The following is a 114965-nucleotide window of genomic DNA, read 5'->3' as shown; positions in this document are numbered from 1 at the left end:
ACGCGGATGGGAGTGCCCGATGACCGCCGAGGACGCGCGACAGATCGACGGCCACGACGAGTCGAAGCTGCCGAAGTGGGCGCAGGCTCGCCTTCGCAACCTTCGCCGCAAGATCGAGCGACTGACCGTTGAGACGGTGCGTAGCGATGATGTACCCGCCGACGTGCGGGTGATGATCGCCCGAAGTACGCAGAATGAGCGATACACGACGGAGTGGACGGCGATCCCACTCGCCGACAATGACCGCGTGATCTTCATGGTCACGGGCGGGCGCATGGAGGTCGAGCTTCGGAAGTTCGGCTCTCGCTACCGTCTCGGGATCGTCGGTCACGGCGACTATGACCGACTACTCGACGCGCGGCCCGACATCGCGATTCTTCCAGCGATGGGCAACGTGGTCGAGGCTGCATTCGTCATGCAGGCACCCGACGCGATCGTCATGGAAGAACTACTCGCGATCGAGCCCGCACAACGCGCGGTCACCCATCCGGCCGAACCGCCGTCAGCGTTCGAGCGAAGCTTCGCGGCGTTGCAGGAGTTCGGGTATCCGGACGGGAGCCGATGATGTGCACCGAACCGAATGGCCGGGAGTCATGACGCATACCGCGGTGGCCTGCATTTCGTGCGGGGAACTCGTCACCCGGCCGTCGTTCGACTCGAGGTACTTCTATCTCGCACACGGGGGTCGCTGGTCGCACAGATGGGTCCAGTGGCCGACCTGGGTGTGTCGCCTGATCTCGATCGCAACTGGCACGAAGTACATCTCCACCCAGCCGAGCGATCCGGGGCCATCTCGATGACCGACAAGCCCAAGGAATGGATCACCGTCGCCGAGGCAGCCACCCTCGCCCGCCGCCACAAGGCTCAGATCTACCGCTGGATAGCAGCCGGCCGCCTCGCAACCTACGTCTCCACCAACGGCGTCACCCACGTTCTATCCAAGGCTGTCCTCCGCGTCGGGGGCGAGGTGAAGCGCGGCCGCCCACGGACATGACACGCCGACCGCCGCCATTCGAACAAATCCGCGAAAAGTGCGAATACCGCTACATTCGGAACTAGATGGTGGAGAGCTACACCCACCCGGCAAACCTCCCAGAGAGCCCCGATCCTTCCCCCCAGGATCGGGGCTCTCCCCTTCCCCACGGAAGGCCCCGATGCGAACCACCCTCGTCGCGCTCGCATCCCTCACCCTCGGCGTGACCGGAACCCTGTTTCTCCGCCGCTACCTGTACGCACTCGCCTGGTGGCTCTTCGGCAACGGGAAGGCATGACGATGAGCACAGCCGCCCGCAAGGCCCGCAAACGCGCCGGCATCCCCCACGTGAAGCCCCCGAAGAAACGAACCCGCGTCGACCACCAGGCGAAGGGCCTCGGCCTCACCACCATGCCCGAGATCATCTTCGGCCTCGTCATCCGAGGCAACCAATGACCTGCACCATCTGCGGCGACCCGATGCCACCCGGTGTCGTCTGCTGCGACCTCCTCATCGCAGACCTCGACGACAACGACACCATCGAACGCTCCACCAACTGACCGCGGACAGGCGCCGCATCATCGAGGTGAACCATGGCCCAAGGTCGCCCGGTCGAAGCCGACGTACGCACGCGCGCGATTGAGCTCATCCAGCAGGGCATACCTCGGAACGCGATCGCACGTGAGCTTCTCATCGCTCCGTCGTCGGTGTCGGGCATCGCGAAGGACGAAGGCCTCACGTTCGATCGGGCGAATCAGACCGCGTCCGCGACCGCTGCCCGACAGCATGACCTGAAGGTGCGGCGCCTCGAGCTCATCGACGAACTCATGTCGAAGGCTGCCGATCATCTGGTGGCGATCGACCAGCCGGTGACGGTGTTCAACTTCGGCGGCAAGGACAACACGTTCGAGGAGCGCACGCTCGAACGGGCGCCGACCGGTGACCTGCTGAACCTGCACCGTGCGACGTCTCTGGCGTTGAAGGATGCCCGAGAGCTCATCCATGACGATGATGACGAGGGTGTGGCTGAGGCCGAGTCGATGCTGATGAACCTGATCCTCGAACTTGGGCTGCACGAAGATGAGTGACGTCGACGAGGTCGAGAAGTCCGACGTTCTCGGCCCGCAGCAGATGCGTTCTCTTCGCGAGTCGAAGGTGCGCGTCAACATCTTCGAGGGCGCGATCCGCTCCGGCAAGACGATCGTGTCTCTCCTCCGCTTCCTGATGGCCGTGCTGTTCGCCAAGGGCGGCGTGATCGTCGTGATCGCCCGCACTCGTGACTCGGCCTACCGGAACGTGTTCGAGCCGCTGATGACTCCTGGGCTATTCGGCCCGCTCGCGCGGCTCGTGCATTACACGGCCGGCGCCCCCACAGGCCGCATCCTCGGGCGTACCGTGCATGTCCTCGGTGCGTCGGATGCGAAGTCCGAGAAGGTGCTCCGCGGTCTGACCGTCGCGCTCGCGTACGTCGACGAAGTGACCGTCATCCCCGAAGAGTTCTTCACGCAGCTGCTCGGCCGCATGTCACCTCCGGGCGCGAAGCTGTTCGGCACCACGAACCCCGACTCCCCTGCGCACTGGCTCAAGGTCAAGTTCCTCGACCGCATCACCACGGGCGGGCTCGTCGGCTGGCGGTCCTGGCACTTCCAGCTCGACGACAACCCTGCGTTGACCGAGGAGTACAAGAACCAGATCAAGTCCGAGTTCACCGGGCTCTGGTTCAAACGCTTCGTGCAAGGACTGTGGGTCGCGGCCGAGGGCGCCGTGTTCGACATGTGGGACCCCGAGAAGCACACCATCCCGTGGGACGACCTTCCACAGATGCGTGAACTGATCTCCGTCTCCCTCGACTACGGCACGACGAACCCGACCGCGGCTCTGCTGCTGGGAGTGTCTGCCGAGGTCGACATGTACGGCCGTGCGGCGCCTCGGCTGTTCTTCGTAGACGAGTACCGCCACGACTCGAAGCTCGCACAGCAGAAGCTCACCGACAGTGAGCTCGCCCGCGATCTGATCCTGTGGCTGAACGGCATCCACCTTCCCGCGTCGACGTCGATCACCCTCCTCCCCAGGTTCACGATCATCGACCCGTCGGCGGCCTCGTTCAAGGTCGAGCTTCGAAAGACCCACGGCATCACCTCCACCGACGCGGACAACGATGTGCTGTACGGCATCCGCACCCTTGCGTCTCTGGTCGCATCGGGAAAGCTGCTCGTCGCCGCCCCGACGAACGCGAACCCTGACCGCGGATGCCCCGGCTTCATCTCCGAGGCTCCCGGGTATGTCTGGGACCCGAAGCACACCCTCAAGGGTGAAGACAAGCCGCTGAAGATCGCGGACCACTCACTCGACGCTGCCCGTTACGGGATCACCACGACCGAGAACATCTGGCGGCGCTTCATCAAGCTCGCCGCCTGACAGCCGAGGGAGGCACCGTGGCATCCGATGTCTTCCCCCCTGAACCGTTCGACATCGCGTTCGCAAGGTTCCGTGAACTCGACGCCTGGTACACAGGCGACACGGAGACGCTGCAGGAGATCTACTCCGGTAGCGCGACTGTCACGCACCAGGTCGGTGGGCGGTCGTTCCGTGGCGGTGTGATCGGGACCCTGTCGAAGTGGTGGTGGGGGCAGCCGACCGCGTCGGACGAGAAGCGCATGAAGATGCACCTCCCCCTCGCTGCTGACCTGTGCACCCTGTCCGCTGACCTGCTGTTCGGTGAAGCCCCGCAGGTGGTCTTCCGCAAGCCTGCCGCGCCCGCCACCGCTGAGACAGCGAAGGCCGACAAGGCCGATGCGTGGGCACATGAGGCTCAGGAACGCCTCGACGAGATCGTGGCATCCGATGAGGCGCACGCCGAGTTCCTGCTGTGGGGAGAGTACGCGGCCGCACTCGGCGGTTCGTACCTCGCCGTCGCATGGGACCCGGCCGTGTCGAAGCACGTCTTCCCGAAGGCGTACGCCGCGGACTGCGCGATCCCCACCTTCCGTCACGGTCGTCTCGCTTCGGTGCGGCTGTGGTCGGAGTTCCGCAACGGCAACGAGGTGTTCCGACTCGTCGAGGACCACCACCCGGGGCAGGTCTCCTACGCCCTGTACCGCGGCGGGCCGAAGAACCTCGGCGAACTCGTCCCGATCGGTTCACGCCCCGAGACTCAGCATTACGAGCTCCTCCGCAACGAATCCGACCTCGAGGTCGCGATCGCCAACCAGGGTGCGCTGCCCCTCGATGTGCGCATCGGGACCGGTAGTGACCGTCTCGCCGTGGTGTACATGCCGAACGCCCGCCCTGTACGGGACTGGCGGAAGCTCGGCCCTCTCGCTCATCTGGGGCGCTCCGACCTCGACGGCATCCAGGACATCCTCGACAAGGTCGACCAGACATGGTCGTCGCTCATGCGTGACGTCGACAACGGTCAGGGCCGGCTCATCGTCGGTGAAGACATGCTCGACACTGCAGCACCGGGTGAGGGTGCGAAGTTCGACTCGTACCGGCAGGTGTTCACCACCGTCGGGCCGACGCTCGGGAAAGCCGCTGACGGTGGCGCGCCGATCGAGCAGGTCCAGTTCGACATCCGTGTCGAGGAGCACCTGCAGATCATCGAGGCGTTGAAGAAGGAGATCGCGTCCGCTCTGGGCTACTCGGAAGCGCACCTCGGCATCGATCAGGCTCGTCCCGGTGACAAGACAGCGACCGAGGTGACCGCGGACCTGTCCGACAGTGAGCGCACCCGCGACAAGAAGGCCATGTACGCGAAGGCTGCCTTGTCGCAGTGGGCTCTCGCTGCCCTGGAGATCGACCATGCGGTGTTCGGTGGTGACGCGCTCGGCGACTTGGGTGCTGCCCCGGATGTCGTGTTCGCCCCGCTGTCGCAGGCCGACCCGGAGAAGCTCGCACGCACCGCGTCGCTGATGGAGGGTACGTCTTCGATGAAGGAGCGCGTCCGGATCCAGCACTCCGACTGGGACGAGGACGAGATCGCCGCTGAGGTCAAGGAGATCTTCAACGAGGAGTCGAAGCGCGCTGCACGCGAGCCTGCGCTGTCCCCGTTCGATGACGAGGAGCTTGACGATGGCGGACAGGACAGCTGAGCAGCTGACCGCGGCTCTGGTCGCAGCGTACGTCCTCGCGGAACAGCGACTCCTCGCCGGGTCGACCAGCATCCTCAAGCGCACTCCGTTGACCAACGAGGGCGCGTTCACCGCGCTCGGCCAGATGCGGCGCCTCGTCCGTCGCATCCTGGCCAGCCTGGCCGGTGGTGATCAGGTCGCGGCAGCGATGATCACCACATCCTCGTCGGAGGGTCGCCGTGCGGCAGAAGCCGCTGTGACGACCGCAAAGAGCCTCGCACGGATCAACACCCCAGCTGACGCCCGTGGGGGGCCGCGTGGCCCGGGTGGTGGCCGTCCGCCCGGCCGTGGGCTCGACTCTCCCGGCCCGGAACCGTTCGACCTGTCCATGCCGCACGGTGAACGGGCCGCGCAAGCGATCCGCGACGACGTCGTGTCGTCCCTCGCTGATGTGCGGCACCGCATCACGCGTCTCCCTGACGACATCTACAAGATGATCGCGCCGCACGGTGCGATCTATCAGGTCATCGACAACAACATCACCCCGCAGCAGGCGCAGGCCATGGCGTGGCGGGTGTTCGTGTCGCAGGGTGTGACCGGGTTCACCGATGTGAGCGGCCGCGAATGGTCCTTGTCGGCGTACGTCGAGATGGCTGTTCGCACCGCTTCCACCCGGGCGTTCAACGACTCCCACCTGTCACGGATGCGGGCGCTCGGGATCGAGTACTTCTCCGTCCCGGATTCGGGGCATCCGTGCCCGAAGTGCTTCCCATGGCAGGGGAAGGTGCTCACCGCGGTGCGGATCGAGAACCCCACCATCCCGGTGGACGGAACGATCGCTGAGGCGGTCGCCGCTGGCCTGTTCCACCCGAACTGCCGGCACACCCTCACCGCTGTGTTCCCCGGCATCACTGTCCTTCCCGAGGCGCGGGTGTGGACGGCTGAGGAGCAACGCCTGTACGACCTGTCGCAGACGCAGCGGCGCCTCGAACTCGAGGTGCGGAAAGCGAAGCGGCAGCTGGAGTACGCGATCACCCCGGAGGCGCGTGCTGCCGCTCAGGCGAAGGTGCGTCGCGGGCAGGCGAAGATCCGCGAGTTCGTCCGTGTGACCGGGTTCGCTCGGCAGTCGCGTCGTGAGCAGGTCGACCTGACCGATGCCCACATCAAGCTCCCGACTCCCATCCGGTAGTCGGGTCACTGCCCGGGAGGGGCGTCAACGCGGTTTCTCATGCCGCGAAGGCCTCCCACAATCGCGTGCTCCGATTCCTCTCGCGAGGAGATCCCTGCGCCCCTCCCAACATCCCCGCTCCATCCCCAACCAGATCCCGGCAGGCCCGGGGGAAACGAGTACCCGCATGTCCACTCAGAGCACGCCCGCGTTCGCACGCCGCAACTGCGACGGCCTCGCCCAGATCGGCCTGTCGCGCTTCGACGTCGCCGGCATCCGATTCCTCGCCCCGACGGCCGACACCGGCACGGGCGGCGACGGTGGTACCGGTGGTGACGCTGCCGCACAGGCCGCCGCCGCCGCGCAGGCTTCCGCTGACGCCGCGGCCGCCGCGAAGCCGCCGTGGGGCGATGACCCGACCAAGTTCGACCCGGACAAGATGTGGAAGCTCGCCGAGAACCTCCGCGGGGACATCACTGCGGAGAAGGCGAAGCGCGAATCAGCGATCGCCGAAGCCGTCGCGAAGGCCACCGAGGACGCGTCGAAGAAGGCACTGGCCGACTTCGCGAAGCTCCTCTCCGGTGAGCAGGCGCCCGAGACCGACCCGGCGAAGCTCAACGCGGCCCTCCAGTCGCTGCAGACGCAGTCCACGGAGACCGCCTCGAAGCTCACCGCAGCCGAACAGCAGGTGAAGGCCGGTCAGGTCGCACTGCAGGTCGCACTCCACGCGCCCACACTCGGTGCGAACACCGCACTCCTGCTCGCCAACGAGCAGTTCAAGACCTCCATCGGTTCGGTAGAGCCGACCGATGAGGCGGCCATCAAGGCCGCGATCACGAAGGCGCTGCAGGACAACGCCGCCCTCAAGCAGCCCCCGCAGCGTTCAGGTGACGTCGCACCCACGGGCCCGACCGTGCAGACCCTCGAATCCCTCCTCGCAACCGCGGAGAAGGCAGGGGACGCCGCAGAATCCATCGTCCTGAAGCGCCGCATCGCGGAGCTTCGCAACAAGTCCTGAGGAGGACACCATGCCCGGTATCACCGGTCAGGGCACGACCTACAACCTGCCCAACTTCGTCGGCGAGCTCTTCCAGATCACTCCGGAAGCCACGCCTCTCCTCTCCGCCATCGGCGGCCTGACCGGCGGCGAGTCGGTCAAGACCGTCGAGAAGGAGTGGCAGATCACCGATCTCCGCGACAACGACCAGAACACCGCGCTCGAGGGCGCGAACGCACCCGCCGGCCAGGCGCGTGTCCGGTCGAACGTGACCAACATCGCCGAGATCCACCACTCGGCCGTGGAGACCAGCTACACCAAGCAGGCCACCCCGGACAAGACGACCACGGCGGGCGTCTCGGGCACCAACCCGGTCCGCAACGAGCACGACAAGCAGGTGATCCTGGAGCTCGCGGCAGTCGCGAAGGACGTGAACCACGGCTTCTGGAACGGTGAGCACCAGAAGCCCGCCGACAACACGACCGCCCGCAAGACCCGTGGTCTGCTGCAGGCGATCTCCACGAACCGTGTCATCTACGGTGCGGCGGAGATCACCGCGACGTCGGCGACTGACACGATCACCGGTACCCACGCGCTCAGCGTGGGTGACAAGGTCGTGTTCACCGCCCGCGGTGCGGCTACGGCCGTGGTCATCGGCCGCGTGTACTTCGTCCAGTCGGTCTCGACGACCGTCTCGTTCAAGGTCGCTGCGACCTCGGGCGGCGCGGCTATCGCCATCGGCACCGCCACGGGCATCAAGGTGGTTCCCGTCTCCGCAGCTGCACCCACGCTGGACACCTACAACGGGCTGTTCCAGAAGGCGTACGACAACGGCGGCCTCGGCGACGTCATCAACGCAACCATCGCGGTGAACTCGTCCCAGAAGCGGAACCTGACCGCGACGTACGCCGCGGCGTACGCGAAGGCCGACCCGATCGGCGAGTCCCGCAGCGTCGGCGGTGTGAACCTCCAGACGATCGAGACCGACTTCGGCCGGCTCAACATCATGCTGGACCGTCAGCTGCCGCAGGACGCTCTCGCGATCGTCTCGCTCGAGCAGCTGTCGCCGTTCTTCCTCGAGGTGGAAGGCAAGGGCCACTTCTTCGAGGAGCCCCTCGCGACCGTCGGCTCGGCCAAGCGGTCGCAGCTGTACGGCGAGATCGGCCTGGAGTACGGCAACGAGAAGGCTCACGCCCAGCTGCGTGGCCTCCCGGTCTTCGTCTAGACCGTCACCGACCCCGGCGCCACCCTCACCCGGTGGCGCCGGGATCCCACCCACACGGCAGGAGGATCCCCGTGAGCTTCATCGTCCCCACCACGCTCGCCTCCGTCGACGACTTCACGGAGTGGACAATGAGCACGTCTGCGCCCGACAACATCGAGCTCACTCTCCGCGCCTGCACCACCCGCGTGCTCGACGCGACGAAGACCGCCCGCTACGCCACCGACCCGTCCACGGGCCTCGCGACCGACCCGGTCGTGAAGAACGCCCTGCGCGACGCGACCTGCATCCAGGCTTCCGCGTGGGTCGCCCTCAACATCGACCCCGCGACCGGCGGTGTGATCCAGACCACCAAGACGGTGAAGTCGAAGAAGATCGGCACCGCACAGATCGAGTACTCCGACGCTGAGGCGCAGGCTGTGAATCGTGCCCGTGCCGCCGCGTACGCCAGCCTCGTCCCGGAAGCGCGGAGCTTCCTCCGCACCCGGGGCCTCATCACTTCCGCGGTGAGCTCAGCATGAGCGAGCTCGACGACTTCTTCGTCCACACTGCGACCGTCGAAACCCTCGAAGGCACCGACGGGTACGGCCGCGAACACTTCTCCGGCACCATCACACTCTCCCCCACCGCCGAATACGGCTGCTTCATCGAACAGAAGCGCCGCCTCGTGCGTGGCCGTGACAGTCAGCGTGGCGGTGACGACACCGCCGAGGTCATCTCAGAGTCCACCCTGTACGCGTCGCCCGCTGTCGCAGCGCTGTTCACTCCCGGCTCCCGCGTCACGATCCGCGGCGCCGAGTCGCGGGTGATCGTCGCTTCCCTGCTCGACTCGGGCGATCTTGACCTGCCCGACCACGTCGCCGTCGCACTCACGTAAGGACTCGGCCATGGACCTGATCACCCCCGATGCGCGCGCTGAGGCGATGAAGGCCCTTGGGCTCGCCACGAAAGACGTCGTCGAGGTCAAGATGGGCGTCTCAGAGATCGTCGTTACTCGCATCGTCCGTGATGACAACGGGCGACCGGTATTCGGCATCGACGGCGACGCAGCGACGAGTCGTCAGCGATTCTCGGTGGCCTGATGGCTGACGGTGGCGACTTCTTCGAGAAGCTCGAAGCACTCGACGAACAGATCCAGGAACTCACTCCGGTCGCGGTCGGTCGGGCGATGGAGCATATCCGCGGTGTCTCGGCAGAACTCACCCCGGTCCGGGACGGGTTCCTCGTCGGATCTGCGGGCGTCACCGTCCACGGCAACGAAGCCCGCCTCACGTACGAAGGCCCCTACGCCCGCCGGCAGCACTTCGAACTCGACTGGCACCACACCAAAGGGCAGGCGCTCTACCTCGAGCAGCCGATGCGGACCGAAGCGGACAAGGCGATGGAGATCATCGCTGACACTCTCGGAGAGGCGTTCTGATGGCCGCGACGAGGGATCTACTCACCGGCATCGCAGAACTGCTCGCCGCGTCCGGTCTGGGGCTCTCCTGGAACCCGGCAGGCGTGTACCCGGCAGGGCAGACGGGCATCTTCATGCTGTTCACCCCGACCGCCCCTGACCGGTGCGTGGTCCTCAACCTGGTGGACCGGGCCGATGACCCGTCAATGCCGCTGGGCGAGAAGATGCTGCAGGTCCGCGGCCGCGGGAACCGGAACGACCCGCTCGACGTCGCCGACCTCCTCGACCCGATCTTCGACACCCTGCACGGCCGCACGAACCTCGTCATCGGTGGGCAGACGATCATCCAGATCCTCCGCCGAACCTCCGCACCCATGGGCACCGACGACAGTGTGCGTTTCGAACGTGCCGACCAGTACTACCTGGACGTCGACGCCGCACCCACCGCGATCCGCCCCGCCGGCGGGTCCTGGTAGCCCACCGACCACCGACGGCCCGTCGGTGCCCAACCCCGAGCCGACACGGTGAGGGGCTTCAACACAATGCCCCGACGCCTATAGGAGGCCAATCGTGACTACCGCTCTCGCACGCCGCTTCAAGGTCGACCTGTCGACCATCGCCGCACCCACCACCTGGGTGAACCTCAAGGGGATCAACGACCTGAACCCCGCCATCAGCCCCAGCCTGGTCGCCGCGGACGACTACGACTCGAACGGGTTCTCCTCGTTCGAGAAGACCATGCAGGGGTGGGTGACGACCGCGAAGTGCCGTCGCGCGACCAACGCGGGCGTGTTCGATCCCGGTCAGGAGCTCGCCCGTTCCGCGCAGCTGCAGTTCGGCGACCTCGCCCGCCTCAACGCCCGCTGGTACGACCGCAACGGCGCTCCGGAGGCGTACCAGGGTGTCGCGATCGTCGGATACTCGGCGTCGAAGACGGGTGTCGCCGACCTCGACGAGGTCACCATCACGCTGACCGGTGACGGCATCCTCGCACCGATCGCGAACCCGTTCGCTGCGGCCGCGGTGCCCGTCATCCTCGGCGCCACCCCGACCGCAATCGCGCAGGGCGGGATCGTCAACATCACCGGCACCGGCTTCGGCGGCGTGACCGGTGCTGCATCGGTCAAGTTCGGTGCGACGAACGCGACGAGCTACCTCGTCGTGTCCGACAACACCATCGTCGCCGTGATGCCCGCCGGTTCCGCCGGGGCGGCGAACATTACCGTCATCAACGGCGCCGGCACGTCGACCGCGTTCAGCTACACGCGCGGCGCGTAACAGACTCCCGGGCGTGCGTGTGGGGATGCGCACGCCCGGGACCATCCCCACAGAAGGGTCCCCACAGCATGGAAATGCGTGAATACACCGAGTTCGCCGACGGCGCGCTCGTCTTCCCGTACAAGGGAAAGAAGTACGCCGCACCCGAGATCGGTATCAAGCTTGGCCTCCGCCTCAACGGCATCACGAACAACGGTGAGGAACAGGATCTCGACTCCGTCGAACTGTTCAAGCTGGTCCTCGGCCCCGTGTGGGACGAGATGATCGCTGACGGTGTCCCGCTGACGTTCGCGACCCGTGCCGGCGCGACGATGCTCGCCGACTTCCAGTTCGGCCGCGCGTACGCCGAAGCCATGTGGGAGACCGGTGGCGACCCAAAAGCGATGACCGAGTACATGAAGGCTCGGGGAAATCGGGCTACGCGGCGATCGAAGAGTACGGGTGGGGCGACAAAGACCCCGTCACCGGCATCTACGAAGGCTACGACCTCCCGAAGCAGCTGACGAAGCCGCAAGGGCGTGGTGTCAGCTGGCCTGAACTGATCAGCCAGTGGGGGCTCTTGGAGTTCTCGTTCCATGCCGTGCTCGGCATAGACCTCGAAGACGTGTGGGCGCGGAAGTCGTGGCGTTGGTTCAACGTCCGCGTGCGGAATCTCCTGTCCACCGACACCCCGCTCGCACGCTACTTCGCACCCGACGACGAACCGAAGCCGGAGGCCACCGATGAATGAGGGTCCCACGACTGTCGGTTCCATCGTCGGCAAGCTCCGCATGGATCGCGACCAGTGGATCGCGGACGTCGCGGCGACGAAGCAGGACGTCCGCGAGCTTGAGCGTGCGAACCCGGACATCCACATCGGTGACAACGCGGCTGCGGTGATCGGGCGCCTCACGGCTGTGAAGGCTGCCGCCGAGGGTGTTGCGGGCAGCAACGACAAGGTCGCCGCGACACAGACGAAGCTCACCCTCGCGCAGGGCCGCCTGACGGCGGCGATGAGCGCAGCCGACACGGCGTATGCGCGGGCGAGCCTCGCGCAGATGCGGCTGACCGAACTCCGCGAGAAGGGTGTGACTTCCGGGGCGCGGTACGTCGCGTCGGAACTCGCTGTCACCGAAGCGTTGAAGCGCCTCGACACGGCGAACGAGAAGGTCACCGCGTCAGAAGCTGCTCTCGCGGCCGCCCGTCGTGCGAACACCGCCGCCACCGAGGACGAGACTCGTGCGACGGTCAAGGCGAACGAGGCGAACCGCACCAGCGTGACCCGTGTGGGCGCCATCACTACGGCCATCGCACTGCTGCTGCCGCTCCTCGCGCCTGTGGGTGCCGCAGCGATCGGTATCGGCTCCGCGTTCCTCGGAATGGGTGCCGCGGGTGTCCTCGCGATCATCGGCATCAAGCGGGAGATGGACGCCGGCACCACTGTCGGTGCGTCGTACCGTTCCGGGCTGGACTCCCTCAAGGGGTCGATGAACACGCTCGCGCAGACCTCCGCGGTCGCGATGCTGTCGTCCTTCCAGCGGGTCGTGCGGGAGACACGGGACGCGCTGCCGGGGCTGAACGTCCAGGTGGGCCAGTTCTCCGGTCTGCTGGGCCGTTCCGGGGCGAACCTGTTCACCGGGACCATCAACTCGCTGCGGATCCTGAACCCTCTGTTCCTCACCGCCGGGATCTACCTCGAGTCCCTCACTGCGGGGTTCCAGCGGTGGACCGAAGGGTCGGGGATCGAGGACTTCGGCGGGTACGCGCTCGCGATGCTCCCCACGGTCACCGACCTGCTCGGGAAGCTGGCATCCACGGTGATGCACATCCTGCAGGCACTCGCACCGCTGGGCACCATCGGCATGGCTGTGCTGGTCGGCATCTCGGATGTGATCAGCGCGATCCCCGTCGAGGTGCTGTCGCAGCTGATCGTGACGCTCACCTGGGGTGCGATCGCGTTCAAGGCGTGGGGCTTCGTCGCCCCGATGCTGGCGAACATCGCGACCAGCATGGGCGCGGTCGGTGCGGCGACAACGATAGCGACCGGCCCGATCGGGTGGGTCGTTGCGGGTCTTGCCGCCCTTGCGGGCATCTTCGCTGTGGTGATCGCGAACAACTCCAGCGCGACACAGGCGATGCAGACCTACACCGCTGCGGTGGAGGCAGACACGGGCGCAGTCGCGGAGAACGTCCGTGCGAAGGCCGTGCAGGAACTCCAGGACCGTGGGGCGCTCGACGCTGCGAAGCAACTCGGTGTCAGCCTCGAAGACGTCACGAACGCCACTCTCGGGCAGAAGGACGCACTCAAGGAGCTTTCGCTGTACACGCGTGCCGCGGACGGCGACACAGGCGCCATGCAGCAGGTGATGAAGGACAACAACCTGAGCCTGCTCGAGGCCACCGGACTGGTGAACACCCTCGTGGGAAGCCTGCGGAACGAGAGCAGCGCGATCGATGCGTCGGTGGCGGGGCACAAGCTGCGGACCGAAGCTCTCACAGAGACGTCGGCTGCTGCACTCGCTCAGCAGCGCGCCGATGAGGCTGCAGCCGCCGCCCTGGGGATCTCGGTCGGGGCACTGCAGTCGGCGCGTGGCAGCCAGGACGAGATGAAGACGGCGACCGAGAAGGCCACCGCGGAGATGTACCTGCAGGGCGACGCCGCTGGCCTGTTGAAGCAAGCACTCGATGAGCTCAACGGGAAGGCCCTCTCGGCTGCGGAGGCTCAGAACCAGTTCGAGTCGCAGCTGGTTCGGATGCCGGACTACATCGACGACGCGACCGGCGCACTCGACTCGGCTGGTGCGTCACTCGATGGCATGTCGGAGTCTGCGATCACGAACCGAGGGTCGCTGCTCGATCTGATCCAGTCCGCACAGAACTCGGCGCAAGCGTTCCGTGACCAGGGAGGTAGCGCTGAAGAATCAGTCGCGAAGCTCCAGGCATCGAAGCAGGCGATCGAGGATCAGGCTGTCGCGAACGGTATGAACCGTGACGCAGTGCACGCCTACCTCGACGAACTGTTCAAGATCCCCGCGACCCTTCCGGTGACGAAGATCGAGGTCGACATCGCGAAGGCTGAGGCCGACCTGGCGTGGCTGGTGCGGCGACGCACCGCGGCGATCGCGATCTCCGTCACCGAGTCACACCTACGAGACGGTGCCGCATCTGGTGGCCGTGCGCTGGGCGGCACCACCCCGGGTCTTGCCGGTGGCGGAACTAGTGGCGGGACCATCAACGGCCGCGGCACGGCGGGCAGCGACTCGGCGGGCCTGTACCGCCTCGCGAACGGCGAGGAAGTCGTCTCGAACGTCTTCGGACAGGCAGACCGCAACCGGTCCCTGCTGAAGGCGATCAACGCCGGCTACACGCCCTCGCAGGCACCTGCCGCAACGCCCAGCGTGACGAACAACAACGTCACTCTCATCAACCCCGTGGTCCGCGACCTGCAGCAGGACGCGTGGGATGCCGCACAGATCGTCGGGAGTCTCTGATGTACAGCGTCGCCGGTGTCCCTCTCCGCAACCCGACATTCGGCTGGCGCTTCCGCTCCCCGTCGAAACCGATCAGCGAGCTCGTCCGCGAACGCGCGAACGTCTCGGCACCAGGCACAGACGGCACTGTGGCGGGACTCCCCGCCACAGTGAGCGCGGTAGTCCTGCCGCTGGTGGTGCGCACCCCGAAGGCTCACCTGCAGACCCTCACCGCACTGTTCTCGGGTGAAGGCGCCCTGACGGTCACGGCCGATGCGTCCCGATCGGTGCAGTTCGAGCTCCTGTCGTGGACACACGTCGGGTACGGGTCTGCGGACTCGATCCTCGATGTGACGTTCATCATCCGCCTCCCGCAGGTGTACTGGCGGGATGCGGCGGAATCCACGTCGACCGCTGCTTCCCTGTCGACGGCTTCGGTCGCGGTCACCGGACTGTTTCCCGGCATGTCGGCACCAGTGCAGGACGCCATCGTGCGGGTAAAGGGTGCCACAACCGGTCTGCAGGTGACCGACACCGCCGGATCCTGGTTCACGTACGCCCCAGCGTTGACCGGATCTCAATACCTCCGGTTCGAGTCCACGACCGGACGGGCGTTCGTCACAACGTCGGACACGTGGGTAGGCGGCACCGAGGTCTCGGGCGCCGTTGACTTCGGTGGCCCGCGAGGCGTCTTCGAAATCACACCACGGCTTGCGCCTGCTGATCCGGCCACTCGCGACGGCCGGCTGACCGTCGCAACAGCTACCCGGTCGGGCGCTCAGATTCAAGTCAGAGGCACCGCTGCGTTCCTCGTCTGACCGCAACCCCTGAGGAGTGTCATGACGTTCGATGTTCGCCTGCGCCTGTACAACGATGACGGCACCAAGTCGCGTGTGCTCAAGACGATTCGGATGGATGTGACACAGGCGGACTCGTCAGCCTGCCGGGTGACGTTCGCCACGTCGTCTCGTGTCGCGGGCTCGTTGGATGCCCCGTTCCTTGTCGGCGTGGAGTACACGACCGGTGGGGTTTGGGCGTCGCCCCGCAACGACCTGTTCATCGCCACGGAGGACAACTCCGACAACGCCGAGCAGTCGGGCGTCGTCTCGTTCACCGCTCAGGACGTGCTGTCCTGGCTGACCCAGCGACTGCCCCTGTGGTGGAAATCGGGCGACAACGCACAGGATCGCACGTACACGAACGTGACCCCGGGTGCGCTGCTGAACGAGATCATCACCTACGGCAAGACCGGAGGTCTCGGTGATGGGGCGGGGTGGGGACCGAACGTCACCACGGACTTCACCGGCACCACAGATTCGGTGGGTGCGGCGTGGGCTCAGCAGGTAGACCAGACATACCCGCTCTTCACCACGTCCCTGTCGCGGATCATCGACGGGCTCTCTGACCAGGGATACATCGAGTGGTGGTCGGAGGGGTTCAAGCTGCGCGTTGTGAACGCAGGCACCGCCACGGACCGGTCGAACGTGGTCTTCGGTGGCCGTGGGTTCACCCGGTCCCCGGCAAAGTCGGTCTACGAACCGGCGACGGCGATCGTGATCCAGTACGACGGTGGCTGGACTCATGCGGTGAACCCGGGCGCGTCGAACCGGTTTGGTTCGGTGTTCCAGGTCATGTCGCAGTCCGGCGCTCCTGACATCCCGGCCGCGCAGCAGAACGCGCAACCGGCGCTCACGAAGGCGCGCGCGGTGTCAAGGGAACTGTCCTACGAGTGGGCACCTGTCGGCGGCATGACCGCACCGTGGGCCGGGTTCAACATCGGAGACCTGGTGACGGCGCGGACGCGCGGAGGAAAGATCCTTCAGCGTGTTGTGGGGATCGTGGTCACGAAGGACGTTGCCGGCGTTGTCACCGCCCGCACGGTCGTCGGAGACAAGATGCTCACGCAGGCGGCGAAGCTCGCGCGGCGCACATCGGCGGCGCAGGTCGGGCAGATCATCGGCGGGTCCGGGTCGTCCGTACCGCCGACGACCGCACCGGCATCGCCAGACCCGAACGCCCCGGACGCCCTGCACGTTGTGTCGAACACCGCCTCGTGGGGGGAGGACGGTGCCGCCGTCGCAGCAGTGGGCGTTGCATGGGATCAGGTCACAGACGCCGTCGATTCGACGGCGATCGATGTGAACCTGTACGAGCTGTGGGCGCGGGAAGCGTCCGAAACCGCGCACATGGTCACCGCGACCGATCAACTGTCCACCACGGTCCCCGGATTGAAATCTGGCGTTCCGGTGTGGGTCAAGGTCCGTGCGCGTTCCGTGCGCGGACGGTGGTCGGAGTTCTCGCCCGAGATCACCGTCACCCCTGCAAGTCCGTTGTCGATTGTGCCGAAGGTTCCGACCGGGCTCGAGGTGACGTCGAACACCGCGGAGTTTCAGGCTGACGGATCGTCTGTCGCGACACTGCGTGTGCAGTGGGATGCGGTCACATTGTCTACAGATGACGTGGCCGTCGTCATTGACCGGTACGAACTGTGGCTGCTCGATGGGGCCGTGTGGGGGCCGGTTTCGGCGTCGCCCTCGCGGGACGTGCTCGTGTCGGTCCAGTCGGGGCAGGCACGGTCGTTCAAGGTCCGTGCCTACACGACTCTTGGTGTCTGGTCGGACTTCACCTCCCACGTGGACGTGATCGCGGCGCTTCCTGACGCATTCGACATCGCTCCCACCGATCCGACCCTCACCACAAGCCTGGGCATGGTTCAAGCGCAGTGGGACGGAGTCCTCACCGGGGGCGTCCTGCCGGCTGGTGTGCAGCACGTACTCGTGGAGCATGCTGCGTTGACAGGCGGACCGTGGACCCGTGTCGCCGTTCCGCTGCCGAATGGGGGCGGGTCGTCGCCGATCCGCGGTGTGGTCGGTGAATCGATGTTCGTCCGGTTCATCCCGGTAGACACTCTCGGTCGAGAGTTCACCCCGTCGGCTGTGGTCTCCATCGTGGTCACCGGGATCACCGGCCCCGACCTGGAGGCGAATTCGGTCACCGCGAACACCATCGCCGTCGGTGCGATCGAAGTGCAGCACCTCTCGAGCGGGCTCGGGTCCCACATCGATCTGGGTGAGAACAGCGTCATCATCTCGATCACCGCCGAGCAGGAGTCCCTTGCCGGTCAGGTCGATGAGACGGCTGGGGCTGTCGGTCAGCTCACGTCATGGTTCCGGGTGGACGAGAACGGTGCGCACGTTGGGTCGACGGGTTCACCGTTCCAGACGCATGTGAAGCCGGACCGGTTCGAGATCACTGACAACGGGGTGGTCACGTCGTACTGGGAGGGCGGGCGCATGGTCGTCCCGAAGTTGGAAGCAACGGAGATCGTTCTCGCTCAGCACAAGTTCGAGCCCTATGCAGACGGAACGGTGGTGAGGGCTCTTGGTATCTAGCGCATTCCCCGGCCGTCCGTTCAATCTGCGGGAGAACGTCTGGCTCATCGAGCAGGACATCGCGGGGAACCAGTCGAAGCTCGGGTGGCAGTTGTGGATCGACAAGACGGCGTACTCCCCGACGTTCTCGGGAGGTGCCGCCAACCGGTCCTTCTACCTTGACGGGGTGCTGCGCGGCTCGATAAGCGCAACCGGGTTCGACTTCCGTGGGAGCGGCCCATGGCTCATCCTCAGCGGTGAGACCTGGCTTGCGCACGAGGCAAACGGTACGAAGTCGTTCGATATCTACGCTCCGGCAACGTATGACCTACTCGGGTCGACGTCGGTCACAGTGAATGATGTCGGGCTGCCCACGATCCCGCGCGCATCGACCGGGCGGTTCGACCCGAGCTCCACGATCACAGCCGGGACCGCGGTAACGATCCACACGGACTGGGCATCGTCGTCGTTCACACACGACATCACCTACACGTTCGGATCCGCGTCCGGCACGGTCGCGACAGGTGTCGGCGGGTCGACGTCCTGGACACCGCCCCTCAGCCTGCTGACACAGATCCCGAACACCACGTCCGGGTCCGGGACGATCACCGTCGTCACCAAGAGCGGTGCGACGACCATCGGGACGAAGACAACCCCGTTCACGTTGCAGGCCGGCGCCGGCGTTGTTCCGACGATCTCGTCGCTGACGGTGTCTGACGACAACCCGACCGTGGTGTCGCAGGTGGGCCTGTTCGTTCAGGACCTCTCGATCCTGAAAGCCACGGTCAACGCGTCCGGGGTGCAGGGCTCGACGATCACCGGCCGCTCCTGGGGGATGCCGGGCGCGCAGTCGATCGCGTCAGGATCCGGGGCGAAAGTCACCGCGTCTGGCACTGTCCCGCTGAGCGCTTGGGCGGGTGACTCTCGAGGGCGGTCCGCGGCATGGTCGGGGAACGTCACTGTCCTCCCGTACCTGTCGCCGTTGTTCACCAACGTGCTCGTGCGGAGGTGCGACGCGGGTGGTGCTGTCAACGACAACGGCATCAGCCTCCGGGTGGATCTGAACTGTGCTGTGCAGTCGCTGATGAACAGCACTCAGCGGAACAGCCTCACGATCAAGGTGTTCACTCGCCCGTACGGCGGGTCGACGTGGACTGCCCGGAACGTCATCAACGTCACTGCGGGGACCGTGACGTACAATTCGAACTTCGTCGTCTCGGGCGGTGCGAACTATCCGATCGATGACAGTTTCGATGTGCGCGTCGAGGTGGCCGATAAGTTCAACACGGCTGCAGCGCAGACGGTGGTCGCTACCGCCGCGGTGTTCATGCATTGGTCGAAGACGGGCGTGGGGTTCGGGAAGTTCCATGAGAACGGGACAGTCGACGTCGCGGGCGATGTGTACGCGACTGGCGAGGTCCGCACCCGCGGGAACGGCATCGTTGCACCGGTCGGCGTCGTCTGCGAGTTCGCTGGATCAACAGCCCCCACAGGGTGGCTGCTGTGCCAGGGTCAAGCCGTGTCCCGCACCACCTACGCGGACCTCTTCGCCACCATCGGCACCACCTACGGCGCAGGGAACGGGTCATCGACGTTCAACGTGCCCGACAAGAAGGGGCGCGTCGGCGTAGGCCTCGACTCGGCGCAAACCGAGTTCGACACGCTGGGCGAGACCGGCGGGTCGAAGACGCACACGTTGACGGCGCAGGAACTCCCGGACCATTCGCATGTCTGGCCCGGTGGTACTGCGGCAGCGGCGGGGACAGGGGACATCTTCTCCCGTGCAGGTACGGGCGGGCAGGACGGCAGCTTCCGCACAGGCTCAGGTATCGCCGCGTCTGGCGCGTACGGCGCGGCGCAGATCACCGGCTCTCGCGGTCACAACAACCTGCAGCCGTTCCTTGTCATGAATTTCATCATCAAGGTCTGAAGGGAGACCACGTGGCAACCACGACACAGCACATCAACGCCCGCAACGACCCTGATCTTCTCGACCGGTTCATCGCGTCCGCGGAACAGGCAGACATCGACAACGCCTCCCAATGGGTGCAGGCGAACATGGGCAAGCTCGTCGGCGTGGACGTGGACGGCGGGCAGACCGTCGCCGATGTCCACGCATACGCCAAGGAGACCCGCGACGTGTATATCGACGCGACACCCGACCGTCCCGGCGTGGATCTCGTCGCGGTCACTGACTCGCACCTCACGGCCGCGATCACCGCAGTCCGCACGATCTGACTCGCACGACAACCCGAGCCCCCGGCGATTGCTGGGGGCTTTGCCATTCCCACGAAGGAGAACCAATGCCGTTCAAGAATGGGGAGGTCCCGTACTCGGTCGTGTCCGTGGTGTTGGCGTCCGGGACCGACAGCAACGGGTACTGGGAGTTTCGGTGCACCCCGGCGTTTGCTGCACGGTGGGCGTCCGCGAAACGGGAAGCTGAGCGGCGCTTCGGCCGCACGATTCACATCCGTGCCGGGTGGAACATCTACCGCCCGCTGTTCTCGCAGAGGACCGCGCGGACGAACGCGTGCAAGCAGGGGAACTGCAACGGTGCCGCCGTGGAGGGCACGTCGTCGCACGGCGGCGAGTGGCGCGGGCGACCATGCCTTGCTGTCGACGTCGACCCGAACGGACTCACCTGGGATCAGGTCGACCAGGCGATGGAAGCGGCAGGTTTCTCGGCCCGCCTCATCACCGAAGCCATGTCCGGCATCAAGGGTGGCGAACGGTGGCACTACATCGACTTCAACGCGTTCGCGCCCCTCCCTGCAGGTTCCACATCATCTGACACGCCAAGCCCCGCCGTTGCGGAGGAAGAAGAAGACATGTTCACCATCTATCGGCGTGGCGGCTCGATCCGAGTCGTCGGCAACGGTCGTGACTTCCGCATCGGTGGGGCGCTCACCGTCCAGACCGGTGTCGACGGCACCGAGACGCTCGACGTACTCGCGAAGGGTGCGAAGGTCGTCGATCTCGATGACCGTCAGTGGGATGTGATGATGGTCGTCCTCGACGCCACCGCCGGCAAGCCGGTGACGTCGCTCGACGACACCGTCATCACGAAGCTCGTCGATGGGATCGTCGCGAAGCTGCCCGCCGCCGGCGGCGCCGCGACACCGGGGGATGTCCGGGCGGCCGTCGCGGACGCGTTCGGTGGGCTGGTGCTGAAAGCCGAACGGCCCTGATGCCGTACCCGTTGAATCCGCCGTGGGCGCGGCGGGTGCTCTACGGTCTCCGCGCCGCGCTGTACCTGATGTGCCTGCTCATGGGCGTCGGCGCGGTCTGGCTGACGCCCACGACCGTCTCTGACAGGCTCCCCGGGTTCGTCACCGATCTGTGGGGGGTGATCGCCGTGCTCGGCGCACTCGCCTGCCTCGGCGGCGCACTCTCCAGGCTGTACCGGTGGGAGCTCATCGGACTCCCACTCGTCATCGGCGCCGTGGTGATCTACGCGATCACCGTGTGGGAGATCGCCGCGGACGCACCCACTCGGACCGCTCAAGCATCGGCGGTCACCGCGCTCCTGTTTGCCCTCGGCATCCGGTGGATCGATCTGCTCGTGGTGCGGGGGCGGCTCGTACGCGAGAACCAGGGCGGCGGGTGAACCTGCAGGAGTGGGCGCTCGTCGGAACCACCATCGTCGCGATCGCGACAGCGGTGTGGACCGGCGTGAAGACAATCTCCGACCGCAAGGCCGGGGTTCGCTCCACCGAACACACCGAACGGCGCGACACCGTCGCTGACCGTGACGCGCTCATCGACCAAATGCAAGAGGAACTCCGCGACGCACGCGCTGCGCGGGTGGCGACGGAGATCGAGAAGCAGCGTCTCGCTGACGAGTTGTCGCTCGAGCGGGAGTACACGCAGATTCTCCGCGATCACATCTACCGGCAGAAGGCACCGCCTCCGCCAACACGACCCTGACCAGGAGGTCATCATGAAGACTCTCGCCGCATGGTTCACTGACGGCCGCCGGCAGGCGCTGCAGGCCGCGCTCGCGACTCTGCTGCCCGTCGTCGCGTACTTCGGGTGGGTGACGACGTCGCAGGCCGACGCGCTCCTCTCGGTGTCGCAGGTCGCGCTGCAGCTCGTGCAGGGCGTGATCGGCCTCGCGCTCCTGCGCCCGTCCGCCGCTGCCCGCTGGCTGACCACGGTCGGCCGCGGCATCCTGTACGCCCTCGCCGGTGTCGTCGGCCCGCTCGGTGTCGCGTTCCGGTGGTGGGGTGACGACACCGCTGCGGCGGTGCTCACCATTACGGGCCTTGCGTTGACCGCGTTCGCTGCGTTCGTGCAGGTCGTCAACGTCCAGACCATCGACCCGCAGTTCACCCCCGGGGTGTCTCTGCGCAGCGATCTCGCAGGGGAGTAGTTCATGACGGTCGTGACGCTCAACGGGCTGGAGACGATGCTCGGCGCCCCGGGCCCGATGAAGCGCGGGAAGGTGCAGGTCGACTACTGGGCTGGTGCCCGTGCGGTGACGCGGGTGGATGGTGCGGATGTGACGTTTCCGTCGCAGATCACCGTCGCCATCGCTGACGGCTCGCTGGTGGAGGTGTTGGATCTGCCTGCGACGGGCGGGGTGTGCTGTGTGCGCATCGTGGTGTCGTCGGGTGGGAAGCAGCTGATCCGGTTCGTCGAGATCCCCGCGTCGGGGCCGGTCGACTTCGGCAACCTGGTCGACGTCGACCCGGGAACCTTCGCCCCGCTCGATCCGACACCGCCCAACGCGCAGCAGGTGCTCGAGGAGGCCGCGTCGGCGCTCGGCTCGGCGGCGGCTGCAGCGGCTGCGCGCGCGGCCGCGGAGACTGCACAGTCGGCCGCGGAGGCTGCTGCCGCTTCGGTGATCCCGTCGACGGATGCCGCGATGGCGGCGGCCGCCGGGGCGCCGGGGTCGGTGTTCGCCGCCCAGCAAGCCGCCACCTTTGTTCGGTTCGTGGACCACCTCACGGGCGAGTCCATCGACCCCGCAGGGACCGTCGTCATCAAGGTGAACGTGACTACTGGCGACATCGACGACATCGTGTTCGAGGAGGCCTGACCGTGGCATACATGCGTGATTCCGCTGGGGTGCGGCTCGACACGATCGAGGTTGTCAGCGCTCCTGAGGCGGCGCTGAAAGCTCTCGCCACCCGCATCGCATCGACGGTGCGCGAGTGGCCTGGCGCGCTCTCCACCGATGCGCCCACTGTCAGCGACGCCACCGCCGCGACCATCGGCGGCCGCACCACCGCCTTCCAGGGAGCCGTCACCGAAGTCGTGTCACGCGGCGCCTGGGATGCGCCATTCAACCGTTGGAAGGTGCAGGGCGGCGGGCCGTTCACGGGCGCGGATTTCATCCTCGACGGCGACTCGATCGAGTTCGAGTATGTGCCTGTCGGGGCCACGATCTACTACCAGATTGTGGTCGACGGTCGCGCGGTCACTGAGGACTTCGTCTCGCTGTCCACCACGGTGGCGTACCACTACCTCAAGCTCGCGTTCGCATCCGCTCGACGTCGCCGCGTCCAGATATACATCTCTGGCATCAACGGCTTCCGTGGCGTGATCGTCCCCATGCAGCAGTCCCTCTCGCCCGCGCCTCGCGGGGTGGTCATCGGATGGGTTGGCGACTCGTTCCTGGCGGGTTCGAATGGTTCACCCGGATACCAGAGCTACGCATGGAGCGTCACGCAGTCTCTCGGGTGCGAGTACACGGGATCGGTGGCGGGCGGTACCGGCTTTGTCAGCACGGGATCATTTGCGAAGTATGACGACCCGGCCCGAGTCGCCACGGTCGCTGCGACGGACTCGGACCTGATCGTCATGTGCGCGTCGGTGAACGATGACGGGCTAGCGGGGCTGGCCGCCGCGGTCACCACCACGCTCAACGCTTACGCGGCCGCGTGCCCCGGTGTGCCGATCGTCGTGCTCGGCCCGCAGCCGACCAACTCGACGGACACCATCGGTGCAGTCCGGGCAGCGAACGCGGCAGCCGTGCGCGCATCTGCGCTCGCGCATCCGGCCGTGCTCGCGTTCTTCGACATGCTCGGCACCGTCGATGGCGTGCCCGCGGTCTGGGCCGCTGGCGCCTACACGGGACAGTCGCTCGTCACGTATCTCGGGTCTGTCTGGAAGGCCGACTTCCCGGAGTCCGACAGCGTCAGCGGTACGCCCGGCGTGACCGCGGCGTGGAGCCGGGTGACGTGGGGATTCGACGGCACCGGCCGCGTCGGCGCCACCACCGGCAACGGCAACCGCGACACCTACCTGCACTCGGACAGCGTCCACCCGACGCCGTCAGGGCAGAAGGCACTCGCGGCGATGGCTCTCCGCAGCATCCTCAGCCTGGTGGGAGAACTCGCCCGATGAGGAACCGCATCATCTCGACGCTCACCGCGTGTGCACTCGCGGCCACGCTCGCCGCGATCACCTACCGGATCGGCAAGGAGGACGGCGAGGACCGCGTCTTGGACGTGGTCTGCTCAGCCGTCGACCAGCAGTGGGACCGGCAGTCGGCCGTATGCCGCTGATTCCACCAAAGATCCAGCATTTGATTGACGGGTGCTTGATTGGCGGGCCGCTCGCCGACGGGAGTCCCGCGTGATTCCGCGGATCTGGTGCCCGAATTTGCTTGATCGGGTGCATCCGCTCGCCATGCCGGACGCTCCGAAGGTGACATAGCCCACCCAGGCATGTTCTTCATCACCCTGTTCACCATCATGATGATGCGCCCCGCTCTCGGCCTCACGGTCGGGGGCGGGGCGTTTCGTCGTTCCCGGGGTGTCGGCGGGGCGTCGTAGGCTGACGGTCTCTCACAGACGAGAGCGCCCCGACAGGTGCTGTAACACCGGCCGGGGCTGACGAATCCAACTCTGCATTGGAGTCCGCCATGGACGAGAATACTGTCCCCCTGCCCGCCTCACGAGACGCGGAGCTCGCGCGCCGCGTGTTCCTCTCCCACTACGCCGGCGGCACGCTCCGGCTGTACACGAGCGACCTGCAGCTGTTCTTCGGCTGGTGCGCCGGGTTCGGCGTGGACCCGCTCGCCGTGCGCCGGTCGACGCTCGAGGCGTTCGTGCGGCACCTGGAGCTCGAGCGGCACAACGCGGCCCGGTCGATCGCGCGCCGGTTCCAGACGATCCGATCCTTCTACCGGCTCGCTGTCGCCGACGAGCTGCTCGACCGTGACCCGACCTACATGGTGCGGCTGCCGCGGTGGAGTGTGGACCGGTCGAAGATCGCATGGCTCGACGACCGGCAGATGGGGAGACTGCTGCGCCAGGCTGAGGAGACGTCGCCGCACTATCACGCGCTCGTCGCGTTGATGGCGATGCTCGGCCTCCGCGTCTCCGAAGCGTGCTCGATCAGCATCGAGGACTTCACCGAAGACGCGATCGGCTACATCCTGGTCACCGTCACGAGGAAGGGCGGGAAGGTGCGCACCATGCCCATTCCCGTCCCGCTGCTCCGCATCCTCGAACGCGCGCGCGACGGCCGCACGGCGGGCCCGCTGATCCTCACCCGACGCGGGAACCGGCAGACCCGCAACGGCGCCTACTTCTGGATCAAGGAACTCTGCCGCAAAGCGGGACTGCCCGACAATGTCCACCCGCACTCGCTGCGCCACTCGTACGCGACCGCGCTCGTCCGCGCCGGCATGTCGATCGTCGACACGCAAGAGTCGATGGATCACGCCGACATCCGCACCACGATGCACTACTACCACCAGCCCATGAACCACGACCGGCACGGTGCGCACGTCGCCGCACGCGTCTTCGCATCGGCCGCGTAAGCATCAGGCCCTTGTCGGTGGCGGGGTGCCGTGCGTCGGGATCTCCCGCCGTCGGCGCCCCTCGGCCACCCACGGCTCGGCGCCGTCGATCTGTGAGAGCGCGGCCGCGAGGGGGCGGGTGTACTCGCTGTCGTAGTAGCCAGCCCAGCTCCCGGCTTCCTGCGCGAGGATGTCGACCCGGTCCCCGGCGATGCGGCGGAGCTCGTCGATCACCGGGCCCGGGTCGCCGGTGTACTGGTTGCGTGAGCAGGTCGTGGCCAGCTGGATGCCGAGCAGCACGTCACGGGTGAGTCGGCCCATGGGAGTCCCCTTTCCCCGGCCGAGGACCCCAGGCTACGCCGACACCACCGACATGCAAACAGACTTGGCACGTCCCCGAGACGTTCCAAATCTGGGGCCGATTCTTTGCACATCCCGTGTCACGACGGGATAGTCCCGATCACCACAACCCGGCACGACTGGCACCAGTAGCCCGATACCGCGTCACGCAACACCGCGGAACATTCAGGGCACCGCGGCGTCTGTACGTCGTCGAGGATGTCGTCCACGCGTCGAGGGTAGCCCGATGTCGGAACACCCCGGCAGAGTTGTCCACCGTGGGGACTGGGGAACTACTCGACTTCGAGCGTGCATGGCCGCGCCACTCTGGCGCGAAAGAGGTCGCGATCCGCGCGCACGGGCTGACGCCGGCGCGCTACTACGTGCTGCTCCGACGCGCAGCGGTCTCACACGAAGGACAGGCGCACGACGCGGTCACAGCGCATCGCATCATTCGGCTTCGTCGATCATGATCACCATGTCGCTGCCACGGTCCGGGTGATACGACCACTCGATCGTCAGCCCGTCCCACGACTCGGACTGGCGCCCATCCATTGACGTCGTCTGATTGATATGGGACTCGACGCTGGCCGGCATATCGAGGAATTCCAGGATGCATGCCTGGTCCGCGTATGAAGCGCCGGTCGCGTCCTCGTTGCCCTGCACGTCGATCACGAGCGTCTGGTTCTTGTCACCAAGCTCGGTACCATCAGAAGCCTTGCACCGGTCTACGGCATCCTCAAGCCGAGTGTCGACCTCTGCCTGCGCCGTCGCTGAGCTCACCGATGACACGATGCCGCTCACGGCGAGAGTCCCCATGATGCCGACGATCAGCCCACCGACCGCGGCCAGACCGATCCAGAGCGGCGTCTTGCTCGCAGGTGCCGGTGCGACAGGCTCTGGTGCGACGGCCGGATCCTCGGTGATGTTCCCCATGACGGTGAGCATAGAGGTTCAGCCAGCGCGGTGACCCATCACGCCACACGACCCGAGATCTCCCGAGGCGGTTCGTCCGCGAGCAACGCTGAGAACTGCTCCATCGCGGCGATGAGTCGCTGCTGGTTCTGCGGCGACTTGTACCCGCGGGTCGTCGCCCGCGTGGAATGGCCGACGATCTCCTGGATGAGGTCCTCGGGAACACCCGCGAGGTACAGCAGGTCCACGGCCGTGTGTCGGGCATCGTGGAGGCGGACGTCCTTCTCGATGCCTGCGGCGACGAGAACCTTCCGCCAGTCCTTCCCGGCAAGGTCTGGGCCGATCGGTCGCCCCTTCCGGGTGAACACGAGTCCCCACTGGTTCTCGGGAGACTTCTCGAGGTGGCTCAGAAGGATGGATCGGAGCGGTTCAATGAGGGGGATGATGCGCCACGACTTCGGCGACTTCGGGCGGGTCCAGTACAGGCCGCCCTCGAGGCTACGGTACTCGTAGTCGGCGGGGGTGTCGTCGGTCTTTCGTTGCGGGCAGTCCCGATCCCGGATGCGATCGCACGTGCCTCCGCATCCGTGCCGCCACCGGATGCGCTGCAGCTGCCACGACAGATCGAGGGAGTCACCGACCCGGTCGCGTTCGAGTCCGATCACTTCGCCTCGGCGGGCGCCGGTGAGCAGGGATGTAGCCCATAGAGCACCTTCGGGCATGGTGGCCACGTGGCGGAGGACCTGCAATGCCTCGGTGAGGTCAAGCGCGTGGAGCTCCGTGACGGACTTGCGTGGGGCACGAACGAGCGTGGCGGGGTTCCGCCCGATCCGGTTCTCCCGGAGCGCATCCTTCAACGACACCGACATCACTCGGTGCGCGAGGAGCGCGGTCGTGGAGGCCAGCCCCTTCGCGAGGATGGCGTCATGCACACGGCGAATGTGTGCCGGTCCGAGCTTGTCGAGCTTCACGCGACCGATCGCCGGGTTGATGTGGTTGTGGATCGTCCGGCGGTATCCGTCGATCGTGTTCGGACGGACCTCTTTCGCAGCAACCTGCTCCACCCAGTACAAGAACCACTTCTCGCACGTCATGGATGATGTCGGTAGGTCACCGCGATTGCGGAGGTCATCTTGCAGCTTCGCGAGCTTCTCGACGACCTCGCTCTTGTTCTTCGAACGGACCACCTTTCGGCGGCGGTCCTTCGGATCCCCGGTCGGGTTCGGGAGCTCAACGACGGCGGTCCAGTACTTGAGCGGCTGCTTCCGGTCCTTCGGGACCCGATACACCGCACCCTCGCCCTTGCCCCTCATGCGGTGCCGTTCCTCTCCTGCTTTGGCCCGGCTTCCACGGGCCGGCTCATCTTCTACCGTGCGCCGACCAGAGCTCCTGGTTGATCACTCCGACGTGCTGTGCTCTTCTGCGGATGGTGCGTTGCGCGTCCATCGAGTGTTCCCTTCCGGCCAAGGTGGGCGGGTGTAGCCGTTGGTGTAGCCATTCCCGTTGGTTTGCATGGTCCCGAGTGGGCCTGTATTGAGAGGCTACATGCCAGATATGGATTAATGCAAGCCAGATGCGATCTTTCCGCACGACTGAAAATCGTGAGGTCACGGGATCGACGCCCGTCGGAGCCACAAGGTGACCGTTACAGTCATCCTAGAAACCCCCACCTAGCTTCTAACATGGTGGGGGTTTTGTTTTTCCCTGGTGAGAGGCGGTTTCCACGTCGCCCTCTGGGCTACTCCGGCGGATCGCTGAGCGAGCGAAGCTCCCGTCCATTGAGCGAGCGCGGCGAGACGAGACGCCGTCAGCATGAAGCTTGGGCCGGTCTGGGGCCGGTCGAGGGCGAGTTCGGTTGGAGACCTCTCGACGTGGCGGCCACCTATGTGGTGGAGCGCGGCCGCACAGTGAGGGCCTGTAGGAGTGCGCCGATCGGACCGTGCTCGTCGTGCAGGAGGCTGTGGGTGAGACCGTGTCCACCTGGTCCGAAGCTGACAGTGGTGTCGAATCCAATCCAAACGCTCTCTGGCGCGCGAAACAGATGAACGTCGAGGTCGACGTTGGGGAAGTAGGCCTCCGCAGGCGCAACGCGGGGAGTGATTCCGTTGGCGATATCGACGAGTCCCAGCATTCGCGCGGTTGGACTAATCGTCTCGCCCTCGAGCAGAGGGAAGCGTGGCCGCATCCAGAACTGGGCTCGGCCGGGTTCGACCTCGTTACGACGCACATCGACCGTGGTCACGAATCTGCCGGGCCAGATGTGCGACGGCGACCAGGCCTGCATGGTGTCGGCGGCCAGAAGGCCGGGGAGGTTGGTGCCGGCGATCGCTGCGGTGTCATGGTTCTGGGCGAACCAGGCGCGGGCAATAGAGGCCGGGCGGCCAGCGTGATGCAGGGTAGCCTCGGCGAGCTCGATGGTGCGCCCGGCGCGAATGACCCGCGTGGTGACGTCGATCGTGTCGATCGGCAGGGTGCCGAGGATATCGAACGAGATCCGTGACATCGTGAGCGGAGAGCTCTGCCGCTCGTGGCGGTCGCGTTCGAGGGCATGGGTAAGAAGTCCGAGCGCGGGAGCGATGTGCTGTTCGTCGGTGTTCCACGCACCCTGCACCGCATCGGTCGCCGCGAATCGGGTTGCGTCGAGGCGGCGGAAGTAGGCGGGCATGGTCGGATCGTACGAGGTCACGTTAGGTGAAGCATCCGCTCGACGAACAGGAACAAGCCGATGCCGATCATCGCGATCCCGGAGATCCGGCTGACCACCCTGGCGGCGACGGGCCGTGACCGCAAGACGGCATGAGCGCCGTAGCCGACCGCGAGGTAGACGATCGCGCAGCTGGCGACGTGCACCAAGCCGAGCACGCTGATCTGAGCCGCCAACGGCCACGAGGCGCCCGGGTCGGTGAACGGGGGGAGCACGGCGAGGAAGAGGAGGAACACCTTGGGGTTGAGGCCGCTGACCCCGAACCCTTTCAACCACCACCGCGAGGCCGGCCCCGCTGCCGCGTCGGTGCTGGCGTGCACGACAGACGGATGTCTGAGTGTGCCGATGCCGAGCCAGACGAGGTAGAGCGAACCGGCGACGGTGAGGACGGTGAGCGCTCCGGCGATGCTCATCACCACCGCACCGGCACCCGCAGCGACGATCAGGGTCGCGACCAGGTGGCCAGTCAGCATTCCCGCCACCGCCGAGGGCACGCGGCGGTGCAGGCCCGCGGTGATCGCATACGCCCAGTCCGCGCCCGGAGTGATCACAAACAGCACAGAGACGCCCCAGAACGCGAGGATGGCCCCGCTGTTCACGCGATGGCCTCGTTGATTCTGCTCACGCGGCAAGACTAGGTAAATCTGATGCGAAGGTGCTTCTAACTATCACCTCGAATGATGGACAGCGTGGAAGAATTACTCGTATGGACGCAATCGATCGGAAGATTCTTGCAGAGCTGCAACGCGATGGCCGACAGACGCTCACCGAACTCGCCGAGCGCGTCCAACTCACCTTGTCGCCGTGCCATCGCCGAGTGCGCGAGCTTGAGAGGGAAGGTGTGATCACTGGATACCGGGCGAGCATCGACACGAACGCAGTGGGGCTTGGTTTTCAGACGCTCGTCTTCGTCACCATGCGTGAAGCGACCCGAGACTCAATCCGTGCGTTTGAGGACGGCGTGTCAGCAATTCCCAACGTCGTCGATGCGCAACGACTATTCGGAGAACCCGACTATCTTCTGCGGGTGGTCGCGGCCGATCTCGATGACTTCCAAGGGATCTATGATGACCAACTCAGCGCGCTACCCGGAATGCAACGCCTCAACACCACCCTCGTTATGCGCACCGTCGTCGACGACCGCGACCTGCCACTCTAATCCTGAGCTGCAGCCCAACGCTCGTCGTTGTCGCGGTCGGGTGAACACACCGGGGCAGTCGGCGAGGCAGCAGCCGCAGAAAGGGTGCTCCAGCGTCCCAGCGCCCGCTTCGTCTCGCACACGCAATCCGCGCAGGAGTAGCGATTTCCGCGTGCCGGGAAATCCAACTCGATGCGCCGATCGTCGCTGAGTTCGGACGCGAAGACAACGTCGTATTCGACCCGCCGAGCACCACCACCCGATTCGACTTCCCGTTTTTCAAAACTCGCCAGGAGAGCTTCCTGCGGTGCTCACAGACAATGGACAGTTGTCGCTAGCGCTCAAGCTCATTCGGACCGAGAGTCTCTTTCATCAACCCGGCGAGCTATGTGCCTGTAGGTCTCCTCGTCGATCAGCCCGATCGTGTAGGCATGGACAACTGCGTCGCAACTGTTCGGGCGCGCTTCCCAGACGTCAGCCAAGCCCCGCGTCCGGTAGCTCGGTTCAAAGTCCCCCGCAGAAGAGCGTCAACGAGTTCGTCCCGTGACCATTCGCCCCGCTGTGCACACGCGACAACGCCCATCGCCGTATCGGCGCGCAGTCCTGAGCTGTGAGAACTTTCTTTACTCGTTCAAGGCCGGCCTAGCGGCCGGCTGCGCCGCCTGCGGTGCGTCCGGTCCTCGCTCCGCTGCGGTCCGGGCGCTCCTCGACGGCACCGACGAGTCCGGTCCAAGTCGTATCCTCAACCTATGGCCGAAGCTCAAGAGTTCAGCGACGAGGACGTTCAAGAGACCGTAGACGATGGCCCCAGCCTTCCTCCGCTCTGGGACATCCCGCGCATCGTCGGAATTGAGCTCACGAACTTTCTTTCCTACAAGAAGGCGCACCTTGAGTTGTCAGATTTCACGGCAATCGTAGGACCGAACGCAAGCGGAAAATCAAACGCCGTCAAGGCCTTCCGCTTGCTCCGAGACATCCCGACCTACGGACTGCCCGTGGCATTGGCACGACACGGCGGGTTCGACCAACTTCGACACCGAAGCAACGGAAAGCCAAACGACCCTGCCATCCGCCTGAACTTTGTGTTCGAGGGCGCACCCCCTTCGTTCTACGAAATTTCGCTTGGCTCAGTGAGCGGGAAGCGTTATCGCGTGAAGCGTGAACGCGCGATGGTCAATTACGGCGAACGCGGCGAGTCAGTTTCTTTCGACAGCGACGGTTCACGTTTGAGTGCTTCAGAACGGCTGGCCGGCCCTGCTGACGATCTTCGCTCAGCCATCGCCCCGGGGCAAAGCGCTCTATCGACCGGCAGCTTTGCAAGCTACGTCGTTCAGAACACGCTTCGGTCCATCCAGACAATCGAGATCAACCCAGCCCTCGTGGGCGCTCTGCAGGATCCATCATCAACAGATGAGTTCGACCCAGCAGGTGGTAACACAACGAGTGTGTTCGAAGCGCTCACTCACGAGGAGAGAACCAGAGTCACTGAGCACCTGTCAGCAGTCGTCCCCGGCATCGTTCGTATCGAACCACAGAACTTCGCCGACAAGCAGACGCTTGCCTTTTATCAGCACAGCCCATCTGGGAACCGCAAGTTCCTGGCTAAGCAAATGTCCGATGGTACGTTGCGCGCCTTCGCAATCATGCTCGCGATGACGCAGAAAACCCGGCCGCAGCTCATCGTGATCGAAGAACCAGAAGTGGCCATACATCTCGGGGCGCTGCAGAGCCTGGTCGAGATTTTGAAGTCCGCTTCGTCAGCAACACAAGTCCTGATCACGACCCACAGCGCGGACATCATCGACGAAGTCCCCGTTGATTCGCTCCGAGTTGTGTGGAGCGACCAAGATCAGTCTCAGCTCGCTGTAGTAAGCGAACACACACGCTCGGTCCTGCGTACCGGGATGATCACCCCGGGGGCCCTACTTCGAGCCGATGCGCTAGACCCGGATCGAGTTGCATGAGCGCCCCGCCTGGAGCCGCCCACCTTGGAATTGTTGTAGAGGGCCCGGGAGACAAAGAAGCTTTCCCGATACTGCTTCGAAAGTACCTGCACTCCGTAGGACGTTACGAGGATCTGTTAGGCAAACCTGTCCCCCTGAAAGGGAAGGGGTCAGCAACTCGAGCGAATAGCGGCCTCGAGGGATATGTCCTAGCAGCCGCGCGCCCGGGGTGCTGTGCAGTATTGGTACTCGTCGACGCAGACAAGGACGCAAGCTGCGTGCTCGGACCCGATCTTCTAGCGCGGGCCCAAGCCGTGACTGCAGTTCCGGTAGTCGTGATCGTTGCTGAGCGCGACTTCGAGGACTGGATCTACACCGCTGTAGAGCACCTGGACCTGGGCAAGGCAGCCTGGAACTCAAGTGAACGCGGGAAGAACGCAATTGAGTCGTTGCTCACTCCTGAAAAGTATGTGAAGTCGACGATGCAAGCACGACTCACGCAACGCATGGACCTAGACGTCGCGCGAACAAGAAGTACGAGCCTCAACCGCCTGTTCAACAAGATCGACGAGATCCTAGCCCGCATCTAGCGGCTCGGCGTTTGTGCCGGTTCTGTGCCGGTAGCTCCGCTGAAACCACCCTCAACCAGCCGTCACCAACCATGACGACTTCACGGAATCACGCGGTAAACGGCGACTAACGAGCGCCCCCTGCCCCGGCGCATCCAACTGAAAATCGTGAGGTCACGGGATCGACGCCCGTCGGAGTCACTGGGACCCTCGTGCGGCTTCTACGCACGGGGGCTTCTTCAATTTTGCTGGTCAGGGGCTGTTTCCGCTCCCCTCTGCGGATGCGCGAGGCTAGTCGAAACTCGCCGATCGGATACCGCAGACGCTCCGCTGATCGACCGTCGGTCGAATGTGCAGAAACCCTAGGATCCAGGTGTGGAACTCGTGGAACTCATGACCGCACGCTTAACCCTTCGTTGCCCCTCAGAAGCCGACATCCCACGCGTTGCCGAGATCTGCAAAGACTCCGTGATCGCGGAGTTCACCATGGTGCCGCACCCCTATGAGATTGAGCATGCACGCGGCTTCGTCGCCGACATGGTTCCAGCTGGCTGGGCAGACGGGTCCACTCTCACCTGGGGAATCTACGAGCGACACGACCCCCGTCTTCTCGGAATCGTGTCGCTCTCGGGTGTTAGCGATGGCATAGCTGAGTTGGGCTACTGGATCGAGTCCGAGACACGCGGTCGAGGCGTTATGACTGAGGCCGCGGAACGAGTTGTCGAGTACGCCTTCGCACTTGTACCGCTCGGCCTGGGGCTACATCGCCTCGGGTGGGAGGCACTCACGACGAATGTTGCGTCCGCGCGTGTTGCGCAGAAGCTCGGCTTCGCTTGGGAAGGACAGAGACGGCAGGCTGCGTTCCGCCTCGGACGGACGTACGACCTGACCTTCGCAGGTCTACTCCATACGGATGAGCGTCCCGCAACATCCTGGCCAAGCAACGAATAGGGCGGGGCTCGCGAGCCTCCGCTTGCCTGGCGCGTTGGCGGAGATCTACCCGGAGCGGCTGCACTCCGCGCCGGACATCTCCCGGTGACGACTGCGTGGCTTCAACGGGTGTTCGAGGCACCAATCATTTGCCAGTTGCAGCCCTCAAGATCGATGACCTCGGCTCCTCGCTATTCGCCATCGCGCCGTTGCCGAATTTGTCCAGCAACCTGAGGGACGATGGCACACGGCGAGTGACGCGACGGCGACGACTTGTCCAGCTTCCGTCATGCCGAGCGATGCGATGAGAGCATCGGGCGCTTCGCCATCGAGATCGGCCGTGAGTGACGAGCGCCCACCCGCGCGAGAGATACGTCGACGCCTGTGGCGGTCGTCGTGGCGGTGATCGCCTGGCTAGCTGTGTGACCCTGACTCGATCAAGGCGATGGGTGAGAACTTTCCTTAGTCGTTCAGGGCCGGCCTCCGGCCGGCTCGTCGTGGTGGGGCGGCTCCACGGCGGTGCGTCAGGTACTCGCTCCGCTGCGGTCCGGGCGCTCCTCGCGGCACCGCCCCACCCGTCGCCGATTGCGTCCTGTCTCCTGAGCCCTGCGAAGCCGCACCGAGGCGATGCAGTGCCAGCGACAAGGGCTCCGGACATACGCCCAGAGCCCTTGTGATGGATGCGGCGGCTACCTTTTCGCGCCGGCGCGCTTCTTGATGCTTACGTACCAGGCGCCAAGTAGGCCCGCGCTGAGGACTTGAGCGAGGAAGGCACCGACGTACTGTCCGGTGAGGTTCGCCACGAGCATCCCGACAATGATGCTCAGAACTGCGACCACGACGACGGTCACGTAGTACGTGCGAAAGGGGCTTCCGCGAAGCATGGGGTTCTCCTCTCGTCAGTTGCAGTCTGCACCGTTGTGCAGGAAGGGGTTTCCCCTGCATAGGGCGCAACACCCCAGAACGACAGTCCCACACACTGCCCGTTGTCGTCAGCGTAGACCGCGGTGGCCCCGAGCGCGGCGGCCGCAAGCGAACACGCTGCAATGGCGACCGGCCCACCCACACCGCACGCGGCGGTGAAGCCGCCAAGGCCAACGAGGCCAGCGCTCGCAATGGTTGCCGTCTCGTGCCGCCTGACCATGTGATTGGTGATGATCGGCGGGCGACCCGGCGTTCTCAGTCGGGAACAGCGATGAGCTTCCCGTTCCTGGGGAAGTGGCTGACTTCGAGCTCTGTCAGCGCCGTGATCGCTTCCGACAAAGAGACGATGCGGCCGATCGGCACCTGGAGCGCCCCCTGACCCGCTGCTTCTGCGACGGCTTCGAGATCGGCGGTGACAGCCTGGGCGACCATCACCCGATACTCGCCGGGGACCGCGGCGCGGGCGAACTTCGCGGGGGTGGGGTTGATATCGAGGATGCGACCTCCGCGCTTCACGATGGTTCCCGCTGTTTTCGCTGAGAGCGTGCCCGCGGTGTCGAGGACAAGGTCGAATCCTCCGGTCAGGCTGTCGGGGTCGAAGTCGAACCGCACGATCGGGTCGATTCCTAGTGCTCGAGCTTCCTCGGTGTCGACGGGACGGCAGCTCCCGGCAACCGACGCTCCTCGGGACCGCGCGAACTGAACCGCAGCCCGGCCGACGCCACCGAGACAGCCGTGGATGAACACCGCCTGTCCTGCGTTCACCATGCCTTCTCGGATGATCGCTTGGAAGGCGGTGACACCGACCGTGGGGATCGCCGCGGCCTGTTCGAAGGAGAGAGTTGAGGGCTTCTTCACCACTCGTGCCTGCTCAGCCACGACCGCCGCAGCGAAGGCCCCTGGGCCTTGGAGAGTCGTACCGCCCAGCACTTCGTCGCCGACTCCCAGACGGGTGACGTTCGTTCCGACCGCTTCGATCACGCCTGCGAAGTCCGTGCCGAACCCGCGAGGAAACGTCCGGCCAGTCACCGCCGGCATCATCCCGTCGCGGATCTTCCAGTCCATCGGGTTGGCAGACGCGGCATGGACGCGGACGAGCACCTCGCCAGGCCCCGGCCCACGCGGCTCGACGTCTTCCAGCCGCAACACCTCCGGTCCGCCGTACCTGTGGTACTGGATGCGCTGCACCGTCAGGCTCCGGAGTCGTCGTTCACTCGTCCCGGCGTGGTCGACCGGATGGCGAGCGGGAAGCGGGTCTGGGTGAGTCGTTCGGAGACGTCCCAGAGTCGTGCTGCGGTATCGGGGTCCGTCGCGCGAGCGGCTGGCTTGCCCACCGCGGCCGGGCCGCGGACGCCGCCGAAACGGCTTGGGCCGGCGAAGCTGCCTGCGGGGACATCGCCGACGCCGGCCAGCAGGGTGGGGAGCGCGCCGCCGTCGGGACCGTGGGCGAGCAGAGGTGTGCCGACCGCAGCCACGGCGTCGAGTAGCCGGTTGCCGCTCGTGATCCGGAACCCCGTGGACGCCCAGCCGGGGTGTGCGGAGGTGGCGATCACCGACGAGCCCGCGGCGATCAGGCGGCGCTGCAGTTCGGCGGTGAACAGCAGGTTCGCCAGCTTGGACTGCCCGTATGCGCCGAACGGTTTGTAGACCCGATGCTCCCATTGCAGATCGTCAAAGTCGATGTGCGCGGAGCGATATGCCGTTGATGAGACGGTCACGACGCGGCCCGTGACCCGGTCCAGCAGGAGATTGGTGAGCGTGAAGTGTCCGAGATGGTTGGTTCCGAACTGGAGCTCGAAGCCGTCCGTGGTGTGTTGCAGCGAGTCGGTCATCGTGCCCGCGTTGTTGATGAGCACATCAACCGATCCGCTCAGGGCGGCGGCGAACTCTCGGATCGAGGCCAGCGAGGAGAGGTCCAACGGCCGGACCTCGACGGGTCCGTCCATAGCGTCTGCCACCGCACGGCCCTTCTGCTGATCTCTGACGGCGAGGATGACCCGCGCTCCCTTGGCAGCGAGGGCGGCAGCCGCGGCACGGCCGATGCCGCTGCTGGCGCCGGTGATGACGATGGTCCGGCCGGTCTGATCCGGCACCTGCGAAGGAGAGGCGAGTGTGAGCATGCTCCCCAATGTATCCACTGGAAACAATCTAGTCAACGGATACATTATTGATAGGATGCGGTCATGTCATCCGTTCGCCCCTACCATCACGGCAACCTACGTCAGGCCGTGCTGGATGCTGCGGCGGCGGTCGTTCGCGACCGAGGCGTCTCCGACCTGTCGCTGCGCGAGGTGGCCGCCGACATCGGGGTCACTCATGCGGCACCGCGCCGGTACTTCCCGGGCCGGCAGGATCTTCTCGACGCCGTGGCCGTCGAAGGCTTCGCCCGGCTCGGCGCCCGGCTGCGGGAGGCCATCGAGGCCTCACCGGGCTATGAGAAACAGGTTCGCTCGGTCGCTCGCGCCTACCTCGACTTCGCGACCTCCGAGGCGAACCTGGTCGAGCTGATGTTCGCCCACAAGCACGGAGCAGGCGGGCCAGACGTGGGCGAGAGCGCTTCAGCAGCGTTCGAGCCGATGTTGCAGATGTTCCGTCGCGGTCAGACCGAGGGAGTCCTCCCGAACCGCGACCCCGAGCGGACCGGGCTGATCTTCCTCGCGACGCTCCAAGGCATCGCCGGCCTCGTCAACTGCGGCGTCGTCCCGGCCGGGCAGCTCGATGATTTCATCAGTGATACCGTCGCGCAGTTCCCGAGCGGGCCGTCATCCCTGACGACGCAAAGGCGTCGCGGGAGCCGGTAGCTGACCTGTCCACGACACAGCTCTACGCCCCCACGGATGCACTTAGCCCGTCCTCGACGCCACTGGCGCATCCGCCCCGCACCTCGCGCCCGACTCTCGCCGAAGGGAGGGCCCCGAACATCGAGACCCTCCCTTAGCTTCGGGTCAGTGGGCGATCACGGGTTCAGCGGCGATTTCGGCCGCCGGCTCGTGTGCGTGGCTGAGGGAGTGGCCCTGTCCGCGGCGGCGGAACAGCAGCGCCGACATCACCGCACCGGCGGCGAAGAACGCCGCTCCCCACCAGTACGCGGTCGCGTAGCCGGCGAGCGCCGCGTCGACGCCGACCTCCGGCGTGACGGGGCCGTTCGCGACGAGGAAGTCGGCTGCGGCGGTGGCCGCCAGCGTGTTCAGCAGCGCGGTGCCGATCGAGCCGCCGACCTGCTGGCTGGTGTTGACCGTCGCCGACGCGACGCCGGCGAAGCTGCGGTCGACGCCGAGCGTGGCCGTCTGCATCGACGCGGGCATGATCGTGCCCATCGCGAAGCCGATCAGCATGAGCGGAGGCATGATGTTCGCGGCGTACGCGCTCGACGTGTCGAGGAACGTGAGCCAGATCATCCCGATCGCCCCGAGGGTCATGCCCGCCGGCACGAGCACCTTCGGACCGAACCTCGGAACGAAGATGTTGGTGCCCAGCTGCGCGGCGAGCACCAGCATCCCGATCATGGGCAAGAAGGACAGCCCCGTCTGAATCGGCGAGTAGCCCAGCGTGAGCTGCAGGTAGTAGGTGACGAAGAGGAAGATGCCGAACATGCCCGCACCGGCGACCGCCACCGAGAGGAACGCGGCACCTCGGTTGCGATCGAGGACGATCGACAGGGGCAGCAGCGGATGCGCGGCGCGGCGCTGCCACAGGACGAACACGACGAGCAGGATCACCGCTCCCCCGAGCATCCCCCACGTCAGCGGCGAGTCCCAGCCTTCGGTCTCGGCGTTCGAGAAGCCGTACACGAGGCCGAAGAGACCGCCCGAGACGAGCAGGGTGCCGGGCACGTCGAGCTTCGGGCGCGGTCCGCTGCGGGCGATGAACGGGATGTACAGGAGCGCGCCCACCAGGGCCACGGCCGCGATGAAGACGTTGATGTAGAGGTTCCATCGCCAGTTGAGCGCCTCGGTCAGGATTCCGCCCAGGAGGAGTCCGACCGCTCCCCCGGCTCCGGCGATCGCGCCGAAGACGCCGAACGCGCGAGCGCGCTCCTTCGGGATGACGAAGGTGGTCGTGAGGACGGCAAGGGCCGTCGGGGCCAGCAGCGCACCGAACGCGCCCTGCAGCGCCCGCGCGCCGACGAGCAATTCGAACGTGCCGGCGGCGCCGCCGAGTGCGGAGGCGGCGGCGAAGCCGATGAGACCGATGATGAACGTGCGCTTTCGGCCCATGAGGTCGGACAGGCGGCCGCCGAGCAGGAGCAGGCTGCCGAAGGCGAGGGAGTACGCGGTGATGATCCACTGGCGCTGGCCGTCGGTGAATCCGAGGTCGGCCTGCGCGGAGGGGAGGGCGATGTTCACGACGGTCGCGTCGAGCACGACCATGAGCTGGGCGAGCCCGACGACGATGAGTGTGATCCAGCGCCGACTGTCGACGGCGGGAGCGGTGGGAGAAGACATGAACGCCACTATATACGGTACTATTTAGTTCCGGATCTATCCGGTGCAGGAATTAACGGACCGGTAATATAGGCCATCGGACCGGAAGGGAGGCGACTGCAGTGACGCAGCTCGACCTCGACGAGTCGAAACCCCGTCTCGGACGCAAGCGGGACCACACCCGCGACCCCGAGATCCTCGAAGCCGCGCTCGACGTCCTCGCCGAGACCGGATACGACGGCATGACGATCGACATGGTCGCCGCCCGCGCCAAGGCCGGGAAGGCGACGCTGTATCGCCGCTGGTCGTCCAAGCCCGAACTCGTGCTGGATGCCGTGGCGTGCATGAAATCGAAGGACCTTGACCTCACCGGGCCGCCCGACACCGGAACGCTCCGCGGCGACCTCGTCGCCATGGTGAAGTCGCCGACGATCCGCGAGAGCGAGCGCAAGCTCAAGGTCATGGCCGGGATCGTCTCGATGATCGCCCGCGATCCCGAGCTCGCCGCGGCCGCGCAGGAGGCCCTCGTCGAACCGCGCGCGGCGGCCAACCGCATCATCTTCCGCCGCGCGATCGCCCGGGGCGAGATCTCCGCGGACTGCGATATCGAGACGCTCTGCATGATCGGGCCGGCCATGGTCGCCTATCGCGTGCTGATGCTGCGCACGCCGGTCGACCGCGACTTCATGATCGGCACGATCGACCGCATCATCCTGCCCGCTGCCGGATTGCGTCCCGCCGAACCGTCCGCGTAACCCCTCGGCGAGCGCTCAGCCGAGCGTCACGTCGACCTGGATCTCGGCCGCGAGGCGCTCCAGTTCGTCGGTGAGCGCAGCGAGATCGACGGATGCCGGAACCCGGGCGATGACCGTCGCCTCGAACAGCTTGCCGCCGTACATCGCGGCCTCGCGGGTCTCGGTGATCATGCGGTCGATGGTGACATCGTGGGCGCGCAGCGCCGAGGTGATCTCGCGGACGATTCCAGGGTGGTCGTTGCCGATCACCTGGAGCGTGAGGGCGCGCGTGGCCGCGGCATCCGGAGCACTCACTCCCGCGTGGACCGTGACGTCGAGCAGCCCGTCGAGCACGGCCAGCGATTCGCGCAGGTCGTCGGCGCGCTCGGGGGCGACCGAGACCTCGACGACGCCGGCGAAGGTGCCGCTGAGCTCAGCCAGCTGACTGTTCTCCCAGTTGCCGCCGTGCCGGTCGACGATGTCGGCGACCGCCGCGACGAGCCCCGCCCGATCGTGTCCGACCATGGTGAGCACGATCGTCGTCATGTCTCACAGCGTACCCACGGGCGGGTACGCGCGGGGGGTCAGCGGTGGAACGCTGCGAGCTCGTCGGTGACGGGGAACGACAGCCGGAAGCGTTCGAGCACGGCGCCGACCGCGGATGCCGCGCCGAACTCGTCGGCGACCACCGTGACACCGCGCGGACTCGCTTCGGCGATGCGCACCGGGCGTTCGGTGCCATCGGGCAGGCGCAGCGTCCAGCGATCGGCGAGATAGCCGATGCCGAGCTCTTCCAGAAGCTCCTCGCCGTCGAGCCACTCCACGGGCGTGGCGACCCCGGCGGGATCGAGCGGCGTGCGGTCGCGGCCGAGGAGGTCGTGCACGCGGAACCCGTCGCCTTCGGCGACCAGCCAGCCCACGACCTCGCCGTCGGCGCGGCGGTGTTCGATCCAGTCCGAGGGAAGCATGAGCCCCGACATTAGCCGCCGGACGCGGGTCGCGCGAGACGCGGCCACGGCGGGTTATCCCCCGGGCGGCCGTGCCGTGCGCGTGCGGTGTCGGCACCCCGATATCATCCCCACAGCGACCGATGCAGGGGGTGCACCGGTCCTGAGATGTGGGGAAAGCATGGCAGCTTCACGCAAGGGCACACGCGCGCGTCCTTCGGCGCGCGTCCGACGACGACGCACCGTGGTCGGCACGATCGCGCTCGTCGTGGTGCTCGGGGTCGCGGGAACGGTGACCGCATTCGCTCTCGCGCCTCGCGCGACCGATGCCGCCCCCGCGGCGACAGCAGCGCCCTCGTCCACTCCGACGCCCACGCCCACGCCTCTCACGCCCGAGGAACAGCTGCTCGCGTCGGCCGCCGACCCGGCCGCGTGCGCGGTGAGCTTCGCCGGCGACGCCATCGCCGACGCGCCGATGCTGCAGACGCAGGGTGCGCTCTACACCGGCCTGCCCATCCCCGCGCGTGACGGGCTCGTGTTCGCCGGGTGGTACGTGACGCCCGACGATGCCGATGCGTTCGCGGTGCCGGCCCGCGTGAACGGCTCGGATCTCGTCGCGTGCACAGACCAGCGCATCACGTTGCACGGCTCGTGGATGAGCCCCGATCAGAACGCGGCGGAAGATGCCCGCATCCCGATCCTCATGTACCACCAGTTCACCGCGAACCCGGCGGGCGAGAGCGGATGGCTGCGCGGCAACTACGCGTACATCGGCGACTTCGACGCGCACCTGAACCACATCGCGACGACCGGCTTCTATCTGCCCACGTGGGACGAGCTGTCGGCCTTCATCGATGGACGACTGTTCCTGCCGACCCACTCGGTCATCGTCACCGACGACGACGCCGACCAGACCTGGTTCGACCTCGCCGCCCCGCTCGTCGACAAGCACAAGGTGCTGACGACGTCGTTCATGATCACCGCGTATCGCCAGGACCCGGCGCCGAACGCCTACGTGCTGCGCCGCTCGCACACCCATGACATGCATCAGGCCGGCGACAACGGGCAGGGGCGCATCGTCAACTGGACGGTGCCCGAGATCGTCGCCGACATGGAGGCGTCGTACGGAGTGCTCGGAGTGAAGGAGATCATGGCGTATCCCTTCGGGCATCACAACGAAACGGCCAAGGAAGGCCTCCGTCAGGCGGGCTGGGATATGGCACGCACGATCGAGCCCGGATACGTCGCCATCGGCACCGACAAGCTGGCACTGCCCACCGTCCGCATCAACTACGGCATGGGCCTCGACGCCCTCATCAACCTGATCGGCTGACCGCCCGGCTCGCTCGCCGGCGAACCATAGCGACCCGCATCGGGACGCGTCAAGCGTGGGGGGAAAACCCGTCTTCCATTCGCGTCCACCCGGGAGTACAGTGGCCTCGCGCACAGGGGCTTGGGGCCCATGACTCGACCAACCCGAAACTGATCGAGCCGGCGCACTGGGGACGATCTCAACGACGATGTCGTCGTTCGACCGTGCCTATTGGGGACAATATGGCTACTGAGGACGCACTGTCGTGCGCGCGGTGGTACGCGGCCTGAACCCGACCGTGACCGGCGCGGCGCCGTCTGTGGGCGTCGAAGGAGAGACCCGAAATCTCCTTCGTCGCCCCGCAGCGGTGCCGCGTCCACGGCCGGAAGTTCTGCCCGCGGCTGTCGCGCCGCGCGTGCAGCCTTCGCTCGAGCGAAGGCATATGTGGGAGCGCCGCTATCGGCGGCGACTCGCTCTCACCGATGCCGTCATCGTGGCGGGGGCTGCCACCATCACCGCGCTCATCGAGCTGCGCGGTTCGATCCTCACGGCGACCGCCGGAGAGAGCGCCCGAATCGCGCTGCTCGTCGTCGGCTCCTGGCTGATCCTCCTCTGGCTCATCCGCTCGCGGGAACCGAGCGTGCTCGGCTCGGGTGCGGCGGAGTACTCGCGGGTCGCGCACGCGACGGGACTGGCCTTCGGCCTCATCGCCATCGTCGTCCTCGTCTTCCAGCTGCGCGGACTCCGGCTGCAGCTGATCATCGCCCTGCCGGCCGGGCTGGTCGTGCTGATCGGCAGCCGCTGGCTGTGGCGCAAGTGGCTGACCCACGAACGCGACCTCGGCTTCTGCCTGTCGCGGGCGATCGTCGCGGGTACTCGTGAAGACATCGACTACGTCATCGCCAACCTCGTCCACGACCCGCACCACAGCTATCGCGTCATCGGCGCCACCACCGTGAACGACGGCGAGGAGCCGATCCAGATCGACGGTCACTCCTATCCGATCATGGGCCCGATCCGGTCGACCGCCGCCCTCGCCCGCCGATCCGGCGCGGACACGATCATCGTGGCGAGCGTTCCCGACAACGACCGCGATTTCGTACGCCGGCTCGCGTGGGAACTCGAGGGCACAGCCGCCGAGCTCGTGCTCTGCAACCGGCTCACGGACGTGGCCGGCCCTCGCATCTCGTTCCAGCCGCTCGACGGCCTCCCGCTCATCCGGGTGAAGATCCCCGAGTTCGAAGGCGGTGTCCACGCCTTCAAGCGTGCGTTCGACGTCGTGATCTCGGCGCTGGCGCTCTTGCCGATCCTGCTGATCACGCCGATCATCGCGCTGGCCATGAAGCTCGACTCGCACGGACCGGTGTTCTTCCGCCAGACCCGCATCGGACGCGACGGCCGTCCGTTCGCGATGCTCAAGTTCCGCACCATGACGGTCGACGCCGAGGCGCGGCTCGCGTCGCTGCAGTCGCTCAACGAGGGCGCCGGCCCGCTCTTCAAACTCAAGCGCGACCCTCGGGTGACCCGTGTCGGCGGCATCCTGCGCAAGTACTCGCTCGACGAGCTCCCTCAGTTCCTGAACGTGATCCGGGGCGAGATGAGCATCGTCGGGCCTCGTCCGCCGCTGCCGGGCGAGGTGATCGGCTACGACGGAACGGTCTTCCGGCGCCTCTACATCAAGCCGGGGATCACGGGGCTGTGGCAGGTCAGCGGGCGCAGCGATCTGTCGTGGGACGAGAGCGTGCGCCTGGATCTGCGCTACGTCGAGAACTGGTCGCTGACGACCGATCTCATGATCATGTGGCGCACCGCGAAGGTCATGTTCGCAGCGAAGGGGGCCTACTGAGCCTTCGCGCGCACGGACCCGGACCGCCCCCTGCATCGCCGCAGAGGGGCGCTGACACACAGGAGGAGGACCACCGATGAGCAAGGAAGCGATCGTCGTCCACATCGAGGACGGCAAGGTCGACGGCACGACACCGGCCACGGTCACGCGGGGGGCCATCCCCCTCACGAAACCGCCGTTCCCGGCGCCGGCGCGCACGGCGCGCGACCTGACCGCCGAGATGCCCACCCTCGAGATCGACGGCGTCACGGTGCATCTGATCGAGGCGGGGCCGGCGGTCGCCACCATCGCCGAGGCCGCCGCCCGTCACGGCGCGCGTCCTCTCGCCGTCGCATCCATCAATCTCGACCACATCCATCATTTCGGAACGTCTCAGGGAGCAGCTGTCGCGCCTGCGATGGGCGCGCGTCCGGCCGGGGAGGGCGTCGAGTGGCTGAATCTGATCGACGGCTCACCCATCGCGCACCAGGCACTGCGCGCGACGGGGATCGCCTACCCGAAGCTGTCGGGCAGCGACCTCATCGGCCCGATCCTCGATCACACCGCGATCCTGCACCAGCGCATCGGCGTGCTCGGCGGATCGGCGGACGTCAGCGATCTCGTGCGCACACGGATCGCCTCCGACTGGCCGGGGCTGCGGTTCGCGGGGCATTGGACGCCGCCGCGCGAGACTCTTCTCTCACCCGACCGTTCGCGGGGACTCGCCGAGCGCATCCGCCGGGCGCGCCCCGACATCCTGCTCGTGTGCCTGGGCAAGCCCCGTCAGGAGGAATGGATCGATCTCTACGGCGATCAGACCGGTGCCGGCGCGCTCCTGGCGTTCGGAGCCGTGGTCGACTTCCTCGCCGGGCGCGTCTCACGCGCACCGGCGTGGGTCTCGCACGCCGGATTCGAGTGGGCGTGGCGCCTGCTGCGCGAACCGCGCCGGCTCTCGCGGCGCTACCTGATCGAGGGGCCGCCGGCGTACCTCGCCGTGCGGCGCCGGACGCACGTGTGAGGTGATCCGGGTGGCGCGAATGCTGAGCACAGGGAGCAGGATGCCGTCGCCCGCGCCCGCAGACGAGGCCGGTGCACGCCGGGTCTACGCGTCCACGTCCGCCGGCCGTCGATTCGTCGACGACCTGGCGTCGCGCCGGAGGAACAGCCACGCCACGCCCACGCCCACGGCCGTGCCGATGATGTTGGCGAGCAGATCGCGCAGGCTCGGCTCCCGCGCCGGGAGCACCAGTTGGACCAGCTCGGCGGCGCCCGAGAGCGCGACACCCATCGCGATCCCCCACCACGGACCGAACAGGAGCGCCCCGAAGAGGCCGACGGGGGCGAAGAGCACGATGTTGAGTCCGAGCTCGATCCACCCCGGGCGCACGAAGTCGAGTCCGAGCCCGTCGTGCACCACCCCGTGCACCGCATTCACGATGGCATCGGGCGACAGCGGCGACACGAGCACGACGAGAGCCGCGACGCCGTACGCCCCCAGCGCCCAGGGAACCCACCTGCGACGTCGGGGCCTCGGCATAGGGCAACCGTGGCACACCCCGGCCTTCGATGCACGGCCGGGGACGTTTCTCACCCCGGGCACGGGGGTGACCCGATGACGGGCGATGGTGCGCACATCCTTCCCGGAGCCCGATGGGAGAGCGGTTCGTTCAGCGTGATCGTGCCGGCCCACAACGAGGCCGCGGTCATCGCCCGCACGCTCCAGCCGCTGGCGGCCGCGGCGGAGCGCGGCGACGTCGAGATCGTGGTCGTCTGCAACGCGTGCGAGGACGACACCGCCGCCGTGGCCGAGCACGCGGCCCCGGTGACCCTGGTGCAGACCGACACGGCGTCCAAGCCGCATGCGCTGAACCTCGGCGACGCACAGGCCCACCATTGGCCGCGGATCTATCTGGATGCCGACATCGAGGTCTGCGAACGGACGTTGCTCGCCACGGTGAGTGCGCTCCGCCAGCCCGGAGTCCTCGCCGCCAGGCCCGCCGCCCGTTACGACGTCTCGGGGGCGACCGGCGCGGTGCGCTCCTACTACCGGGCGCGGTCACGGCTGCCGTCGTTCCGGCGGGCACTGTGGGGCGCGGGCGTCTACGGACTCTCGGAGTACGGCCACCAGCGTCTCGGACGATTCCCCGAGCTCACCGGCGACGATCTCTGGGTGGACCGGCTGTTCGCAGCCGACGAGAAGGCGGTCGTCGACATCGACCCGGTCGTCGTACGCGTGCCGCTCACGCTGCCGGCACTGCTCGCGATCACCCGGCGCAACACCTCGGGCGCCCGTGAGCAGTCACCCGGAGGAGGGCGTGACAGCACCACCGAGCGCACGGTGCACGAGCTCTTCGCGAGCGTCCGGGCGCCGCTCGACGTCACCGACTTCCTGGTCTTCGCGGCGGTCGCGACGGCTGCACGCCTCGGCGCCCGCAGTGGTCGCAGGTGGGAGCGGGATGACACTTCTCGGCGCTGACGCGACCGGCGCGAGGATCGCGGCGATCATCGTCACCTACAACAGTGCGCGCACCCTGCCGCGGCTTCTGGAGTCCCTTCGACGGTCCACGGCCGGCGTCCGCGCGATCGTCGTCGACAACGGCTCGACCGACGCGAGCGTGGCGGTGGCGCGCGGATACCGCGAGGCGACCGTGATCGCCACCGGGCGCAATGCCGGGTACTCCGCGGGGATCAACGTCGGGCGCGTGGCGGTCCGCCCGGGCGAAGCGGTGGCGATCCTCAACCCCGATGTGGAACTGGCCCCAGACGCGCTCGAGCGCCTGCTGGTCGTCCTCGACGATCCGTCGGTGGGGATCGTCGCACCGCAGCTTCGCACGCTCGACGGCCGGACGAGATTCGACAGTCTGCGCCGCGAGCCCAGCGTGCTGGGGGCGCTCGGCGACTCGGTGTTCGGCAGCCGCTGGCGCACGCGGCCCGCCGTTCTGGCCGAGACGCTGCGGCGCGAGCCCGACTATGCGGCCGCCCGCGATGTGGCCTGGGCAGGGGGAGCTGCCCTGCTCATCTCGGCGGAGTGCGACCTCGCGGTCGGCGAATGGGATGCCGCGACGTACTTCCTCTATTCGGAGGAGACCGACTACGCGCGCCGCGCGCGGGAACTCGGATACCGCGTGAGGTACGAGCCCTCCGCGATCGCATGGCACCTCGGCTCGGGTTCCGGGCAGCCGGCCGCACTCGTCGCGCTCGTGTCGGTCAACCGCATCCGGTACTACGAGCGCGTCCACGGGCCGGCAGCGACGGCGCTGTTCCACGGCGCGGTGGTGGTGCAGCACGCGCTGCGCCCGTTCGATGCCCGACACCGCTTCGCCCTCGGCGTGGTGCCGCGCCGGTCGCGGTGGACGGCGCTGCCCGCGGGAGAGGGCCGACCATGAACGCCGTCTCCGGCCGGGGCCGCATCATGACGCTGTGCTTCCACGGCATCGGCCGGCCGCAGCGCGAGCTCGAGGCCGGCGAGGAGCGCTTCTGGATCGAGCGGCACCGTTTCGCCCAGATCCTCGCCGCGGTGAACGAGCACGAGCGCGAGGTGGAACTGACCTTCGACGACGCGAACGTCTCGGACTACGACGAGGGGCTGCCCGCACTCGTGCGTCATGGATTGCGCGCCCGGTTCTTCATCATCACCGATCGCATCGACCGGCCCGGTTCGCTGTCGGGCGAGCAGATCGCCCGCATGCGCACGGCGGGAATGACCTTCGGCATCCATGGCGCCACTCATCTCCCCTGGCCGATGCTCGCCGCGCGCGGGCAGCTGGACGCCGAGCTGGATGCTGCGGCCGGCCGGCTGGAGCCCCTCGTCGGGGACGCCGTCGATCATGCGGCGTTCCCGCAGGGACAGTACGACCGTGCGGTGATCCGAACGCTCAAGGATCGGCGGTTCGTCCGCGCGTACTCGGTCGACGAGGGATGGTCGTCGCGCCGCGCCTGGCTTCGCACCCGATACTCGGTGATCCGCAGCGATACCCCCGAGTCCGTCGTCGCACTCCTGGAGAATCCCCACGCGACGACGGACCCGTGGCCGATCCGTCCGATGAAGCAGGCGGCCAAGCGATGGCGGTGACCGATCGCGGTGAGCCGGTGGTGCTCATGGGCTTCGCGCAGGCGTTCGCCGCCGTGGAGGCGACGTGGTCGCTCGTGCGCGCCGGGATGCACGTGGTCGCCTTCGGCCGGCGAGGTGCGGGCACGCCGCTGAGTCGCATGCACGGCGTCGAGGTGCACGAGATCACCGCCCCCGAGACGAGCGCCGCCCAGGCGATCGCCGATATCGAGGCGCTGGTGCGACGGGCGGGCGCGGACGTGCTGCTTCCTCTCGACGACGCCTCTCTCTGGCTGCTGGATCGCGCGCGCGTCGGCGCCGTCCCCTCTGCCGGCCCCGACCGGGCGGGGGCCGCTCTCGCGCTCGACAAGCGCGAGCAGCTCGAGGCGGCGCGGGCGGCGGGGCTGAGCATCCCGCCGACGCAGGAGGGAACCGCCGCCTCATTGCACGGCCTCTCGTGGCCGGTCGTGATCAAGCCGGCCCATCCCGTCCGAGTCGTCGACGACCGCTTGATCAGACCTCGGAACGTGAACTGCGCCGACCATGCCGACCTCGTCGACGCGCTGCCCGGACTGGGAAACGGCCCGGTGCTGTGCCAGCCGCTCATCGGCGGCATCGGAGAAGGCGTCTTCGGCTACGTCGACGCGAGCGGGCCGGTCCTTCTCACCGCGCACCGGCGGGTGCGGATGGTCAACCCGCAGGGCTCGGCATCTTCGGCGTGCGAGTCGATCGAGGTCGATCCGGCCCTCGCCGCACCCGTCACCCGGATGCTCGCCGCGGTGCACTGGCGCGGCCTGTTCATGGTCGAGTTCCTGCGCGACGGCGACGGCGTGCCCTGGTTCATGGAGCTCAACGGCCGCGCGTGGGGAAGCCTCGCCCTCGCCAGGCGGCGGGGATTCGAGTACCCGGCGTGGGCCGTGCAACACGCTCTCGGCCTCCCGCAGTTCCCCGACCCGCCCGCGCAGCCGCCGCACGTCGTCGCGCGCCACCTCGGCCGCGAGATCGCACACCTGCTCTTCGTGTTGCGCGGGCCGCGCAGCCGCGCCGTCGCGTGGTGGCCGTCCCGGCGTCGGACGATCGCCGCGCTCCTGCGCGTCGGACGCGACGATCGCCTCTACAACTGGAACTCTCACGAGCCTCTCGTGCTCGCCACCGACACCGTCGGCACGCTCCGGGAGCTCATCGCCGGTCGAAGCCGCGGACGATGAGAGAGCTGGTACTGGCGCCGCACATCCACACGTCGGCGTCGGATGACTCCGACTGGGACCTGGAACGGCTCTGCCGGTGGCTTGGCCGGTCGGGCTTCGACGGTGCGCTGGTCTGCGACCACGATCGCACGATGAACCCGGCCCGCTGGCAGGCGCTGCAGGCGCTGTGCGATGCCGTCGGCGACCGGCGCTCGTTCCTCGTCGTCCCGGGGGTCGAATACCAGGCTCCGGATCACGTCGTCCACATCCCGGTGTACGGCTACGGCCGCTTCCACGGCCGCTCGCCCGACATCGACGAGCTGCTGCTCGCCGCGGCCGGCACGGGAGCCGCGGTGTTCGCGCACCCCGCGCGAAGAGACGCGTGGCGGCAGTTCAATCCGGCGTGGGCACCGCAGCTCGTGGGCATCGAGGTGTGGAACCGCAAGTACGACGGCGTCTCACCGAACAGCTGGGCACTGGGTGCGACCCGCGAGCACGAGATCCCGCCGCTCGCGGCGCTCGACTGGCACGGCCCGCGTCAGCTGTTCCCTCTCGCACTGCGGGTCGCAGACCCCGGACCGGGTCGGAACCGCGCGCGGGCCGGTGCCGTGGTGGCGGCGCTGCGGGCGCGCGAAGTCAGGGCGACCGCGTTCGGCGGGCGGATCGAATCGTACGAGACCGGGGCGCTCGCGACGATCTCGCAGCGCCTGGAGCGAATCCGCCGGTGGGGTGCGCCGCGGCTCCGGCAGCTCGAGGATGCCCTCCGGAGGCTGCCATGACCGGGCTCGGTCCGCAGGACGGCGTTGACCACGTCGTGCTCACACGGTTCAACCTTCCCTCACGCGGACCCGAGAGCATCGTGCGCGCGCGCGAGGGCTGGCTGCGCGACCGTGTGGCGCTGTTCGAACGACACACGGTCCCGGCCATGCGCGGACAGACGGTGGCCGCATTCCGGTGGATCGTGTACCTGGATCCCGAAAGCCCGGCCTGGCTGATCGAGCGACTCTCCCCGCTCGCCGACGAGGGCCTGATCGTGCCGCTGCGGCGTACCGTCGTCGACTGGCACGATGCGGCGGCGGATGCCCGGCGCGTGACGGGCGCGAGCCACGGCATCCTGCTCACGACCAACCTCGACAACGACGACGCGGTCGCCGTCGATTTCGTCGAGCGGCTCCAGGCGTCCGCGCGTCGACATCCACGGGCGGCGCTGTTCCTGCGCACGGGGCTGATCCTGCGCGACGACAGGCTCTACCTGCGCTCCGACCCCGAGAACGCGTTCTGCTCCATGAGCGAGCCCTGGGACGACCCGATCACCGCGTGGCGCGACTGGCACACGCTGCTTCGCACGCATGCGCCGGTCGTCGCCGAGCCGGGAGCGCCGGGATGGCTGCAGATCGTGCACGGCCGCAACGTCAGCAATCGCGTGCAGGGCAGGCTCGTCGACCCCGCGCCGTACCGTCGCCTGTTTCCCGGCCAGCTCGACGGCGTGAGGCGCCCGGCCGGGGCACAGGTGTGGCGGGACGCGCTGATCGACCGGCCGGCGCGCGACGCCTGGCACGGCACCCGGTCGGCCGGGAAGGATGCGTTCCTGCGCGTCTTCGGCAAGGAGCGCCTGGACGCGGTCAAGGAGCGACTCGAGCGCGTTCGCTCCCGCTCGCGACCCCGCGCTCATTGAGCGACGGCATCCGCTTCCCGCAGGGGGCACTCACGCGACGCGGCGAAGCGCGTCGTCGAGCCTTCGGTCGGTGACCCCGACGAGGCGCGCCGCCCCGCACAGCCCCAGGATCAGGAAGGCGAGGCCCGATGAGATCGGGAACGCCAGCCCGTCGAAGAGCGCGTACAGCACCGCGGCGACGACCATCGATGCGGCGAGCGCGCGACCCAGCACGCGGATGTCTTCGAACGGGCTGAGCGCGCCGGCGGTGCCGGCACTCCAGACGGCCGTCGCGAAGAGCACCGCGAACGCCAGCACTCCGGCGATGCCCATCTCGACCGTGAGCTGCGCCCACTGGTTGTCGAAGATGTAGTACCGCGGCAGGAACGTGCCGATGCCCGACCCGAAGAGCGGAGACTCCGACACGAGCCTCGTCGCGAACTCGAGCCCGGCGATGCGCGACTGGGAGCTGGGATCGGTGCCGAACCACAGGAACATCCCCACGATCGTGCCGTACAGCCCCGGCACCGCGAGCGCCGTGCCCGCCGCGAGCACGAGGCCCGCCAGCACGACGGCCAGGCGCCAGCGACGCGGGACGGCCGGAATGGTCGCGATGACGGCGACCACGAAACCGATGACGGCCGAGCGCGACACCGCGATGAACGACGCCACCGCGATGAGCGCGACCACGAGCCACATGGCGCGGTCGCGGGCGCTGCGCCCGGGCCGCGTCGCCGCATTCACCGCCGTCGCGATCGCGAGCGGGAAGCCGATGCTGAGTGCGGTCGCGTACTCGAGCGGATGCGTCGCCGTACCCGACGCGCGGGTGAACCCGCCGCGCTCGTCGATGCCGGCGACCCCGCCGGTGAATCCCGGGAGCGAGGTGAAGGCGTCCACGATGGTCGTGCCGGTGAGGAACTGCAGGATGCCGAGAGCGGCGAGCGCGCCCGCGGCGAGCGCGATCCGCCGCGCCATCCTCGACAGATCGTTGACGGTGCGGATGCCGTCCATCGCGACCAGCGCGACACCCGTCCACGATGCCAGGCGCAGCAGTGCCGAGATCGACGGGCTGATCTGATCGAACGGCTGCCCACGCAGAAGCGCCTGCGCGAAGCCGAGCAGGGCGACCACGATCAGAATTCCGAGCGCGACCTTCAGCGGCTGGCGGATCGGGCGCACGGCGACGCTCGGAGTCTGCAGCCGTACGACGACCCACCACGCGAACAGCACCAGCCCCCAGAGGAACTGCGGCCGGCCGTAGGCGCCCAGGGCCGTGATCGCGAGGTTCGACGGAAGGGCGATGAGCAGGATCAGGTACACGGTCAGCATCCAGACGGCGTCGATCGCGCCGACCCCGCGCAGCCCCTGATGGGACTCCGCGGGCATCGGCTCGGGCCGCGTGCGGATCCGCGTCATCTCTCACCCCCGCCGGCTCGGCACTGCCCGGGACGGCCGGCGCGGGCGCGATGCGCGGCCCCGCGCGGCGGCAGCCGGCTCGTCGACGAGGGACTCGGCATCCGGGAGCGACGTGGCCGTCGCCCGGGCAGGCACGGGTTCGTCGTCGAGGATGTCGGGGGGCGGATGCTCGTCGGTGGGCGACCCGGCGTCGGCGGGCGCACCGGAGTGCCGCGCGTCGGCGTCCGGAGCGTCGGCGTCACGAGGATCCGCGTCCGCCGCAGCGACCGCAGGCTCATCGACCAGGGGGTCGCCGGTCCAGGAATCGTCGCGGCCATCCTCGGCCGGGAGATCGTCGTCGCGGCGCTCCTCGCCGTCGCCGTCCTCGGCGTCAGCCGGATCTGCGTCGGCGTCGGCGTCGGCGTCGGCGTTCGCGCCCGTGCGTCCGGGTCGCCGAGAGCGCGACATCAGGATGCCGTCGGTCAGGGCTGCTCCGAGCAGTCCGGCGATGAGCACTGCGGCCGTCGCGACCCCGACCGCCGTGAACCGATCCTTCACCTCGATGCGGCTCATGTCGTCGACCGTCAGGGTGCGGATCGTGATCCTGCCGTCGGGCGCCACGCCCGCGTCGGCCTGGATGTCGTTCAGCAGCCGCGCGGTGTTGTCGATGTAGGCGTCCAGCACCGCCGCGGCGTCCGCGTCGTTGCGCGCCGCGACCGTCGTCACGATGACGGGTGCGCCGGTGGACGAGTCCCGCGCCATGGAGACCTCGACGCCGTCCAGCCCCTCGGTGAAACGGCGCACGACATCCTCGGCCATCGCCGCCCGGATCACGACGTCGGCCGCGGGCGCGAGTCCCCCGACGTACAGGAACGGGTTGGCGTCCTCGGGAATGTCGGTCTCTGCCGGGAGCATCACCTGCGTGGCCGACAGCGCGTGGGTGGGCGGCACGAGCGCCGCCGCCGCGAAGCCCGCCGCGACCGCGGCGAGCAGCACCGGGATCACGATGTACCACCTGCGGACGAACCCTCTCAGTGTGTCGATGACGTTCATCGCTGCCCCTTCCCTTGAACGATGACATCCGGCCCGTGAACGACGACATTCCGCCCCGGGCTGACGGCATCCGGCCGCCGCGCCACGGCATGGCGCCGCCGCTTCGCCGCCGCGGCATCCCCGCGCAGCGCCGCCCATCCCGACACCAGCACCGCGACGACCGCGAGGGCGCCCCACGCGAGCATGCGGGTGGTGCGGGTCGGCGTGATGTGGTCGATCCGCAGCGCCAGCGGGTCGATCGCCGTCGTCACGAAGCCGTCGCCGGTGCCGACGGCGTCCTGCTGAGTCTCGGTGATCGCCTGCACCTGCGCCAGCAGCGCGGCCTGACGTTCGGCCACCCACTCGCGGTCGGGTGAGACGATCTGCAGCTCGATCGCTGCGCGCCGGTAGTCCACCGCCCACTGTCCGCCCGTCGAGGGAATCCCCACGATCACGCCCTGGCGGATCCCGGCCCCATAGAAGGGAGCATCGGCCGACGCGTAGCGCAGCGGCTCGACCCCATCGTTCAGCTCGGTCGCGATGCTCGCCGCGAACGCGATGATGCCCGCCTCGGACGATCCGCCCTCCTCGAACGGCGAGTCCTCACCCGGCGTCGAGAAGGTGACGACGGTGCGGGTGAAGTACAGGCCGTCATCTCGGGCGAAGAAGAGGCCGAGCGCGGCGACGGCGAGGACGACCGCGACCACGACGTACCACCGCCGCAGCATCGCCTCGAGCACATCGCGAACGGTCACGACGCACCCCCTCGGCGCGGGCGCAGCCGCGATGCGGCCACGGTCGTATGCTGACGCTCGTGAGGACCGCGCTCGTGGTGTGCGGGGCGACCCGGCCCGCCGATCCCTCCGGGCCCGGCGGACCACTGCCCTACGGTCTGGGCGCTCTGGAGAAATCGTTCCGGCTCGAATGGTCGGGCGGGACCCCTCGGGGCAGGATCGCGTCGCTGTGCGCGCGCGTCGCGGACGCGATCGCCCGCCGGTACGCGCCGGGCCTGCGGGGGACGGGCGCGCTGTGGGCCGCGCGCGGCCACGACGAGGCGGATGCCGCCCTCGCGGTCTTCGAGGACGTCGGACTGCGACTGGCCCGCCATCGGCGCCCCTACCCGCTCGTGCTGGTCGTGTGCTGGCTCGCCGAGGACCTGCGGACCGCCTCCACCCGTGAACGCGCCTCCGTGGCGCGCGCTCTGAGAACCGTCGAGCGGCTGTGCGTCTACTCGTCCAACCAGGTGCCGATGCTCACGGCATCCACCGGGCTGCCCGCCGATCGCATCCGCGTCATCCCCTTCGGTGTGGACGCCGGCTGGTACTCGCCGCTGCCCACCCCGGCCGGAGGGGGCGGCATCGTCTCGGTGGGCAGCGATTCGCGCCGTGACTACGCCACGCTCTTCGAAGCCGCCGCACTGACGGGCCTTCCGCTGACCCTCGCGTGCGAACCGCGCAACCTCGCCGGCCTCACCCGCCCGCCCGGCGTCCGCATCGTGCGGGCCTACGGCGCCGATTACCGCCGGCTCCTGCACGAGGCCGACGTCGTCGTCACTCCGACGTCCGCGCCCGCATATCCGAGCGGCCAGACCGTGGTGCTCGAAGCCATGGCGATGGGCCGCGCGACCCTCACGACCGACTCGCCGGCGATGCGCGAGTACGTCACCCCCGACGTCGACGGCGTGCTCGTGCGGCCGCGGGATCCCCGGGCGCTCGCCGATGAGCTGGTCGCCCTGCTGGGCGACCCGGCGAAACGCGAGCGGCTCGGGGAACGGGCACACGCGACGGTGCGCGAACGGTTCACCTCCGAGCACATGTGGGATGCCGCGGCCGACGTGCTGCGAGAAGTGCTCCCGCCCGGGCGTGAGCGATGACGCCGCCGTCCACCTCCTAGGCACGGCGCACCTCCTCCACGCGCTCGGCCGGCATCCCCGCGACCTCGCGGATGCGGGCGACGAAATCGTCGGCGCGATGGTGCGCGAGGACATCGGCCCTCGCGCGGCGGCCCATCGCCTCGGCCGCGGCGGGGTCGTCGAAGAGCCGGCGGATCGCATCGCGGAGAGCGGCGGGATCGCCCGGTGGCACGTAGAGCCCGGTCACGCCGTCCACGACCACGTCGTGCTGACCCGCCGTCCTGGTCACGATCACCGGCCGACCCATCGACATCGCCTCCAGGAGCACGCTGATGCCGGCGTTGTTGTCGGCGGCGACGAGCGGGACGACGACGATCGCGGCATCGGCGTACGCCCGGCGCAGCTCTTGCGCATCCATCGCACGCACCTCGACGTTCGCCGGCAGCTCCCCCATGCTCGAGGCATCCACCAGCCGCGTGCGGAACCCGGTGAAGACGCCGACCAGCGACGCCGCGATCACCGTGGGCACCTCGAGCCCGTGGACGGCATACATGAGGGTCGCGAAGTCGCGCTGCGTCTCCCCCGCCGAGAAGATGGTGCGCCGGGCGCCGTCCGCCGGGGCGAAGAACACGTCGTCGACCGGATGCGGGATGCGCACGATCTGCTCGGCGCGGAACCCGAGCCGCTCGGTCGCGACGCGGGCCTGCGTGCTGCTCCAGGTGAGGATCTCGTCGACGCCGCCGCGCACCAGCCGCAACGGGATCCGCACCACGGGCTTGGACATCCAGTCCATGATCGCGAGATGGCGCGGGCGATGCCGATGCCAGAGCAGCACCCCGGCGACGGCGACCGAGTACTTCTCCGCCCACGTCACCACGACGTCGTAGTCGCCGCGGCGTCGTGCGACCTCGAACGCCAGCGCGACGGCGGCAGGCAGGCGACGCAGGATCCGCCCGCGCCACCCCGGAAGCGCGGCGAGGTCGGACGCCCCCAGCAGGTCGAACCCGAACGACTCCTCGATGAGGATGCGGCGCTGCGTGGCACCGGAGAGCTCCCGCCGGCGGCGCTCCTCGCGCGGCACCGTGGAGCGGCCCTCCGTTCGCACATAGAGCACGCGAGGTCGCAGCGGCAGGGCGCTCACGTCGTCACCCCCGCGACGACCGCGCCCTCGCGGGCGGCCACCCCGTACTGCCGCATCCAGGCATCCACCGGGCTCCCCGCCAGCGCCTGCCGGCCGCCGCGGACCTCGTTCCACAGGTGCACGGCGTACGTCGCCGAGGCGAGTTCGAGTCCGCCCGGGCGCCAGAGCACGGCGCTGTCCTCCCATGCCACCGGGTAGAAGACCTCGGTGGCCATCGCGTGGTGGTGCAGCCGCAGCGCCCGGACGACGGCGGTGACCGATGCCGGACCCGTGGCCCCCCACGCGACGTTCTCGATCCGGCGGCGGCCCAGCGCGGCATCCCGCGTCTTCTTCGCCAGCCGTCGCGCGCTGTCGTGCCGCTGCCACCGACTCGGATGCCGGCAGAGCTCGACCAGCAGCGCTGCGGCCCGGTGGCCCGCCGGGATCCGGAGCACGGCCCCGTTGATCACGCGCGGATCCTGCCAGCCGTAGACGAGCTCCGACCGGAAGTCGAAGGGCCGCAGGCACACGACGTCGCAGTCCACCCACCAGCCGCCGCGCTGGAGCAGGAGCATCGCCCGGAAGTAGTCCGAGAAGACGCCGGGCTTCACCCCGCGCGCGCGCAGCACGTCGAACTCGCGCTGCGGGATCACCGCGGCACCGTCGAGCACCTCGGCGCCGCGGGGCACATCGCCCGGGTCGCCGTATGCGAACAGGTGGACGGGATGCCCCTGGCGGAGGAACGACATGATGCTGAGCCGCTCGACGTCGCCGAGGGGGCGTCCGAACCACAGCATCTGGACAGGAGGAAGCTCCGTCGCGGCGGTCGCGGCGGCGGCGGCGGTACGAGCGGAGAGCGGCGGATCGATCATCGTCGTGCCTCCCGAATGCCGCTACGCTCTGTGGCAACCCGTGGTTCTCGAGAGAGGCGATCGCGATGACGCCTCGCAGGCGACGACGAGGACTGATCGAGCGAGTGCGGCACCGCACTCCGCGCTACCTCGCACAGTTCGCGGCGCTGCGCCTCGTGCACCTTCTCGGTGCACGCGAACTCGAGTTCCCGCTGCTGCCCGATGACCTCGCGGACTCGCAGAGCCTCCCGCCGTTCTCGCCGCCCGCAGCGCCGGGGCGCCCGCTCCGCATCGGCTGGCTGACGATTCCCCCGGGCCCGGGGTCGGGCGGGCACACCACCCAGTTCCGCATGATGCAGGCCGCCGAGCGCGCGGGCATGCGCAACACCCTGCTGCTCTACGACCGTCACGCCGGCGACCTCGCAGACCGCATCGACACGATCCGCACGTCGTGGCCGTGGCTGTCGGCCGACATCCGGCCGGTCCCGCCCGAGATACGCGGGTTCGACGCGCTGGTGGCGACCTCGTGGCCGACGGCCCACGTGCTCGCGCGGCGCGGCCGCGAGGGGCAGCGCGCCTATTTCATCCAGGACTACGAGCCGTACTTCTCTCCGCGCGGCGCCGAGTACGCGCTGGCCGAGGACACGTACCGGTTCGGGTTCCGCAACATCGCCCTCGGCCAGATGGTGCGCGACTGCCTGCGCGACGAGGCGGGAGTCGGCAGCGACCTGGTCCCGTTCGGCTGCGACACCGAGGTCTACGCTCTGCAGGAGCACGGCCAGCGACGCCGCGGCGTGGTGCTCTACGCACGGCAGGGAACGGACCGACGCGGATTCACGCTCGCGATGCGCGCCCTCGAGGTGTTCCACGGACGGCTTCCGTCCGAGCCGATCCACGTCTACGGCGATGCGCTCTCGGATGCGCCGTTCCCCGTCGTCTCGCATGGCAACCTCACCCCGTCCGAGCTGAACGATCTGTACAGCACCGTCACCGCGGGACTCGCGCTCTCGTTCACGAACATCTCGCTCGTCGCCGAGGAGATGCTGGCGGCGGGAGTCGTTCCGGTGGTCAACGACTCCGCTCTCGCGCGCGCCGACATGCCGAACCCGCACGTCGCCTGGGCCCTGCCGACACCCCACGCGCTCGCCGATGCGCTCGTCGCCGCCGTGGCGCGCCCCGACCTCGACGCTCACGCGGCCGAGGTCGCGCAGTCGGTGATCGGGCGCTCGTGGCACGAGACCGAGCAGCAGGTCGTCCGGATTCTCGCGGATACGATCACCCCCTCCCCGCACTCGACCGGCTGATGCCGGCATCCCGCTCCGCCGCCACCCGCATCGCGTCGACGAGGCGCTCAGCGACGTGCTCCCACGTCGATTCGCGAGCGGCGGTGCGGGCCGACCCGCCGCGACGCCGTGCTTCGACGGGGTCGCAGAGCGTCTGCATCGCGCGCTCGATCTGCCCGCGGTCGCCGGGGTCGACGGCGATGGCGCCGCCGCCGAGCACCGCGGCAGCACCGCCCTCCCGAGTCGCGACGATCGGCAGTCCCGCCGACGCGGCCTCGAGATACACGATCCCGAACGGCTCGAACCGACTCGGCAGGACGAAGGCCGTGCTCGATGCATAGAGCTCATCGAGCAGGCGCTGCTGCCCGGGATCGTCGCGCCGCAGCATCCCGTGCCCGACGACGCCGGCCTCGGCGAACTGCGGGTGATCGCCGACGACGTGCAGGGTCGCCGTGGGATGCGCCGCGCGCACCGCACGGAACGCGCCCACGACCGCGGCGCCGTTCTTGCGCTCCCAGTCGACCCCGACGAACAGGAACGCCGGGTCCGCTGCCGCAGTCGGCGATTCGCGCAGGATCCGCGGACGATGTCCGATCCCGACGACGTGCACGCGTTCTCGGGGTACCCCGTAGTCGTGCACGAACGAGTCGGCCGCCCACTCGCTGCACACCGCAACCCCGGATGCTGCGAGCGACGAACGCCGCTGCGTCGCGATCCACTCCTCGACGCGGCGCGAAGGGAAGCGCATGAGGCGGGGATCGGAGGACGGATGCCGCCACATCTGGGCGAGCGTCGAGTCGTCGTAGGTCATCACCGGGGCAGGCTGCGCCGTCACCAGTGCCCCGACATCCAGGGCGTCGGACCCCATCACGACCACACCGTCGAGGCGTCCCGCCCCCACGAGCGATCGTGCGAACCCCCGGGTGCGAGCGTGCCGGGCGATGGCGCCACGGTCGGCCACGATGCCGCGGAACCTGCCGGCGCTTCCCGTGGCCGCCGCCGTGCCGTGCGCCGCGATCCTGGTGACACGGCCCGCGCGAGGGGCACGGAGGGCGACCACCGCGCATCCGTACGCCTCGAGCCCGTCGATGAGGCCCCGCGGCGTACCCGACCACAGCTCGCTCGAGCGAGGGTCGCCCCCCGCATGCAGGACGGCGATCCGCACCCCTGCGTCGCGTCCGACTCCGCCTTCGAAAGCCATGGCCGATGTCCTCAATACCCCAGGTACCGCCAGCGCCGCCAGCGCAGACGTCCCGACAGTTCCCGCAGCGCCGCGCCCGCGCGCGCGCCCGCACGGTCGACGCGCGTCATCGCCGGGCCGCGGGAGCGGGCATCCAGTTCCCGCCACGCGGCCAGCCCCCGGAACCCCGGGTAGATCGACTCGCCGAAGGCCACGACATCCGCTGCATCCGCACCCACGACGTCGGCGAGCCCGGGCTGGAGCTCCTCGGTCATCGCGCACGCCCAGCCGAACGCCTCGGCCGCGAGACGCCTGTTCATCAGCCGCCGCAGGCGCGCGGTGCGCCTGGGCGACAACGCGGCGCCGTCGAGGAAGGACTCGTACGCCCGCCGTCGTTCGACGAGGTCGCGCAGCGCCCCCGAGAAACGGGTGCGCATCATGCTCTCGTCGTGCACGCGGCGGTAGGCCTGGTCGGGTCCGTTCACCCGCGCGACATCGGCGACCGCGGCGATCCGCAGCCAGAGCTCCAGATCCCCCGAGTGCGGCAGCTCGGGCCGGTACCAGCCGGCCTGGCGATGAACGCTCGTGCGGACGACCGCTTCGGGGCTGTGGATGATGCTGAGTCCGCGGTCGAACTGGTGGTCGATCCACCGGCTCCCGCGCCACGCCGTCCGCGACGCGAAGCGCACGGTGCGCGTGACGGGCGCCGTCGAGAACTCCTGCGGGTGACCGTAGACGAGCCCGATGCGTCGATCGGCGGCCATGATGCGGGTGGCCCGGTCGAGCGCGCCGGGCGCGAGCAGATCGTCGGCAGACAGCAGCACGACGTAGTCCGAGGTGGCCGTCGGCAGCGCCTCGTTATAGGTCTGGATGTGCCCGCGGTTGACAGGGTGGCTGACCACGCGCACCCGCGGGTCGGCCGCCGCGATCTCGGCGGCGATCGCCGCGCTGTCGTCGGTCGACGCGTCATCCATGATCAGCATCTCGACCGCCACACCCTCTTGCGACAGGATGCTGTCGGCACACGCCCGCAGATACCGGCCGTAGTTGTAGCAGGGCACCACGACGAGCACGGTGGCGGGGACGGCCGGCCGGGGCGGGAGCGTGCCGATGCGCATCATCCCTCCCCTCCTCGGGTGCCGCTCGCGGTCGGCGACGACCGACGCCCGCGACGGGCGCGGTCCACGACGAACCCCCACAGCTCGCGAGACGTGGGCGGCATGAGCAGACGCAAGCCGGCCGCGTGCGCGCCCGTCACCGCGAGCGCGACCAGGGCGAGCGCGACGAGCGGCGGGAGCTGGACCGTCGACAGCAGCACGGCGAAGCCGACTCCGCTCATGAGCGCGAACGCGAGGATCTGCGGAAGCCACAACGTGGCGATGCGCCACCATCCCGTGCGCAGAACCCGCCCCGTCAGGAACCAGCGGCCGCACAGCGCGGCGGCGGCCACCGCGGCGAAGCCCCACGCGATCGCCGCGATCCCGCGGGGGACGAGCAGCAGGGTCGCCGCCAGGGTGGCGACCTCGACGACGGCGGCGTAGCCCAGCCATGCGCCCGGCCGGCCCATGCCGTAGAGCAGCCCGTGGTCGAGCGAGGCGCCGAGGGCGAAGAGCCCTGCCAGCGCCAGCGCGCGCACCGGCTCGATGCTCGCCTGCCACTGCGGGCCGAGCAGCAGCGGAACGACGAGCGGCGCACCCACGAACAGCACGGCCAGGCCCGGTGCGACGACGCCGTACGCCAGACCGACCGCCCGGCGGTAGCCGCCGAGCAGCCGTTCGGGCTCATCGCGCACCTTCGCGAACGCGACGGTCGTGACCGGTGTGATCGCCGAGCCGGTGAGGTCGCGAGCGGTCTGCACGAGCCGCTGCGCGACCCCGTACGCTCCCAGCGCGGCGACTCCCAGCATCCGGGTGATGACGGCGTTCTCGATCCAGAGCCTGCCGATCGCGAGCAGATCGACCGTCACGACCTTCGAGCCGAACCCGAACATCCGGCGGATGTCCGCCGCCGAGATCGCGAACGACGGACGCCAGTGCGCCGACGCCCACGCGAGGACGAGACATACCAGCTGCATTGCGAGCAGCTGCGCGACGAGCGCCCATACGCCCGCCCCGCCGAAAGCGAGGACGAGGGCGAGGATCTGGCCGATGATCGCCGCGACGGCCGTCTGCATCGACAGGGCCCGGAACCTCATCCCTCGGCGCAGCAGCGCCACGGGAGTCGCCGACAGCGACACGATCAGCACGGCCGGTGCGGTCCACGCGATCACCGGCGCCGCCGCTGCGGTGCCGAACAGCGCGGCGATCGCCGGGGCGAGCAGCACCAGCGCCGCCGAGAGCACGAGCCCTGCCGCCGCCGAGAACCAGAATGCCGTTGCGGTGGTGCGGGCATCGAGCCGATCGGCTTGGACGAGATAGGTCGTCAGGCCCATGTCGGCGAGCAGGTAGACGAGCGGAAGCACGGTCGACGCGATGGCGACCAGACCGAAGTCCGCCGGCGTGAGAAGCCGCGCGAGGATGGCGACGGTCACGAAGCCGCCGAGGCGCGAGAGCCAGGTCTGCAGCGTCATCCACGCGACGCTCGTCGCGGTGCGGCGAGCCAGCGGACCCTCGTTCCCGGCGGTGTCACTCTCGGGCGCATCCCGCCCCGCGCGCCCCGGCGGGGGCGGGCTGTCGTGCGGGGCGCGCCGCGTGGTCATCTCATGCCGCCGCTTCGGTGCGCCGGCGCGCGCGTACGCAGGACCGGAGGACTTCCACGACCCGGAGCTGCTGCGCTTCGGTCAGATGGGGGAACATCGGGAGCGAGAGCATCTGCGACGCCGCCCGTTCCGCCACCGGGAACTGACCGGTGCGCACGCCCAGCGGTGCGTAGGCCGCGGTGAACGGGACGGGCGTCGGATAGTGGATGCCGGTGCCGATCCCGGCCTCGGCCAGCTCTGCCATCACCCGGTCGCGATCATCGACCCGCACCACATAGAGGTGCCACACGTCCTCGTTGCCGACGCGGACGCGAGGGATGCGCACCCCGTCGACATCCGCGAGCAGCGCGTCGTATCGCGCGGCAGCCATCCGGCGTGCGGCGTTCCAGACGTCGAGCCTGCGCAGCTTCGCCCTCAGGACGACCGCCTGCACGGCATCCATCCTCGCGTTCATGCCGATGCGGTCATGGACGTACTTCGCGGCACTGCCGTGGCACGAGAGGCGGCGCGCGAGGTCGGCGATGTCGTCGTCGCCGGTGAGCAGCGCCCCCGCATCCCCGGCGGCGCCGAGATTCTTGCCCGGGTAGAAGCTCGTCGCCGCCACCGTCGCCAGAGACCCGGCGCGCCCGGCGGGCGAGCGGGCGCCCTGGGCCTGCGCGGCATCCTCGATCACGGCGAGTCCGTGGCGTGCGGCGATCGGCGCGAGGTGCTCCACGGGGGCGGTCTGGCCGAACAGATGCACCGGCACGACGGCGCGGGTACGGTCGGTGATGGCCGCGTCGGCCGCCACGGGATCGATGAGCAGGTGCTCGTCGTCGACATCGACGAACACCGGGACGGCTCCGATCCGCGACGCGGCTTCGGCGGTCGCGATGAAGGTGTTGGCGGGCATCACGACCTCGTCGCCCGGCCGGACGCCGGCCGCCCGGTACGCCAGTTCGAGCGCATCGGTGCCGTTCGAGAGGGCGACGACGTGCGCCACGCCGATGTACGCGGCGTACTCGCGCTCGAAGGCGTCGATCTCCGGCCCGCCGACGAACCCCGCCGTGGCGAACTGCCTCTGCCACACGGGGAGCACCTCGTCGGCGACCTCGGCGTTCTGCGCCGCGAGATCGAGGAACGGCACCCGCACGCTCATGCTCGCGCCTCCAGCCGGCGGGCGGGGACGCCCGCCCACGTCTCGCCAGCGGGCACGTCCGAGAGGACGACGGCGCCCATCCCGACGGTCGCACGGGCGCCCACCACGATCCCCTGCCTCACCGAGGCATTCATGCCGATGTATGCCGTCTTGCGTATGTGCACTCCGCCGCCCAGCGACACCCCGGCGGCCAACGTCGCGAAGTCCTCCACGACACCGTCGTGTGTCACCGTGCAGTGCGGCATGACGACGACATGCCGACCGAGGCGCGCGTCGGCGGTGACGACCACCCCGTCGAGGAGGATGCTCCCCGCGCCGACGTCACTCGTGCTGCCGATCCGCGCCGAACGGGCGGCGAACGTCTCGTATCGGTCGTCGTGGACGCCGAGGGCACGAAGCCGTGACACTACGCGCCGCCTGCTCGCGCCGTCGCCGATGCACACCAGCAGCGCCTCCGGCCGGTGGGCGGCATCCGCGATCGTGCCGACCACCGCAACGCCGCCGACCTCGGTCCCCTGCCGCGTCTCGTCGTCGTCGAGGATGCCGGTGACCGAGGTGATGCCGGCGGCGAGGACTTCGCGGGCCAGTCCGCCGGCCCCGACGAGCAGCAATGCTCCACTCATGCTCCCTCACCGCCCGGATACCGCAGCACCGCGATGACGCGATCCTGGTCCCGCTCGTCGAGGGTGTGGAACAGCGGCAGGATCAGGGTGCGATCGGTCAGCCGCTCGGTCACCGGCAGGCTGCCCTCGGGCGCCAGAGCACGATACGGCGGCTGGCGGTGCGCCGCCATGATCCCCCGTCGCGCCGAGATGCCGCTCTCGGCGAGCGCGACGAGATAGCCGTCACGGTCGAGCGGGGACTCCTCCAGAATCTCGATCCAGAAGGACTGGTAGTTGCCGGCGCCGTACTCGGGATCCGCCACGGCCCGCAGCCACGGCATCCGCGCGATCGCCTCCTGATAGCGGGCGGCGAGCGCGCGGCGCCGCGCGATCAGCGCGCCCAGCCGCGTCAGCTGCACGAGCCCGACGGCCGCCTGCAGGTCGGTCATCCGGTAGTTGAAGCCGACCTCGCCGTACTCCTCGGGCGGTGCGAGCACCGTGCGGTGCCGATCGGCGGCCGAGACGCTCATGCCGTGCTCGCGCAGGCGCCGCGCCCGCGCCGCCCAGGCCTCGTGCCGGGTCGTCAGCATGCCGCCCTCGCCCGTGGTGAGGAGCTTGCGCGGATGGAACGACCACGCCGCGACCTCGGCCCGCGCTCCGACCGGGCGACCCCGGTAGGTGGATCCCGCGGCACAGGCCGCGTCCTCGATCACCACGATCCCGCGCGGATCCGTGACCGCTCGGATCGCGTCGAGATCGACCGGGACGCCGCCCTGATCGACCGCGATCACCGCTCGGGTCGCCGCAGTCAGCACCGACGCGACGGTGGCGGCCGAGACGTTGCCGCTCTCGGCGTCGACATCGGCGAAGACCGGCCGGGCGCCCACGTAGCGGATCGCACTCGTCGTCGCGATGAACGACAGTGACGGCACGACGACGTCGTCGCCGGGGCCGATGCCCGCAACGACCAGGGCGAGGTGCAGGGCCGTCGTGCAGCTCGACGTCGCGACGGCATCCGTCGCGGCCACGGCGGCGGCGAACTCCCGCTCGAAACGGGCGACCCGCGGGCCTTGCGCGATCCAGCCCGAGGCGATCGTCTCCGCCACCGCCTCGGCCTCCTCCACACCGAGCCAAGGGACCATGACGTCGATCCGCTTCACCGCGGCCTCGGCCTCGGGCGCGCTCACGGCCTCGGCTTCGGGCGCGCTCACGGCCTCGGCCTCGGGCGCGCTCACGGCCTCGGCTTCCGCCACGTTCACGGGCACGTTCACGCCGCGACCCGCTTACGCCCGGCCGCGATCTCGGCGCGCAGCGGTCGCCACCATTCGACGAGCCGTCGAAGGCCCTCGTCGAGGTCGATGCTCGCCTCGAAGCCGAGGTCGCGGCGTGCCGCCGAGGTATCGGCGAGCCGGCGGGCCACGCCATTGACCGCGCGCTCCGGACCGTGCTGGACTCCGAGGTTCGAGCCCGTGACGCGCAGCAGGGCCTCCGCGAGCTCGAGCAGGCTCGTCTCGGTGCCGCTCGCGACGTTGTACGTTCCCTCGACGACATCGCTCGCCGCGGCGAGCACGTTCGCGCGCGCCACGTCGGGTACGCAGATGAAGTCCATGGTCTGCTGTCCGTCGCCGAAGATCAGTGGAGGCATCCCGTCGGCGATGCGCTCCATCCACCGCACGAGGACCTCGGTATAGAGGCCGTGCACGTCCATACGCGGTCCGTACACGTTGAAGTAGCGCAGCAGCACGTAGTCGAGTCCCTGCATCGCGCGGAAGCTGCGCACGAGTCCTTCGCCGAACGTCTTGGCCGCGCCGTAGATCGTGTCGTCGTTCTCGTGATGGTGGCGCTCCCCGGTCGGGAACTCCTCCGCCATCCCGTAGACCGAGGCGCTGGATGCCGCGACCAGCTTCTTCACGCGGTGGCGCGATGCCGATTCGACGACGTTGAACGTGCCGTCCACGAGCACCTCGAGGGCGAGTCGCGGCTCCTCGGCGCACTGCGTGATCCGGATCGCCGCCTGATGGAAGACGACGTCCTTGCCGGCCGTCAGCTCGTCGACCAGACGGGCGTCTCGGATATCGCCTTCGACGAGGGCGATCCGCCCCGAGGCGAACGCCCCCGCCAGGTTCGCGCGGCGTCCGCGCACCAGATCGTCGAGCACGTCGATGTGGGCGACGCCCGCGTCGAGCAGCTGGTCGACCAACGTCGAGCCGATCGTTCCGGCGCCTCCGGTCACGAGCACCTGAGCACCTTCGAGTCTGGTCATGAGAGCTGGAACTCCTCGGTGGGATCGGGTTCGGTGGGTTGGGGTTCAGGTTCGGATCCGGGCGCTTCGGATCGGATCGCGCAGGGCGCTCCGTGAGCGGCCACGCTGCGGGTCGCCGCCTCCAGCACCGAGAGCACGCGCAGGCCCGCGGCGCCGTCGGTGCGCGGTGCCCGCCGCTCGGCGATGGCCGCCGCGAACTCGGTCGCGACACCCGCGAGCGCCTCGCGCTCGGGCAGGGCCGGCGACCAGGTGTCGCCGAGCCGGTACGAGACGCGCGCCGCCCGCGGGTCGGCGCCATTGCCGCCCGCGGGCGCGTCCAGATCGATCCCGCGGTCATAGACGCTCAGGCGCTGCTGCGGGTTCAGGTCGTCCCAGACGAGAGTGCGGCGTGTACCGCCGATCACCATCTGCCGGATCTTGGTCGGGCTCAGCCAGTTGACGTGCACATGCGCCATCACTCCTGCTCTCAGCTCGAGAACGAGGTGTCCCAGGCACGATCGCCCGGCGAGGAGGGGGTCGGAGCCGTGCGCCGAGACGCTGGAGACGTCGAGTCCGCCGGGCAGGACGAAGTCCATGATCGACAGGTCGTGCGGGGCGAGGTCCCAGAACACGTCGATGTCGGGCTGCACGAGCCCGAGGTTGATGCGCACGCTGTCGACGAAGAGGATGCGCCCGAGGAAGCCCTCCTCGATCAGCTCGCGGATCTTCAGGACCGCGGGGGTGTAGCAGTAGGTGTGGTCGGCCATCAGCACGAGGCCGCGTTCGGCGGCGGCCCGCACCATCGCCGCGCCCTTCGCGCGGTCGTCGGCCAGCGGCTTCTCGACGATGACGTGCTTGCCCGCGGCGAGCGCGGCGGACACGATCGCGTGGTGCGTGCGGGCCGGGGTCGCGATGGCGACGGCGTCGATGGCGGGATCCGTCAGCAGGTCGTCCATGCGGGTGGTCACCGCCACGCCGCCGATGCCGTCCGCGACGCGCTGCGCGCGCTGCTCGTCGAGGTCGCAGATCGCGGCCAGCGTCCACTGCGGGCTCGCCCGGAAGTTCCTCGCGAGGTTGGGGCCCCAGTACCCCGCTCCGATCACGCCGATGCTCAGCCGGTCGCTCATCGCCGCTTCCGTTCAGCCCCGGCGGATCGATGAGAGCCGGGCGGATGCCGCGGCAGTGATCGGGCGCCCGCTCCGGGCGCGTTGGAGCAGAAGCCTCGACGCGTGGCGTCGGGGGCTGCCTGAGCAAACGGCGTCGTTCCCCATGAGAATCCCCAAGTCCCCACGGCAGGTCGCCGAGGGGCATGCTGCTGCCGACACCGGACCCCACGTCCGCCGCCGATGAGGGCCTCGCTGCGCGATTCGGGTGGCGCATCGAAACCCATCCCCGCGGGCATTATATCCTTTGCTCGACGCGTCAACACCCCTCCTTTCAATCCGGGGGGATGGTCCGCGCGGCTCCCGAAGGAGGGACATGGCCGAGTCCGCCCGCATCGAGCCCAGCGCCGACGTCTCGGCCACCGCGGCGATCGGCGCCCGAACGCGGATCTGGCACCTCGCTCAGGTGCGGGAAGACGCCAGAATCGGGGCGGACTGCATCGTCGGACGTGGCGCGTACATCGGTCCGGGGGTGATCGTGGGCGACGCGTGCAAGATTCAGAATCACGCGCTCGTGTACGAGCCCGCGCATCTCGAGTCCGGGGTCTTCATCGGTCCGGCCGTGGTTCTGACGAACGACACCTTCCCTCGAGCCGTGAATCCCGATGGAACCCCGAAGTCCGCCGACGACTGGGTCGCCGTGGGCGTTCATATCGCGCATGGAGCCTCGATCGGGGCTCGCGCGGTGTGCGTCGCACCGCTCACGATCGGCGCCTGGGCGCTCGTCGCCGCCGGCGCCGTCGTCATCGCCGACGTCCCGCCCCATGCCCTGGTCGCGGGGGTGCCCGCCCGGCGCATCGGATGGGTCGGAGTCGCGGGCGTGCCGCTCCGCCGCGACGGCGACGACTGGGTCTGCCCGCAGACCGGCGCGCGATACCGCGAGGACGGAGAGGTGCTCACCGCGCAGCAGTGAGGCGGCGGCAGCTCTCCGTGCGTTCGATCTACAGTTCGCCGGGCGTGGTCGCCTGCGCGTCCAGCTCTTCGACGAACCGGCGTGCCGGGCTCGGCTGCACCCCCGCCTTGCGTGGCGCGTAGACCACGAGCGAGTGGAAGAGGAAGCGGACGAAGAACGCGAAGACCAGGGTGATGGCCGTCGCCAGGACAGCGGAGAAGTGCCATGACTCGACCATCACCGCGATGATCGGGATGCGGATGAGGGCCTCGACGTTGTTGAAGGTGAACGACTTCGCGAACCGCATCCAGCCGCTCGATGCGTGCTGGCGCATGTCGTGGAAGACGAAGTGCTCCAGCAGCAGGAAGTTGCCGATGATGGTCACCTCGGCGGCGATGATCGCGGCCACGATGTAGTCGACGCCGAGCTGTGTCAGCGCCCACACGATCGCGACGTTCGCGACCGCGCCGAGCCCGCCGATGACGGCGAACAGCGACATCTTGCCGAAGCGCAGCGCGGTGAGCTGGGTGAGGAAGTGGATGCCCTGACGCATCGACGCCTTCGATTCTCCGGCGTGGCGGTCGGCGAAGTCGAACGGGACCTCCGCGATCCGCAGCGGTCGTCGCGCGAGGATCTCCAGCAGGATCTTGAACCCGCGGGGTTTGAGGACCGCCTCGTCGACGCTGCGCCGATCGATCAGGAAGAACCCGGTCATCGGGTCGGTGACGTCCTTCAGCCGCACCGGGAACATCGCCCGGGTCACCGCGGTGGACGTCTTCGACACCACCACGCGCGTGCGATCGGCCAGCCCGTGCGCCGTGCCGCCGCCCGCGTAGCGCGACGCGATCACGACATCGACGTCGCCGCGTGAGAAGCGGCTCCACAGCTCGGGGATCTTCTCGGGCGGGTGCTGCAGGTCGCCGTCGATCACGAGGCACGCGTCGGCCTCGGCGGCGGCGAATCCTTCGAGCACGGCTCCGCCCAGTCCGCCGACGGGGGCGTCGCGGTGGATCACGCGCACAGGCAGAGGTGCGGATGCCGCGGCCTCGCGGATCACGTCGGGGGTGTCGTCGGAGCTGTCGTCGACGAAGACGATCTCGGCATCGATCCCGGCCGTCGCCGCGACGACACGACGAACGAGCTCCACGACGTTCGGAGCCTCGTTGTACGTGGGGACGATGATCGACAGTTGCACTGCCGATCATCCTGCCACGAGCACGGATGCAATCGTTCGAGTGCGACAGGGCCTCGTCCGGCCCTCGCCCAGGATGCCTCGGCGAGAATGGAGGAATGACCTCCCCCTCGAGCCTCACCGTCTTCGGCGCGGACTGGTGCCGCGACTGCGTCCGCACCAAGCGCCAGCTCGACGACCTCGGCGTCTCGTACACCTACGTCGATCTCGTCGCCGACCCGGCGGCCGCCGATGTCGCCCGCGACATCTCGGGCCGCACGAACATCCCGGTCGTGCTCTACCCCGACGCCACGCACCACGTCGAACCGTCGAATGCCGCCGTCGAGTCCAAGCTGCGGGAGCTCTCGCTCATCTGACACCGCACGGCACAGGCGCGCCGGGCGCCCTCGCTGATTAGGCTGAGCCCGTGAGCGAAGGCGTCGAGCGGAACACCCGGACGATCGAAGGCACGGTCGTCACGGACTTCGCCGATCGCATGAGCTACGGCGGCTATCTCGATCTCGGCACGCTGCTGTCGGCCCAGCGGCCGCTGAGCGATCCCGAGCACCACGACGAACTGCTGTTCATCGTGCAGCACCAGACCACGGAGCTGTGGCTGAAGCTCGTCCTGCACGAGCTGGGCGCGGCGTGCCGGCTGCTGCGCGAAGACGAGCTCGCTCGCGCGCTCAAGTGCATCGCGCGGGTCAAGCACATCCAGAAGACCCTGACCGAGCAGTGGTCGGTGCTGGCGACGCTGACTCCCGCCGAGTACGCGCAGTTCCGCGGCGTGCTCGGCAACGCGAGCGGTTTCCAGTCGGCGCAGTACCGCGCGGTGGAGTTCACTCTCGGCAACAAGAACGCGGCGATGCTGCGCGTATTCGAGGCCGATCCCGCCTCGCAGGAGCTGGTGCGCCAGGCACTCGAGGCGCCCAGCCTGTACGACGAGTTCCTGCGGATGCTGGCGCGCTCGGGCTACCCGATACCCGCCGATGTGCTCGAGCGCGACGTGACCCTGGCGTGGACGTTCACCCCCGAGCTCCTGCCCGTCTTCGTCGAGATCTACACGGACCCGCAGAAGCACTGGGCGGCGTACGAGGCATGCGAAGAGCTCGTCGATCTGGAGGACAACTTCCAGCTGTGGCGATTCCGCCACCTGAAGACCGTCGAGCGCATCATCGGACTCAAGAGCGGCACCGGCGGATCCAGCGGCGCGTCGTTCCTGCGTCGAGCGCTCGAGCTCACCTTCTTTCCCGAGCTGTACGCCGTACGAACGGAGCTGTGATGAACGGCCACGACCCCTTCGCGCTGCGCGCCCTGCTCGGCCCCGACGCCGCGCTCTGCCGACGCGCCATCACCGGCGAGCAGGGGGTGTCGCTGCCTCCCTTCATCGACCACCACGTGCATCTGCACCTGATCGACGAGGGTCCTCTCGCCGCCGGGGGCATCGCCGGAGTCGTCGACCTGGGCGGCGACCCCGTCGCCCTGGCGCAGCGCGATCATCACGGCATTCCGCGAGTGGCATATGCCGGCGCCTTCCTCACTGCGGTGGGCGGATACCCCGTCGGCCGGTCGTGGGCGCCCGCCGAGATCGCACGCGAGATCAGCAACGCCTCGACGCACCCCGGTGTGCCCGGCGGCGCGGCGACCGCCGTCGACGAGCAGGCCTCGTTCGGGGCATCCGTCATCAAGGTGTCGCTGAACCGCGTCGACGGACCCGTCTTCGACCCCGACACGCTCGCCGCGGTGGTCTCGAGCGCGCGCGAGCGAGGGCTGCCCGTCGTCGCGCACGTCGAAGGCGAGGGGATGGCGCAGCTGGCCCTCGACGCCGGAATCGACGCACTCGCCCACACGCCCTTCACCGAGGCCGTCGGCCGCAAACTCACCGCGCACGCGGTGACGGCGGGGCAGGTGTGGGTCTCGACGCTCGCCATCCACGGCGCCGGCGACGAGGCATCCGAGAACGCGCGTATCAACCTCGCCGGCTTCGCCGCCGCCGGGGGACGCGTGCTCTACGGCACCGATCTCGGCAACGGCGATCAGCCGGTCGGCGTCCACCCGGCCGAGGTGGCCGCCCTTCACCGTGCGGGCGTGCGCGGGCCCGCGCTGATCGTGGCCATGACGGATCCGTGGCCCTCGAGCGTTGCGCCGACGGGTGTCTGCACGTTCGTCGCCGGGCCCGCGCCGACGACCCTCGACGAAGTGGCCGCATGGCTGGCGGGCGCGTGCGTCGTGCCCGCCGAGGAGCTCATCCATGACGACCACTGACCCGGCCCGTGCGGACACGGCGGACGTCGCCTCCGGAGCGGACGTGCTCGACGGCGACGCGCTCGCTCTCGACGCCGCCGACGCCCTCCGCGCATACCGCGACCTCTTCGTGGGCGCCGAGACATCGCTCGTGTACTTCGACGGCAACTCGCTCGGGCGCCTGCCGCGCGCGAGCGTCGACCGGCTTGCGAGATTCGCGACCGACGAATGGGGCGGGCGCCTCATCCGCGGGTGGGACGAATCGTGGATGCGGCTGCCGTTCGCGATCGGCGACACGATCGGCAGGGTCGCGATCGGCGCAGCCGCGGGGCAGACCGTCGTCGGCGACTCGACGACGGTGCTGCTCTACAAGATGGTCCGGGCCGCGTTCGACGCGGTCGTCGCGGCGGATCCCGCCCGCGTGGAGATCGTGGTCGACCGCGACAACTTCCCGACCGACCGCTACCTCGTCGAGGGCATCGCCCGCGAGCGCGGTGGGCGTCTGCGATGGCTGGATGTCGACGTGACGACCGGCGTGACCGCCGAGGCGCTGCAGGCGGCTGTCGGACCCGAGACCGCCGTCGTGCTGCTGTCGCACGTCGCGTACCGATCGGGATATCTCGCGGATGCCGCCTCCCTCACGCGCATCGCGCACGACGCCGGTGCGCTCATCGTGTGGGATCTCTGCCACTCGGCAGGTTCCGTGCCGGTCGAAGCGGATGCGTGGGCCTTCGATGTCGCCGTCGGATGCACGTACAAGTACCTCAACGGCGGACCCGGCTCGCCCGCCTTCGCGTACGTCGCCGCCGGGCTGCAGGACCGACTCGCCCAGCCGATCCAGGGATGGATGGGCACCGCCGACGTGTTCGCGATGGGCCCGTCCTACGTTCCCGCGACCGGGATGCGCCGCTTCCTGTCGGGAACACCGCCGGTGGTCGGCATGCTCGCGATGCAGGACACCCTCGCACTCATCGAAGAGGCGGGAATCGCCGCCGTCCGCGCGAAGTCCGTGGCGCTCACCGAGTTCGCGGTGCGGGTCTCGGATGCCCTGCTCGCGCCGCACGGGGTGACGATCGCCTCGCCGCGCGACCCCTCCCGGCGAGGAGGGCACGTCACGCTGTCGCACCCGGCGATGCGGGCGGTCACGGCGCGGCTGTGGTCCGCCGACGTGATCCCCGACTACCGCGACCCCGGCGGCCTGCGCATCGGGCTCTCCCCGCTGTCGACGTCTTTCGCCGAGACCCTCACGGGCCTGCGTGCCGTCGCCGACGCCGTCCGCGCCGAAGGCTGACCCCTCGCTCGTGTCCGTCTCCTCCCTCCGCCTCACGCGCGGCACCATCGCCCGCTACGCGACCGGGTCGCTCGGCACCGGCGGGTTCGCGACGCTCCCCGGCCTGGTCCTCACCTACTACCTGACGGACTCGCTCGGCGTGGCCGCGCTCGCGGCCGGACTCGTCATCACGGTCGCAAAGGTGTGGGACGTCGTCATCGATCCCGTGATCGGCGCGCTCACCGACCGCGACCTCGCCCGCCACGGCTCGCGCCGGCGGCTCATGCTGATCGGCGCGCTCGCCCTGCCGCTGCTGTTCGCGCTGACCTTCGCGGTGCCGCCCGCGCTCGGCCCCGTCGTCGGGGCGATCTGGGTGCTGATCGCCTTCACGCTCACCGCGACCGCCTTCAGCCTCTTCCAGGTGCCGTACATCGCGCTCCCGGCCGAGCTCACCCCCGACTACGACGAGCGCACCCGCCTGCTGACATGGCGCGTGGTCGTGCTGACGTTCGCGATCCTGCTGTTCGGCGCCGGAGGGCCGGCGCTGCGCCGCTCGGCAGAGGACCCGGTGCTCGGCTACCTCATCATGGGCGTGGTCTCGGGCGTCGTGATCGGCATCGGGATGCTGGTGGCAACGACCGTCGCCCGGCACCCGGCCCGCGAGACGAGGGGACGACCCGCGGTCGGCGAGAGCTCCTCCGCCGGTCGCGTCTCCCCTCCGCCCGGTGCCGAGAGCGGGAACGGGGGCGGGACGGCTGCCGCGGAGCGCGTGAGCATGCGCACGCACTATGCGTCCGGCATCCGGGCCCTTCGGCGGAGCCTGCCGTTCCGCGCGCTGCTGGCGACCTTCGTGCTGCAGGCTCTCGCGACCGGGCTCATGCTCGCCGGCGCGCAGTACGTCGCGACGTGGGTGCTGCACGATCAGGCCGCCGTCGAGCTGCTGTTCATCGCGCTGATCGCACCGGCGCTGCTGGCCGCCCCCGCCTGGGGCGTCGTCGCCCGCCGGATCGGCAAGGAGCGCACGTTCGCGATCGCCAGCGTCGTGTTCGCGGCGGCGGCGCTGTCGATCCTCGGGGTGCTGTGGGCGCCGGGCGCGTGGATCTACGTGCCCGTCGGCATCGCCGGAATCGCGTATGCCGGCCTGCAGTCGCTGCCGATGGCCATGCTCCCCGACGTCATCTCGCACGACGAGCAGCAGAACGGCCCCGGCCGCGCCGGCGCGTTCAGCGGTGTGTGGACCGCGGGCGAGACCGTCGGCTTCGCGCTCGGCGCGATGGTGCTGTCGATCATCCTCGCGGTGACGGGGTACGTCTCGTCGACCGCGGGGCAGCTGGTCGAGCAGCCGGATGCCGCGATCACCGGCATCGTCGTCAGCTTCAGCGTGGTGCCGGCAGCGCTCATCGCGCTCAGCCTCGTCACGCTCGCGCGGTACCCGCTGCGACGGGTCGACATCGAGGCTCACCGCGCGGCCGACATCCAGTCGCAGCCCGGCTGAGACCGCGTGCCGACACCGATCTAGACTGAGATCCCCGCCCGAAGGAGAGCGCCCCGTGCCCAAGGCCGCCCCGGAGACATCCGTGAAGTCCCGCGCCACCACGGCGCCCTCCCTCTCCGACGACGAGCGTGCCGCACTCGACCGCGCGATCGGCGACCTGCAGCGGGGTGCCCGCACCTGGGCGCAGCTCACCCTCGACCAGCGTGCGCGGCTGCTCGACAGCCTGCACGCGACCGTATCCGCCGTCGCCGAGGAGTGGGCGGACGTCGCCGCGACGTCCAAGCAGCTGGAGCCGGGGCATCCCCTTCGCGGCGAGGAATGGCTCTCGGGGCCCTACGGCACGCTCACCGCCTTCGACGCGTACCGCTCGACGCTGCGGACTCTCGCCCGGGGCACCAGTCCCCTCGCGGGAGTGAAGACGGATGCCGCACCCGGAGGCCGCGTGCGCGCTCACGTGTTCCCGCTCAGCGCCGTCGACGGGCTGCTGCTGTCGGGATACACCGGTGAGATCTGGTTCGAGCCGGGAGTGACCGCCGATGAGGCCCGCCGCACCGCCGGACTCGCACAGCTCACCCCGACGCACTCCGGCGGCGTCGGCCTGGTGCTCGGTGCCGGCAACGTCACCTCGATCCCGGTCCTCGACGTCATGTACGAGCTGCTCGCCCACAACCGTGTCGCGATCCTGAAGGTGAATCCCACGCAGGACGCTCTCGTGCCGGTGTTCGAGCGGGCGCTGGCTCCGCTGATCGAGCCCGGGTTCCTGCGCATCGTGCGCGGCGGCGGCGATGTCGGCGCGTACCTGACCGGGCACCCCGGCATCGCGCACGTGCACATCACCGGGGCGAGCGCGACGTTCGATGCGATCGTCTGGGGACCTCAGTCCGGGCCCGGCGCTGGCGCCAGCACCCGGCGCCGGCGTGAGAACCGCCCGCAGCTGAAGAAGCCGATCACGGCCGAACTCGGCGGCGTGTCCCCCATCATCGTGGTGCCGGGCCGGTGGTCCGACGCCGACCTGAGGTTCCAGGCCGAGCACATCGCCACCATGCGCCTGCAGAACTCGGGCCACAACTGCATCGCGGGCCAGGTCGTCCTGATCGGCGCCGAGTGGCCCCAGCGCGAGGCGTTCCTCGCCGCGCTGCGCGCCGCCTACGAGGCCGCACCCCGGCGCCCGGTCTGGTACCCGCACAGCGACGCACGACTCGAGGCCGCGGCATCCGGGTATCCCGATGCGGCGTGGTGCGCCGACGGCACACGCGCGATCGTCGACATCGCACCGGGAGACGACCCGACGGCGCTCGAGACGACGGAGTACTTCGCCCCCGTGCTCGGGGTCCTCTCGCTGCCGGGCAACGGGCAGGAGTTCCTCGACGCCGCCGTCGCGCATGCGAACGACAAGCTCGCCGGCACGCTCGGGGCGAACCTGCTGATCGACCCCGAGACGCAGGCGGCGCTCGGCGACGGGTTCGAGCGGGCGATCGCGGAGCTGCGCTACGGCACCGTGTCGATCAACTCGTGGACGGCGTTCGGGTTCCTCACCGCGACGCTCACGTGGGGCGGGTTCCCGGGCGCGACGCTGCAGAACGTCGAGAGCGGGATCGGGGTCGTCCACAACGCCCTCCTGCTGGACCGCGTGGAGCGCTCGGTCACGCGCGGACCGTTCCGGCCCTTCCCCCGCTCGCTCGACCCCCGCGCGCTGGCCGCGTCGAAGGGACGCTCGTTCTCGGTGCTGCCGAAGCCCCCCTGGTTCGTCAGCTCACGGACCGGAACAGCGGTCAGCGAAGGATTCACGCGGTTCCGGATGAACGGCGACTACGCGAAGCTCGTCGGCACTCTCGTGCAGGCGTTCCGCGCGTGAAGGCCGCGCGGCGTCGGCGCGGCACTCGGCAGGCCATCGATCTCACCGCCGACTACATCGTCGTCGGCGCGGGTTCCGCGGGGGCGGCGCTCGCGGCGCGGTTGAGCGAGGATCCCTCGGTGACCGTGCTGCTCCTCGAGGCCGGGGCCCCCGACAGCGCCCTCGAGCTGCACGTCCCCGCGGCGTTCTCGAAGCTGTTCCGCGGCGCCTACGACTGGGGCTACGACACCGTCCCGCAGGAGCGTCTCGAAGGCCGCACGATCTTCTGGCCTCGCGGCAAGACGCTGGGCGGATCGTCGTCGCTCAACGCGATGATGTGGGTGCGCGGTTTCGCCGCCGACTACGACGAATGGGCGGATGCCGCGGGCCCGGCCTGGTCGTGGGAGTCGCTGGTCCCCTACTTCCGTCGCGTCGAGCGCACCCAGGATCCGTCGGATGCCATGCAGGGCACCGACGGCCCGCAATCGGTCGAGCGTCAGCGCGATCCCCGGCCCCACACCGCAGCGTTCCTCGCCGCGGCTGCCGAGGCGGGGCATCCGATCACTCCCGCCAATCTGCCGGCGGGCCAGGGATTCTCCGAGACGATGGTGTCGCAGACCCGCGGGGCTCGAGCCTCGACCGCCGACGCCTATCTGCGACCCGCGAAGGGCCGGCGCAACCTGCGCGTCGTCACCGGCGCTCTGGTGCGGCGCGTGACGTTCGCGCCCGGGGCGCGGGACGCCACGACTCGTGGCGGCGAACCGGCGGCGTCCGCCGCGCCCACGGTCGCCGAGCCCGCCGAAACGCCGCGCGCGACCGGCGTGTACGTCGAGATCGACGCAATCACGCGGCACGCGCTCGCCCGGCGCGAGGTGATCCTGAGCGGCGGAGCGATCAACACGCCGCAGCTGCTCATGCTGAGCGGCATCGGGCCGTCCGCGCACCTGGCCGAGCACGGCATCCCGATCATCGTCGACGCGCGCGATGTCGGCGCGAACCTGCAGGACCACCTCGTCTCGGGAATCGCGCCCGAGGCGCGCGGCGGCACGCTGTTCGGCGCCGAACGCCCCGGTGAGCTCGTGCGCTATCTGACCGCCCGCCGCGGGATGCTGACCTCGAACGTCGGCGAGGCCTGCGGGTTCCTCCGCACCGCCGTCGCAGACGAATCGGGCATGCCTGCGGGTCTGCCCGACATCGAGATCATCTTCGCGCCGGTCCCCTACGTCGGCGAAGGCCTCGTGCCGACCCCCGGCGAAGGCATCACCCTCGGCGCGATCCTGCTGCGTCCGCACAGCCGCGGCACCATCCGGCTCGCGTCGGGCGACCCGCACGACAAGGCCGTCATCGATCCCGGCTACCTCACCGATCCCGAGGGCATCGACGAGCGCGCCGTGCTCGCCGGGCTCGCCGCGTGCGAGCGCCTGGTCGACACCGAGGCGCTGCGCGCCATCACGACCGGCGGCTGGATCCAGCCCGAAGGGGGCGAGCACATGACGCCGCCCGAGCGCGCCGAGCTCTCGATGCGCCGCTACTCGCACACGCTGTACCACCCCGTCGGCACGGCCCGGATGGGGACGGATGCCGCGTCGGTCGTGGACCCCGAGCTGCGCGTCCGCGGGGTGACGGGGCTGCGCGTGGCCGATGCATCCGTCATGCCCACGGTGATCCGCGGCCACACGAACGCGCCCGCCATCGTGATCGGCGAGGTCGCGGCGGACCTGATCCACGGTCGGGTCTGACGGCCGGGGCGGAGTCGCACCCGTGGCAGACCCGCCCCGCCGGGGCGGAGTCACACCCGTGACAGACCCGCCCCGGGGCGGACCCGCCACGCCGGGAGCGAGGTCACTCCCCTGGCGATCTCGCCCCGGGGCGGGATCGCCACCCTGGGACGGGAAAGCCCCGCCCCGGGGTGAATAACGCGTCCCGGGGCCTGTCTGGCTGACGCGGGCGGGCTGGCGACCAGTGGCCGGCGATGCTGTCCGAGGGATCCGAGATCCGCGCGCGAGCGCGGGGTCACGACGCGTGACAGATCCCCCGCGTAACAGGCACCCCTGATGAACCCGCCCCGGGGCGGGTTCATCACCGCCCCGGGGCGGGTCCGCCACCCTGGGACGGGAAAACCCCGCCCCAGGGTGAATGAATCGCCCCGGGGCGGGGTCTGCGTGATGTCTGGGTCGGTGACCCGGCCAGGAAGGCTCAGCGACCGCCGGCGCGGCGGTTGCCGCCGTTCTGGCGGACGACGGATCCGACCATGAGCTTGCCGCCGGTACTGCCGGCACCACCGCCGGACGCGCGGCGACCCGGGGTGCGCGGGTTGCCCTGCGCGGGCTGAGCGGAGCGGGTGTGGCCGGCGCTCTGGTCGGCGCGCTGGTGGCCGCCCTGCGCACGGTCGGAGGACTGACCGCGGCCTGCGGCCGGCGCCTGGCCCCGGCCCGAACCCTGGCCCTGCGAGCGACCCGAGCCTGCGGCATCCGATCCCCGGCGCTGGCCGTTGCCGCGTCCGCCGCCTGCGCCCTGGTCGCGAGCCGCACGCTTGCGCTGCGCGTTGGCGCCCTGGCTGGTGCCGCCGCCGCGCTGCTGCAGCTGCACCGGCTCGGGCTTGACGTACGCGGCGACCTGGCCGACGAGCTCGGCGACCTCGGCCGACTTCGCCGTCACGCGCACCGGCGTGACAGAGATGGCGGCCTTGCGCAGGAGCTGCGCGACGTCCTTCTCCTGGCCCGGGAGCACGAGCGTGACCACGGCGCCCTCCGCGCCCGCGCGGGCGGTACGGCCCGAACGGTGCAGGTACGCCTTGTGCTCGGTGGGCGGATCGACGTGGATGACGAGCTCGACGTCGTCGACGTGCACACCGCGAGCCGCGACATCGGTCGCCACCAGCACCTTGGCGGTGCCGGCCGAGAACGCGGCCAGGTTGCGGTCGCGCTGCGGCTGCGACAGGTTGCCGTGCAGGTCGACGGCGGGGATGCCATCGGCGGTGAGCTGCCGCGCGAGCTTCTTCGCGTGGTGCTTGGTGCGCATGAACAGGATGCGGCGGCCGGTGCCCGAGGCGAGCGCCGTGACGACGTCCTTCTTCGAGTCGGTGTCGGTCATCGTGAAGACGTGGTGGGTCATCGCGGCGACGGGCGAGTTGGCCTCGTCGACGGAGTGGAGCACCTCGTTCTGCAGGAAGCGGCTCACGAGCTTGTCCACACCGTTGTCGAGCGTGGCGCTGAACAGCAGGCGCTGGCCGCCCGAGGGCGTCGCGCTGAGGATGCGGGTCACGACCGGCAGGAAGCCGAGGTCGGCCATGTGGTCGGCCTCGTCGATGACCGTGATCTCGACCGCGTCGAGGTGGGCGTAGCCCTGCTTCATGAGGTCTTCGAGGCGACCCGGGCAGGCCACGACGATGTCGACGCCGGCGTTGAGCGCCTGCACCTGACGGCTCTGGCTCACGCCGCCGAAGATCGTGGTGGTGGTGAGGCCGTAGGCCTTGGCGAGCGGCGCCAGGACGGCGTCGATCTGGGTCGCGAGCTCGCGGGTCGGTGCGAGCACGAGAGCGAGCGGGCGGCCCTTGCGACGATTGCCGCCGGCGAGCTTGGTGCCCAGGCGCGCGACCATCGGGATCGAGAAGGCGAGCGTCTTGCCCGAGCCGGTCTTGCCGCGGCCCAGCACGTCGCGGCCTGCGAGAGTGTCGGGGAGCGTGTCGACCTGGATCGGGAACGCGGTGGTCTTGCCCTGGGTCGCGAGGACGGCGACGAGGGGCTGGGGCACGCCGAGCGCGCCGAAAGTGGTTTCGGTCATGAGTTCTCCGGGCACGACGGTGCCCTGATCGGTAACCGGGGCGTATTTCGCCCGCGGGTCGCCGTTCGAAAGTCGTCACCGGCATCGCGCGGCACGGGGGCCTGGCGGCGGCGGGAGGGGAAGCGTTCTACGACGCAAGAAGCGCGTCTGAGCGCTGCAAGTCTTTCCAGCGTACCAGGGGCACCTGGGCGTTCGCCTCGGCGGGTGCGTTTCGTGCTCAGTCCCGCGTGTCGACCAGGTCGCTCTCCGGCGCGGACTCTCCCGCGGACTCATCCGCAGTCTCATCCGCAGTCTCGTCCGCGGACTCGTCCGCAGTCTCGTCCGCAGTCTCGTCCGCAGTCTCGTCCGCAGTCTCGTCGACCGCCTCGCCCTCGGCACGGGCGAACCGGTCGGCGGCGGCGCGCAGCGCCGCGGCGATCCCCGGCTCCGACGCGGCGTGCGCGGCATCCGGCACCATCACGAAGTCCGCCTCCGGCCAGGCGCGGTGCAGATCCCACGCGGTCATCGGCGGCGTGCATCCGTCGTAGCGGCCCTGGACGATCACGGCGGGGATGCCGCGGATCGCGTCGACGTTCGCGATCAGCTGGCCCTCGTCGAACCAGCCGCGGTTCAGGAAGTAGTGGTTCTCGATTCGCGCGAACGCGACTGCGGCGCGCGGCTCGCTCATGGCCTCGATCAGCTGCGGATCGGGCAGAAGTGTCAGCACGGACGCCTCCCAGCGCGACCACGCGACAGCCGCCGGCACGTGCACGGCGGGATCGGGGTCGGCGAGCCGCCGGTGATACGCCTCGATCAGGCGCGAGCGCTCGAGGATCGGGATGGGCGCGATGAAGTCCTCCCACAGGTCGGGGAACATCGCCGACGCGCCGCCCTCGTAGAACCACTCCAGCTCGTGACGGCGCAGCGTGAAGATGCCGCGCAGCACGAGCTCGGTCACCGCCTCGGGGTTCGCCTCGGCGTACGCGAGGGCGAGCGCGCTCCCCCACGACCCGCCGAACACCTGCCAGCGGTCGATGCCGAGGTTCTTGCGCAGCAGCTCGATGTCGGCCACGAGGTGCCACGTCGTGTTGTGACGGATGTCGGCGCCCGCCTCCGCCGCATGGGGGGTCGACCGACCGCACCCGCGCTGGTCGAAGAGGATGATCCGGTACCGCTCCGGGTCGAAGAATCGGCGATGCCAGGGCGCGGTTCCGGCGCCAGGGCCGCCGTGGAGGAACACCACGGGCTTGCCGTCGGGATTGCCGCTCTGCTCGAAGTACAGGCGGTTGCCCTCGCCCGCGATCAGCTCGCCGGTCTCGTAGGGCTCTATGGGCGGATAGAGGATGTGGTCGAGGTGTTCGTTCATAGGCTTCCCCCCGGAACGCCGAAAGTGTCACAGGCCGAGACGCCGTTCTGATACCCCTGCTGGAACCACTGCTGGCGCTGCGCGCTCGAACCGTGGGTCCAGCTCTCGGGGTTCACGAACCCGCCCGACTCGCGCTGGATGTGATCGTCGCCCACCGTCTGCGCCGCGTTGATCGCGTCGGCGATCTGCTGCTGCGTGGGCGGGTCGAGGTAGCGCACGCCGTTCGCGTCGACCTGCTCGGTCATCGAGCCTACCCACGCCCCCGCGAAGCAGTCGGCCTGCAGCTCTCTGCGCACGCCGTTGCTGTCGGGGCCGGATCCGTTGTCCGGGTACCGGTCCATGCTCCCCGCGATGTACTGGACGTGGTGCCCGTACTCGTGCGCGAGGACGTAGAGCTGAGCGAGCGGCCCGGCCGTCGCGTCGAACTGCTGGCGCAGCAGCGCGAAGAAGGTCGGGTCGACGTAGACGGTCTCCTCCGGCGGGCAGTAGAACGGACCCGTCTGATTGGATGCCGTTCCGCACTGCGTCGGGGTCGATCCGTCGACGATGATCAGCTGCGGCGCCCGGTAGCCCTGCGCCTGGGTCTGCCAGAACTGGTCGAGCGCGAGCGAGCCAGCGGCCAGACGGCAATCGTCGCGGGCGTTCGCATCGGCCCCGGTCTGACACTGCTCGATCTCGGATTCGCCGGCGCCTCCGGCCTGCGGGCCGGTGGGGATGATGCCCGAGATGTCGGTGCCGGTGAACAGCTGGAACAGCAGGACGGCGATGGCTCCGATACCCGCGATACCCCCGCCGGCGACAGCCACACCCGCCCCTCGACGCCGCGCCGTGTTCCCCCCGACGTTGGCGTTCTCGTTGAACGTCATGGCTTCACGGTACCGTGGGCGCCCCTCGCGGGCACGTTCCGACAGGCGAGGGCGTCTCGGCAATAGGCTCGACGCATGGTCAGCGAACCCACGACGATCACGATCACGGGCGCCGGCGGACAGATCGGCTACGCGCTCCTGTTCCGCATCGCCGCGGGCGACATGCTCGGCGCGGACCGGCCGGTGCGGCTGCGGCTGCTCGAGATCCCGCAGGGGATGCGGGCGGCCGAGGGCGCAGCGCTCGAGCTGCAGGACGGCGCATTCCCGCTCCTGCGCGGCGTCGAGCTGACCGACGACCCTCGGATCGCTTTCGACGGCACGAGCATCGCCCTGCTCGTCGGCGCCCGTCCCCGCGGTCCCGGAATGGAGCGCGGCGACCTGCTCGCCGCCAACGCCGGGATCTTCGGCCCCCAGGGCGCCGCGATCGGCGCCGTGGCCGCGGACGATGTGCGCGCGGTCGTGGTCGGAAACCCCGCCAACACGAACGCGCTCATCGCCGCGGCATCCGCTGCCCCCGACGTTCCCGCCGAGCGGTTCACCGCGCTCACGCGCCTGGACCACAACCGCGCCGTGGGCCAGCTCGCCGCGTTCCTCGACGTGGCACCCGACGAGATCGCCGACGTCATCATCTGGGGCAACCACTCGGCGACGCAGTTCCCCGATGTGGCGCACGCGGTCCTTTCCGACGGGATGCCGGTGGCCGAGGCGATCGCGGAACGACTCGGTGGCCGCGACGCGGCGACGACATGGCTCGACGAGGTCTTCCTCCCGCGGGTCGCGAAGCGCGGCGCCGAGATCATCGAGGTGCGCGGCTCGTCGTCGGTCGCGTCGGCGGCCAACGCGGCCATCGACCACGTGCGCGACGAGCAGCTCGGCACGCATCGCGGCTGGACGTCGGCCGCCGTCGTTTCGCACGGCGAGTATGGGGTGCCCGAAGGCCTGGTGTGCTCGCTGCCCGTCGTCTCGCGCGGGGACGGCGCCGGCTATCGCGTCATCGAGGGACTGGAGTTCGACGCACGCGGGCGGCGCCTGTTCGACGCCTCGGTGGCCGAGCTCGCCGCCGAGCGCGACGCCGTCCGCGAGCTCGGAGCGGTCTAGCCGCGTGGAGATCCTCGTCGTCGTCATCGCCGCGATCCTCGTGATCGCCGTCGCGACCGCCCTCGCACCCAGGCTCGGCATCGCGGGGCCGCTCATCCTCGTGCTCATCGGCGGCGCGGTGAGCCTCCTCCCGTTCGTGCAGGTGCCCGAGATCGACCCGGAGTGGATCCTCGTCGGCGTCCTTCCGCCGCTGCTCTACTCCGCCGCCGTGGCGCTGCCCGCGATCGAGTTCCGGCGCGACTTCGGGCCCATCGCGGGGCTGTCCTTCCTGCTCGTGCTGCTGAGCGCCGTGGTGCTGGGCGTCTTCTTCATGATCGTGATCCCCGGTATCCATCCCGCCATCGCGGTCGCGCTGGGCGCGATCCTCAGTCCGACGGATGCCGTGGCCACCTCGATCGTGAAGCGCCTGGGCGTCTCGCGGCGGGTCGTCACGATGCTCGAGGGCGAGAGCCTGCTCAACGACGCGACGGCGCTCGTGCTGCTGCGCACGATGATCGCGGCCGGCGCCGTCGCGACCACGGGGGTGACCGGTGACACCGAGGTGGGGCTCGGGTTCCTTCCGGCCTTCGCGTGGGGGGTCCTCGTGGCCGTCGTGATCGGCGGCATCGTCGGCTATCTCAACCTGCGGCTGCGCGCCCTCATCGGCCACTCGGCGGCCAACACCGCGGTGGGCTTCGTCGTGCCGTTCGTGGCCTACCTGCCCACCGAGGAACTGGGCGGTTCCGGTCTCGTCGCCGCGGTGGTCGCCGGCATCGTGACCGGCCAGGGCGCCGCACGCTGGTTCACGCCCGAGCAGCGCCGATCGGATGAGCACAACTGGCGCACGATCGAACTCGTGCTCGAGGGCGCCGTCTTCCTCGTGATGGGGCTCGAGCTCAACGCGATCGTGGCCGAGAACTTCGAGAACCACAACGGTCTCGGCACCGGCGTCGCCATCGCCGCCGGCGCGCTGGCGATCGTGCTCGCGGTGCGCGCCGCATATGTCTCGCTGCTGGTGTGGGCGCAGAGCAGGCGTGCACGCGGCAGGCGGCGTGAACGCCTCGAGTCGATGAGCACGCGACTCGATGAGCTCGCGGCAGGCCGGGCGTGGGCTCCCCCGACCGACGGCAGGCGGCGCCAGAACCGCCGCCGGCAGGAGCCGCTCCCGGTCGACGATCCGCACGTCCAGCGACGCCTCGCGTCGATGCGCGCGCGCGTGAGCCGCGCGATGAGCGATCTGAACTACTACCAGGCCTCGCCGCTGGGCTGGAAGCACGGCGCGATCATCGTGTGGGCGGGCATGCGCGGTGTCGTCACGCTCGCGGCCGCCCAGACGCTCTCGCGCGACGACACGACCGACCGGGCGCTGCTGGTCTTCATCGCCTTCACCGTCGCGGTCGGCAGCCTCATGCTCCAGGGCTTCACGCTGCCCTGGCTCGTGCGACTGCTCAAGATCGAACGACCCGGCGACGAGCTGCTCGACCGAGCGGAGCAGTCCGAACTCGACGAGGAGCTGCGCGATGCCGCCCTCGCCGCCCTCGAACAGCCGGCGCTGCACCGCCGCGACGGCTCGACGTTCCCCGAGGAACTCATGCAGCTCGTCGGCAGCCGGATGGCCGAGCCGCCCGACGACGAGACCACCGCGTCCGCCCGCGACATGCTCGAGCTGCGCCTCGTGATGATCGAGGCGATGCGCGACCGACTCAACGAGGTCACCTCCGGCGGCGGCTACAGCACGCCCGCTCTGCGGCACGCGCTGGCCGAACTCGACGCCGATCAGCTGAGCCTCGAGCTGCGCCTCGGCGACGACGACTGATCCGCGCACCGCACACGCCCGACGTGAGAGACAATGGTGCAGAGCAAGGGCGGCGACATGAGCGAGTTCACGAAGACGGATGCCGCGGCATCCGGTCACAGCCACACCCACGCCGCTGACGGCGTCTCCGCCGACACCGCACCGCTGCACCTGCCGCACCCGGCAGCCGACTGCCCGAAGTGCTTCACCGAGCTGCAGCAGAATCGCGACTGGTGGCTCGCTCGCCCCGCGGGATCGCGCCTCGTCGGGCTCGTCATCGCCCGCGACGACATGCCCTCGGTGGTCGAGCAGCGCAACGACCTGACGCGCTTCGGCGTGCCGATCGAGGGATTCCGCCACCCCGCGCCCGAGACGCTGGAGTCGTGGGAGGCGCGTCTCGTGCGGCTGCTCGGCACGCTGCGACACGGCGACGTGGTGGTCGTGGCGAACGTGCACGCCCTCGGCCGCGACATCGACGAAGAGACCCGCACCGTCGCCGAACTGCACCGGCGCGGCGTCGTCGTCAAGGTCGCCGGCCACGGCGGCCGTCACCTCTACGACGCCGGGCGCTGAGCTCTCGGTCCTGAGTTCTCGGTCCCGAGCGGTCAGTCCTCGGGGCCGGTACCGGCGTGCAGCTCCTCGTCGAGCAGGGGCAGGTCCTGCCGAGTCACCAGGCGCGCCGCGATGGCATGCTCGACCAGCCGGACCCGGCGGTTCGTCGCGTAGGAGCGCACGCCGCCGCGCATGCCCGGAACACCGATGCGATCGAGCTTGTCGCACACGTTGTCGAGTTTGCGGTTGAAGCGGGTGAGCGTCCAGCCGATGCGCTCGGCGGCCTGCGCCGACGTCGGCAGCTCGCTCATGCCGGTTCCCTCCCGGCGCAGCAGCGGCTCGGCCAGGGCGAGGATCATCACGCGCTGACTGTGCGTGAGGGGGACGTCGCCGATGGTGCTGAGGCCGTCGTCGTCGGCTTCGGGCTGCGTCTCGCGGAACGTGGGCTCGGCGGCGTGGATGGTGAGCTCGTACGTGGTCGGTCCGGCACTGAAGATGACGGATGTCGAGGCGAAGACGAGCGGAAGACGGGCGCCGGGTGCGAGCCACGCCTGCACACGACCGCCGGAATCGGTGACGGTCGCCGACAGCCGGCTTCCCACGTTCGACAGCAGCCAGAGGCCATCGACGTTGCGGATCGTCAGGAAGTGGCGGTGCAGGAACAGGTTGTCGTCGATGGTGAGGTCGCCCTCGCGCCCGACGGTGAAGACGGCATCGGGCGCGACGGCGTACTCTTCACCGGCGAACTCGACGGTGAGGTCCTCGACCGCGCCGGGCGTCACGGCGTGCACCCCCGGGCAGGCTGGGGCGAACCGGTGCCGTTCTCGCGCACGAGCGTCACGTCGATGCACGTCTGACCGGACGGATCGGCGGGCACGACGATCTCGGGGACGGTGACGGACTTCGCGTCGGGATTCGCATCGGCCAGGGTCACCGCCTCGACGATGTAGAAGTCCCCGTCCTGGGGGTCGGGGTTGGTCCACGTGAAGCGCACGCCGCCGTCGACCGCTGCGCCGACGACGTCTTCGGGCGGCGGGACGATCAGCGCGACCGGATCCTGCGGATTCGCCGACTCCGCCGGCGCCGGTGTCTCGCCGGGAGTGCCCGCGAGGATGCCCGGCAGCGACACCCCGACGATCACCGCGATCACGACGACGACTGCGGCCCCCAGCCCGATCCACAGGCCGGTGCGCGAGCGCCGGCGGGGTGCGGCATCCGCCGGCGGGTCTGCCGGCTCGACGAAGGCGGGGGGCAGTCGCACGACCGTCTCGTCCAGCGACACCGGCAGTTCGGCGCGCTCGCGCCGGACGGTGTCGGGCAGGGCCGGAGCGGCGGGAGCGGGCGTCGCCCGGAGCACCGTCTCGCCCGCGTCGGCAGCCGTGTCGAAGCGGGGGGCGGCACCGGCGGTCGGGGCGAACCCTGCGGCCTGCCCGAGACCGGCGCTCGGCGCCGTCTGCGCGGACGGACGCGTGAGCCCCGCGGCGGGAGTGGTCTCGGGATTGATGCTGACGACACCGCGCACGCGGGTGAGGCCGTCGTCCTCGTCCTGCTCGACATCATCCGGCACGTGGTCGTCCAGGATGTCGATCGCCGTGACCGAGTGCGACAGCTCGATCTGCACCGTCTGCAGTGCGCGGGCGAACGCGATCGCGCTCTCGTACCGGTCACCCGACGACTTCGCCATCGCGCGTTCGAGGGCCCGCTGCAGCGAGGCCGGCACGTCGGGCCGGTCGAGAACGGGCAGCGGCATCGTCTCGATGCGGTGGATGAGCTCGGCGGCGCTGTTGCGCTGGTCGCGCAGTTCGAACGGGGAGCGTCCGGCGAGAAGGGTGTAGACCGTCGCGCCGAGCGCGTAGACGTCGGAGCGGGGGTCGCTGCGCGGCGAGTCGGCGAAGGACTCGGGCGGTGACCACGGGATCGACAAGCCCGCGGACTCGGCCGCCGCGCTCGTGGTCGACGCGATGCCGAAGTCGGTGAGCGCGGGCCGGTTGTACTCGGTGACCAGGATGTTCGCCGGCTTGATGTCACGGTGCAGCACGCCCGCGCGGTGCGCCGTCTCGACGGCCGCGGCGACCTGCACCCCGACCCGCAGCGACTCCGCGATCGGGAACGGCTCACGCCGATACCGCACCTGCAGGTTGGGACGAGGGCAGTACTCCATGACGAGGTACGGCCTGCCGTCGCGCGCGACACCGGCCTGATAGATCGTGACGATCGCGGGGTGGGTCGAGAGCATCGCCATGACGTTGGCCTCGGCGGTGAACTCCTCGACCGAGCCGCTCGACATCCGGTCGGTGAGCAGCACCTTCACCGCGACGCGGCGCTTGGGCAGCTGCTGTTCGTAGAGGAACACGTCGGCGAACCCGCCCGACCCCAGCACGTCGACGTACGTGAAGCCCGGCAGATCGGGCGGGGCCATGGGCGCCCGCTTGGCACTCACGAAAGCGCCTCGATCACGACGGTGATGCCGTCGCCGAGGTCGAGCAGATCACCGGGAACGACGACCGTGCCCTCGCCCGGGTGCAGGCGCACCGGGTCGACGCCGGATCGGTGCAGGGTGGTGCCGTTCGTGGTGCGCAGGTCGGTGGCGACGATGCTCTCGCCCTCGACGCGCAGCTCGACGTGGCTGCGCGAGATGTCCTGCTGCGGGCTGTCGACGGCCACGAGGTGCGGCAGATCGGTGCCCGAGACCCGGGTCGAGCGCGGTCGGCGGCCGATCACGACCGTCCGGTCCAGCTGCAGCACCTGCCCGGTCGACATGCGGATGCGCCCTGGCGCCGGCGGACGCGGCGGTGCGAGCGGGGGCGTGGTGGAGCCCGCCGCATCCCCGGGTGCCGCAGGCGCGGCGAACGCCCGGTCGCCCGCGCGCATCGCGCGAGCCTGCGCGAGAGAGATCGTGGCACCGTCATGGTCGCCGGCCGCGTCGGGCGACCAGTCTGCGCCGGATGCCGCTGCCGCCGTCTCCGCGGGACGAAGCAGCGTCGCCTCCCAGGGCGAGTCGTCGACCGACGGCGTCGGGATCGCGGTGCCGCCGGACGGCGTCGGGATCGCGGCGTCGCCGGACTCCGCCGCGGGCTCTTGCTCGAACCGCGTCGAGATCGTCGAGTCGGCCGGCAGGAGCGTCTCGGCGAGCGACAGGACGGCCGACGAGTCGATGAGCGGCGGCGAGGATGGTGCCGGTGATGCGGGTACGGAAGCAGCGGACGCAGGTGCCGCGTCCCCCGCGCCTGGTGCATCGGATTCAGCGGCATGCGCAGCAGGGGACGCGGATTCGGCGGCCTGCGCGGCAGGGGACGCGGATTCGGCCTGCGCAGCAGGGGACGCGGCTGCCTGCTCCTGCGCGCCGTCGTCCTGCTGCGCCGCCGGGGCGGCTGCTCGGGCGGCGGACGCATCCGAGAAGGGTGAGTCCGAGACGGCACCCGCCGGGCGGGAAGCGCCCAGTGCCGAGGCGGCAACGGCATCCCACACCAGCGAGGCCGCCAGCACGACCGCGTCGATCACGGGGAACTCGGCGGGTGCGGCATCCGGCCCGCTCGTCAGCGCCACGCGCACGACCCCGGGGATCACGCGCTCGCTCCACGTCGTGACGCCCTCGCCCGACACGCGCTCGGGCTGCGCCGCATCGACGTCGAGCACGAACGCGCCCCGCACCGCGATGCGCACGGCATCGCCTTCGGCCAAGGCGACGGCGAAGGACGGAATGGCGGTGATGGATGCGCCGTATGCCCCCGTGAGCGCCTCGATCACGCCGCCGAACCCCCGGCCGTCCGACACGAGCGAGCGGATCCGCGCGGCGAGCGCGGGCGAGGTGTCGGATCCGAGCACGACGAATCCTCGCGGAGTGACCGCGATGGGCGTCGTTCCTGGGGCGTACAGCGTCGGCATCAGAATCCTCCTGTGGCGACCGCCCGTGGAAGCGTGTCACCATCGATCTCGTCGAGCTGCGGTCGCGCCGGGATCGTATCGGTCTCGGCCGCTCGTCCGGCACGGGTTCGCACCGCGGTGGCGTCGACGACCAGCGCCGTGATGTTATCGCGTCCGCCGCGCACCATCGCTTCGTGGACCAGTCGGGTGGCAGCCGCCTGCGGGTCGCTCTCGGCGATGAGGATTCCGTGGATGGCGTCGTTCTCGAGCTCTCCCGAGAGACCGTCCGAGCAGACCAGGATGCGGTCCCCCTCTTCGGCCGGGAGCAGCCAGTAGTCGGGCTCGGCGTCGCTGCCGGCGCCGATCGCGCGGGTGATGACGTTGCGGCGCGAGTCGTTGTGAGCGTCGTCGGCGCGGAGCTCGCCGCTGTCGATGAGCTCCTGCACGACCGAGTGGTCGACGCTCACCTGCTCGAAGCGGCCTCGGCTCAGGCGGTAGGTGCGCGAGTCGCCGAGGTTGATCGCCAGCCAGTAGCCCTCGCCGTCGCTGTCGGCGATCACGACGCCGGTGAGGGTCGTCCCGGCGCCGGCGCCCTGTCCGCGGGGAAGGTCTGCGACCCGCCTGCGGGCAGCGGCCACCGCGGCGTGCACATCGTCGATCCCGAGGCTCGCCCGGCCCGCGAACCGCGCGAACTCGTCGATGACCGTGGCGCTGGCGATCTCGCCCGCCTGGTGCCCGCCCATGCCGTCGGCGACCAGGAACAGCGGCGCCTGGGCGATGTACGAGTCCTCGTTGATGCGCCGCCGCAATCCCGCGTCGGTCGCGGCGCCGAATCGGACCGTGATCGGCGGCGCCTCCGACGTCGTCATGCTGCGCCCACCGCGGCGCTGCGATCGCCGAACTCGAGCCGGTCGCCGGGGCGGAGGACGGTCTGCAGGCCGGACTGGAGGGGGATGCGTCCGCCGTCGCGCACCAGCACGGTGCCGTTGGTGGAGTGCCGGTCGACGACCCATGCCGCGGCCGCATCGCCGCCGATCTCGAAATGCGTCTTCGACAGCGACAGCGTCTCGTCGCGTACCGCGATCGCCACGGCGCCGTCCTCGCCCGCGGGGTTGCGGCCGTAGAGCGTCCGGCCGTAGACGGCCATCCGGGTTCCGTCGTCCCACGTGAGCACGGCGATCACCGGGGCATCCGGATAGAGGGCGGCGCGCTGGGCGGGGGGCGGAACCGCGGCCGCCAGGCGCGTGGAGTCGATGTCGTCGTCCGCAGATGCGGCGAAGCCGGCGGCGAGCGCGGGCGAGGCGGCGAGGACCGGCGGGGCGGGGACGTTCACGGTGACGGGGGCGATCCGTTCGACCGGGACGAGCGGCTCGGTCGTCGACGCGGGCGGAAAGGGCGTGGTCGTCGTCGTGGTCGCGGGGAAGTGCACCGCGGCCGCGTGCAGCATGGGCGCGGCATCTGGGGCCGCCCGAGCGGAATGCGCACCCGGCACCTGCGAGATGACGCCGCCCGGCAGGCCGGCAGCTGCGCGCGGCGCGACCGCCGCCGCGGTGAACGCCGTAGCGGGCGCGACGGGTGCGGGTGGCGCCGCGGGCGCGGGATATGCCGCGGTCGCCGGCGGGAATGCCACAGGGGGGTGGGGCGTGGCGACACGCGGGGGGGCGGGCGGCGGCGCGGCGGAAGCCGCGTGCCCGACCGGCAGGTACGGATTCGTCGTGTACGCGGCGGCGAGGTGGGCGGGAGCGGATGCCGCGGCTGCCCGACCGTCGACGACGATCGCCTTCGCCGCCATGTCGTGCCAGCCCTGCCGTCGCCCGCTGGAATCGAACAGCGGCGTGAAGTAGCCGACGACGATCGTGCCCGCCAGAGCCCACACGATGTTGCGGAGCACCGCGCGCCAGAAGCCGATCGGCCCCGCAGCCGCGGCGTCCTGCAGGCGCAGCCCGAGGGCGCGCTGGCCGATCGACCCGCGACCACCCTGCATCGCCGAATAGACGAGCCACCAGGCGAACATCACGAGACCGACGATCAGATAGCCGAGCAGGATGACGAGCACGACGCTCTCGCGCGACCCGCCGGAACCTGCCCCCATGGCGAGACCCACCACGATGCCGATCAGCACCGCGCCGATGGCGTACAGGATTGCGAGGTCGATCGCGTACGCGCCCACTCGGCGTCCGATGGATGCCGGCGGTGCGGCAGGGGGCGGGCTCGTGGTCATTCGGACTCCTGGGATTCGGATGCGGAGCGTTCGGGTTCGCTCCGAGTCGTGCGGGAGCGTCGCGTCTTCGCGCGCTCCGGTGCCGGGACGCTCGAGCGCGCGGGCAGCGCGAAGCGCGTCCCGACCAGCAGCGAGCGGATGCTGAGGCGCGCACGGATGCGCTGCCACCACGAGCGGCCGCGACCCATTCCGCCGACGATCTCGTCCACTTCGCCCCAGAACGCCTCGACGTCGGTCGCGCTCGGCTCGGTCGGCCCGAAGACCTCGAGGTCGGCGCGCGACGCGAGGGTCGCCACACGGGGTTCGGCGAACGTCGTGCTCAGGATGCCGGCCTCTTCGCGACGCGTTCCCCCGGGCGGCACCGGCGCACCGTGATCGGCTGCGCGGTCGACGAGCTCCTCCCATCCGCCGCTGATGCGGTCGGAGGCGCGGTCGGCCGAGCGCCGCTTGCGGCGACGTGTCGCCTTCAGTGCGCCGATCACGACGAACGGGGCGAGCAGCACGAACAGGATGCCCAGGCTGCCGAGCCCGATCGCGACGATCGTCCAGATCAGGGTCGCGTCGAGCGCGTCCTCGTCCTCGGAGCCGCGATCGTCGGTCACGGTCGGGGGCAGGTCGACCGGCTCCTGCGGAGGCGGCGGCGGCTGCAGCACCTGCGGCTTGGGGTCGGCCTTCGGCTTGGTCGTCTGGTCGTTGGGGACCTGGTCCTCGGGCGGCGTGGGATCGAACGTCACCCAGCCGGCGTCCTCGAACGCGACCTCCACCCAGGCGTGCAGCGTGTTGCCGTTGGCGGTGAACACGCCCTGCGCGGCCTGATCCTCGTCGGGGTAGAAGCCCATCACGACACGGGCCGGGATGCCGACCTCACGGGCGAGCAGCGCCATCGCGGTGGCGTACTGCTCGTCATCGCCGACCATCTGCTCCGATCCGAGCAGGGTCGAGATGCGCTCGGCGCCGTGGCCCGCCCGCGACAGCGGCTCTCCTTCGAGCCCGTGGCTGAAGAAGCCGCCTTCGGCGAGCATGGTCTGCAGGGCCCGCACCTGCTCGATCGGCGTCGCTGCGTCAGCAACTGTCGTCGATGCGAGTTCGGCGAACTCCTGCGGCACGCCCTCCTGATCCGGCAGCGACACCGGGGCGAACGCCTCTTCGGCCAGCGCGTCGTCGCTGGGAGTCTCGGGCAGCACGCTCTGCAGCGTGTACGCGTCGCCCTCGGTCAGGCGCGCGGTGACGATGCCCGTCGAGGTCGCATCGTTGTAGTGAGCGGTGCGGCGGAGGTCGTCGGCGCGGTCACCCTCGAAGGTCACGCTGCGCACGGCACCGGCATCCGGCATCCACACTCCGTCGAGCGCGGCGATCTCGACGTGCACCGTGGCGTCGGTGCCTTCGGCATCGGCCGACATGTTCGCGCGTGCCGGCGAGAAGGCGCTGGAGGATCCGGCCCCCTCGTCCGAGACGTTGTAGACGGTGCCGTTGAAGGCGTCCATCGTCGCGAGGCGGATGCGTGCCCCCTCGGGCAGGCCGCTGGCGGTGAAGAGCGTCTCGTCGGGGTAGTCGCGCACGTACGAGCGGAACGACTGCAGCGGGCTCGGGAACTCGCGGATGTCGAAGGGCGGGATCACGACGTCGCGCAGCACGTAGCGGGGCGAGGTGGGCGCGGCGAAGCCGCTCGTCGCGACACCCGCGATGGCGGCGAGCGCGACGACGGCGCCGCCCATCAGCATCCGACGTGTCTTCGCGCCGCCGGCGGCGTGCGCGCCTTCGCCGAGCGACACCGCGGCGGCTTCGGGCTGCCACGCCTGGCGGACGGCGAGCCACACCACGGCGATCAGCCCGAACGCGACGCCCTGGACGACGGGCACGACCGGCTGCGAGGTGCCGAGCGCGATCTCGACCGCGAGGAAGACGGCGGCGGGGATCAGCGCCCAGGCGGCGGCGCGGGCACGAAGGGCGAGCGTGGTCGTCAACACGGCGGCGACGAGGCTGAGCAGGAACGGCACGATCAGGTGGCCGTCGTCCGCGGCGACGGGGGCCACCGTCGTGAGCAGTTCCTTCCACGAGGTCACCGCGCCGAGCGCGAGCTGACGCAGCGTGTCGAGCGTCGGAACGACGCCGGCGACGGTGGTGTGCGGGAGGGCGAGCGCACCGCCGAACAGGAAGTAGGCGAGCACGGTGGCGGCCGACACCAGCAGGACGCCCCAGCGCCAGAGAGCGCCGAGTGCGCCCAGCACCATGCCCAGCGCGATGCCGCCGACCGCCGCGACGAGATAGCTCGCGCCGTCGAAGGTCGGCCAGAAGCCGATGACCGGGATCGCGAGCAGAAGGAGCACGACGCCCAGGTCGAGGATCCAGCGGCGCACCGGCAGCGGTGCAGGACGAGCGGATGCCGGGCGTGCGGTGGATGCCGGGCGTCCGGATGCGCCCCGCGCGGCGCGCCGGCTGTGCGGGGCCGCCTCGGGTGTCGCGGCGGGCGCGGTCATGCCAGCACCTTCCGGAGGGCGCCGGCGAGCTGGTCGAGCGCGCCCACGGTGACCACGTCGGCGTCGCCGATGCGGCGAAGCGACGGCGAGGCACCGGTCTCGGTCACCACGGCGAGCACGCGCGCGCCGTACGGCAGGCGGCCGCACGCAGCCCGAAGGTCGTTCGCGTCGACCTTGCTGCCGCACAAGAGCACCACGACGCTCGCGAGCGGCATGGTCGCGGCCACGACACCGGCGAGCTCGACGATGCCGCCGGCGCGCGCCTTGGAGTGCCCGAGTCCCGACAGCGAATCGAGGAACTGCTTGCCGGTCGCGGCCGGCAGCGCGCGCTCCTGCACGCGCACCTCGACGCGCTGCGAATCGCGCAGCGCCCGGAGCCCGAGAGAGCCGGCCGCCGAGATCGCCAGCTCGAACTCCTCCTCGCCGCGGTAGTCGGCGGGACTCGTCGACAGCCCGATCACGAAGTGGGAGCGCCGGGTCTCTTCGTACTGGCGCACCATGACGTCGCCGGTGCGGGCGGTGGACTTCCAGTGGACGTGGCGGAGGTCGTCGCCCGGCTGATACTCGCGCAGCGCGTGGAACGAGACGTCGTCGCGCGAGAGATCGGTGGCGGGCATGCCGTCGAGGTCGCGGACGAACCCGAGCGACTGGCCGTCGAACAGCACGGTGCGCGGGTGGACGAACAGGTCGACCGGCTCGTCGCGGCGGTGCACGCGCTCGAAGAGCCCGAGCGGGTCGCCGCGGACAACGCTCACCGGGCCGACCTTCACGACGGCGCGGCGCGAGGTCGGAATGGCGAACAGCTCTTCGGCCGATGCCCCGGCGGCGAGGCGATGGACGTCGAAGACGCCGCGGCCGGCGCCGACCGGCAGCACCACGCGCGACGGAAGGATGGCGCGGCTGCCGGTGTTGGCCAGCGTCAGCGCTCCGACGGCGCGCTCACCCACCACGACCCGGGTGCGGTTGAGATCGAGCGTCACGTCGTAGGCCGTGCGTCCGATCAGGAACAGCAGGCACAGCGCGAGCACGACCGTGACCACGACCGCCGCGACGGTGAGCTCCCACCAGCCCAGCGACCGACCGAGCACCCACAGCACGACGGCTGCGGCCAAGAGCACCCAGGCGGTCGGCCGCACGACGCCCAGCGCGCCGCGGAGCATCCGCAGCGCGATCAGCGCGTACTCGCCGAGCGCGCCGCCGAGACCCTCACGGCGGTCGTGCGCGACGGTCGCCTGCCCGAGTGCTTCCGATGCCATCAGGCCGCGGACCTCGCCTGCGGTGCCGCCACGGCGTCGAGCACACGCGCGATCACGGTCTCGGCCGACGTGCCGGCGAACTCGGCCTCGGGGTCGAGGACGATGCGGTGCGTCCACACGGGAGCGGCCAGCGTCTTCACGTCGTCGGGCAGCACGAAGTGGCGGCCCTGGGCGGCGGCGAACACCTTGGCCATGCGGATCATCGAGATCGAGCCGCGCACCGAGACGCCGAGCCGGGTGGCGGGATCGTGGCGCGTCGCCTCGGCCAGCTGCGCGGTGTAGCGGAGCACCGCGGGGTCGGTGTGCACGGTGCTGGCGAGGTCTGCCATGTCGGCGACCGCACCGGTCGTGATGATCGCCGGCAGGTGCGCCGACGGGTTGCGGTCGGCGGAGCCGGCGAGGATCCGCTCGGCGACGGCGAGGTCGGGGTAGCCGATCGACGTCTTGATGAGGAACCGGTCCAGCTGCGCCTCGGGGAGCTTGTAGGTACCGGCCTGCTCGATCGGGTTCTGCGTCGCGATCACGAGGAACGGACGCCCGACCTCGTGCGCCACGCCGTCGACGGTCACCCGCGACTCCTCCATGACCTCCAGGAGCGAGGACTGCGTCTTGGGCGAGGCGCGGTTGATCTCGTCCGCCAGCACGATCGAGGCGAACACCGGGCCACGGTGGAACTCGAAGCGGTGCGCGGCCTGGTCGTAGATCGTGACGCCCGTGACGTCGGACGGCAGCAGGTCGGGGGTGAACTGGATGCGATTGCTCGAGCCCTGCACGGTGGCCGCGATCGCCTTCGCGAGACTCGTCTTGCCCGTGCCGGGGGCATCTTCGAGGAGCACGTGGCCCTCGGCGAGCATCGCCGACAGCACCAGTGCCACGACCTCGCGCTTGCCCATCAGCGCCTGATCGACGTTGTCGACCAGTCGCGTGAAGGTGCCCTGGAACCAGGCTGCCTGTTCGGGGGTCATCGTCATTGCTGTTCTCGTTCTCTCGTTCGCGATTTCGTGTCTGAGGGGCGGCCGTCTGCTACCAGACGATCGATTCCGCGTTGCCGGAACCGCCCGGCCCGCTGTAGCTGACCCAGCTCGTGTAGCCCGTGTAGCCCGTGTAGCAGCTGAGCTGCACGCTGCCGTTCGCCGGCACGTTGTAGGTGCGGCTGGTCGCCCACGCGCCGCTGGTGTCGTTGCAGCGGAGGGTGTAGGTGCCCGCCGTCCAGTTCTCGACGTTGAACACCATGTAGGCGCACGCGGCGCTGCTGCAGCCGTCCTGCCCCTGTGCGCTCGATCCCCGGCTGGTCCACGCCCGCGGCTGCGGCGGATCGACGGTGCGCGCGGATGCGCTCACGATCGCGGAGACCTGGCCCGCAGCGTCATAGGCCCGCACGCGGATCGAGTGCGTCTCGCTGTAGCCGTAGCCGATCGACTGGCTGCCGTTCGCCGCGCCACGGTTCACCCAGCCACCGCCGTCGATGCTCGTCTCGATGCGATCGATCGCGCGGCCGTTGGTGGCGGGCATGCTCCACGAGAACGTGATCGTCCGGTCGCTGCGGCTCGCCCCCGCGCCGGGGTCACGGACCGGTCCGTAGGGCGTGGCCGTGTTGGATGCCGCCGACGGGTCGCCGTCGTAGCGGACACCGTCCAGCGCGGTGTAGGCGCGCAGTCGCACGGTGTAGTTCGTGCCGTTGCTGAGGTTGCCGAGCGTGTTGCTGGAGAGCGTCTGCCATCCGCCGCCGTTGAGCGAGTACTCGTACTTCACCTCGCCGGCGTTCGCGCCGTTGCCCGCGGCCGCCGTGTAGGCGACCACGACCGAGCTGTTGCCGCTCGGCGTCGACAGCGACACACCGGTGGGCACCCCGGGCTTCACGAACGCACGACGCGGAGAAGATGCCGCGCCCATCGTGCTCCAGCCGGCCTTGTTCTTGGCCCGCACGGTGAAGCTGTAGTCCGTCGTCGACGTGTCGACCACCACCGCCTGGCGCGTCTGGCCGGCGGGGACCGCGATGGTGCGCACGACCGACGATCCGCGCAGCACGGTGAGCTCGTACGCATCGATCGGCGCACCGTTGTCGGCGGGCGCCGCCCACACGGCTTCGAGCTGAGCCTGCGTGCCGACGGGATCGAGACGGTTCACCGACGGAGCCGCCGGAGGCTCGGGGGCGCGCGCGGGAATCTCGCTCACCGACCATCCGCTGAAGGTCGACGGCTCAGGCGCGCGGTTGTGCGCCTGAACGCGCACCTGGTAAGCGACGCCGTTCTGGAGGCCATCCCACACGGCCGTGTTGCCGGTGACATCGGTCTTCTGCGCGATGCCCGACGGCGGGGCCGGCGAGATCTCGAGCGTGTACTTCTCCACGGGCGAACCCGGTGTCGTGGGCGTGACCCACGACACGTTGAGGCTGCGATCGCCGAACACGAGCGTCGGCGGGGCCGGCGTGTCGGGCCGCGCATCCGGACGCGCCGTCTCGGACGGGGCCGACGGGTCGGACGGGCCGACGCGGTTCTCGGCGACGACCGTGAAGTTGTACTCGACGTTGTTCGTGAGGCCGTCGAGGGTGCACGTGGTCGCCAGGCACTCCTTCTCGTAGTTGCCGGCGGTCGACGAGACGAGGTAGCTCTCGATCTCGGCGCCGTTGTTGGCGGGAGGCGTCCACGACAGCACGACCGTGCGGTCCTGCACGCTCGACACCGTCGGCGTACCGGGCGCATCGGGCTTGCCCTGCACCGTCAGGCGGATGCGCCCCTCGACCTCGCGGTCGGGGTCGGCCGTGGCATCCTGCACCCTGTAGCGCACCACCATCGTCCCGAAGAACTTCGCATCCGGAGTCACCTTCACCTGGTCGCCCGCGACCTCGATCTCGCCCTGGCCGGTCTCGATCAGCGAGGTGGTGACCTTCAGCGGCGTCTCGGGGAACGGGTTGACGTCGTTGGCCAGCACCGGCACCGTGACGGTCTTGCCCTGGTGCGCCTCTTCGACGATGTCGTCGTTGGCCGTCGGAAGCTCTCGCGTCGAGGCGATGACCCGCACGTTCACGACACCCTCGACCGGATCGGTCGTGCCGTCGCTGATGCGCAGGCGGATCGTCGCCGCGGTGCCCTTGCTCGTGTCGGCGGCGGCGCTCGTCAGGAGCTCCTGGCCCTCGATCCGCGCCGAGATGCCGTCGGGTGCGCCGCCGACGATCTCGTACGTCATGCCGTCGAGGTCCTCGGCATCGGGGTCGGTCGTGAGGCCGAGCAGATCGAGGGCGACCGGGTCTTCGCCGGGTGCGACATCCGTCTGGCCGTTCACGAACGACGGCTGCTGGTTCTCGGGCGGAAGCACCGTGACGGGCAGCGTCAGCGTGGCCTTGCGGCCCTCCGGGTCATCGGGCCCGGTGCCGTCGGTGACCTCGAAGGTGATCGCGTCGGCGCCGAAGTAGCCGGCCGACGATGTGTACACCAGCGTCGTCTGGTCCTTGACGAGCGCGGAGCCGTCGCTGTGCGCCGCGGTCACCTTGGCGGCTTCGGTGACGACGACCTTGCCGCCGCCCACCGCACGCACGTGGTCTGCGAGGGCGATCTCGACGGTCTCGCCGCTCTTGACCTCGATCGGGTCGGTCGTCACCAGCGTGGGAGGAAGCGACGCGAGCGAGGGAACGTGGAGGAAGGCGGATGCCGCGTTCCCGTCGCGATCGGTGATCGTGTAGGTGACGAGCCGGCCCTCGTCGCCGAGCGTGACACGGATCTTCCCATCGGCGAGCACGCGCGACGTGGGGTCGGCGACCTCGACATCGAGATCGTCGATCGTGCCGTCGGGGTCCTCGTCGTTGGCCAGGACCTCGATGTCGACGGAGTCCTCTTCGACGTCCTGCGCGCGGACGTAGTCGTCGCGGGCGATCGGCCGCAGCAGCGGCACGTCTTCCGAGACCGTGATCTGGAGCACGGCCTTGGCCTGCGCGCCGCGCGCGTCGCGGATCGTGTACTGCAGGGATGTCTCGATCGGCTCATCGGGCGACGTCACGACGACGCGATTGCCTTCGACCTTGGCCGACAGACCGGCCACATCGGGCACGATCAGACCGTCGGCGAGCACCCAGTACTCGTCGCCGTCCGGATCGGAGTCGTTCTCGAGCACCGGCACGGCCACGCGACGGTCCGGACGCATCACGACGGCATCCTTGACGGCGTACGGCGCCTGGTTGACGCCTTCGGGCGGCGCGATGCCGATGCGGATCGACGCGGTCGCCTCGGCACCGAGGCTGTCGCGCACGCGGTAGGTGAACGTGTCGACCCCGGCCGTGTCTGCGAAGGCCTCGTAGATCAGGTAGTCCGCCCCGGTCTCGGTGATGCGCCCCTTCGAGGGCGACGAGGCGATGCCGACCAGGGTCACCGAGTCGCCGTCGGCGTCGATGCCGTCCAGCGGCACCGCGACGCGGACGCGGCTTCCGCCGAGCACACGCGACGTCAGGTCGCGCGGACGCGGCGCGGCATTGGTCTCGGGATTGACCGGGAGCACCTGGATGGTGATGTAGCCGGCATCCTTCTGCCCCGTGCTGTCGACCGCTTCGTACGTCGCGTACACCGTGCCGGGCTCGTCCGAGGCGCGGAAGCGCACGGTGTCCTGCGAGACGAAGATCTCGCCGTCCTCGGGCTCGATGAGCGGCGGCACGAGGTCGGGCGCGACGTGGATGGTGTCGTTGTTGGGGTGGTAGTCGTTGTCGAGCACCGGGATGGTGACGACGTCACCGGCGCGCACGACCACCTGGTCGTCGTTGGCGACCGGCGGGCGCAGCTGCGCGGGCGCGGGGATCGGGATGACGATGACGTCGCCCTCGGCCGACTGCGAGCCGTTCGAGATGCGGTACGAGATGCGCACCTGCTCCGAGAGTGCGGCCTGGTCGCTGATGCGCAGCGTCTCGTGGTTGAGGACGGCCACGGCGATGCCGGAGTTCGGCTCGACGGTCACCGACTGCACGACCAGGATGCCGCCCGAAGGATCGGAGTCGTTCGACAGCACGTTGACGAGCACTTCGCCGCCGCTCGGCAGAAGGGCGACGTCGCGCACCGCCACCGGCGGCAGGTCGGTCTCGCCCTCGGGCAGCACGTCGATGCGGACGAGACCCGGCACGCCCTCTGCACCGGCCGCCACGAGGTACTGCACGTAGTAGGTTCCCGGTGCCGCCGAGCGGAACGTGAAGGTCTTGTTGGCGTAGTCGGGCACGATGTCGGCGCCCGGGGCGGGATCCACCCGCGCGAGGCGCAGCGGTTCGCGGCCCGAGCCGACGTCGTTGGCCAGCGGCGCGACGGTCGCGGTCTGACCGGCCCGCACGGCGACGTAGTCGGCGTTGGTCACGGGCTTGATCGAGCCCACCGGGCGCACGTCGAAGCGCACGATGCCGACGGTGACGTCGGTGCCGTCCGAGACGACGATCTCGACGTCCTTGCGCCCCTGTGTGCCACCGACCGCGCGGTAGGTGATGCGGCCGTCCGACGTGAAGTCGGCCTCGTCGCCCTCCGCCGGCGTCACGGTGCCGAGGAAGACGTCGTCTCCGTCGGGGTCGATCCAGTCGGGCAGCACGTTGTAGGTGACCGTGCCCCCCGCCTCGATGGCGACGGTCGTGATGCGCTTCTGCTCGGGAGCGGTGTTGACGTCCCACCCGCGCACCGTCAGCGAAGCCTGCGCGGTGTCGGTGCCGCCGCGTCCGTCGGAGACCTCGTAGGTGAAGGATGCCGATCCGTCGGCGTCGTCGGGGACGGCGATCTGCAGCGACCGCCCGTTGTCGATCGACTGCACGTCGCCGATCGACGGCCCGCCGTCGAGCACGCGCGTGGTCAGCACGTCGCCGTCGGGGTCGCTGTCGTTGTCGAGGAGCGGCAGCAGCGTGGTGCGGCCCGGCCGCACGCCCAGCTCGTCGTCGGTGGCCACCGGAGGCGTGTTGATCTCGGATCGCTCGGGCAGAGCGGTCTCGGTCGTCTCCTCGGTGGTCTCCTCGTCCTCTTCGGTCTCACCCTCGGGCGGGGTGATGTCGTTCCAGTTCTCGACGCGCTGCATGCTCTCGCTGGCCATCCACGTCGCACCGCCGATGACATCGTTCAGCACGACGACGTCGCGGTTGACGCGGAATTTGAGCAGCGAGGTGGGCTCTACGCCCTCGACGTCGACCGCGAGGTCGTCGCCGTCGCCGGGGCAGTCGCGCACGAACTTCGCCGACCCGCTCCACGCCGCATAGGCGCAGCCCGCGAGCCAGACGGGCGCGGCCGGTGACCCTTCGGCGCCGGCCTTCACCGACGTCGGATCCGACCCGTCGAACGGCAGGCGCACGAGCGCCGACGCGGTCGCGAGCGTGACGGCATCCGATGCCGCGGACGCCTGCTGCAGCACGGCGCTGCGGGCGCCGTCGACGACCGTCGCACGGCCGTCCCAGAAGACGGTGCCGGTGGTGATGTCGAGGACGACCGGGCGCGCGCCCACGGCGGTGATCGACAGCGTGGCGTTCTCGTCGACGTCGCCGAGTGCGGTGCGCTCCGGCTCGGCGATCGTGCCGTCGGAGTTGAAGCGGAGCGTGACGATCTCGCCGCTCTCCGCCGACACGGCGTGGACCGCACCGTCGAGGCCGACCGTGACGTCCGCACCCTTGCCGACGTTGGTGACGGGCTCGGTGCCGGCGATCTGAAAACTGCCGACGGATGCCGACGAGATCATCCAGACATCGCCCGACGCGCGGTCGAGGATCGCGACGGTCGAACCACCCAGCGCGACCTCGGCATCGCCCGGGAGCTGCGCGGACTCGGAGAGAGCCACCATCGCCGGGTCGATCGAGGTGAGCGACGAGCCGGACTCGTCGACGACGAGCACCGTCTCGGCGGACTGCAGGATGTCGTAGTCATCGCTCGGGGTGCGGAGTCCGCCGTCGAGCACCATCGACTCGTGGTTGAAGTGACCCACGAGGAGGCTGGACTGCTTCGTGACCCAGACCCCGCCGTCGTTGAGGTCGACTTCAGTGGTCGGCACCCCCTGATAGACGAACGCCAGGGTGGTGATGGTCACGGCCGCGGCAGTGACCGCTCCCGCCGACGCGACCGCGCGGGGGCGCGATCGAAGCCACTCGAAAGACCTCATGGACCGCGGACTCCTCAGGGCGGTTATTTGTCATTTCGTGGCGTCGGGACCTGACATGCGGCATCAGGCGCTCACAGAAGACGGTGGGGACAGCACAGCCTAACCCGACCTGCTGGGAAGCCCAGCATGGGTCGGGGGCCATGGGAGATCGTATTCCGAGCCGCGCGAACAGCCCATGGGGACATTCACCCATGGGCGGAGTCTCACGCCCCGACGTACTCCCTCAGGTGCTTCGCGGTCAGCGTCTCGCCCGTCGAGACGAGGTCGGCCGGCGTTCCTTCGAACACCACGAGGCCGCCGTCGTGACCGGCTCCCGGGCCGATGTCGATGATCCAGTCGGCGTGCGCCATCACCGCCTGGTGGTGCTCGATCACGATGACGCTGTTGCCGGCGTCGACCAGTCGGTCCAGCATCCCGAGCATGTTGTCGACATCGGCGAGGTGAAGCCCCGTCGTCGGCTCATCGAGCACGTAGACCGCGCCCTTCTTCGCCATCGAGATCGCGAGCTTGAGTCGCTGACGCTCGCCGCCCGAGAGGGTGTTGAGAGCCTGGCCCAGCGTGATGTACCCGAGGCCGACGTCGATCATTCGCATGAGGGTCGTGTGAGCGGGGCCCTTGGTGATGAACTCGGAGGCCTCGCCCGCCGACATCGCCAGCACCTCGGCGATGTTCTTGCCGTCGAGCCGGTACTCCAGCACCTCATCGCTGAAGCCCGAGCCTTCGCACAGTTCGCACAGCGTCTCGACGGTCTGCGTGAAGCCGAGCGTCGTGATGATGACGCCGAGTCCCTTGCACGCGGGGCACGCGCCTTCGGAGTTCGCGCTGAACAGACCGGGCTTCACGCCGTTGGCCTTCGCGAACGCCGCGCGGATCGCGTCGAGGATGCCGGTGTACGTCGCGGGGCTGCTGCGGCGCGACCCCTTGATGGGGGCCTGATCGACCACCACCACGTCGTCGAAGCCGGACACGTTGCCGTGGATGAGCGAGGACTTGCCCGAGCCTGCGACACCCGTCACCACCGCGAGGATGCCGAGCGGAATGTCGACGTCGACCTTCTTGAGGTTGTGCTGGGTCGCGCCGCGGATCTCGAGCGCCCCCTTGGCCGTGCGCGTGGACGGCTTGAGCGAGGCGCGATCGTCGAGGTGGCGGCCCGTGATGGTGCCCGACGAGCGCAGGCCCGCGACATCTCCGGTGTACTGGATCTCGCCGCCCGCGCGGCCGGCGCCCGGCCCCAGGTCGACGATGTGGTCCGCGATCTCGATGACCTCGGGCTTGTGCTCGACCACCAGCACCGTGTTGCCCTTGTCGCGCAGCAGCTTGAGCAGCGCGTTCATGCGCTGGATGTCGTGGGGGTGCAGACCCGCGGTCGGCTCGTCGAACACGTAGCTGATGTCGGTGAGGGCCGACCCGAGGTGGCGGATCATCTTCGTCCGCTGCGCCTCGCCGCCCGAGAGGGTGCCCGAGGAGCGGTCCAGCGACAGGTAGCCGAGCCCGATGTCGACGAAGGATCCGATCGTCGCGCGCAGGCTCGCCATCAGCGGCGCCACCTCGGCGTCGTCGATCGTGCCCAGCCAGTCGGCGAGATCCGTGATCTGCATGGCCGCGGCATCCGCGATGTTCACGCCCTTGATCTTCGACGAGCGCGCACCCTCGTTGAGCCGGGAGCCGCCGCAGTCGGGGCACGCCGTGAACTTGACCGCCCGATCGACGAACGCGCGGATGTGCGGCTGGAGCGAATCGCGGTCCTTCTGCATCATCGACTTCGTGAGCTTGGGGATCAGCCCCTCGTAGGTCATGTTGATCGTCTGGATCTTGACCTTCGTGGGTTCCTTGTAGAGGAAGTCCTGCATCTCCTGCTCGGTGTAGTCCTTGATGGGCTTGTTCGGGTCGACGAAGCCCGACTCGGTGAAGCCCTTCACCATCCAGCCGTCCACGCTGTACCCGGGAATGGTGAGCGCGCCCTCGGCCAACGACTTCGAGCGGTCGAACAGCTCGTCGAGGTCGATGTCGCTCGCCTCGCCGAGGCCCTCGCATCGCGGGCACATCCCGCCCGTGATCTCGAACGAGCGGCGCTCCTTGACCTTCTTGCCGCCCTTCTCGAACGTGACGGCGCCCGCGCCCGACACGGACGGGATGTTGAAGGAGAAGGCCTGCGGCGACCCGACGTGGGGCTGGCCGATGCGGCTGAAGAGGATGCGGAGCATCGCGTGGGCGTCGGTGGCCGTGCCGACCGTCGACCGCGAGTTCGCGCCCATGCGCTCCTGGTCGACGATGATCGCCGGGCTCACGTTTTCGAGCGCGTCGACCTCGGGCCGGTTCAGCTGCCCCATGAACTGCTGCACGAACGTCGGATACGTCTCGTTGATGAGGCGCTGCGACTCGTTGGCGATCGTGCCGAACACGAGCGAGGACTTGCCCGACCCGCTGACGCCGGTGAAGACCGTCAGCCGGCGCTTCGGGATGTCGACGTCGACGTTCTTGAGGTTGTTCTCGCGGGCGCCGACCACGCGGATCTGCTCGTGCGAATCGGCGATGTGGGCAGCGGTTGCCTCGGGCATGGGGACCTCTCGATCAGGGCGACCCTTCATTGTGCCCATGATCGCGGACATCCCGCTTCCTCGATCCTGCTCGATGAGGTGAAGCTGGTCGCTCCTGCCACCCTCTCCTCAGGCGCCGGCCGGCTCGATCGCGAAATTGTCGCGGAAGACGCACGACGGGTCGTATGCCGCCTTGATCGCCCGCAGGCGCTCCAGCGTGGCGGGCGGAAACGCCTCGGCGATCCGCTCGGGGCGCAGCGACGAGTCGAAGCTCAGGTACATGCCCGCGGTGTGCTGCGCCAGCTCCCGCCACTGCGCGTCGAGGCGATCGGGGTGCGAGCCGAGCGCGACGACCGAGAAGTTCGCGGAACGGTGCGCGTACGCAGTCGCGTCGTCGGCGACATCCGACACCGCGCCGCCGACCGCGCGGAGCTGGAAGAACGGGACAACGCCGGATTCCAGCATCCGCGCCGCCGCCTGCGCGAAGGCGGGCGTGACGTGCTCGATCAGTCCCGAGCGGGAGTGAGGCTCGCCCGCCCCGTGCTGCGGGCCGAGGTCGGCGTTCGCCATGATCTGCGGGTACGTCGCGAGCTGCACCGATTGCTGCACGAGCGGAGCGAGCTCGGCGAACGGCTGCAGGCGGGCGATGATCGTGTCGGCGTCGTCCGAGTCGACGACGCCGTACAGCTGCACGACGTGCGGCTGTCCCGGTCGCGGGGCGCCGGCGAGCAGGAACATCGTGAGGTCGCGCGGCGCCTCCTCGACGACGCGTCCATACCCTTCGAGGAACGCTGCGACGTCGTCGACCTGGAACGCGAGCTGCGCCCAGCCCACCTCGCCCACCTCCTCGACCTCGAACTCGAACGCCGTCACGATGCCGACGTTCGCGCCCGCGCCCCGGATCGCCCAGAACAGGTCGGGGTGATGGTCGGTGTCGGTGCGCACGATCGTCCCGTCGGCGAGCACCACTTCGGCGGCCCGCAGGCGATCGATCGTCAGGCCGTGCTCGCGCGCGAGGAAGCCGATGCCGCCCGCCGTCGCGAGGCCGCCGACACCGACACCCCCGTAGTCGCCCGACGAGAGCGCCCAGCCGTGCTCGCCGAGAGCGGCGGCGACCTGCATCCAGCGCGCTCCGGGTTCGACGCGCACGAGGCGCCGGTCCTCGTCGAGCACGTCGATCGCGTTCAGCCGGCGCAGGTCGATGACGACGCCGCCGTCGTTGGTGCTGCGGCCGCTGATGCCGTGGCCGCCGCTGCGGACCGACAGCGCGAGCTCGGGATGCCGCCGCGCGAACCCGACCGCGTCGGCCACCTGCTGAGCGGACTCGGGCTGCAGCACCAGGCCCGGAGCGCCGCCGCGCATGTAGGTGGCGCGCACATCGCCGTACTCGAAGTCGCCCGGCTCGATCGCGTGCAGTCCCGCGGGCACGTCGTCGTAGGCGATTCCCTCCCGGCGAGCGGCGAGCGCGACCGATGAGCGCGCCGGCGCGGGCACGGTGCCGCGGTCACCGCGCTCCTCGGCGACCAGCTCGCGTGTGCGCGGCGCGATGTCTTCGCCGAAGCTCCGCAGCAGGCCGGGGTCGTCGGCGGCGACGATGAACGTCGAGAAGCCGTGCTCGAGGGTCAGCGACGCGAGGCGCTCGGCGAACTCGGCGGGGTCGGTCGCCAGCTGCCCCACGTTGAGGAGACGCCGGATCTCGCGCGGGTCGCGGCCCGCCGCTTCGGCGGCGTCGTCGATCGCGGTATTGCCCGCGGCGAGGTCGCCGGGCTTCATATAGCCGAGCGAGGGCAGCCAGCCGTCCGCCGTGCGCCCGGTGAGCGCGAGCATCCGCGGCTTGTACGCACCGATCCAGATCGGCACGTCGTGCGCCGGCCGTGGGCCGCGCTTCGCGCCGTGCACACGGTGATACGCACCGTCGGTGAACGCGCCGCGGCGGTCGTCGGTGCGCCACAGCTCGCGGATGACCTCGATCGCCTCGCCGAGCGCGGTCACCGCCTGCCCGGGAGTGAGCCGCCCACCGCCCATGGCCTCGATCGCGTCCCAGAATCCGCCGGCGCCGAGCCCCAGCGCGAACCGGCCACCCGACAGCAGGTCGAGGCTCGCCGCGGCGCGCGCCACGACGGCGGGCGGGCGCAGCGGCACGTTCAGCACGTTGGGGGCGATGCGGATGCTCTCGGTCCGGGCCGCGACGAAGCTCATGAGCGTCCACGTGTCGAGGAACGCGGGCTGGTACGGATGGTCCTGGAAGGTGACGAGGTCGAGTCCGGATGCCTCAGCCGCCTGCGACAGCAGGACGGGGACGTCGGGATCGGCGGCGGTCGGGGTGATGAACGCGCCGAATTCGAGCGCTTGACCGTAATCCATGGATGAGCCTCCGCGTCAATGCAACGTCACGGCATCCGATTCATTCCGGCGAATGTATCGGCGCGGGCTCTTCCCCGTCGAACGACGCCGCCAACGCGATCGAGTCGAAGAGATTGAGCATCGCACTCCGGATCTCGCCCAACGGCGTGGCGAAGCTCGCCAGCACGACCTGCTTGGTCCCGGGCACCGCGAACCAGTACTCCGCCTCGAACCGGGTCGCGATCGCGGTCACCCCGTCCTCCTCGACCGCCTCCTGATGCACGCGATCGATCCGCAGCATGCTGGCGCGGGGGCCGTCCAGCCGTCTGGCGGTGTCGACGCCGTCGACCTCCAGCGCCTCGAAGCTCTCGCGCAGCACACCGAGCACGGCGTCCGCCGATGTGCCGATCGCGGGGCTCATGCGCATGCCGTCGGGCGCGTGGATCGTGAGCGCCGCCGGGGTTGCGAGGTCCGGGACGATCTCGATGCACAGGAAGAGCGCATGGGCACCGGCATCCATCGCACGTTCGACCGCGGCTCGCAGCGGGTCGCGCAGGCGTCTGCGGGCGAGGGCGGCATCATCGGCCGGGCCGACCACTTCGCGCACGACGTCGTCGATACGCAGGGATGCCGCGGCCCGGTCACGCGGATCGACGGCCAGCCATCGCCCGGGCAGCTGGAAGGTGAGCCGCGGCGCCGTGCGCGTCGACTCGCCGGCCGGATTCACGACCCGTCGGCGATGCGGCTGATCTGGTCGGCACTCAGCCGCAGGGCCTCGCTGCCCGGCTGGGTCACACCGAGCTCCTCCGCGAGGGCGGACGTGACCGGGATGCTGTCGGCGAACGCCTCGGAGCGAGTCGCGTAGTCGCCGCGCTCGCCGTCGATGAAGTACATGGTCACCTCGTGCCCGGAAGCGGCCGGGTCGTCGACGAGCACCGGTGCCGCGGACTGCGCCGACGCGACGACAGACTCGCCGGAGGAATCGTCGAGGAACAGGAGCACGACGACCTGCGTGTTCCAGGGCGCACCCGAGTGCGTCGTGTAGGCCATCGCCCCGTTGACGCCGTCGATCTCCGCAAGATGGGACTCGAGCCCGCTCAGATCGGGAGTGGCGGCGCATCCCGACAGTGCCAGGGCTCCGAACGCTGCGGCGATCGCCAGCGCGGTGCGCATCCGTCTCATCGGCTCTATGACCCTCTCGTGTACTCGGCGACGTAGACGTCTTCGTAGCTGCCCGCGCCCGCTTCGGCGAAGAACACCTCATCGCCCGGGCGCGGTTCGGGCAGGTAGCGCTCCGCCTCTGCACCATACATTCCCGAGTCGTGCATCGGCCACGTCAGCGGCCGATACGTCTGCCAGTCGTTGTCGAATCGGACGTAGTCGACGGGCTCGAGACCCACGAGTTCGAGCGTATGCACAGGGTCGATGCCGTTGTTGATCTGGGTGACCCGCACATCGGACGGGATGTCGCTGTAGTGCTTGTCGATCGCCGACCCGGCGGTGAACACCGACTCGACCCGGTCCGCGACACGGGGATCGGTCGCGAGCTCGCCCGCCATCATGCCGCCGAGCGACCAGCCGGTGAACATGATCGGGGCATCACTCTCGAAGACCCCGGCATCGGTCATCGCATCCCAGACGGCCTGCTCGTACTGCGTCGGAACCCCCGGGAACATCGACAGCATGACGTCCGTGCGCGCGTCGTTGAGTGCGCCGTCCGTATTGAGCGGGTTCCAGTTCTGCGTGCTCGGCAGCTGGATCCGCCACGAGATGACGTTGCCCTCGGCATCCCGGATCGCGACGACGCGAATCTGGGTCGATGCCTCTCCGCCCTGCTCGTCCTGCTCGGCGAGGTCGGTCATGAGGCCCTGGTAGTCGCGGGCCTCCAGATCGTCGGCGGCGGCATCCGCGTCGTCGTCGCCGGTCGGGGCCGAACTCCGGTGGGTGCCCGAGCTCTGCTCCGGCTTGCCGAGCATCTCGGAGATCGCGAGGGTCAGCAGCGCGGCCGCCAGCAGCGCACCGAGGATCAGCAGTCCCACCACCCCGAACGCCACGAACACGAGCCCGATCACGACGGCCGCCACCAGGAGAAGCACGGCGACGACGAGCGCCGAGACCAGCGCGCTGAGCAGCTCCTTCAGCGCGTCGACCACGGCCGAGAGAACCTTCGAGGCCCACTCCGCCAGGGGCGCGAAGAAGTCTCCCACCCCTCCCCAGAACTGGTTCCAGTTGTCGCCGAACGAGTCCGCGCCGTGCTCGATCGCCGTCTCGATGGCATTGATCGCGCGATCGGCGGCCTCATAGACCTGCTGGCGAGCGTCGTTGAGGGCGCGTCGGGCATCCTCGACCTGTCCTGCCGAGTAGGCGGCGCCGTCACTGGTCGACCACAGCTGTTCGCGCAGCGCGTCGGCCGAAACGCCTTCGGCCTCCGCCTGCGCGATCTCGTTGCGGATGTCGTCGAGGTCGCCTTCGAGCCGGTATGCGCGAGCCTGATGGAAGTCTGCGTCCTCGATCGCGGCCCGCGCCGTGGCCTGGATCGGAGCGAGCTCGACCGCGTAGGTCGTGAGCGCCGTGGCGGTGCCGCTGTAGCGCGTGCGCGCGCGGCGGAGGCCTGCGGCCGCCTCTGTCGCCGATTCGTCGAGCGCGTCCGTCGCGCGGCTGCGCTGGTCGTCGACGATGTCGCGCAGGGCGTCGGCCGCCTGCGAAATGGCGTCGGCGGTGAGCTGCAGGCGCCGCGCTCGCGGCTCGAGCTCGGCGGGGCGACCCGCGAAGACGTCTTCGAACTCCCACTCCAGGCCCGAGGTCACGGCGTCGTCCCGTCGTCGACGGAGTCGCCCATCGAGTGGTCGAGTTCGGTCATCGTCTCGTCGATGGCGTCGAGCCAGTCGCGCACCGTGACGAGCTGCTCCTCGAGCTTGCCGCGGTTGTGGTCCCAGTTGCCGGCGAAATCGCGCACCTTGCCCGCGAGGCGACGCTCGCCGGTGAGGTCGGCGAGGTCATCGCCGATGGTGTCGGCGGTGCGGAAGGTCGAGAGCGCGTCCGCCACGCGTCCGCGTGAGGCGCGGATCGCCTCGAGATCGAGCTGGACGTCACTCATCGAACTCCTGCCGTGGTCGGGGCTGCCCGTGCCTAGGAGCCTAGGGGCCGGGTGTGCGGGGTTCGATGGGGACAATCCCCCATGCCGGCGTCAGGCCGCGCGCCAGCACCCTTCGACGTGGTCGTCGACCATGCCGGTCGACTGCATCAGCGCGTACATCGTCGTCGACCCGACGAAGCGGAACCCGCGCTTTCTCAGCGCCTTGCTCATGGCATCCGATTCGGGCGTCGTCGCCGGCACGTCTGCGAGCGTCGCCGGGCGGGCGTGGGATGCCGGGGCGAAGGACCACATCATGGCGTCGAGTTCGCCCGGCTCGAGGTCGAGCAGGAGCCGCGCGTTCGAGATCGCGGCCTCGATCTTGAGTCGATTGCGGATGATGCCGGCATCCGTCATCAGTCGGGCTATGTCGTCCTCGCCGAACCGCGCGACCACCTCGGGGGCGAACCCGGCGAAAACCTCGCGGAAGCGCGGGCGCTTGCGCAGGATCGTGATCCACGACAGCCCCGCCTGGAAACCCTCGAGGCTCATCTTCTCGAAGAGCAAGCGGTCGCCGTGCAGCGGGACGCCCCATTCCTCGTCGTGATAGCGCGCGTACTCAGCGGCGCCGGGCTGCGGCTCGGCGCCCACCCATGCGCAGCGTGCCAGACCGTCGGGACCGGTGCGCGTGCCAGGGTCGATGAGGGTGTCCACGGGCGCCAGCCTACGGGCGGGTGGGGACACCCGAGACGTTCAGCCGGCCGTCGCATCGACGTTGGTCCCCGCGCGCCCCTCCGCGCGCTTACTCTGGAATGTCGGGCCCGTCGGCCCGCGCTGCTGGGAGGACCCGCCATGAAGATCGTCGCTTCGTCGGACTGGCGGGACGCCATCCCGTTCGACACCCTCGTCCTCGTCGCCGATGTCGTGCCCGGCGAGGCGACCCGGTGCTTCACGTGCGGCACCGAGTCGGAGCTGCGGCCCCGGACGGAGCTGTGGGCGTTCAAGCACCGCCATCCCAAGAACCACGACGGCTACGTGCGCTTCTACTGCGCCGAGCACCGCCCCGTCATCGAGCAGCGCGTGGAGCCTGCGCCCGTGGTGCGCACAGCCGCCCGCGCGGCCGGCCGCTCGACCGCCGAGCGGCGACCGGCCAAGCCCGTCGTCCCCGATCGCCTGCGCGCGATGTGCCCCAACTGCTTCATCGAGGTCTCCGCGACCGGCGAGTGCGGCAACTGCGGGTGGACGACCTCCTGAGCCGGAACGTGTGAGGGGACCGCGTACCCCAGATACGCGATCCCCTGCGAAGGTCTTCCCGCCCGCACAAGCCCACGGCGCGGACGATGCGGAAGATGCCTTCATGGGGGTACTGTCCGGGATCGCTCGATTCCTGACACCCTTCCGCTGATCGTTACCGTTCCGTTACCCGACGGCGTGACTCGCCTTCTTGAGCGACTTCTCCGACACCGGAGCCTCACCCGATGCGGCGAGCGCCGCGTGGTACTCCCGCGCCTCGTCCTGTCGAGCGCGTTCTGCGCCCGACGCGATGGGCGCGCGCACATGCTCGGGTGCGAACCCGTAGGCATCCACGAGGTCCTGCGCGTGCGGGCGCAGGCGGGCGGCGAGCCGGTCGATATAGCGGGAGACCGATGCCGCGCGCTGGGTCGAGAGCCGTCCGTTGATGAGATACCAGGCCAGGTGCTTCTCGATGAGATGCAGACCGAACAGGTCGCGCAGCCACGTGAGCACCTGCCTGGTGCCGTCGTCGCCGATGCCGTTCACACCGTCGGTGAACGCCTCCCACTGCAGCAGCTCCGCGTGCGCGCGCGCCGCCTCGATCAGCTCGACCTGGTGGCTGTTGAAGAGCGCGGCCGCCTCGGCGGGTGAGAGCCGGGACGCCGGGCGCAGCGCTGCGGCGACATCGGCCACCATCTGCTGCACACGGCCGGCGAGCAGATCGTGCTGCTGGTCCTCTCGAAGACCGAGCTCGACCGAGCGCGCCGTCGAGCCGAGATCGGCCACGGTCTGACCGAGCTGGCGCAGGCCCGCCCCGTGGAACAGCTTGCCCGCAGTCTGTCGAGCCGCGAAGCCGACGAGAGCCGCGGCATCCTTGCCCTTGAACTGCGTGGCGTAGTCCGACAGCAGGCGCTTGCCGACGAGCTGGAGCAGCACGTTGTTGTCGCCCTCGAAGGTGACGTACACATCGAGGTCGTGGTGAAGCCCCACCATGCGGTTCTCGGCGAGGAACCCCGAGCCCCCGCACGCCTCGCGCGCCTCCTGGATGGTGTCGAGCGCGTTCCACGTCGACAGCGGCTTGAGCGCCGCAGCGAGCGTCTCGAGGTCTTCCCGCTCATCGGTCGTGTCCGCTCGTCCCGAGAAGACGCCGTCGAACTTGCGCAGCAGCTCGTCGTTCGCGAAGAACTGCGCGTAGTTCTGAGCGAGCAGCGGCAGCAGGCGTCGCTGGTGCTTGCCGTAGTCGAGCAGCACGACCTCTTCGGTGCCGGCGCCCGAGTCGAACTGGCGGCGCTGGTTCGCGTAGGTGAGGGCGATGTGCAGCGCCAGCGCGGTGCCGGTGGTGGCCGCTCCGTCGAGAGAGACGCGGCCCTGCACCAGGGCTCCCAGCATCGTGAAGAACCGGCGGCCCGGAGACGGGATGTCGCTGGAGTACGTGCCGTCGGCGGCGACCTGTCCGTAGCGGTCGAGCAGGTTGAACCGGGGGATGCGCACCTGGTCGAAGTGCAGACGGCCGTTGTCGATGCCGTTGAGCCCGCCCTTGACGCCGTCGTCCTCGCCGCCGACGCCGGACAGGAATTCGCCCGACTCATCGCGCAGCGGAACGTAGAAGCAGTGCACGCCGTAATTGACGCCGCCCGTGATGAGCTGCGCGAACACCGTCGCCGTCCTGCCGTGGAGGGCGGCGTTGCCGAGATAGTCCTTCCACGCGCCGCGGAACGGCGTGTGGATGACGAACTCCTCCGTCTCGGGGTCGTACGTCGCCGTCGTGCCGATGGCCGCGACATCCGATCCGTGGCCGGTCTCGGTCATCGCGAACGCGCCCGGGATCGACAGATCCATGATCCCGCGCAGCCACGCGTCGTGGTGCTTCTTCGTGCCGAGCTGGAAGACTGCGGAACCGAAGAGGCCCCACTGCACGCCGGACTTGATCTGCAGGCTGGGGTCGGCCAGCACGAGTTCCATGAAGCCCGCGAGATTCGCGCCGTTGTTGTTCTGGCCCCCGTACTCCTCGGGGAGCGCGCGGCGCGAGCCGCCGTGCTCGGCGAGCAGATGCAGCTGGGTGAGCACGCGCTCGCGATGCTCGGCCATCGGCTGCCCCTCGATGCGCCAGAACGCGGGATTCTTGATCATCTCGCGCGCTTCGCGGCGCGTCTCACCCCACGTGCCGAGCAGCAGATCGGTGACGCGGGCGACGTCGATGCGGGGATCGGATGCCTCGGCAGCAGTGTGGGGCGCGGTCGGGGCGCCCCCGGCGGGCGTGCGCTTGCTCGTGGCGGGCTTCTTGGTACGGACGGCGGCGTCAGCCATGTGCATCACCTCTCGGTGCAATGGACGGCAGGAAGGTCACTTCGACGGTAGGACTCCCACAATCCATCACCAACACGTATGGCTCTCTTCTACAAGGATGGTGGGGGGCGTCGCGCGAGTGGGTTGTGCGAGACGCACAGGAACGGCGCCCCGCCCTCCCCCGCCCCGCGCTCTCCCGCACCGCCCTCTCCGACCGCCCCGCGCTCTCCCGCACCGCCCTCTCCGACCGCCCCGCGGCATCCTCTCTCGCGCCCTCGTCCGCCGCCTCAATCCGCCGAGAATCGCTGCAGCGCGCGAGACTCCCGGCGATTTTCGGGCGGCGGAGCGATTCTCGGGGGCGGGGGCGGCGGCGGGGGCGAGGGCGGGGGCGGGCGGGGGCGGGCGGGGGCGGCGGCGGGGCGGCGGGGGC

General features: G+C 69.5%; 106 protein-coding genes and 1 pseudogene (1 of these 107 running past the window's edge). 61 read left to right on the top strand and 46 right to left on the bottom strand.

Features of this window, described 5'->3' with window-relative positions:
• The 31 genes from KEC57_RS12925 to KEC57_RS12775 form a co-directional block, all read left to right on the top strand.
• A protein-coding gene (locus KEC57_RS12925) for a hypothetical protein (protein ID WP_229385050.1) crosses the window boundary here: on the top strand, positions 1 to 23 show its 3' portion. The gene continues 247 nt to the left of window position 1, outside the view; 23 of the gene's 270 nt are visible here — the last part of the coding sequence; the start codon falls outside the window, past its left edge; it ends in the stop codon at positions 21 to 23.
• On the top strand, positions 20 to 565 hold the full coding sequence (locus KEC57_RS12920; protein ID WP_229385049.1) for a DUF7239 family protein: 546 nt from the start codon (positions 20 to 22) through the stop codon (positions 563 to 565). The genes KEC57_RS12925 and KEC57_RS12920 overlap by 4 nt, the downstream gene beginning before the upstream one ends.
• Positions 566 to 796: 231 nt before the next feature.
• Positions 797 to 994, top strand: coding sequence for a helix-turn-helix domain-containing protein (locus KEC57_RS12915; RefSeq protein ID WP_229385048.1), 198 nt, complete (start codon positions 797 to 799; stop codon positions 992 to 994).
• 279 nt (positions 995 to 1273) lie between these two features.
• Positions 1274 to 1429, top strand: coding sequence for a hypothetical protein (locus KEC57_RS12910; protein ID WP_229385047.1), 156 nt, complete (start codon positions 1274 to 1276; stop codon positions 1427 to 1429).
• Positions 1430 to 1566: 137 nt separating this feature from the next.
• A complete protein-coding gene (locus KEC57_RS12905) occupies positions 1567 to 2061 on the top strand; it encodes a helix-turn-helix domain-containing protein (RefSeq protein ID WP_229385046.1) in 495 nt (164 codons plus the stop codon).
• On the top strand, positions 2054 to 3391 hold the full coding sequence (locus tag KEC57_RS12900) for a PBSX family phage terminase large subunit (protein ID WP_229385045.1): 1338 nt from the start codon (positions 2054 to 2056) through the stop codon (positions 3389 to 3391). Before KEC57_RS12905 ends, KEC57_RS12900 begins: the two co-directional genes overlap by 8 nt.
• 17 nt (positions 3392 to 3408) lie before the next feature.
• Positions 3409 to 5064: a phage portal protein gene (locus KEC57_RS19130; RefSeq protein WP_229385044.1), complete on the top strand. Its 1656-nt coding sequence runs from the start codon at positions 3409 to 3411 to the stop codon at positions 5062 to 5064.
• Positions 5045 to 6232 carry a phage minor capsid protein gene (locus tag KEC57_RS12890; RefSeq protein ID WP_229385043.1) on the top strand — a complete coding sequence of 396 codons (1188 nt, stop codon included), beginning with the start codon at positions 5045 to 5047 and terminating at the stop codon, positions 6230 to 6232. Before KEC57_RS19130 ends, KEC57_RS12890 begins: the two co-directional genes overlap by 20 nt.
• A gap of 166 nt (positions 6233 to 6398) precedes the next feature.
• On the top strand, positions 6399 to 7229 hold the full coding sequence (locus KEC57_RS12885; RefSeq protein ID WP_229385042.1) for a hypothetical protein: 831 nt from the start codon (positions 6399 to 6401) through the stop codon (positions 7227 to 7229).
• Between the two features lie 10 nt (positions 7230 to 7239).
• Positions 7240 to 8433 carry an SU10 major capsid protein gene (locus tag KEC57_RS12880; RefSeq protein WP_229385041.1) on the top strand — a complete coding sequence of 398 codons (1194 nt, stop codon included), beginning with the start codon at positions 7240 to 7242 and terminating at the stop codon, positions 8431 to 8433.
• Between the two features lie 71 nt (positions 8434 to 8504).
• Positions 8505 to 8951, top strand: coding sequence for a head-tail connector protein (locus KEC57_RS12875; RefSeq protein ID WP_229385040.1), 447 nt, complete (start codon positions 8505 to 8507; stop codon positions 8949 to 8951).
• The gene (locus tag KEC57_RS12870) at positions 8948 to 9307 is read left to right on the top strand and encodes a hypothetical protein (protein ID WP_229385039.1); all 360 of its coding nucleotides are present in this window, start codon (positions 8948 to 8950) and stop codon (positions 9305 to 9307) included. The genes KEC57_RS12875 and KEC57_RS12870 overlap by 4 nt, the downstream gene beginning before the upstream one ends.
• 10 nt (positions 9308 to 9317) lie before the next feature.
• On the top strand, positions 9318 to 9512 hold the full coding sequence (locus tag KEC57_RS12865; protein ID WP_229385038.1) for a hypothetical protein: 195 nt from the start codon (positions 9318 to 9320) through the stop codon (positions 9510 to 9512).
• A complete protein-coding gene (locus tag KEC57_RS12860; protein ID WP_229385037.1) occupies positions 9512 to 9850 on the top strand; it encodes a minor capsid protein in 339 nt (112 codons plus the stop codon). Before KEC57_RS12865 ends, KEC57_RS12860 begins: the two co-directional genes overlap by 1 nt.
• A complete protein-coding gene (locus tag KEC57_RS12855; protein WP_229385036.1) occupies positions 9850 to 10305 on the top strand; it encodes a minor capsid protein in 456 nt (151 codons plus the stop codon). Before KEC57_RS12860 ends, KEC57_RS12855 begins: the two co-directional genes overlap by 1 nt.
• 94 nt (positions 10306 to 10399) lie before the next feature.
• Positions 10400 to 11107: a phage tail tube protein gene (locus KEC57_RS12850; protein WP_229385035.1), complete on the top strand. Its 708-nt coding sequence runs from the start codon at positions 10400 to 10402 to the stop codon at positions 11105 to 11107.
• Positions 11108 to 11181: 74 nt separating this feature from the next.
• Positions 11182 to 11610, top strand: a complete 429-nt coding sequence (locus KEC57_RS12845; protein ID WP_229385034.1) for a DUF7426 family protein — start codon at positions 11182 to 11184, stop codon at positions 11608 to 11610.
• A 56-nt stretch (positions 11611 to 11666) separates the two neighbouring features.
• Positions 11667 to 11837 carry a hypothetical protein gene (locus KEC57_RS12840; protein WP_229385033.1) on the top strand — a complete coding sequence of 57 codons (171 nt, stop codon included), beginning with the start codon at positions 11667 to 11669 and terminating at the stop codon, positions 11835 to 11837.
• Positions 11830 to 14577, top strand: coding sequence for a hypothetical protein (locus KEC57_RS12835; RefSeq protein WP_229385032.1), 2748 nt, complete (start codon positions 11830 to 11832; stop codon positions 14575 to 14577). The genes KEC57_RS12840 and KEC57_RS12835 overlap by 8 nt, the downstream gene beginning before the upstream one ends.
• Positions 14577 to 15374: a hypothetical protein gene (locus tag KEC57_RS12830; protein WP_229385031.1), complete on the top strand. Its 798-nt coding sequence runs from the start codon at positions 14577 to 14579 to the stop codon at positions 15372 to 15374. The genes KEC57_RS12835 and KEC57_RS12830 overlap by 1 nt, the downstream gene beginning before the upstream one ends.
• Before the next feature lie 21 nt (positions 15375 to 15395).
• On the top strand, positions 15396 to 17948 hold the full coding sequence (locus KEC57_RS12825; protein ID WP_229385030.1) for a hypothetical protein: 2553 nt from the start codon (positions 15396 to 15398) through the stop codon (positions 17946 to 17948).
• On the top strand, positions 17938 to 19857 hold the full coding sequence (locus KEC57_RS12820) for a DUF859 family phage minor structural protein (RefSeq protein WP_229385029.1): 1920 nt from the start codon (positions 17938 to 17940) through the stop codon (positions 19855 to 19857). The genes KEC57_RS12825 and KEC57_RS12820 overlap by 11 nt, the downstream gene beginning before the upstream one ends.
• Before the next feature lie 11 nt (positions 19858 to 19868).
• Positions 19869 to 20165, top strand: a complete 297-nt coding sequence (locus KEC57_RS12815) for a hypothetical protein (RefSeq protein WP_229385028.1) — start codon at positions 19869 to 19871, stop codon at positions 20163 to 20165.
• Positions 20166 to 20230: 65 nt separating this feature from the next.
• Positions 20231 to 21115, top strand: a complete 885-nt coding sequence (locus KEC57_RS12810; protein ID WP_229385027.1) for a M15 family metallopeptidase domain-containing protein — start codon at positions 20231 to 20233, stop codon at positions 21113 to 21115.
• Between the two features lie 35 nt (positions 21116 to 21150).
• Positions 21151 to 21534 (top strand): hypothetical protein, encoded by a 384-nt coding sequence (locus KEC57_RS12805; RefSeq protein ID WP_229385026.1) that lies wholly within the window; start codon positions 21151 to 21153, stop codon positions 21532 to 21534.
• The gene (locus KEC57_RS12800) at positions 21531 to 21854 is read left to right on the top strand and encodes a hypothetical protein (protein WP_229385025.1); all 324 of its coding nucleotides are present in this window, start codon (positions 21531 to 21533) and stop codon (positions 21852 to 21854) included. The genes KEC57_RS12805 and KEC57_RS12800 overlap by 4 nt, the downstream gene beginning before the upstream one ends.
• A 13-nt stretch (positions 21855 to 21867) precedes the next feature.
• Positions 21868 to 22299, top strand: a complete 432-nt coding sequence (locus tag KEC57_RS12795) for a hypothetical protein (protein ID WP_229385024.1) — start codon at positions 21868 to 21870, stop codon at positions 22297 to 22299.
• Positions 22300 to 22302: 3 nt separating this feature from the next.
• Positions 22303 to 22968, top strand: a complete 666-nt coding sequence (locus KEC57_RS12790; protein ID WP_229385023.1) for a hypothetical protein — start codon at positions 22303 to 22305, stop codon at positions 22966 to 22968.
• A 2-nt stretch (positions 22969 to 22970) separates the two neighbouring features.
• Positions 22971 to 24278 (top strand): SGNH/GDSL hydrolase family protein, encoded by a 1308-nt coding sequence (locus KEC57_RS12785; protein WP_229385022.1) that lies wholly within the window; start codon positions 22971 to 22973, stop codon positions 24276 to 24278.
• On the top strand, positions 24275 to 24439 hold the full coding sequence (locus tag KEC57_RS12780) for a hypothetical protein (RefSeq protein WP_229385021.1): 165 nt from the start codon (positions 24275 to 24277) through the stop codon (positions 24437 to 24439). The genes KEC57_RS12785 and KEC57_RS12780 overlap by 4 nt, the downstream gene beginning before the upstream one ends.
• Positions 24440 to 24798: 359 nt before the next feature.
• The gene (locus KEC57_RS12775; RefSeq protein WP_229385020.1) at positions 24799 to 25701 is read left to right on the top strand and encodes a tyrosine-type recombinase/integrase; all 903 of its coding nucleotides are present in this window, start codon (positions 24799 to 24801) and stop codon (positions 25699 to 25701) included.
• A gap of 3 nt (positions 25702 to 25704) precedes the next feature.
• On the opposite strand, the gene KEC57_RS12770 is transcribed toward KEC57_RS12775, so the two are convergent.
• Complete coding sequence (locus tag KEC57_RS12770) at positions 25705 to 26001, bottom strand: hypothetical protein (RefSeq protein WP_229385019.1); 297 nt, start codon at positions 25999 to 26001, stop codon at positions 25705 to 25707.
• A 116-nt stretch (positions 26002 to 26117) separates the two neighbouring features.
• Between KEC57_RS12770 and KEC57_RS19125 the strand changes: the two genes are divergently transcribed.
• Positions 26118 to 26492, top strand: a complete 375-nt coding sequence (locus KEC57_RS19125) for a DUF3263 domain-containing protein (RefSeq protein ID WP_308187603.1) — start codon at positions 26118 to 26120, stop codon at positions 26490 to 26492.
• Here KEC57_RS19125 and KEC57_RS12760 read toward each other — a convergent pair.
• The 4 genes from KEC57_RS12760 to KEC57_RS12745 form a co-directional block, all read right to left on the bottom strand.
• A complete protein-coding gene (locus tag KEC57_RS12760) occupies positions 26470 to 26955 on the bottom strand; it encodes a hypothetical protein (protein ID WP_229385017.1) in 486 nt (161 codons plus the stop codon). The two genes, KEC57_RS19125 and KEC57_RS12760, sit on opposite strands and share 23 nt — an antisense overlap.
• 38 nt (positions 26956 to 26993) lie before the next feature.
• Complete coding sequence (locus KEC57_RS12755; protein ID WP_229385016.1) at positions 26994 to 28247, bottom strand: tyrosine-type recombinase/integrase; 1254 nt, start codon at positions 28245 to 28247, stop codon at positions 26994 to 26996.
• Between the two features lie 569 nt (positions 28248 to 28816).
• The gene (locus KEC57_RS12750; protein WP_229385015.1) at positions 28817 to 29599 is read right to left on the bottom strand and encodes a thioesterase family protein; all 783 of its coding nucleotides are present in this window, start codon (positions 29597 to 29599) and stop codon (positions 28817 to 28819) included.
• A gap of 17 nt (positions 29600 to 29616) precedes the next feature.
• On the bottom strand, positions 29617 to 30237 hold the full coding sequence (locus tag KEC57_RS12745) for a LysE family translocator (protein WP_229385014.1): 621 nt from the start codon (positions 30235 to 30237) through the stop codon (positions 29617 to 29619).
• Between the two features lie 107 nt (positions 30238 to 30344).
• Between KEC57_RS12745 and KEC57_RS12740 the strand changes: the two genes are divergently transcribed.
• The 4 genes from KEC57_RS12740 (at position 30345) to KEC57_RS12725 (ending at position 34239) form a co-directional block, all read left to right on the top strand.
• Entirely contained in the window at positions 30345 to 30797 is a 453-nt protein-coding gene (locus KEC57_RS12740; protein WP_229385013.1) for an Lrp/AsnC family transcriptional regulator, read from the top strand.
• 728 nt (positions 30798 to 31525) lie between these two features.
• On the top strand, positions 31526 to 32740 hold the full coding sequence (locus KEC57_RS12735) for an AAA family ATPase (RefSeq protein WP_229385012.1): 1215 nt from the start codon (positions 31526 to 31528) through the stop codon (positions 32738 to 32740).
• Positions 32737 to 33309, top strand: a complete 573-nt coding sequence (locus KEC57_RS12730) for a DUF4276 family protein (protein WP_229385011.1) — start codon at positions 32737 to 32739, stop codon at positions 33307 to 33309. Before KEC57_RS12735 ends, KEC57_RS12730 begins: the two co-directional genes overlap by 4 nt.
• Before the next feature lie 354 nt (positions 33310 to 33663).
• On the top strand, positions 33664 to 34239 hold the full coding sequence (locus KEC57_RS12725) for a GNAT family N-acetyltransferase (protein WP_229385010.1): 576 nt from the start codon (positions 33664 to 33666) through the stop codon (positions 34237 to 34239).
• Between the two features lie 668 nt (positions 34240 to 34907).
• On the opposite strand, the gene KEC57_RS12720 is transcribed toward KEC57_RS12725, so the two are convergent.
• The 3 genes from KEC57_RS12720 to KEC57_RS12710 form a co-directional block, all read right to left on the bottom strand.
• A complete protein-coding gene (locus KEC57_RS12720; protein ID WP_229385009.1) occupies positions 34908 to 35102 on the bottom strand; it encodes a hypothetical protein in 195 nt (64 codons plus the stop codon).
• A gap of 295 nt (positions 35103 to 35397) precedes the next feature.
• Positions 35398 to 36330 carry an NADP-dependent oxidoreductase gene (locus tag KEC57_RS12715; RefSeq protein WP_229385008.1) on the bottom strand — a complete coding sequence of 311 codons (933 nt, stop codon included), beginning with the start codon at positions 36328 to 36330 and terminating at the stop codon, positions 35398 to 35400.
• A gap of 2 nt (positions 36331 to 36332) precedes the next feature.
• Positions 36333 to 37262, bottom strand: coding sequence for an oxidoreductase (locus KEC57_RS12710; protein ID WP_229385007.1), 930 nt, complete (start codon positions 37260 to 37262; stop codon positions 36333 to 36335).
• 63 nt (positions 37263 to 37325) lie between these two features.
• On the opposite strand from KEC57_RS12710, the gene KEC57_RS12705 reads away from it, so the two are divergent.
• Entirely contained in the window at positions 37326 to 37943 is a 618-nt protein-coding gene (locus KEC57_RS12705) for a TetR/AcrR family transcriptional regulator (protein WP_229385006.1), read from the top strand.
• A gap of 144 nt (positions 37944 to 38087) precedes the next feature.
• Here KEC57_RS12705 and KEC57_RS12700 read toward each other — a convergent pair whose 3' ends face one another.
• Positions 38088 to 39587: an MFS transporter gene (locus tag KEC57_RS12700; protein ID WP_229385005.1), complete on the bottom strand. Its 1500-nt coding sequence runs from the start codon at positions 39585 to 39587 to the stop codon at positions 38088 to 38090.
• A 101-nt stretch (positions 39588 to 39688) separates the two neighbouring features.
• Between KEC57_RS12700 and KEC57_RS19120 the strand changes: the two genes are divergently transcribed.
• Positions 39689 to 40321 carry a TetR/AcrR family transcriptional regulator gene (locus KEC57_RS19120; RefSeq protein WP_229385004.1) on the top strand — a complete coding sequence of 211 codons (633 nt, stop codon included), beginning with the start codon at positions 39689 to 39691 and terminating at the stop codon, positions 40319 to 40321.
• Positions 40322 to 40336: 15 nt separating this feature from the next.
• On the opposite strand, the gene KEC57_RS12690 is transcribed toward KEC57_RS19120, so the two are convergent.
• Together KEC57_RS12690 and KEC57_RS12685 are read right to left on the bottom strand one after the other, a co-directional pair.
• Complete coding sequence (locus KEC57_RS12690) at positions 40337 to 40846, bottom strand: glycine cleavage system transcriptional repressor (protein ID WP_229385003.1); 510 nt, start codon at positions 40844 to 40846, stop codon at positions 40337 to 40339.
• 38 nt (positions 40847 to 40884) lie between these two features.
• Entirely contained in the window at positions 40885 to 41268 is a 384-nt protein-coding gene (locus tag KEC57_RS12685) for a hypothetical protein (RefSeq protein ID WP_229385002.1), read from the bottom strand.
• A 160-nt stretch (positions 41269 to 41428) separates the two neighbouring features.
• Between KEC57_RS12685 and KEC57_RS12680 the strand changes: the two genes are divergently transcribed.
• The 3 genes from KEC57_RS12680 (at position 41429) to KEC57_RS12670 (ending at position 45402) form a co-directional block, all read left to right on the top strand.
• Positions 41429 to 42580: a polysaccharide deacetylase family protein gene (locus KEC57_RS12680; protein ID WP_229385001.1), complete on the top strand. Its 1152-nt coding sequence runs from the start codon at positions 41429 to 41431 to the stop codon at positions 42578 to 42580.
• Positions 42581 to 43001: 421 nt separating this feature from the next.
• A complete protein-coding gene (locus tag KEC57_RS12675; protein WP_229385000.1) occupies positions 43002 to 44405 on the top strand; it encodes a sugar transferase in 1404 nt (467 codons plus the stop codon).
• A 76-nt stretch (positions 44406 to 44481) separates the two neighbouring features.
• The gene (locus tag KEC57_RS12670; RefSeq protein ID WP_229384999.1) at positions 44482 to 45402 is read left to right on the top strand and encodes a WecB/TagA/CpsF family glycosyltransferase; all 921 of its coding nucleotides are present in this window, start codon (positions 44482 to 44484) and stop codon (positions 45400 to 45402) included.
• An 84-nt stretch (positions 45403 to 45486) separates the two neighbouring features.
• On the opposite strand, the gene KEC57_RS12665 is transcribed toward KEC57_RS12670, so the two are convergent.
• Entirely contained in the window at positions 45487 to 45921 is a 435-nt protein-coding gene (locus KEC57_RS12665) for a VanZ family protein (protein ID WP_229384998.1), read from the bottom strand.
• 75 nt (positions 45922 to 45996) lie between these two features.
• Here KEC57_RS12665 and KEC57_RS12660 point away from each other — a divergent pair, with 75 nt between their 5' ends.
• Genes KEC57_RS12660 through KEC57_RS12635 form a run of 6 tightly spaced genes read left to right on the top strand, consistent with a single transcriptional unit; the run spans position 45997 to position 51294 of the window.
• Positions 45997 to 46860 (top strand): glycosyltransferase family 2 protein, encoded by an 864-nt coding sequence (locus tag KEC57_RS12660; RefSeq protein WP_229384997.1) that lies wholly within the window; start codon positions 45997 to 45999, stop codon positions 46858 to 46860.
• A complete protein-coding gene (locus KEC57_RS12655) occupies positions 46841 to 47770 on the top strand; it encodes a glycosyltransferase family 2 protein (RefSeq protein WP_229384996.1) in 930 nt (309 codons plus the stop codon). Before KEC57_RS12660 ends, KEC57_RS12655 begins: the two co-directional genes overlap by 20 nt.
• Positions 47767 to 48456, top strand: coding sequence for a polysaccharide deacetylase family protein (locus KEC57_RS12650; RefSeq protein ID WP_229384995.1), 690 nt, complete (start codon positions 47767 to 47769; stop codon positions 48454 to 48456). The genes KEC57_RS12655 and KEC57_RS12650 overlap by 4 nt, the downstream gene beginning before the upstream one ends.
• Positions 48447 to 49640 (top strand): ATP-grasp domain-containing protein, encoded by a 1194-nt coding sequence (locus tag KEC57_RS12645; RefSeq protein WP_229384994.1) that lies wholly within the window; start codon positions 48447 to 48449, stop codon positions 49638 to 49640. The genes KEC57_RS12650 and KEC57_RS12645 overlap by 10 nt, the downstream gene beginning before the upstream one ends.
• Complete coding sequence (locus KEC57_RS12640) at positions 49637 to 50398, top strand: PHP domain-containing protein (protein WP_229384993.1); 762 nt, start codon at positions 49637 to 49639, stop codon at positions 50396 to 50398. The genes KEC57_RS12645 and KEC57_RS12640 overlap by 4 nt, the downstream gene beginning before the upstream one ends.
• Positions 50395 to 51294, top strand: a complete 900-nt coding sequence (locus tag KEC57_RS12635; protein ID WP_229384992.1) for a glycosyltransferase — start codon at positions 50395 to 50397, stop codon at positions 51292 to 51294. Before KEC57_RS12640 ends, KEC57_RS12635 begins: the two co-directional genes overlap by 4 nt.
• A gap of 30 nt (positions 51295 to 51324) precedes the next feature.
• Here the strand turns inward: KEC57_RS12635 and KEC57_RS12630 are convergent, their stop codons facing one another.
• From KEC57_RS12630 to KEC57_RS12620, 3 genes are read right to left on the bottom strand one after another with little or no spacing between them, the layout of a single operon-like run.
• Positions 51325 to 52689 carry an O-antigen ligase family protein gene (locus tag KEC57_RS12630; protein ID WP_229384991.1) on the bottom strand — a complete coding sequence of 455 codons (1365 nt, stop codon included), beginning with the start codon at positions 52687 to 52689 and terminating at the stop codon, positions 51325 to 51327.
• A gap of 3 nt (positions 52690 to 52692) precedes the next feature.
• Complete coding sequence (locus KEC57_RS12625; protein ID WP_229384990.1) at positions 52693 to 53721, bottom strand: hypothetical protein; 1029 nt, start codon at positions 53719 to 53721, stop codon at positions 52693 to 52695.
• Complete coding sequence (locus KEC57_RS12620) at positions 53718 to 54455, bottom strand: hypothetical protein (RefSeq protein ID WP_229384989.1); 738 nt, start codon at positions 54453 to 54455, stop codon at positions 53718 to 53720. The genes KEC57_RS12625 and KEC57_RS12620 overlap by 4 nt, the downstream gene beginning before the upstream one ends.
• A gap of 59 nt (positions 54456 to 54514) precedes the next feature.
• Between KEC57_RS12620 and KEC57_RS19115 the strand changes: the two genes are divergently transcribed.
• Positions 54515 to 55573 carry a glycosyltransferase family 4 protein gene (locus KEC57_RS19115; protein ID WP_229384988.1) on the top strand — a complete coding sequence of 353 codons (1059 nt, stop codon included), beginning with the start codon at positions 54515 to 54517 and terminating at the stop codon, positions 55571 to 55573.
• 16 nt (positions 55574 to 55589) lie between these two features.
• Here KEC57_RS19115 and KEC57_RS12610 read toward each other — a convergent pair whose 3' ends face one another.
• Positions 55590 to 56693 carry a glycosyltransferase family 4 protein gene (locus KEC57_RS12610; RefSeq protein ID WP_229384987.1) on the bottom strand — a complete coding sequence of 368 codons (1104 nt, stop codon included), beginning with the start codon at positions 56691 to 56693 and terminating at the stop codon, positions 55590 to 55592.
• On the bottom strand, positions 56690 to 57544 hold the full coding sequence (locus KEC57_RS12605) for a hypothetical protein (RefSeq protein ID WP_229384986.1): 855 nt from the start codon (positions 57542 to 57544) through the stop codon (positions 56690 to 56692). The genes KEC57_RS12610 and KEC57_RS12605 overlap by 4 nt, the downstream gene beginning before the upstream one ends.
• Before the next feature lie 65 nt (positions 57545 to 57609).
• Between KEC57_RS12605 and KEC57_RS12600 the strand changes: the two genes are divergently transcribed.
• Positions 57610 to 58827, top strand: coding sequence for a rhamnosyltransferase WsaF family glycosyltransferase (locus tag KEC57_RS12600; RefSeq protein ID WP_229384985.1), 1218 nt, complete (start codon positions 57610 to 57612; stop codon positions 58825 to 58827).
• Here KEC57_RS12600 and KEC57_RS12595 read toward each other — a convergent pair.
• From KEC57_RS12595 to KEC57_RS12560, 8 genes are all read right to left on the bottom strand, one after another.
• Entirely contained in the window at positions 58799 to 60007 is a 1209-nt protein-coding gene (locus tag KEC57_RS12595; protein ID WP_229384984.1) for a glycosyltransferase family 4 protein, read from the bottom strand. The genes KEC57_RS12600 and KEC57_RS12595 overlap by 29 nt on opposite strands.
• Before the next feature lie 11 nt (positions 60008 to 60018).
• Positions 60019 to 61107, bottom strand: coding sequence for a glycosyltransferase (locus KEC57_RS12590; protein WP_229384983.1), 1089 nt, complete (start codon positions 61105 to 61107; stop codon positions 60019 to 60021).
• A complete protein-coding gene (locus KEC57_RS12585; RefSeq protein WP_229384982.1) occupies positions 61104 to 62684 on the bottom strand; it encodes a lipopolysaccharide biosynthesis protein in 1581 nt (526 codons plus the stop codon). Before KEC57_RS12585 ends, KEC57_RS12590 begins: the two co-directional genes overlap by 4 nt.
• 1 nt (position 62685) lies before the next feature.
• Positions 62686 to 63822 carry a DegT/DnrJ/EryC1/StrS family aminotransferase gene (locus KEC57_RS12580; RefSeq protein WP_229384981.1) on the bottom strand — a complete coding sequence of 379 codons (1137 nt, stop codon included), beginning with the start codon at positions 63820 to 63822 and terminating at the stop codon, positions 62686 to 62688.
• Complete coding sequence (locus KEC57_RS12575) at positions 63819 to 64445, bottom strand: NeuD/PglB/VioB family sugar acetyltransferase (protein ID WP_229384980.1); 627 nt, start codon at positions 64443 to 64445, stop codon at positions 63819 to 63821. Before KEC57_RS12575 ends, KEC57_RS12580 begins: the two co-directional genes overlap by 4 nt.
• On the bottom strand, positions 64442 to 65566 hold the full coding sequence (locus KEC57_RS12570) for a DegT/DnrJ/EryC1/StrS family aminotransferase (protein ID WP_229385262.1): 1125 nt from the start codon (positions 65564 to 65566) through the stop codon (positions 64442 to 64444). The genes KEC57_RS12575 and KEC57_RS12570 overlap by 4 nt, the downstream gene beginning before the upstream one ends.
• A gap of 125 nt (positions 65567 to 65691) precedes the next feature.
• Positions 65692 to 66687, bottom strand: a complete 996-nt coding sequence (locus KEC57_RS12565) for an NAD-dependent epimerase/dehydratase family protein (RefSeq protein WP_229384979.1) — start codon at positions 66685 to 66687, stop codon at positions 65692 to 65694.
• Positions 66684 to 67793: a Gfo/Idh/MocA family protein gene (locus KEC57_RS12560; RefSeq protein WP_229384978.1), complete on the bottom strand. Its 1110-nt coding sequence runs from the start codon at positions 67791 to 67793 to the stop codon at positions 66684 to 66686. The genes KEC57_RS12565 and KEC57_RS12560 overlap by 4 nt, the downstream gene beginning before the upstream one ends.
• Positions 67794 to 68145: 352 nt before the next feature.
• Between KEC57_RS12560 and KEC57_RS12555 the strand changes: the two genes are divergently transcribed.
• On the top strand, positions 68146 to 68742 hold the full coding sequence (locus tag KEC57_RS12555) for an acyltransferase (RefSeq protein WP_229384977.1): 597 nt from the start codon (positions 68146 to 68148) through the stop codon (positions 68740 to 68742).
• A gap of 28 nt (positions 68743 to 68770) precedes the next feature.
• Here the strand turns inward: KEC57_RS12555 and KEC57_RS12550 are convergent, their stop codons facing one another.
• Complete coding sequence (locus KEC57_RS12550) at positions 68771 to 69916, bottom strand: glycosyltransferase (RefSeq protein WP_229384976.1); 1146 nt, start codon at positions 69914 to 69916, stop codon at positions 68771 to 68773.
• Positions 69917 to 70011: 95 nt separating this feature from the next.
• On the opposite strand from KEC57_RS12550, the gene KEC57_RS12545 reads away from it, so the two are divergent.
• The 7 genes from KEC57_RS12545 to KEC57_RS12515 are packed head-to-tail and all read left to right on the top strand — an operon-like array spanning position 70012 to position 78474.
• Positions 70012 to 70269: a glutaredoxin family protein gene (locus KEC57_RS12545; protein WP_229384975.1), complete on the top strand. Its 258-nt coding sequence runs from the start codon at positions 70012 to 70014 to the stop codon at positions 70267 to 70269.
• 50 nt (positions 70270 to 70319) lie between these two features.
• Complete coding sequence (gene kynA / locus KEC57_RS12540) at positions 70320 to 71174, top strand: tryptophan 2,3-dioxygenase (RefSeq protein WP_229384974.1); 855 nt, start codon at positions 70320 to 70322, stop codon at positions 71172 to 71174.
• A complete protein-coding gene (locus tag KEC57_RS12535) occupies positions 71174 to 72157 on the top strand; it encodes an amidohydrolase family protein (protein WP_229384973.1) in 984 nt (327 codons plus the stop codon). The genes kynA and KEC57_RS12535 overlap by 1 nt, the downstream gene beginning before the upstream one ends.
• Positions 72144 to 73427 (top strand): kynureninase, encoded by a 1284-nt coding sequence (locus KEC57_RS12530; RefSeq protein WP_229384972.1) that lies wholly within the window; start codon positions 72144 to 72146, stop codon positions 73425 to 73427. The genes KEC57_RS12535 and KEC57_RS12530 overlap by 14 nt, the downstream gene beginning before the upstream one ends.
• A gap of 10 nt (positions 73428 to 73437) precedes the next feature.
• On the top strand, positions 73438 to 74901 hold the full coding sequence (locus KEC57_RS12525) for an MFS transporter (RefSeq protein WP_229384971.1): 1464 nt from the start codon (positions 73438 to 73440) through the stop codon (positions 74899 to 74901).
• Between the two features lie 55 nt (positions 74902 to 74956).
• Complete coding sequence (locus KEC57_RS12520; protein ID WP_229384970.1) at positions 74957 to 76756, top strand: aldehyde dehydrogenase family protein; 1800 nt, start codon at positions 74957 to 74959, stop codon at positions 76754 to 76756.
• Positions 76753 to 78474: a GMC family oxidoreductase gene (locus KEC57_RS12515; protein ID WP_229384969.1), complete on the top strand. Its 1722-nt coding sequence runs from the start codon at positions 76753 to 76755 to the stop codon at positions 78472 to 78474. Before KEC57_RS12520 ends, KEC57_RS12515 begins: the two co-directional genes overlap by 4 nt.
• A 457-nt stretch (positions 78475 to 78931) precedes the next feature.
• Here the strand turns inward: KEC57_RS12515 and KEC57_RS12510 are convergent, their stop codons facing one another.
• The 3 genes and pseudogenes from KEC57_RS12510 to ypfJ form a co-directional block, all read right to left on the bottom strand.
• Positions 78932 to 80518 (bottom strand): DEAD/DEAH box helicase, encoded by a 1587-nt coding sequence (locus tag KEC57_RS12510; protein WP_229384968.1) that lies wholly within the window; start codon positions 80516 to 80518, stop codon positions 78932 to 78934.
• 379 nt (positions 80519 to 80897) lie between these two features.
• Positions 80898 to 81863 (bottom strand): annotated as a pseudogene (gene pip, locus KEC57_RS12505) (prolyl aminopeptidase); the annotation flags it as partial.
• Positions 81860 to 82729 carry a KPN_02809 family neutral zinc metallopeptidase gene (gene ypfJ, locus KEC57_RS12500; RefSeq protein ID WP_229384967.1) on the bottom strand — a complete coding sequence of 290 codons (870 nt, stop codon included), beginning with the start codon at positions 82727 to 82729 and terminating at the stop codon, positions 81860 to 81862. The gene ypfJ and the pseudogene pip, both read right to left, overlap by 4 nt.
• Positions 82730 to 82804: 75 nt before the next feature.
• On the opposite strand from ypfJ, the gene KEC57_RS12495 reads away from it, so the two are divergent.
• Genes KEC57_RS12495 through KEC57_RS12485 form a run of 3 tightly spaced genes read left to right on the top strand, consistent with a single transcriptional unit; the run spans position 82805 to position 86174 of the window.
• Positions 82805 to 83827: a malate dehydrogenase gene (locus KEC57_RS12495; RefSeq protein ID WP_229384966.1), complete on the top strand. Its 1023-nt coding sequence runs from the start codon at positions 82805 to 82807 to the stop codon at positions 83825 to 83827.
• Positions 83828 to 83831: 4 nt separating this feature from the next.
• Positions 83832 to 85622: a cation:proton antiporter gene (locus tag KEC57_RS12490; RefSeq protein WP_229384965.1), complete on the top strand. Its 1791-nt coding sequence runs from the start codon at positions 83832 to 83834 to the stop codon at positions 85620 to 85622.
• 57 nt (positions 85623 to 85679) lie between these two features.
• Positions 85680 to 86174, top strand: a complete 495-nt coding sequence (locus KEC57_RS12485; protein ID WP_229384964.1) for a recombinase family protein — start codon at positions 85680 to 85682, stop codon at positions 86172 to 86174.
• A 32-nt stretch (positions 86175 to 86206) separates the two neighbouring features.
• Here the strand turns inward: KEC57_RS12485 and KEC57_RS12480 are convergent, their stop codons facing one another.
• The 16 genes from KEC57_RS12480 to KEC57_RS12405 all read right to left on the bottom strand — a co-directional run bounded on the left by KEC57_RS12480 (position 86207) and on the right by KEC57_RS12405 (position 111730).
• The gene (locus KEC57_RS12480; protein WP_229384963.1) at positions 86207 to 86944 is read right to left on the bottom strand and encodes an FHA domain-containing protein; all 738 of its coding nucleotides are present in this window, start codon (positions 86942 to 86944) and stop codon (positions 86207 to 86209) included.
• A complete protein-coding gene (locus KEC57_RS12475) occupies positions 86932 to 88593 on the bottom strand; it encodes a serine/threonine-protein kinase (RefSeq protein WP_229384962.1) in 1662 nt (553 codons plus the stop codon). The genes KEC57_RS12480 and KEC57_RS12475 overlap by 13 nt, the downstream gene beginning before the upstream one ends.
• Positions 88590 to 90038, bottom strand: a complete 1449-nt coding sequence (locus tag KEC57_RS12470) for an FHA domain-containing protein (RefSeq protein WP_229384961.1) — start codon at positions 90036 to 90038, stop codon at positions 88590 to 88592. Before KEC57_RS12470 ends, KEC57_RS12475 begins: the two co-directional genes overlap by 4 nt.
• Positions 90038 to 90886 carry a PP2C family protein-serine/threonine phosphatase gene (locus KEC57_RS12465; protein WP_229384960.1) on the bottom strand — a complete coding sequence of 283 codons (849 nt, stop codon included), beginning with the start codon at positions 90884 to 90886 and terminating at the stop codon, positions 90038 to 90040. Before KEC57_RS12465 ends, KEC57_RS12470 begins: the two co-directional genes overlap by 1 nt.
• Positions 90883 to 92238 (bottom strand): RDD family protein, encoded by a 1356-nt coding sequence (locus tag KEC57_RS12460; protein WP_229384959.1) that lies wholly within the window; start codon positions 92236 to 92238, stop codon positions 90883 to 90885. The genes KEC57_RS12465 and KEC57_RS12460 overlap by 4 nt, the downstream gene beginning before the upstream one ends.
• Entirely contained in the window at positions 92235 to 94715 is a 2481-nt protein-coding gene (locus tag KEC57_RS12455) for a transglutaminase domain-containing protein (RefSeq protein ID WP_229384958.1), read from the bottom strand. The genes KEC57_RS12460 and KEC57_RS12455 overlap by 4 nt, the downstream gene beginning before the upstream one ends.
• Positions 94712 to 95971 (bottom strand): DUF58 domain-containing protein, encoded by a 1260-nt coding sequence (locus tag KEC57_RS12450; RefSeq protein ID WP_229384957.1) that lies wholly within the window; start codon positions 95969 to 95971, stop codon positions 94712 to 94714. The genes KEC57_RS12455 and KEC57_RS12450 overlap by 4 nt, the downstream gene beginning before the upstream one ends.
• Positions 95971 to 96942 (bottom strand): AAA family ATPase, encoded by a 972-nt coding sequence (locus KEC57_RS12445; protein ID WP_229384956.1) that lies wholly within the window; start codon positions 96940 to 96942, stop codon positions 95971 to 95973. Before KEC57_RS12445 ends, KEC57_RS12450 begins: the two co-directional genes overlap by 1 nt.
• A 52-nt stretch (positions 96943 to 96994) precedes the next feature.
• Positions 96995 to 103063 (bottom strand): Ig-like domain-containing protein, encoded by a 6069-nt coding sequence (locus KEC57_RS12440; RefSeq protein WP_229384955.1) that lies wholly within the window; start codon positions 103061 to 103063, stop codon positions 96995 to 96997.
• Between the two features lie 203 nt (positions 103064 to 103266).
• Positions 103267 to 105621 (bottom strand): ATP-binding cassette domain-containing protein, encoded by a 2355-nt coding sequence (locus KEC57_RS12435; RefSeq protein ID WP_229384954.1) that lies wholly within the window; start codon positions 105619 to 105621, stop codon positions 103267 to 103269.
• 108 nt (positions 105622 to 105729) lie between these two features.
• On the bottom strand, positions 105730 to 107964 hold the full coding sequence (locus tag KEC57_RS12430) for an LLM class flavin-dependent oxidoreductase (protein WP_229384953.1): 2235 nt from the start codon (positions 107962 to 107964) through the stop codon (positions 105730 to 105732).
• Between the two features lie 40 nt (positions 107965 to 108004).
• Positions 108005 to 108670: a hypothetical protein gene (locus tag KEC57_RS12425; RefSeq protein ID WP_229384952.1), complete on the bottom strand. Its 666-nt coding sequence runs from the start codon at positions 108668 to 108670 to the stop codon at positions 108005 to 108007.
• Positions 108667 to 109116 carry a hypothetical protein gene (locus tag KEC57_RS12420; RefSeq protein ID WP_229384951.1) on the bottom strand — a complete coding sequence of 150 codons (450 nt, stop codon included), beginning with the start codon at positions 109114 to 109116 and terminating at the stop codon, positions 108667 to 108669. Before KEC57_RS12420 ends, KEC57_RS12425 begins: the two co-directional genes overlap by 4 nt.
• Positions 109117 to 109130: 14 nt before the next feature.
• Positions 109131 to 110750, bottom strand: a complete 1620-nt coding sequence (locus KEC57_RS12415; RefSeq protein ID WP_229384950.1) for a hypothetical protein — start codon at positions 110748 to 110750, stop codon at positions 109131 to 109133.
• Positions 110747 to 111040, bottom strand: coding sequence for a hypothetical protein (locus tag KEC57_RS12410; RefSeq protein WP_229384949.1), 294 nt, complete (start codon positions 111038 to 111040; stop codon positions 110747 to 110749). Before KEC57_RS12410 ends, KEC57_RS12415 begins: the two co-directional genes overlap by 4 nt.
• 90 nt (positions 111041 to 111130) lie before the next feature.
• A complete protein-coding gene (locus tag KEC57_RS12405) occupies positions 111131 to 111730 on the bottom strand; it encodes a DNA-3-methyladenine glycosylase I (protein ID WP_308187602.1) in 600 nt (199 codons plus the stop codon).
• A 138-nt stretch (positions 111731 to 111868) separates the two neighbouring features.
• Here KEC57_RS12405 and KEC57_RS12400 point away from each other — a divergent pair, with 138 nt between their 5' ends.
• Positions 111869 to 112270, top strand: coding sequence for a glucose-6-phosphate dehydrogenase (locus KEC57_RS12400; RefSeq protein ID WP_229384948.1), 402 nt, complete (start codon positions 111869 to 111871; stop codon positions 112268 to 112270).
• 165 nt (positions 112271 to 112435) lie between these two features.
• Here the strand turns inward: KEC57_RS12400 and KEC57_RS12395 are convergent, their stop codons facing one another.
• Complete coding sequence (locus KEC57_RS12395) at positions 112436 to 114556, bottom strand: acyl-CoA dehydrogenase family protein (RefSeq protein ID WP_229384947.1); 2121 nt, start codon at positions 114554 to 114556, stop codon at positions 112436 to 112438.
• Positions 114557 to 114965: the final 409 nt, after the last annotated feature.

The sequence above is a fragment of the Microbacterium allomyrinae genome (assembly GCF_020682705.1).
GTDB classification, from domain to species: Bacteria; Actinomycetota; Actinomycetes; order Actinomycetales; family Microbacteriaceae; genus Microbacterium; species Microbacterium allomyrinae.
Note: the sequence above shows the minus strand (reverse complement) of the source record. Positions and strands in the feature narration are given on the sequence as shown.

Excerpts from the sequence above, each read along its gene's own strand:
- KEC57_RS12750 (WP_229385015.1), bottom strand. The coding sequence starts at position 29,599 with ATGCCCGCCTACTTCCGCCGCCTCGACGCAACCCGATTCGCGGCGACC.
- KEC57_RS12465 (WP_229384960.1), bottom strand. The coding sequence starts at position 90,886 with ATGACGACGTCGGAGGCGCCGCCGATCACGGTCCGATTCGGCGCCGCG.
- KEC57_RS12890 (WP_229385043.1), top strand. The coding sequence starts at position 5,045 with ATGGCGGACAGGACAGCTGAGCAGCTGACCGCGGCTCTGGTCGCAGCG.
- KEC57_RS12665 (WP_229384998.1), bottom strand. The coding sequence starts at position 45,921 with ATGCCGAGGCCCCGACGTCGCAGGTGGGTTCCCTGGGCGCTGGGGGCG.
- KEC57_RS12660 (WP_229384997.1), top strand. The coding sequence starts at position 45,997 with ATGACGGGCGATGGTGCGCACATCCTTCCCGGAGCCCGATGGGAGAGC.
- KEC57_RS12770 (WP_229385019.1), bottom strand. The coding sequence starts at position 26,001 with ATGGGCCGACTCACCCGTGACGTGCTGCTCGGCATCCAGCTGGCCACG.
- KEC57_RS12570 (WP_229385262.1), bottom strand. The coding sequence starts at position 65,566 with ATGGTCCCTTGGCTCGGTGTGGAGGAGGCCGAGGCGGTGGCGGAGACG.
- KEC57_RS12630 (WP_229384991.1), bottom strand. The coding sequence starts at position 52,689 with ATGACGCGGATCCGCACGCGGCCCGAGCCGATGCCCGCGGAGTCCCAT.
- KEC57_RS12435 (WP_229384954.1), bottom strand. The coding sequence starts at position 105,621 with ATGCCCGAGGCAACCGCTGCCCACATCGCCGATTCGCACGAGCAGATC.
- KEC57_RS12790 (WP_229385023.1), top strand. The coding sequence starts at position 22,303 with ATGACGGTCGTGACGCTCAACGGGCTGGAGACGATGCTCGGCGCCCCG.
- KEC57_RS12670 (WP_229384999.1), top strand. The coding sequence starts at position 44,482 with ATGAGCAAGGAAGCGATCGTCGTCCACATCGAGGACGGCAAGGTCGAC.
- KEC57_RS12595 (WP_229384984.1), bottom strand. The coding sequence starts at position 60,007 with ATGGCTTTCGAAGGCGGAGTCGGACGCGACGCAGGGGTGCGGATCGCC.
- KEC57_RS12510 (WP_229384968.1), bottom strand. The coding sequence starts at position 80,518 with ATGACCGAAACCACTTTCGGCGCGCTCGGCGTGCCCCAGCCCCTCGTC.
- KEC57_RS12395 (WP_229384947.1), bottom strand. The coding sequence starts at position 114,556 with ATGGCTGACGCCGCCGTCCGTACCAAGAAGCCCGCCACGAGCAAGCGC.
- KEC57_RS12590 (WP_229384983.1), bottom strand. The coding sequence starts at position 61,107 with ATGATGCGCATCGGCACGCTCCCGCCCCGGCCGGCCGTCCCCGCCACC.
- KEC57_RS12885 (WP_229385042.1), top strand. The coding sequence starts at position 6,399 with ATGTCCACTCAGAGCACGCCCGCGTTCGCACGCCGCAACTGCGACGGC.
- KEC57_RS12835 (WP_229385032.1), top strand. The coding sequence starts at position 11,830 with ATGAATGAGGGTCCCACGACTGTCGGTTCCATCGTCGGCAAGCTCCGC.
- KEC57_RS12755 (WP_229385016.1), bottom strand. The coding sequence starts at position 28,247 with ATGAGGGGCAAGGGCGAGGGTGCGGTGTATCGGGTCCCGAAGGACCGG.
- KEC57_RS12410 (WP_229384949.1), bottom strand. The coding sequence starts at position 111,040 with ATGAGTGACGTCCAGCTCGATCTCGAGGCGATCCGCGCCTCACGCGGA.
- KEC57_RS12600 (WP_229384985.1), top strand. The coding sequence starts at position 57,610 with ATGACGCCTCGCAGGCGACGACGAGGACTGATCGAGCGAGTGCGGCAC.
- KEC57_RS12460 (WP_229384959.1), bottom strand. The coding sequence starts at position 92,238 with ATGACCACGAGCCCGCCCCCTGCCGCACCGCCGGCATCCATCGGACGC.
- KEC57_RS12470 (WP_229384961.1), bottom strand. The coding sequence starts at position 90,038 with ATGCCGACGCTGTACGCCCCAGGAACGACGCCCATCGCGGTCACTCCG.
- KEC57_RS12555 (WP_229384977.1), top strand. The coding sequence starts at position 68,146 with ATGGCCGAGTCCGCCCGCATCGAGCCCAGCGCCGACGTCTCGGCCACC.
- KEC57_RS12735 (WP_229385012.1), top strand. The coding sequence starts at position 31,526 with ATGGCCGAAGCTCAAGAGTTCAGCGACGAGGACGTTCAAGAGACCGTA.
- KEC57_RS12880 (WP_229385041.1), top strand. The coding sequence starts at position 7,240 with ATGCCCGGTATCACCGGTCAGGGCACGACCTACAACCTGCCCAACTTC.
- KEC57_RS12860 (WP_229385037.1), top strand. The coding sequence starts at position 9,512 with ATGGCTGACGGTGGCGACTTCTTCGAGAAGCTCGAAGCACTCGACGAA.
- KEC57_RS12605 (WP_229384986.1), bottom strand. The coding sequence starts at position 57,544 with ATGATCGATCCGCCGCTCTCCGCTCGTACCGCCGCCGCCGCCGCGACC.
- KEC57_RS12445 (WP_229384956.1), bottom strand. The coding sequence starts at position 96,942 with ATGACGATGACCCCCGAACAGGCAGCCTGGTTCCAGGGCACCTTCACG.
- KEC57_RS12870 (WP_229385039.1), top strand. The coding sequence starts at position 8,948 with ATGAGCGAGCTCGACGACTTCTTCGTCCACACTGCGACCGTCGAAACC.
- KEC57_RS12915 (WP_229385048.1), top strand. The coding sequence starts at position 797 with ATGACCGACAAGCCCAAGGAATGGATCACCGTCGCCGAGGCAGCCACC.
- KEC57_RS12585 (WP_229384982.1), bottom strand. The coding sequence starts at position 62,684 with ATGACCACGCGGCGCGCCCCGCACGACAGCCCGCCCCCGCCGGGGCGC.
- KEC57_RS12645 (WP_229384994.1), top strand. The coding sequence starts at position 48,447 with ATGGCGGTGACCGATCGCGGTGAGCCGGTGGTGCTCATGGGCTTCGCG.
- KEC57_RS12420 (WP_229384951.1), bottom strand. The coding sequence starts at position 109,116 with ATGCGCACCGCGCTGGCGATCGCCGCAGCGTTCGGAGCCCTGGCACTG.
- KEC57_RS12400 (WP_229384948.1), top strand. The coding sequence starts at position 111,869 with ATGAAGATCGTCGCTTCGTCGGACTGGCGGGACGCCATCCCGTTCGAC.
- KEC57_RS12730 (WP_229385011.1), top strand. The coding sequence starts at position 32,737 with ATGAGCGCCCCGCCTGGAGCCGCCCACCTTGGAATTGTTGTAGAGGGC.
- KEC57_RS12565 (WP_229384979.1), bottom strand. The coding sequence starts at position 66,687 with ATGACCAGACTCGAAGGTGCTCAGGTGCTCGTGACCGGAGGCGCCGGA.
- KEC57_RS12830 (WP_229385031.1), top strand. The coding sequence starts at position 14,577 with ATGTACAGCGTCGCCGGTGTCCCTCTCCGCAACCCGACATTCGGCTGG.
- KEC57_RS12910 (WP_229385047.1), top strand. The coding sequence starts at position 1,274 with ATGAGCACAGCCGCCCGCAAGGCCCGCAAACGCGCCGGCATCCCCCAC.
- KEC57_RS12710 (WP_229385007.1), bottom strand. The coding sequence starts at position 37,262 with ATGCTCACACTCGCCTCTCCTTCGCAGGTGCCGGATCAGACCGGCCGG.
- KEC57_RS12650 (WP_229384995.1), top strand. The coding sequence starts at position 47,767 with ATGAACGCCGTCTCCGGCCGGGGCCGCATCATGACGCTGTGCTTCCAC.
- KEC57_RS12810 (WP_229385027.1), top strand. The coding sequence starts at position 20,231 with ATGCCGTTCAAGAATGGGGAGGTCCCGTACTCGGTCGTGTCCGTGGTG.
- KEC57_RS12530 (WP_229384972.1), top strand. The coding sequence starts at position 72,144 with ATGACGACCACTGACCCGGCCCGTGCGGACACGGCGGACGTCGCCTCC.
- KEC57_RS12740 (WP_229385013.1), top strand. The coding sequence starts at position 30,345 with ATGGACGCAATCGATCGGAAGATTCTTGCAGAGCTGCAACGCGATGGC.
- KEC57_RS12450 (WP_229384957.1), bottom strand. The coding sequence starts at position 95,971 with ATGGCATCGGAAGCACTCGGGCAGGCGACCGTCGCGCACGACCGCCGT.
- KEC57_RS12495 (WP_229384966.1), top strand. The coding sequence starts at position 82,805 with ATGGTCAGCGAACCCACGACGATCACGATCACGGGCGCCGGCGGACAG.
- KEC57_RS12655 (WP_229384996.1), top strand. The coding sequence starts at position 46,841 with ATGACACTTCTCGGCGCTGACGCGACCGGCGCGAGGATCGCGGCGATC.
- KEC57_RS12635 (WP_229384992.1), top strand. The coding sequence starts at position 50,395 with ATGACCGGGCTCGGTCCGCAGGACGGCGTTGACCACGTCGTGCTCACA.
- ypfJ (WP_229384967.1), bottom strand. The coding sequence starts at position 82,729 with ATGACGTTCAACGAGAACGCCAACGTCGGGGGGAACACGGCGCGGCGT.
- KEC57_RS12580 (WP_229384981.1), bottom strand. The coding sequence starts at position 63,822 with ATGAGCGTGCGGGTGCCGTTCCTCGATCTCGCGGCGCAGAACGCCGAG.
- KEC57_RS12685 (WP_229385002.1), bottom strand. The coding sequence starts at position 41,268 with ATGCTTCCCTCGGACTGGATCGAACACCGCCGCGCCGACGGCGAGGTC.
- KEC57_RS12855 (WP_229385036.1), top strand. The coding sequence starts at position 9,850 with ATGGCCGCGACGAGGGATCTACTCACCGGCATCGCAGAACTGCTCGCC.
- KEC57_RS12535 (WP_229384973.1), top strand. The coding sequence starts at position 71,174 with ATGAACGGCCACGACCCCTTCGCGCTGCGCGCCCTGCTCGGCCCCGAC.
- KEC57_RS12430 (WP_229384953.1), bottom strand. The coding sequence starts at position 107,964 with ATGGATTACGGTCAAGCGCTCGAATTCGGCGCGTTCATCACCCCGACC.
- KEC57_RS12845 (WP_229385034.1), top strand. The coding sequence starts at position 11,182 with ATGCGTGAATACACCGAGTTCGCCGACGGCGCGCTCGTCTTCCCGTAC.
- KEC57_RS12675 (WP_229385000.1), top strand. The coding sequence starts at position 43,002 with ATGTGGGAGCGCCGCTATCGGCGGCGACTCGCTCTCACCGATGCCGTC.
- KEC57_RS12760 (WP_229385017.1), bottom strand. The coding sequence starts at position 26,955 with ATGGGGAACATCACCGAGGATCCGGCCGTCGCACCAGAGCCTGTCGCA.
- KEC57_RS12720 (WP_229385009.1), bottom strand. The coding sequence starts at position 35,102 with ATGCTTCGCGGAAGCCCCTTTCGCACGTACTACGTGACCGTCGTCGTG.
- KEC57_RS12775 (WP_229385020.1), top strand. The coding sequence starts at position 24,799 with ATGGACGAGAATACTGTCCCCCTGCCCGCCTCACGAGACGCGGAGCTC.
- KEC57_RS12625 (WP_229384990.1), bottom strand. The coding sequence starts at position 53,721 with ATGAACGTCATCGACACACTGAGAGGGTTCGTCCGCAGGTGGTACATC.
- KEC57_RS12680 (WP_229385001.1), top strand. The coding sequence starts at position 41,429 with ATGGCAGCTTCACGCAAGGGCACACGCGCGCGTCCTTCGGCGCGCGTC.
- KEC57_RS12865 (WP_229385038.1), top strand. The coding sequence starts at position 9,318 with ATGGACCTGATCACCCCCGATGCGCGCGCTGAGGCGATGAAGGCCCTT.
- KEC57_RS12705 (WP_229385006.1), top strand. The coding sequence starts at position 37,326 with ATGTCATCCGTTCGCCCCTACCATCACGGCAACCTACGTCAGGCCGTG.
- KEC57_RS12795 (WP_229385024.1), top strand. The coding sequence starts at position 21,868 with ATGAAGACTCTCGCCGCATGGTTCACTGACGGCCGCCGGCAGGCGCTG.
- KEC57_RS12690 (WP_229385003.1), bottom strand. The coding sequence starts at position 40,846 with ATGACGACGATCGTGCTCACCATGGTCGGACACGATCGGGCGGGGCTC.
- KEC57_RS12780 (WP_229385021.1), top strand. The coding sequence starts at position 24,275 with ATGAGGAACCGCATCATCTCGACGCTCACCGCGTGTGCACTCGCGGCC.
- KEC57_RS12640 (WP_229384993.1), top strand. The coding sequence starts at position 49,637 with ATGAGAGAGCTGGTACTGGCGCCGCACATCCACACGTCGGCGTCGGAT.
- KEC57_RS12905 (WP_229385046.1), top strand. The coding sequence starts at position 1,567 with ATGGCCCAAGGTCGCCCGGTCGAAGCCGACGTACGCACGCGCGCGATT.
- KEC57_RS12920 (WP_229385049.1), top strand. The coding sequence starts at position 20 with ATGACCGCCGAGGACGCGCGACAGATCGACGGCCACGACGAGTCGAAG.
- KEC57_RS12900 (WP_229385045.1), top strand. The coding sequence starts at position 2,054 with ATGAGTGACGTCGACGAGGTCGAGAAGTCCGACGTTCTCGGCCCGCAG.
- KEC57_RS12545 (WP_229384975.1), top strand. The coding sequence starts at position 70,012 with ATGACCTCCCCCTCGAGCCTCACCGTCTTCGGCGCGGACTGGTGCCGC.
- KEC57_RS12485 (WP_229384964.1), top strand. The coding sequence starts at position 85,680 with ATGAGCGAGTTCACGAAGACGGATGCCGCGGCATCCGGTCACAGCCAC.
- KEC57_RS12560 (WP_229384978.1), bottom strand. The coding sequence starts at position 67,793 with ATGAGCGACCGGCTGAGCATCGGCGTGATCGGAGCGGGGTACTGGGGC.
- KEC57_RS12575 (WP_229384980.1), bottom strand. The coding sequence starts at position 64,445 with ATGAGTGGAGCATTGCTGCTCGTCGGGGCCGGCGGACTGGCCCGCGAA.
- KEC57_RS12455 (WP_229384958.1), bottom strand. The coding sequence starts at position 94,715 with ATGACCGCGCCCGCCGCGACACCCGAGGCGGCCCCGCACAGCCGGCGC.
- KEC57_RS12440 (WP_229384955.1), bottom strand. The coding sequence starts at position 103,063 with ATGAGGTCTTTCGAGTGGCTTCGATCGCGCCCCCGCGCGGTCGCGTCG.
- KEC57_RS12700 (WP_229385005.1), bottom strand. The coding sequence starts at position 39,587 with ATGTCTTCTCCCACCGCTCCCGCCGTCGACAGTCGGCGCTGGATCACA.
- KEC57_RS12825 (WP_229385030.1), top strand. The coding sequence starts at position 15,396 with ATGACGTTCGATGTTCGCCTGCGCCTGTACAACGATGACGGCACCAAG.